Genomic DNA, 112075 nt, shown 5'->3' on the forward strand with positions numbered 1-112075 from the left:
GGCCGCAGGCGCGGCACACAGCGGACGGCCGATGCCGATCAGGTCCGCCGCGCCCGTCTCCAGCGCATGCTGCATCGCGGCCCGGCTGCGGAAGCCGCCCGTGACCATCAACGGCATCCTGGTCAGGCTCGCCTTCATTGCCTTGGCAAAGTCGACGAAATAGGCCTCGCGTGCCGCAGTCGACGCTGGGACGTCTGGCCGTTCCACGGCCTCAAGCCCCTCCATGTCCATCATAGCGGGCTGTTCATAGGACCCGCCCGAAACCTCAAGAAGGTCCACCCCCGCCGTTTCCAGCCAGCGCGCCACTTCCAGGCTTTCCTCGAACGCGAACCCGCCGCGCTGGAAGTCCGCCGAATTGAGCTTCACCGAAATGCCGAAGGCCGGACCCACCGCGTCACGCACCGCGCGCACCGTCTCCATCAGGAATCGCGCCCGGTTCTCCAGCGAACCGCCCCACCGGTCGCTGCGCTGGTTGCTGCGCGGGCTGAGGAACTGCGAAAGCAAGTAGCCGTGCGCAGCATGGATCTGCACCCCGCCAAAGCCCGCCTCCTGTGCGGCCCTGGCGCAAGTGGCACAGCGCCCGATCAGGTCGAGGATCTCCGCCTCCTCCAGCGGCACCGGCTCACCGAACTGCCCGCCCGGCAGCCCGAGCTTGACCGCCGAAGGGGCCTTCGGGTGCGGATTTACGGTGCTCTGCGTCTGCCGCCCGGCGTGGCTGATCTGCATCCACAGCTGGTTGCCCGCGCGCGTCCCCGCCTCGGCCCACCGCGCCAGCGCCGCTTTCATCGCCTCATCGGGCGCGCGGTCGATGATCACGTTGCCGGGCCGCTCAAGATGGTCGCCGTCGATCTGCACGTTGCCGGTGATCAGCAACCCCGCGCCGCCATCGGCCCAGACGCCGTAGAGCCGGTCAAGCTCCGCCGTCGGTCGGCCCGAGGGATCGGCAAGCCCCTCGGTCATCGCGCCCTTGGCAAGGCGGTTCGGAATTACGGTGCCACATGGCAGCGCCAGTGGTGTGTTGATCAGCATGGCAATCTCCCCCGCGCCCAGTCTGCCAGACCGGCGGCGAAGAGCAATTGCCCATTCGTGACAGTTTACCGGCGTGAAAGGTTACCCCTTGAAACCGATCTTCCCCGCCATGATCACCGCCTGCGTGCGCGAAAACACGTTCATCTTCTGCAGGATCGCCGATACGTGCGCCTTCACCGTCGTCATCGAGACGTCGAGTTCATAGGCGATCTGCTTGTTCAGCCGCCCGGCGACGAGATGCCCCAGCACCACGCGCTGCTGCGGGGTCAGGCTGTCGATCCGGCTGCGGATCAGGTCTTCCTCGGCAGCCGCGCTGTCATCGCCTTCCAGTTCGGGCATGTAGATTTCGCCCGACAGCACCTGGTGCAGCGCATCGAGGATCGCCGCGCGCTTGAGGCTCTTGGGCACAAAGCCTGCCGCACCCGCCGCCAGCGCATCGCGCACCACCTTGCGGTCGGTCACGCCCGAGACCATCACCACCGGCGTCGCCGGAAAGCGGTCACGCAGCGCCTCAAGTCCGGAAAGATGCGAAACGTCGGGAATGTTGAGGTCAAGCAGGACGAGATCGACATCACCCTCTGCCGCCAGCGTGTTCAAGGCCGCTTCCAGGCTGTCCGCCTCGAGGATCGCACAGTTCGGAAAGGCATCGTCGAAGATCGAACGCAAGCCATCGCGCACCAGCGAATGGTCATCAACGATCAGCACGCGTTCCGGAGATCCGACTTCTGCCACGGCAGCGCTCCCCCTATCGTCTGCGAATGCGGTTAGTGCGGCGGTATTGATCATTGTCATCTACCCGGGGAGGGGGTGGAGCGCCAGACCTGCGGTATGGCCCGGCGCTCCGGGGAGAGTTACTTCGGCAGCTTGAACACCCAGAGCGAACCGCCCTGGCTGATTTCCTTGAAGGTCTTGGCAACCTCGCCGCCCCACAGCGGCACCGCGCCGCCCCAGCCTGACATCACGGCGACATACTGCTCGCCGTCCTGCTCCCAGGTGATCGGCGATCCGACCACGCCCGACCCGGTCTGGAACTTCCACAGCTCCGCACCCGTCTTGGCGTCGAACGCCTTGAGGTAGCCCTCGGGCGTACCAGTGAACACCAGATTGCCGCGCGTGGCCAGAACGCCGCCCCACAGCGGAGCCTTGTTCTTGTATTCCCACACGATCTTGCCGGTCACCGGGTCCATCGCGCGCAGGGCACCGATGTGGTCCTCGGCGATCGGCTTGATGGTGAAGCCCGCACCCAGATAGGCCGCACCCTTCTTGTAGGCGATGGGTTCGTTCCAGATGTCCATGCCCCAGTCGTTCGAGGGCACGTAGAACAGGCCGGTATCCTTGGAATAGGCCATCGGCATCCAGTTCTTGCCGCCAAGGAACGACGGGCTGGCAAACACGGTCGTGCCCTTTTCCGCACCGTTAGGCGCACCCGGACGGTTGGCGGGGATGAAGTTGGGGCGGCCGGTCTTCAGGTTGATGCCGTCGGCCCACGTGGTCTGCATCACGAACTTGCTCGCGCCGACCAGTTTGCCGTTGGTGCGGTCGAGTACATAGAAATAGCCGTTGCGGTCAGCCTTGGCGCCGAGCTTCATCGGTACCTGCTTGCCCTTGACCGTCATCGTCGCATCGAACGGAATGAACTCGTTCACCCCGTCGAAGTCCCAGCCGTCATGCGGCGTGGTCTGGTAGTGCCACTTGATCTCGCCGGTATCGGGATCGATCGCCAGCGTCGATGCGGTGTAAAGGTTGTCGCCGGGGCGCAGGTTGCTGTTCCACGGGCCGGGGTTGCCGGTGCCGAAGTAGAGCAGATTGGTTTCCGGGTCGTAGGTTCCGCCAAGCCAGGTCGCTCCGCCGCCGGTCTTCCACAGATCGCCGGTCCACGAAGCATTGAGCTTGCCGGTCATGGTGCTCGGCTTGCCAGCCAGCGTGCCCATGTGGCCCTCGATGGTCGGGCGCGTCCAGATCAGCTCGCCGGTATCGACATTGCGCGCCGATACTTCGCCGATGATGCCGAATTCACCGCCCGAGTTGCCGGTGATGACCATGTCCTTGACGATCAGCGGCGCAGCCGTGGCCGAATAGCCCGCCTGATAGTCGGCCAGCTTCTTGTTCCAGATGACCTTGCCGGTGTGGCGGTCGAGCGCAATCAAGTGAGCGTCGAGCGTGGCGAAGATCACCTTGTCGCCATGGATGGCGGCACCACGGTTGACCACGTCACAGCAAGGCATGATGCCGTCGGGCAGGCGGGCGTTGTATTCCCACTTCTTCTCGCCAGTGCGCGCATCGAACGCAAACAGGCGCGAGTACGAGCCGGTCACGTAGATCGTGCCGTCATAGACCAGCGGCTGCGATTCCTGGCCGCGCTGCTTCTCGCCTCCAAGCGATGCCGCGAACACCGGCACGAGGCCCTTCACGTTGCCGGTGTTGATCTTGTCGAGCGAGCTGAACCGCTGCTGCTGCGGACCCATGCCATAGCTGATCACGTCACCGGGCGTGGCCGCATCGTTGACGATGTCCGCGCTGGTCGGTCCACCGGCAAGTGCCGGTGCTGCCGTAAGGCTGGTTGCGGCCGCAAGGCCTGCCAACACGATTGAAAAACGCCGCTTCATCCTGTCCCTCCTGTTATGGGGTCTTGTTTTGCGATGGAGTGCGGTCATGCGGGAATCCCCCCGGTTCGCCACTGATCCCCTATCGTCGAAGTGAGCCTATCGGTTGCAGCATGCCACACAATTGAACCTTGGGATAAGGAGTTGTGCCTCAGGCCCACCCCCGACACCTTCCGCCTGCGGCACGGGGAAACAGGCGCAGTTCTATCACCTCCCCTCCCGCAGGCGAGAGGGGCTGGGGGTGGGCATTCCCCCGCGAAAAATGTTGCGCAAAACAAGTGCAGCAAAAACGGTTCGGGGAACACCGGTCGCAGTCGGTGTTCCCGTCCCCCCCGTTTGCCTGCCCTTGCGGTTCAGGCCCGAAGCAAATCTTCAGGATTGCGCGGAAAGCGCTGGTTTCCAGGTCACGCCGTGGGCCTTGAAGATCGCAGCCATCCGCCCGTCGGCGACCATCTGCTCAAGGATCTCCTCAAGCCGGAAGCCGAGATTGCGCGAGTTCTCCTTGACCGCGATGCCGATGTCCCAGCCCGGAGACATCATCATTGGCAGCGGGCCTTTGCGCACCTTGATCCCGGCGTCGGCATGATCGGCAACTGCCGCCTCGATCTGTGCGGTCGTCGCCACGGTGAATTCCGCGCTGCCATCGGCGAGCGCCGCTGCGGCATCGTAGCCCGTGGGCACGTGAACCAGATCCTTCGCCAGCACCCCGCCTGCATGGCCGAGCAAATAAAAGTCGGGGATGGAGGCCAGCTCCACCGTGATCGGCCGCCCCTTGAAAGCGGCCGGAACCGCCTCGCAATTGCCGCCATCACGCGAACAGGCCGCGCCGAACGTCTCGCGGTAATAGGGCGCGAGGAACACCACGTTGTCCTCGGCCTGCATCAGCTGTCGCTCGAACGGCACGTGCAGCATCACGTCGCAGGGCTGGAAGCCGAGCAGCCCGCCGCGCCAGACCACGTTGCGCAAGTCGTCGGATATGTCCTCGCCCGCGAAGAACAGCTGGACATCGGCGCGCACGCCCAGCGCTTCAGCCAGGGCGCGTGCGATGTCGGCGTCGATGCCCGCCACCTTGCCACCCTGATCCCACGACCATGGCCGGTTGTCCGCATAGAGTCCGACCCGAAGGACTCCGAGGTCTTTGACCTTCTCAAGCGGCGCGGCAAAGGCGCTGGACGACGCGGCCAGCGCGCTAAGGGCGAGGCCTTGCAGGAATGAACGCCGGTTCACTCGTCGGTGTGCTTTGATTCGATCCAGGTCCGGATCGCCCAACCGGCCTTCTGGCCCAGCACTTCGCCCATCGGCGGCATATAGACCTTGCCGTCGCGCGCCGAGCCATGCTGGAAGCGCTGGATGAACCATTCGTCCCCGCTGTCGCCGGTCTCCAGATAGCGCAGGTCAGGCGCGATGCCGCCCGAGATCGCATCGAGACCGTGGCACCGCGCGCAGTTCTGGCCATAGGCCGACTGCCCGATTTCCAGCGCCTTCTCGTTGCCGCGATAGGGATTGACCGTCACCCACGTGTCGTTGCCACCGGCAAGGTCGGGCAGGGCGGAGGTATCGACCGCCTGCGGCGTCACGTTGCCATGGGCGGAAAGGCTTGATGCGATGGCGCCGGTGGCGAGCGCAGCCGCTGCCAGCAGGGCGGCTCGGCCCTTGGATATCTTGATCATCAGTCATCCTCTGCGACACGGGTGCGGACGATCGTCCGCCCCGATGATGTGCCCTGCTTATCGCGCTGCGGGTCGATCGCAAATTGAACCATGGTACAAGACCAAGGTGCCATATGAGAAATCCCTAACCCGCAATATTGTGCGCAGCATGGAGAGAAAACTGAAAGCCATTGCTGCAGCCTTGCTGTTCGGCACCGCGCTCGCACCCGCTGCTCACGCGAGCCGCGCCTATGTCAGCAACGAACGGTCCTCCACCGTCACGGTGATCGATCTCGACAAGGGCACAGTCGAAGCCGAATGGCCCGTCGGCAAGCGCCCGCGCGGCATCGCCATGACGCGCGATGGCAAGGCCCTGCTCGTCGCCGCCAGTGCCGACAACGCGGTCGAAATGCGCGATCCCGCCACCGGCGCGCTGATCGCCACGCTGCCATCGGGCGCTGATCCCGAACAGTTCTTCCCCGCCTATGCCGGAGACCTGCTCTTCGCCGCCAACGAGGACAACGGCGCGGTCACCGCCATCGATCTTGCGGGGCGCAAGGTCGCCTGGCAGGTCGCCACCGGCAACGAGCCCGAGGGCGTCGCGCAGAGCCCTGACGGCAAATGGCTGCTCGTCACCAGCGAGGAGGACAACACCGTCGCCTGGATCGACCTTGCCACCCGCACCCTGGACGAGGAGATGGAAACCAACGCAAGGCCCCGCCACATCGAGTTCGAGGCCAGCGGCGCGAAAGTATGGATCGCCGCCGAAATGGCCGGTACCGTCCAGATTGCCGACGTCGCCACCAAGACCATCGAGCAGACTCTGACCTTCGCCCCACCGGGCGTGCCCGCCTACAAGGTCATGCCCTGCGGCATCCGCTTCACCCCCGACGGCAAGACCGCGATAGTGGCCCTCGGCCGCGCGGACAGCATCGCCGTTGTCGACGTGCCCTCCCGCAAGGTTCGTGGCTACGTCAAGGTCGGCGACCGCCCCTGGCACCTCGCCATTACCCCCGACGGCACCCGCGCCATCGTTGCCAACGGGGCCAGCGATACGGTCTCCTTCGTCGACATCGCCGCGATGCAGGTCACCGCCACGATTCCGGCAGGCGGCGGCCCCTGGGGCGTCGCGCTGGGGCGCTGACTGTCCTTCGTCATTATCCCAAAGTCCAACGCCCAAAGTCCAATATCGCGGTTTGTTTCCGCGCAGCATTGTCCCCGCTCAGTCGCAGATAATCGACACGACCTTTCAAGGAGGGGATGGAAATGAACATGAAGAAGGCGCTTTGCGCCTCGGTCGCGCTCGCCACGATGGCGCTCGCCACCACGCCCGCCTACGCCGGCACCGCCGAACTTCTGAAGCGCCTGCACGAGAAGGGCATCCTCTCCGACGAGGAATATGCCGAGCTGCTCGCCGAGGAAAACAAGCCCGCTCCTGCCGCCGCTGCCCCCGCAGGCGATACCATGACCCGCGCCACTGAATCCGTCGATTCCAGCCGCATGGTCCGCATGGCCCCCAGCGGCATCGGCCTCGAAGTCGGTCCCGCCACGATCACCTTCGCAGGCTCGGTCAACGGCTTCTACGTCCATGACAACCCCGCCACCCCCACCGCGAACACCGCCGTGACCGGCGGCATCGCCAGCGTCGGTGCCAACAATTCGAGCGCGATCCGCAACGGCCTGCTCCCCGGCTTCCTCAAGGTTTCGGTCGCGGCCAAGCAGTCTGGCTGGGATGTCGGCGCGACCTTCGGCATGTACCCCGGCATCAACTCCACCGCCTGGGGAGCGCTTGGCGCCAACAACGGCGGCCAGCCCACCGCGCTCGCAACCGCCGGCATCGATTTCCGTCAGACCTTCATGACCTTCGGCAAGCCCAACGTCGGCACCTTCAAGATCGGCCGCGACATCGGCCTGTTCGCGTCCGAAGCCATCCTCAACGACATCACGCTGCTGTCTTCGGGCACGCCCGGAAACAACGTCGCGCCGGGCAACACCACGCTGGGCCGCATCGGCGTCGGGTACATCTACACCGACTTCCAGCCGCAGATCACCTACACCTCGCCCAACTTCAAGGGCCTGCAGGCCTCGGTCGGCGTGTTCCAGCCGCTGTCTTCGCTTACCGGCCCGGCCGAGAGCAACTCGGCCCCCGGCTTCCAGGGCAAGGTCACCTATGACGGCAAGTTCGGTGACGTCGCCGCGCGTCTGTGGGTTTCGGGCATCACGCAGAAGCACGACATCGTCGGCGGCGGCAGTTACACCGGCAGCGGCGTGGACTTCGGCGGCAAGGTGACGGTTGGCCCGGTCACCGCGACCGGTTACTACTACACCGCCAGCGGCCTCGGCACGACCGTGCTCGGCCTGTTCGACACCGGCGCTCCACAGACTGGCCCCGGCATCGCCAAGCGCGATTCCAGCGGCTTCTACGCCCAGGCCCTCGCCACCTTCGGCAAGGTTTCGGTCGGCGGAAGCTATGGCGAAAGCCACCTCGACTACGCCAGCAACACCGACCGCGTCGCCAACCCCAACCTGCTCGACGTCAACTCGAGCTACGTCGGACAGGTCCGCTACGGCCTGACCTCATGGGTCACGCTGATCGGCGAATACGTCCATTCGAAGGCCGTCGCCCACTCGGGCAACAAGGCTCAGAGCGATGCCGTAGCGGTTGGCGGAATCCTCTTCTTCTGAGCCGGATTTCAAAAACTTAACACTCGATACTTAAGTCCACCCTTGTCGGCGGCGCATAATGCTCCCAAAGCGCCGCCGACAGACCTGTCTTCAAATCGTCATCCGGAAAGTCGCAGCAGATGGACGACACCAGATTCTCGCGTGCCTGCAGCCTCCTGGCCGCAGCCGCTCTCTCATCGACCGCGCTCCCCGCTTTCGCGGATGAGGGGCCCGATGGCGAAATCGTCGTATCCGGCAAGGGCCTTGAAAAGACCCCCGGAACGCCTGCCTATTCCACCGTCGAAATCGGCCGCGATGCCATCACGACCTCGGCTTCGGGCCGCATCGAGGACGTGCTGACCTCGGTCGCCGGCTTCCAGCAGTTCCGCCGGTCTGACAGTCGTTCGTCCAACCCCTCGGCCCAAGGCGTCACCCTGCGTGCATTGGGCGGCAACGCCACCAGCCGCGCGCTCGTGCTGCTCGATGGCGTGCCGATGGCCGATCCGTTCTTCGGCTATGTCCCGCTCCCCGCGATCACGCCTGATACGCTGGGTTCGATCCGCGTGACGCGCGGCGGCGGCTCCGGCCCGTTCGGCGCAGGCGCGCTGTCGGGCACGATCGAACTCGAGAGCGCAGGCCCAGATCAGCTTGGCCTCGTAAATGGCCAGCTCCTCGCCAGCCAGCGCGGTGAGACCGAGGCGTCCTTGAGCGTCGCCCCGCGCCTCGGCTCGGGCTTCGCGGTCGTCTCGGGCCGCTGGGATCGCGGCAAGGGCTTCTTCACCACGCCTGAGGCCCAGCGCGTCCCGGCCACGGTCCGCGCCCGCTACGAATCGTGGTCCACGCAGATCCGCGCCGTCGCCCCGCTCACCGACACGGTCGAACTGCAAGCCCGCGCGCTGGTGTATCGCGATGAACGCCTGCTGCGCTTCAAGGGCGCCACCACCTCCAGCGAAGGGCAGGACGCCAGCCTGCGCCTCGTCGGTCGCGGCGATTGGCAGTTCGATGCGCTGGCCTATGTCCAGGTCCGCAACTTCGACAACATCGTCGTCTCCGCCACCAGCTTCAAACCCACGCTCGACCAGTACGACACCCCCGCCCAAGGCCTCGGCGGCAAGTTCGAGCTGCGTCCGCCGATGGGCGGGAAAGACGTCCTGCGCCTCGGCGTGGACTGGCGCCGCGCCTCGGGCACGATGAAGGAAAACGCGATCAGCGCCGCCACCGGCGCAATCACCGCCCGCCGCCGGGCAGGGGGCGTCAACACCGACCTCGGTTTCTACGCGGAGAACGACCTGACCCTCGGAGCGCTCGTGCTCACCGGCGGCCTGCGTGCCGACCGGACCGTGATCGCCGACGGCTACTTCGAAGTTCGCAACAACGCCGGCACCGTCACCAGTCGCAACGATTACGCCACGCAGAGCGACTGGACCGTCACCTGGCGCGGCGGCGCGGTCTTCCGCGCCAATGACATGATCGCCCTGCGCGCCGCTGCCTACACGGGCCTGCGCCAGCCGACCTTGAACGAACTCTACCGCCCGTTCACCGTCTTCCCGGTCACCACGCAGGCCAACGCCGCCCTGCGCAACGAAAAGCAGAAGGGTTTCGAGGCCGGGATCGACCTCACCCCCGCCAAGGGCCTGCGCCTCTCCGTCACCGGCTTCGACAACCGCATCGAGGATGCCGTCGCCAACGTCACCATCGGCACCAACCTGCGTCAGCGCCAGAACGTCGACCAGATCCGCGCGCGGGGCATCGAGGCATCGGCCCACGCCGAACTCGGCATCGTCCGCTTCGATGGCTCGCTGGCATGGACCGACGCCGAAGTGCGAAACGGTGCCGCCTCCAACCTCACCGGCAAGCGCCCCGCCCAGACCCCGCGCCTCGCCGCCTCGGCCACGCTCGGCCTCGCGCCTGCATCGGGTTGGGACATCGCCGCCACGCTGCGCCACGTCGGCCAGCAGTACGAGGACGACCTGCAGGTCGACAGCCTCAAGGCCGCAACCACGCTCGATCTCTTCGCGCAAGTGCCGCTGCCCAGGGGCGTCAGCCTGATCCTGCGCGCGGAAAACGTGTTCGATACCGATATCGTCACGCGCAACGCCGGCGGGTCTATGGACCTCGGCAACCCGCGCACGGTATGGGCAGGCCTTCGCGTGAAGATCTGATCCTATGCGCCGTACGATTGCTGTCCTCCTCGCCGCCGCCCCGCTTCCGGCGCTTGCTGATGAAGCGCCCGAGATCGTCGTGACCGCTCCGGGCGGCACAATCGATCTCGACGAGGCACGTGCGCTGAATCTTGCCGCCATCGACGCCTCGGGCCGCCCAGATCTCGGCCGCGCGCTCGAACGCGCCATTCCGGGCCTGACGCTGGGCGAAGCGGCGGGCAATCCGTGGCAGGCAACGCTCAACTGGCGCGGCTTTTCCGCAGGCGCGCTGCAGGGCATGGAGCAGGGCCTTGCCGTCTATCTCGATGGCGTGCGCTTCAACCAGCCGTTCGGCGATGTCGTCCTGCTCGATCTCATGCCCGATACCGTGCTTGTCAGCGCGCAAGTCAACGACGCCAACCCGGTGCTTGGCCGCAATGCCCTTGCCGGATCGCTGCTCGTCCAGACCGGTGACGGGATGAGCCTTGGCGGCCTCAAGGCGCAGAGCGACGTTGACAGCGAAGGCATGGTCGGCGGTGCGGTCAGCTACGGCACCGGCACCTCGCAGGACAATCTGCTCGTATCGTTCGAGGCGCGGCGCGACAAAGGCTGGCGCGTCGCCAGCCCCTCGAAGCTCTATCGCGGCTTTGCCAAGGGCATCCATCAGGGCAATGGCTGGGGCGTGGAACTCTCCGCACTCGGCGCATCGACCGACCTCACCGGCAACGGCGTCGCCCCCGTCGAACTGCTTGATGCGCAGTACAACGCCGTGTTCACCCGGCCGGACACCACCCGCACCCGCTTTGCCCGTGTGGTCGCAGCGCCATGGCTGGCTACAGGCGATACCGGCCGCATCGAACTGCGTGCCCACTGGCAATACCTCGACCGCCGCAATGCCAATGGCGATCTTGCCGATTTCGGTCCATGCGATGCCAGCCCGGCGCGGCTCTGCGTCGAGGATGACGACGACGGCTTCTCCGATCCCCTGTTCTCGAACGGCGTCCCCATCGCTGTCGATGCGGCAGACGATGAGCCCGCCGTGTTCAATCGCGGGCAGGAGCGCACCCGTGCCTGGGGCGCAACCCTGCAATGGCTCGACGTGCGCGAAACTGCCATCGGCACCCGCCGCATCGCGCTTGGCGGCACATGGGAACGCGCCCGCACCCGCTTCGGCGCGCAGACCGACCTTGGCGAGCTGGAGGAAGACCGCTCGGTCGAAGACCTTGGCTTCCCGCTGGTCTCGGCAGAAGGCGCGATCCTGCCGGTCGATCTTGTCACGCGGCTGGATGACCTGGCCCTGTTCGCCAGCGCCCAGATCCCCCTGACGAAAGCTCTGTCGGTAGAGGCCGGGGCACGCTATTCGCACAACCGTGTGGCGATGGATGACCGGCTCGGCACCGCGCTCGATGGCAACCACACCTTCGACCGCTTCAATCCCTCGGTCGAATTCGACTATGCGCTGGCCGACGGCATACACGCCACCGCAGGCTTCGCGCTGACCAGCCGCAATCCGACCCCTGCCGAACTCAGCTGCGCCGATCCGGAAGCGCCCTGCACGCTGGCCAACTTCTTCATCGCCGATCCGCCCTTGAAGCAGGTTACGGCAACCAACTGGCACGGCGGGATCAATGCCACCGGCAAGGTCCTCGCGTGGCGCATCAATGCTTGGCGGTCGCAGACCAGCAACGACATCCGCATGATCGCCTCCACCGTGCGCGGCCGCGCCTATTTCGCCAACCTCGGCCACACCCGCAGGCAGGGCGTCGAAGCCTCTGCCGAATGGCGACGCAATGGCTGGCATATGTCGGCCAATTACGCCTTCACCGACGCGCGCTTCCGCGATGCCTTCACCATGTCGAGTCCGTCCAACCCCGCGGCTGACGACGAAGGCACGATCATGGTCGAGCGAGGAAACCAGCTCCCCGCTGTCCCGCGCCATGCGATGAACCTGCGCCTCGCCCGTGAAGCGCGTGACTGGTCGGCAGGCCTCACCCTGCGCGCCCGCTCGGGCCAGTACCTCGCCGGAGACGAAGGCAACGACAACGCCCGCACCCCGGCCTATGCGGTTCTCGATCTCGACGGCGCTGTAAAGCTCGCCCCGGGCATCCGCCTCGTCGCCCAGCTGCGCAACGTCCTGAACAAGCGCTACGCCACCTTCGGCACTTTTTCGGAAGTCGACGAGATCGACCTTGCCGAAGCTCCCGGCGCCGAAAACCCCCGCGCCTACGCCCCTGGCGCCCCGCGCAGGTTGACGGTCTCGCTCCGCGCGGAGTTCTAGAGCTTCGGCAACAACTCCGCCTCAAGCGCCGGATAGAAGTGCGAGACGCTGCGCTGCAATTCATAGCGCGCGGCCTTGAGCGCTGAGAAACGCGGCGCAATCGGCAATTCGCCCGCCTCGCTCATGTCGAGCCCCCCGGCCACCGCATCGCGCAGCGTGGCCTCGACCCAGCCGAGCCAATCCCGCGTCTGCGCAATCGCGCTGCCGTCGCGGTCAATCGGGCCGTGGCCCGGCACCAGCAGCTTGTGGGGCAGGGCGGCGAGGACATCGAGTGACTTGCGCCAGTCGGTCAGGCTGGCGTGCGGCGTGGACGGCGCGCGGTCGTGGAACACGAGATCACCCGCCAGCAGCACACCCGTCGCCTCGTCGAGCAGCGCCAGATCGCCGCCCGAATGGCCTTTGAGCGCGAGCAGGCGGAACTTGCGCCCGCCAAATTCTGCCGCACCTTCAGTTACATCGCCCTGCGGCAGGACCACTGCGGTGCCTTTCATCCAGTCGGCCAGCAGGCGGTACATCGCGTCCGAAAAGCCCTCGCCATCGCGCTCCAGCTCGGCGCGGGTCGCGGGCAGGGCGTGGACAATCGCGGGATCGAATGCTGCCGCGCCCATCGCGTGGTCGGGGTGCAGGTGGCTGACATAGACCCGGCCCACCGCCTTGCCCGTCACCCGCTGCGCCAATGCGCCCAGCGCCAGCCCATGCTCGCGCGAAACGCCCGGATCGAACAGCACCGCGCCTGCCTCTGCGGCGATGATTGCGCTGTTGGCAATCGCCCCGCCATTGGCAAAGCCGATCGCCTCGTCCGCCCCGCGCACCATCCACAGGCCATCGCCGACGGCTTGCGCCAAGGGATTGTATTTGCCTGCAAACTGCTCTGCGAACGCGGCGGCGGGAGCCAGCAGTCCCGCCAGCACTACAGCCCGCCGGTCAAGCCTCATGCGCCGACCTTGCCGGGGAAGCGCAGGCCCGCACTGTCGCGCGCCTCGAAGCTGATCGCACCGCGCGCCTTGACCACCACTGTGAAGGCCGGGTCCTCGGCCACCGAGCCGAAAATTTGCATTTCGCCCAAAGACTTGCCGCCCGCATCGTGGATTGTCAGGTGCTCTATGTTGTAGGCCGGGATGTTCTCGACCAGCCCTGTATCCATCGGGTGGCGGAAGGTCATGCGCAGCCGTGTTTCACCCGCCTTTTCAGGCCATTGTGCGCCGCGCACTTCGCCCAGATGGTCCGCCCAGTCGCCCTTCACGCGGCTCACCGGCGGGGCAGAGCAGCCACCGCCTGCCGCATCGATCCACGATCCGCCCACGTGCCACGTCCCGTCCGCCGTCAGCACCGCCGCCCGCACCGGCGTGCGCTGATCGAGCTTGATCCGCGTGGCGATGAAGGGCTCGGCCTCGGCAGGGCGATAATCCAGCGCGACCGGGATCGGGTTGAGATCGGCGAAGAGCACGATGCGCTGCACGTCGGGCAGGGTGCGGGCGTCCACGGTCACCGGAAATACACGCTGATTTTCAGCGATTTCAGGGATGCGCACGACCACGCGCGGGTCGAACACGACCTTGTCGGCGCCGAACAGCCGCGCGGCGTGATGCTCCCACATCGGCGATTTCAACGGGTCCGCTGGCGCTGCCTGCGCGTTGGCGGCAACGACAAATGACAGGACGGCAATCGTCAGCCTTGGCATTTCACGCATTCTCCCAAAGTCCACTATGACCGCTTCGGGCGCGCGGCCATATTGGACCTTGGAATAAGAGGGGAAGGGCACATGGCAGGCACGATCAGGACCCTCGCGCTGGCGCTTGTTGGCATTCTCCAACTCCCCGGCAACTCTGCGGGGCAAACGGGTAACTCCCCCCCAACTCTCGCCGAAGTCTTCGACGCCAACGGCTACCGCACGGCACGCTATCGCGCACCGGTAGATCGACTACCTACACCCGCCACCCCCATCACCCTTCAAGACGCTCTCAAACTCAAACCGGGGGTCGATGCCCTGTTCATCGATGTCCTCCCCGCCGAAGGGGGCGTGCGCGATTCCGTGACGGGAAGCTGGACTCTGGCGACTGCCCACGAGACCATCCCCGGTGCCCTCTGGCATCCCGAGACCGGACGCGGCCAGCCCGATGTCGCGCTGTGGCTCGGGCTGCACGATGCGGTGGCCGCCGCGCGCGAAAGATCGCCGGGTATGCCGGTCGTGCTGTTCTGCCGGACCGATTGCTGGATGGGCTGGAACGCCGCCCGCCGCCTCGCCCGCGATGGCTTCGGCAATGTCCACTGGCTGGCCGAGGGGATCGAGGGCTGGCACGGCGCAGGCCGGGCGCTGGTGGTGGCAAGCCCGGTGACCATTTCACCAAAGTGATCCTCCCCGTTTTTGCGAAGCACAAACGGGGAGGGGGACCGCCCGCGCAGCGGGTGGTGGAGGGGCCGGATTCTTACCCCTCCGTCAGTCCTTCGGACTGCCACCTCCCCTTTTGCACTTCGTGAAAAAGGGGAGGATTTTCCGAAGTTACTTCAGCGTCTTGAGATACGCGATCAGTTCGGCGCGCTTGGCCGGGTCCTTGATGCCGGGGAAGCTCATGCGGTTGCCGGGGATGAGTTTCGCCGGGTTTTCCAGCCATTTGTCGAGCGTTGCATCGTCAAGCTTGAGGCCCGACTTCTTCACCGCGTCAGAGAACTTGTAAGTGCCCTTGACGCCCATTTTGTGGCCATAGACGCCGAAGAGGTTGGGGCCGATCTTGTCGGGCGCGCCCTTGGCGTTGCTGTGGCACACCGCGCAGCGCGCCCAAGTGGATGGCGGATTTGCGGGCGGACCCGCATGAGCCGCGGTCGCGGTCAACAGGGCGCCAGCGATGAGCGCAAGGCGGAGGTTGGTCATGTCGTCTCTCCCGGATTCGCGTGTCCGGAAGGGTGTGACACGACCCCCTTCACGCCAAAATTGGACTTAGGATCAAGCTTTCGCCGGACGATCCTTCAGCCAGCCGATGCCGCGGCGCAGCAACTCGTAGAACACCGGCAGGTCCCAGGCGCAGCGGTCGACCGTGGGCCACCAGTCGAGCATCGGCTGGAGGTCATAGTGCCCGCGGCAATGGCCCAGCGTGTTGTAGAGCACGCCACCTTTTCCGTGGTCCTTCAGGTACATGACCGCATGCTTGCCAATGGCATCCGCCGCCTCGACAAAGCCGGTGCCTTCCACGGTGCAGTCGGTTTCGAGCAGCACGTGCAGGTCCCCGTGGTACTCCATGTGGTAGAGCTCGTCCGTGGTTTCGAACGGCTCCACCCCTTGCACCAGCGGGTGATCGGGATCGGCCACGGTCACCGTATAGGGCGCGATCGGCGGGTGGCTGATGAACTGGCTGCCGAGCAAGTCCATCATCAGCGGCGCCCAGCGCGGCGCGTCCCACAGGTTCTTGTGCTCGCCCGAAGTGAGGAAGCGCAGGACCGAGTTGGTGCCGTGCAGCGCATACCAGCGCCCGCCTGCCTGCAGCCAGTCGCGCAGCGCTTCTTGCGCCTTGAGCGAGGGCGTGACGTCGCAGGTGTAGGTGATCAGGATATCAGCCGCCTTGATCGCCTCGATGTTCTCGTAATCCTCGAACACGCGGGTGCGGATCGCCGGGTCCTCGGCCAGCAGCTTGAGTATTTCGAGCCGCGCGAAGTCCATGTCATGCCACACCCCGCCGCAGACAAACACGCAATCGATGCGCGGGGGGCGAATCTCGCTGTTGTCTTCACTCACTTGGCATCATCTCCCAAACTCGCAGCGATATGGTTCTGCCGCCTATGTCTTTTGCACACGCTGCCCTCGAATGCCCACCCCCAACCCCTCCCGCCTGCGGGAGGGGAGCGAGACTTATCGAGCCGAAGGCGAGATTAGTCGCAGCGGGGTGGGCTGTCTGCGCTATGCGTTCAGATATTTGTCGAGCGTCTGGTGGAACTGGCGGATGCGGATTTCCTGATAGTCGCCGAGGTTTACCTCGCCGGTCTTCGACGCATGGAGACCGTCCTGCACATAGGGCAGGTTGTCCATGTCCTGTTCGAAGACGTGGCCGAGCACGCCGAGTTCGGGCGCATCGGTCCACTTCTGCTCAGGGGTGAGCAGCTTCATCGGCACGCCATGCGGCATGGGATCGCCCTTCCTGACGCGGGCGAGGATGCGCACTTCCATCAGGCAGGTGTCGGGCGTCTTTCCGGGGCGCCAGCGATAGACGATGTTCGGCATGAACCCGCCCCACGGCGCGAAGTTGGGGAAGACGTTATAGACGAGACCGTCGAGCAGTTCGGCGTCGGTGGCGTGGTCGTGGTCATAGCCGGTCTGCGCGGTATAGCCTGCGCGCATGGCCGCGCCGAGGGCAGCGCGTGCGGTCATGCCTTCGGGCACGCTGACCGCGAAGGGATCGCCCGATGCATCGTAGTTGTCCGCCGAGCGACCGTTGTACTTGCAGAACTCGTCGACGATCCACTGCTGGGTCTTGCCCTCGGGATCGACGTGCGGGGACATGATGCCGAAGGGCACGTGGTTGACGTTCACATTGTCGCCATAAGTCCAGTAGGCGGCGTTGGCATCGCCGGTGAACGGCAGCAGCTGCGGGTGGGTGACGACGGTGTGCCAGGCTTCCATGAAGGCCTCGGCAGTGACCTTCCAGTTCGCCGGGACTTCCTTGGCCACCCAGATCACCGTGGTGCATTCCTCATGCCGCCAGCGCTTGAAGAATTCGGGGATCGGGGCGAGGTATTCCTCGAGGGTGGGGCCGCCCGGTTCCTCACGCAGGAAGATATAGCCGCCCCAGCGGCCGACTTCGGCCTCGGGCAGGGCCATCTTTTCTGCCTGCAGATGCTTGAAATCCCACGAGCAGGGCATGCCGGCAAAGCTGCCGTCCTTGTTCCAGGCAAAGCCGTGGAACGGGCAGGTGAAGGTATCTGCCGTGCCGTCCTCGGTACGCAGCTTGCGGCCGCGATGGAGGCAGACGTTGTGCATCGCCTTGACGCTGCCGTCTTCCTGACGGGAGATCAGCCACGAGCGGCCCGCGTTCTCGAACACGGTGTAATCGCCCGCCTCGGGAATGTCCTCCTCGCGCGCGGCAAACTGCCAGACGTGGGGCCACATCTTCTCGCGCTCGAGCCTGGCGAACTCTTCCGAAGTGTAGCGCTCGGCGGCAATCGGTTCCGAGCCGCGATACTGGTAGCTCTCTTCGGTGAGCATCGCCGGAGCGGGGCGCGAGTCCTGTGCCAGCAGTTCCTGCCAGCTGATTGCTTCGCACCTTGCCTTGCCGCCGCCCATATTGGGATCGCTGTCAGCCATTTTCTCGATTCCTCACCCAGGATTCAGTCATTGCTGCCGGTTTTGCCGGTCCCCCGCGCGCGCGTCACCTTGCTGAAAGCATAGGTTGCACGGACTGCGCGTGCGCGTAACCACTGACGCCATAAATTCACGCAGATTCTGTGCGGGAGAGAGCAATTGTCAAAGAGGCTTGAAGGGAAGGTCGCCCTGATCACCGGGGGCACCACCGGCATCGGCGCGGCCACTGTCGCGCGGCTGACGCAAGAAGGTGCCAAGGTGTGGTTCACCGGATCGAAGGAAGAGGCCGCCGCCGCGCTCTGTGCGGAAACCGGTTCCGTGTTCCGCAAGCTGCGCGTGCAGGACGCTGCGGGCTGGCCGGGCCTGATTGACGAGATCATTGCGACCGAAGGCCGGCTCGACATCGTCTTCGCCAATGCCGGCACCGAGAGCGGCGATGCCAGCATTGAGGACGTGTCGATCGAGGGCTGGGACAACGTCGTCGCCGTCAACCAGACCGGCGTGATGCTGACCGTGCAGAACGCGATAAAGGGCATGAAGCGCAATCCCGAAGGTCCGCGCGGCTCCATCATCATCAACTCGTCGATGAACGCCACGCGCCCCTTGGGCAATTACGTGACCTATTCGGTGACCAAGGCAGCGGTCTGCGCGCTGGCCAAGTCCGCTGCGGTCCACTGCGGGCAGCAGGGCTATGCCATCCGCGTCAACGCGATCCTGCCGGGCGTGGTGGAAACGCCGCTGATTCAGCAGATCATGAACAGCCAGCCCGATCCCGCCGCCGCGCGCGCGATGTACGAAGGCATGGCGCCGATGAAGCGCATGGCGCAGCTCAATGAAGTGGCGGGCCTTGTCGCCTACCTTTCGAGCGACGAGGCCGGGTTCATCTCCGGCGCGGAATACGCGATCGACGGCGCGACGACCGCCGGCATGATGGGGGTCTGAGTACCATGGAACTTTCCGCACAGCGCCTGAAGGGGCGTGTTGCCTTCATCTCGGGCGGCCTGCGCGGCATCGGCCTGGCCTGCGCGACCCGCTTTCTTGCCGAGGGTGCCGAAGTGGTGCTGTCCGACCTCGATGCCGAGGACAGCGACACCGCGCGCGAAGTGATGGGCAAGCTAGGGCAGGCCGCCAGTTACATCAGCGCCAACGTGGCCAGGGAAGAGGACTGGGAGCGGGCGGTTGCCCTGGTCAAGGAGCGTCATGGCAAGTGCCACGTGCTCGTCAACAACGCCGGGATCGACCTGACCGGACCGGTCGAGACGCTCTCCATGGAAGGCTGGCGGCGGATCATGTCGATCAACGTCGATGGCGTGTTCCTCGGCACCAAGCATTTCGTGCCGCTGATGGCAGAGAGCGGCAAGGACTTCCGCGGCGGCTCCTCGATCATCAACGTCAGCTCGATCATGGGGCTGGTCGGCATGAACGAGGTTTCGGCTTACAATGCGTCCAAGGGCGCCGTGCGGCTGTTCACCAAGGGCATCGCCATCGAGTTCTGCCAGAAGAAGACCCCGATCCGCGCCAATTCGCTGCATCCGGGCTTTGTCGAGACGCCGCTGCTCAAGGCCGGGTTCCAGCGCTGGGTCGATCAGGGCTTTGCCGAAAAGCCCGACGATCTGGTCGCAGGCGTGGTCGGCGCAACGCCGATCGGGCGTCTGGCACAGCCCGAAGAACTGGCCTCGGCCGCGTTCTTCCTCGCCAGCGAGGATTCAAGCTACATGACCGGCGCGGAGCTGGTGATTGACGGGGGATGGACGGCACAATGACGATTGCTCTGGATAACGTAGTCGCCGTCGTCACCGGCGCAGCAGGTGGCATTGGCCGCGAGCTGGTCAAGGCGATGAAGGCGGCCAATGCCATCGTCATCGCCACCGACCTTGCCGCAGACGCGCAGATCGAAGGCGCGGACCGTTACCTCAAGCACGACGTGACGAGCGAGGCCGACTGGCGCACCGTAGCGGCGCTGGTGCAGGAGAAGTACGGCAGGCTCGATGCGCTGGTGAACAACGCGGGCTATTCCATTGTCACCAAGTTCGAGGAAACGCCGCTCTCCGATTTCCACCGTGTCAACGCGATCAACGTGGATTCGATCATCATCGGCACGCAGGTCCTGCTGCCGCTGCTGAAGGAGGGCGGCAAGGCGCGCAAGAGTGGCGCTTCGGTGGTCAACTTCTCCAGCGTGGGCGGCCTGCGCGGTGCGGCCTTCAACGCGGCCTATTGCACCAGCAAGGCGGCGGTGAAGATGCTGAGCAAGTGCCTTGGCGCAGAGTTTGCCGCGCTCGGCCACAACATCCGCGTCAACTCGGTGCATCCCGGCGGGATCGACACGCCGATGCTGGCCTCGATCATGGACAAGTACGTCGAACTGGGTGCCGTGCCCTCGCGCGAGGTGGCAATGCAGGGCATCGTCGCCAACCACCCGATCGGACGCATGGGGCGGCCGGAGGAAATGGGCGGCGGCGTGGTCTATCTTTGCTCGGACGCGGCAAGCTTCGTCACCTGCGCCGAGTTCGTGATGGACGGCGGCTTCAGTCAGGTTTGATAACGTAATGTTTCCCAATAGTACGCAAGTATTGCTTTGCGGGAAACATTGTGTTCTGTCTGCACCACTTCACCTGTAATAGTATTTCTGGAATGTAACCGCACTTCGGGGCAATTGACCCCGATGGGCGGCTTTGCAGATTGCCCCCAACCCGCGCCGGGCATGGCGCGGAAAACGGGGACTGATCATGAAAACCAGAACATCCATTCGCGTCGCAGCGCTGGTCACTGCGAGCGCTCTTTCCATTACTGCCATTCCCGCCTTCGCGCAGGACGCTGCCGCTCCGGCACCGGCGATCGACAGCCCGGCCGAGGCCGAAAGCGCCGACGGCACCATCGTCGTCACCGGCAGCCGCCTGCAGCGCAGCGCCAATGAAACCGCGCCGCTGCCGATCAACACGATCACGTCCGAAGCGCTGCGCAACGCCGGCAACACCGACGCCACGGCGACGCTGCGCCAGATCCCGGCGCTGATTTCCTCGGGCACGGTCGCAGACTCGATCGAGCGCGGCGGTGGCGGCATCGGCCAGGCCACGCTCAACCTGCGCCAGCTCGGCTCGAACCGCACGCTGGTGGTGGTCGATGGCTATCGTCATGTCTCGGGCGTGGCCGGAACGCAGACCGTAGACGTCGCCACGATCCCCAACGCGCTGATCGAGCGTGTCGAAGTGCTGACCGGCGGCGCATCGGCAGTCTACGGCGCCGACGCGGTGACCGGCGTGGTCAACTACGTGCTCAAGCGGGACTTCGAGGGCCTGACGCTGAATGCCCAGGCCAACGTGCCCACCGCCGGATCGGGATCGGGCTATCGCATCGAAGGCACCTAGGGCAAGAACTTCGCCGACGGGCGCGGCAACATCACGCTCTCGGCCGGTTACACCAAGGACGACGAGGTCCTGTTCGGCCAGCGCGACTTCACCCGCGACAATGGCCGCGCCAACAACAGCACGACCTATCCGCACGTCAACCGCCGCTTCCAGCGCGGTGACATTTCGGCGAGCGCCACGCCCAACTTCTTCTCGCGCTATTCGACCGACAACGGCCGCTTCCCCATCGGCTTTTCGATCCCGACGGCGGCGCAGTTTGCCACCTTCTTCCCCGGTCGCACCCCGACCGCTGCCGAGCAGGCGCTGATCGACCGCGCGGCCAATTCGCCGCTGTTCCAGATCGGCGGCGACCCGCGCTTTGCGATCAGCTCGGGCGCAGGCCTCGTGTTCCGCCGCGACTTCGGCTTCTTCAATGCCGACATCAACAGCAACGGCGTCAATGACTGCGAGGAAAGCTTTGTCGGCCTGACCGGCTTTGGCGGCGGCGGCTGCTACATCACCACGCCGGGCGGCGGGGTGAAGATCTTCGAGGACGGGCTGATCTCCAACGGCACCAACCAGTTCGGCGGCGATGGCGCGGTAGAGCGCACCAACCAGTCCTCGCTGGTCCCCTCGAGCGAGCGCATCTACACCGAACTGCGCGCGAGCTACGAGTTCTCGCCTGCGGCCGAGCTGTTCGTCGATGCCAAGTATGCGCGCAACACCTCGCTTTCGCGCAACAACTACAACACCTTCTACGACAGTCTGCTGATCTTCGCCGACAACCCGTTCATCCCGGCTGTGCTCCAGGCCGATGCCAACGAGGCGCGCGGCCTGCGCATCAGCCGCGACTTCCTCGATCTCGGGCCGAACACCTCGACGGCAAAGCGCGAGACCTACCGCATCGTCGGTGGCCTGCGCGGCGAGATCTCGTCCTCGCTGAACTATGAACTGGTCGGCAACTATGGCCGCACCGACAACGCGGTGACCCAGTCCAACGCGGTGCGCTATGACCGTCTGTTCGCCGCGATCGACGTGGTGCGCGGGCCGAACGGCAATCCGATCTGCCGATCCGACATCAGCAACACGCCGCACCCGGGCAGCCAGTTCTTCCCGGTGATCGCGCGCGGCTTCTTCACTTTCCGTCCGGGCGACGGGCAGTGCCGCCCGGCCAACCTGTTTGGCGGCACCAACTCGCTCTCGCAGGAAGCGGTGGACTTCATCACTACCCCGGTGACCAACCGCTCGCGGCTGGAACAGTTCGTGGTGACCGGGCTCGTCAAGGGCGATACCGGCTCGTTCCTCAACCTGCCCGGCGGCCCGGTGCAGTTCGTCGTCGGTGGCGAGTATCGCAAGGAAAAGTCGCGCACCCGGTTCAACGATCTGCTGCTCGGCCTCCTGCCCGAAGGTTCGCCCGCAGGCCCTGCCGGCACCTACATCGGCGACATCTCGCCCAACAAGTCGCTCCTGTTCGACGCCCAGACCCAGACCTTCAACACCGGCGGCGAGTTCGACGTGAAGGAAGTGTTCGGCGAAATCTCGCTGCCCGTGCTGCGCGACAAGCCGTTCTTCCATGAACTGTCGTTCGGCGCGGCAGGCCGTTATGCCGATTACTCGACCATCGGCGGCGCGTTCACCTGGAACGTCAACGGCATCTGGGCACCGGTGCAGGACATCCGCTTCCGTGGCACCTACTCCAAGGCGATCCGCGCACCGAACATCGCCGAACTGTTCGATCCGCAGCAGGGCGCGACCTTCCGTCCGGCCGACCCTTGCGACACGATCAACCAGAACGCGACCCCCAACCGCAAGGCCAACTGCATCGCGGCGGCGACCGCGCTGGGCATTCCCAATGCCGCGCAGTTCATCGCCAACTACTCCGACCCGCTGACCGCCCGCTTCTCGGGCACCAGCGGCGGCAACCCGAACCTGTCGGAGGAAACCGCGACGACCTGGACGGTGGGCACGGTGATCCAGCCGCGCTTCATCCGGGGCCTGACGCTCTCGGTCGATTACTACTCGATCCGCATCGAGGACGCGATCGCCGCCGTTTCGGCGCAGGACATCGTCAACACCTGCTATGACAACGATACCTTCCCGAACCAGTTCTGCGCGCTGTTTTCACGCAACGGGCCGAACTCGGGGCCGACCACCTTCGGCTTCAACTTCCTGCGCCAGACGCAGATCAACTTCGGCCGGATCGAGACGTCGGGTGTCGACGCCACGATCGACTACCGCTTCAGCCTTGGCGCGAACAACTTCGGCATCAATGTGGTCGCCAACTGGACCGAGAAGCTGAACCGCTTCTTCGATCCGGTGAACCGCAGCCTCGTCAATCCGGGCCTGAAGGAAACCGGTGCGCCGGAATGGTCGGGCGTGGGGTCGTTCACGTGGAACCGTGGGGCCTTCACCCTGAACTATTCGCTGCAGTACATCGGCCGCCAGGCCGTTGCCTCGGCGATCCAGATCGAGCGCATTGCCACCGAGTTCGGCCCGGCGGGCATGGCGCCCGAATACTGGGTCCACAACCTGGCGGCGACGTTCGACGTGCAGAAGAACTTCTCGATCACGGCGGGCGTCAACAACCTGACCGACAAGGAACCGTTCATCGCCAGCTCGGCCTACCCGGTCAGCGGCATTGGCCGGACCGTGTTCGTGGGCGTGCGCGCCAACTTCTGACCCTGAAGGGCGGGGCGCAGTGGCGCTCCGCCCGCCTTCTCAGGCTGTGGCTTCCACCGCCAGCACTTCAATCGCCTCGGCCTTGCCGCCGAAATCCACCAGTTCCCCCTCTTCCGCCCCCATCATTGCGCGGGCGAGCGGGGCCGACCAGGCGATCAGGCCGCTTGCCGGATCGGCTTCGTCGTCACCGACGATGGAGATGGTGCGCTCCTTGCCGCCCAGCGCGAAGCGCACGGTGCAGCCGAAGCCGACCGTGCCGTCGGCCGGTGGCGCGGTCACTTCGGCGGTAGCTTGCCGGGTGCTCCAGTAGCGAAGGGTGCGGCGCAGCTTCTTGATCTCGGCCTCGTCCGCCACGCCGTCTTGAGCGGCATTGGCAAGCGCCGCTTCGGCTTCGGCCAGCTTCTGCGCGATCTGCGTCGCGCCGCGTGGCGTCACGAGGTTCGGCCCCGGCGGGATCGGGATCTCGAACGCGGGCTCGAGATGCTCGTCATCGCTCTCGCGCCGGAAGGCGACACTCATGCTCTTTCTCCACTGGCGCGCATCTGCCCGCTCTGCAACAAGCCGACCCCTATGGCACAGGTCACGCGCGCAACGAAGGCTCTGGAGCAGGCGGGCATCGCCTTTGAACTGCGCACATACGATTATGATCCCGCCGCAACGAGCATTGGCCGCGCTGCCGCCGAGGCCTTGGGGGTGGACCCGGCGCAAGTGTTCAAGACGTTGATGGTGCTGGCCGACGGCAAACCCGCCTGCGCCATCGCGCCCAGCGACGGCGAAGTTTCATTGAAGCGTGTTGCGGCGGCCTTGGGCGCGAAGTCTGCCGCGATGATGCGCGGGGCCGATGCCGAGCGGCTGACCGGCTACAAGATCGGCGGCATCAGCCCCTTCGGCCAGATGCGCCCGGTGCCGGTGGTGATCGACGAGACCGCGCTGCTGTGGGACGCGGTGTTCCTCAACGGCGGGCAGCGGGGGCTTCAGGTCATGCTCTCGGGCGAGGACGCGGTGCGCGTGCTGGGCGCGGTGGTGGCGGAGATCGGGGCAGCATAGATCCTCCCCGTTTTTGCGAAGCACAAACGGGGAGGGGGACCGCCAGCGAAGCTGGTGGTGGAGGGGTGGGAAGCCCCTCCGTCATTCGCTGCCGCGAATGCCACCTCCCCATTTGTCCTTCGGAAAAACAGGGAGGATCGACGGCAGGCTACCGCGTCAGATACCCACCCTCAACCGCAAGGCTGTGCCCGGTCACGTAGCTCGATGCATCCGAGCAGAGCCACGCGCTTGCCTCGGCCACTTCCTCGGGCTTGCCGAAGCGGCCGAAGAGGCTGAGTGCGGGGGCGAAGTCTTCCTCGGTGAAGCCGGTGGTTTCCAGCGCGCCGCGCAGCATCGGGGTGTCGATTGCGCCGGGCAGCACCGCGTTCACGCGGATGTTGCGCCCTGCGTATTCGAGGCTGCCGGTCTTGGTCAGGCCAATCACGCCGTGCTTGGCCGCGACATAGGCCGCATTGTTGGGCTGCGGGCGGACCGAGCTGACCGAGCCGATGTTGACGATGGAGCCGCCCGAGCCCTGTGCGAGCAACTGGCGGATCTCGTACTTCATGCACAGCATCACGCCGCGCAGGTCGACGTTCAGCACCTTGTCGAACACCGCCATGTCGGCCTCGTGGATCGGCAGCACATCCGGGGTGATCGCGGCGTTGTTCACCGCGCAGTCGAAGCGGCCGAAAGTGGCAACGGTCTCGGCGACGAGCGCCTCGACCTGGGCTTCATCGGCAACGTCGGTGCGAACGGCGTGGGCGGTGCCGCCCGCCTCGCGGATCGCGGCGACGGTGGCGGCGGCGGTGTCGGGGTTGATGTCCGAGACCACGACCTTCGCCCCGCGCGCGGCGAGCAGGCGCGCGGTGGCCGCGCCCATGCCGACGCCTGCGCCGGTGACGATGGCGACCTTGCCGTCAAGGCTTACGAGATTGGGATTCACGATTTTGCTCCTTGCGCGATCCATGCGCGGATTTTGGCGACGTCGCCTGCATCGAGCGGGAATCCGCCGAACGGCATCATGGCCCCGGACCCGCCATGGTCGAGATGGGTGCCTTCGATCTTCATCACCAGATAGGACTTGTCCGGCGCGCCGGGCTCGACGCGCATGACGGCGGGCGCTTCCTGCGAGGGCTTGCCGACAAGGAAGCCGATAGCGGAATCGCCGACCAGCGACATGCCCCCCGCTTCCTCGCCCGTCAGGTGGCAGGTGGCACAGTTCTGTTCGAGGATCGGCACGATGTCCTTTTCATAGGACACAGGTACCGCCGGTTCCTCGGCCCGCGCGGAGATGGCAAGTGCCAGCAACCCCGTGCCAAGCGCCAGCCACTTCATGCCGACACCGCGTGGCGACCGGCGATGTAACCGAAGGTCACGGCTGGTCCGATCGTGCCGCCTGCGCCGAGATAGGCCTGCCCCGTAGGTGCCGCGATGCAATTGCCTGCTGCGTAAAGGCCCGGGATCGGTTGTCCATTCGCCGCGAGAACCTGCGAGTTGGCATTGATCTGCGGCCCGCCGGCCGTATCGAGCGTGCCCGGCCCGAGCACCAGCGCATAGAACGGTCCCTTCGTCGCAAACGGGTGCATCGTGTTGTTCGGCCAGGGATTTTCCGGCTGCGTCGTGCCCGCGCGGCGGGCCGAGAACAGCAGGTGCCATTCGCGGTCATAGAGATACTTGCCGCGCCCGAATTCGGGATCGACGCCCTTCTTCGCATAGGCGCTGAAATTGCTGATCGACTGCTTGGCGTTGGCGGCGAACTCCGGCGCAAGGCGCACGCCGCCGGTGCGATCCTGCCACCCGGCAAGCTGCGCATCGACCTTGGCGAAGACCTCGTCCCAGGTCTGCCCTTCGACAAGGTGCGGCTGTTCGGCCTTGTTGACGGGGAAGGGGAAGGCCCCGCCGAAGGCATCGATGCTGCGCTGGTCGAACAGCATGAACATCAGGTGGTTGGGGTATTCCTCATGCGCCGGATCGTACCAGAAGTGCGCCTGCGTGCGGTCGTTGTAATCGCGTTTCTCGTTGACCACGCGCTTGCCGTACTTGTTGACGAGGATCATCGAATCCCCCGGCAGCACGAAAGCGCCAAGGCCGATGCCACGCGTCTTGAGCGCCTCGCCCAGCACGACCTGCGAACGCCAGCCGAGCCCCATGTTGCCCATCATCGCGCCCGCTTCCTGCGCGATCGGGATGAAATCGCCGGTCGATCCCGGCAGCGCGCAAGTGCCATAGACGGAAGGCTGGTGGACGTCGCAGAGCTGCGCATTGTGGCTGTAGCCGCCCGTGCCAAAGACCACGCCCTTGGCGGCGCGGATGCGGATCACCCTGTCGCCCTGCTTCGCCTCGGCACCGATCACCCGGCCCGAAGTATCCTTGACCAGCTTCGTCACCCGCGTGCGCGTCAGGATCGGCACGCCCTTGGCCTTGAGGTAGGCATGCATCTGCGAGGCGAGACTGCCGCCGCCCTGCGTCGATCCGGAACCTACAGCGGGTTCCAGCGCGCGGCCGGTCGGCACCTTGTTCTCAGGCAGGTGGTCGGCATAGTCAGGCGCGGGCTTGTCCACCTGGAACAGGCGGAACTGCTTGAACTGCACCGCGCCCAGATCGCGCAAGTGATCGACCGCTGCCGAGCCGTAGTCATAGAACGCCTCGACCACCTTGAAGCGGTTCTCATCGAGGCCGAGCGTCGGGCTATTGGGGTTGTACTGGCGCGGATAGCCATAGCGCACGACATAGCGCAGCGCGTCGGCCTTGGGGTCCTCGATGCCCTGTTCGCGGAAGATGAAGTGGTTGAATATCCACGTGACGCCGCCCGACTTGGCGGTGGTGCCGCCAAGGATCGGCATCTTCTCGACCATCATCACCTTCGCGCCTGCTGCCATCGCGGTGATGGCGGCAGTCCCCGCCGCCGCGCCACTGCCGACGCACAGGACGTCGCATTCATGGTCCCAGCCTGCTGCGGGTGCTTCCTGCGCCTGCGCGGCACTGGCAATGCCGCCGGTTGCCGCCACTGCGGCGGTGATGCCTGCGCCTGCCAGCATCTGGCGGCGATGGATACCCTTGGTGGGCTGGGTCATTGGTTGTTCTCCCGTCTGTTCTGTTCATGGGTGAGCGCTGGATGCCCACCCCGTCCGACTAAGGGCCTGCTGCGCAGACCCAAGTCTCCCGGCCCTCCCGCCTGCGGGAGGGCGCATTCGTTACTTTCTACTCCCCTCCCGCAGGCGGGAGGGGCTGGGGGTGGGCATTCACAGCGCCGAGTTCACCGCCGCCCAGCGATGTAATCGTTGATCACCTCATGGAACCGCCGCACCCGGTTTTCCTGCCGGGCGAGGTAAGCGTCGTCGTGGCCGAGCGAGTGCAGACCCTGCTGCTGCGTCACCGCAACATCGAGGTCCTGGATCAGGAAGTCTCCCTGCGGAATCTCGGCGCTGTAGGCGGTAAAATCGCCGGTCTGGTGCTCGGCTTCCTTCCACGGGCGCAGCCCATAGAGCGTTGGCACATCGGCCCCGCCTGCCACTTCGGGCGCGAGATACCAGTAGTCGAAGGTCGACCAGTTGGGGTCTTCCATGTCGGGTTCGGTGCGGAACACGTGGAGCCCCTCGGGGGTGCCGGTAAGCGTCAGGTTGGGGAAGCAGGTGTGGTGGAACTGGTCGGTCAACTCGTCATCGGCGAGCTTTTCGAAGTGTTTGTAGCCGCGCTCCGGCCCGAGCTTGCGCCGCGCCTGCTGCAGGGCAAGGCGGCCCTCCTGCGCGCGGCCTTCGAACTGCGCAGGGTCGAGGTCCCATTCCTTCAGCACCTGCGCCCACAGCGGCTTCATCTGCTGCGCGTCCGGGTAGCGGCTCGAGGGCTGCAGCTTCTCGATCATGCGGTTGTGGCCGGTCGGATACATCTCGAACACGGTGGTCGAGTAGTGATCGTCGATCATGCCCTCGAACTGCGGATGCACCGCCGGGATGTGGTAGGCCTCGTTGAAGTTGTCGGAGGCGAACTTCCAGTTGGTGTTGACGCGCAGCGTGCGCCAAACCACGCGCTTCCAGCTGGCGAGATCGCGATTGCCAAGCAGCGTCGGGATGGGATCGAGGTATTCCATCAGCGGCACGGCGTTGGGGTCGAAGCTGTAGAACACGAAGCCGCCCCAGGTCTCGCAGGGCACTTCCTTCATGCGCAGCGTGGCGCAGGGGGAGCCTTGGGGGAAATCCTCCTCGTCCTGCACATGGTCGAGCGCGCCGTTTATGTTCCACTTCCAGCCGTGGTAGGGGCAGGTGAAGTGCTCGCCTACGCCGCCTTCTTCCACAGTGACGAGGCGGTTGCCGCGGTGGCGGCAGACATTGTGGAAGGCGCGGATGCCGCCGTCCTTCTGGCGGACCATGACCACCGACTGGCGCATGAAGTTGTGGGTGATGAAATCGCCCGCCTCCTCAAGCTGCGCCGTGCGCCCGCCAACGTGCCACACGCGCTTCCACATGTGCTCCCATTCGAGCGCGGCGAAGTCCTTTGACCAGTAGCGGTCACCGGTGATGGCATCGCCGCGCGGTTCGGGAAACTGCGCGCTTTCGTGCGTGGGGTAGGGGGCATCGGCTTCGGGGACCTGGATATAGGTGGCCATGATCAAGCACTCCTGTAACCGGCGTTCTCCCCGAGCGCCGGATGGGGTTGGGTGGTTTTGTTTTCTTCTGGGCGTTGCGCGAGTGCCCACCCCCTACCCCTCCCGCCTGCGGGAGGGGAGATTAAGGACCTGCCCTCCCGCAGGCGGGAGGGCCGGGAGACTTGGTTCTGCGTAGCAGGACCTAGTCGGACGGGGTGGGCACCCCGCACAAGCTTACTTCGCGTTCTCGAGCGTGCCCGAAAGCGGCATCAGGAAGTCCATGGTGTAGCGCGTGGCCTTCCAGCCCTTTTCTGTACGGCGGACCTCGAAGTAGTAGCGGCCGTTGACCGTCACCGCCCGGCCGTCCTTGCCCACGCCCATGCCGATCACATAGGCGCGCATCGAGGCGGTATCGCCTGTGTAGCCGGTGACCGCGAAGTTGGTCAGGTAATGGGCGTGGTGCGCCATGTTGGCGAAGACGTTGGTGAAGAATGCGCGGATGCCATCGTGGCCATGCTGCGGTTCAAGGCCGATGCCCGAGAGATCGAATACGGCATCCTCGGTGAAGACATCGAGGATTCCGTCGATGTTGCCGATGGTGTCGACGGCATGCGCATAAGCGATCATCAGGTCCTGAATGGCAAGGCGGTCTTCAATCGGACACTGCATTATCGTTTCCTCTCAGATACTTATAATCTTGTTGGAATGTTTAGCTTCGCTGAACTACGCTTCGCTCCGTTTCCCCGGGGAAACACGCAAAACGCCAAATGGAACAAATAAGGAACATATCAGCCGAACAGCGGCCGGATCGGGTCGGTCACGCCGTCCCAGCCAGCCGCGCCCTCCGCGATCTTCGTGAAGGCCGAGGTCTGGTTCTCGTCCTCCTCGACGATCTCGATCATGCAGCCCAGCGCCGCCGAGGTATCGACGTAGCAGAAGCGCATCACGCCGAACTTGCCGTCGATGGCCACGGCAAAGCCCTGGTCGACATAGCGCTGGCGGCAGGCGTCGTAGTCGCCGGTGTAGATGCAGAAGTGGTGGAAGCCGGTCTGGCCCTTGGCGATGGTATCACGATAGGCGCTGGGGCGGTCGCAGTGCTGCTGGATCAGCTCGATCTGAATGCCGCCGGACTGCGCGAGCGCGACCGAGAAGTCGATGCCTTCGGACGGTGCCCCGCGATAGGTCGCCTCGGCCAGCTCGATGTGCGGGACCATGAAGAACGGGCCGATGCCGGTGGTGGCGATCCACGCCCTGGCGGCAGCTTCCACGTCCTCGACGATGAAGGCGGCCTGCATGACGTGGGGGCCGGGAGTCCCAGGAACTATTGGGCCGGGAGTTATGGTGGTGCTGCTCATTCCTTGTCCCTCTCCTTGGGCAAGGCACAGGCCCACCCCGTCCGACTAAGCCTTGCTGCGCAAGGCCAAGTCTCCCGGCCCTCCCGCCTGCGGGAGGGCAAGTTGCGTCTGTTTTCTTCTTCTCCCCTCCCGCGAGCGGGAGGGGTTGGGGGTGGGCCTAGCGCCCTCTATTCCCGCGCCTTGGTCGGATGCCCCAGCACCATATCGTTCAGCTTCTCATGGAACCGCTGCACGCGCTTTTCCTGACCCGGCAGCAGGCAGCCCTTGAAGCCGCGCGAGTTGAGGCCCTGCTGCTGCGTGGTGCCGATCGACAGGTCCTGATCCGCCACATAGCCAACCGACACGCCATCGCCGTACGTCGAATGACGCGCGATGGCGTCGTGGCGCAGCGGGGCCATGCCGACAGGGGTCAGCACTTCGGCCATCTTCGCGTTCGGCGGATAGAGGCACCAGTGCTGGAATATGCACTTTTCGGGGTCGGTCGGGTGCGGTTCGGTGCGCAGGATCTGGCACTGTTCGGGCGACATCGTGATCGTCAGGTTGGGGAACAGCGTGCAGTGGAAATAGTCCACCAGCTGCTGGTCGGTCATCGACGAATAGTCATAGCCCGCATCGGCGCCGCGCTCGCGCTTGGCCTTGATCACGGCCTCGCGGATGTCGGCGGTGCGGCCGCGGTATTCCTTGGGATCGATGCCCCATGCCTCGGCGGCTTCATAGAGGCCCGGCGGCACGTCGCCGCTGACGTAGTCCTTGCGACTGGTGGCCTGGTGGCCGATCATCCACATCGCGTTGTGGCCGTTCTCGTACATCTCGAACACGGTGGTCGGCAGGCCATCGTTGATGAAAGTGGCGAGTTCGGGGTGGATCGTGGGGAGGTGGTAGCTCTCGTTGAAGTTGTCGCGGATGATCTTCCAGTTGAAGTCGCAATCGGCCGAGACGTTGAACACGCGCACCCAGTTGTCGAGCTTGTAGCCCGCCAGACGCTCGGTGTAGGGCCAGAGCCATTCGTGCAAGGGGGCGACGTCGTCGTCCATGCACCAGAACACGAACGGTCCCCAGGTATCGCAGCGCAGTTCCGAAAGCGTGACCTTGCCGCAGGGGTTGCCGCCGGCGAAATCGTCCGGGTCCTGCACGTGGACGAGCGTGCCATCGGGATCGAACTGCCAGCCGTGATAGCCGCAAGTCAGGCGCGGGGCGGAGCCGACATCGCCGAGGACGAGGCGGTTACCGCGATGGGGGCAGGTGTTGTAGAACGCCTTTACGCTGCCGTCGGCCTGGCGGACCATGACGACCGATTCCTTGCCGAAGTTGTGGCGGATGAAATCGCCCTCTTCCTCAAGGTCTGCGAGCACGCCGCCAAGGTGCCAGACCTTGGGCCAGAGGTGCTTGTTCTCCAGCTCCATCCACTCGCGCGTGATGTAGCGGTCGGCGGTGATCGTATCGCCGCGCACGGCAACGTCGAACTCCGGGGAGTAGCGGGAAATCTTGTCCTGAGCGGTCATCTTCGGCGTCCTCTGGTCTTGTCTCAGACTGGCCAGTCGCGGGTCTGGCTGAAGTCTGTTCCGCGCCTTCCCGGCCGGACCAGCGGGTTCCCTTCGAGGAATCCGTCGGCTGCCGGGTCGGTACGCGCCCAGTCCACTATTTCGCGGCGGCGGCTGATCCGCCACTCCCCATTCTTGCAGGTGTATTCGTCGACATAGCGCCCGGCGACGACGAGGTCCTTGGGCTCGCCATCCTCGCGGGTGCGGTGCCAGGCGTAGAAATAGACCTCGCCCGAGGCCTTGTCGCCATCGATGCTGATCTGCGCCTGACCGATGATGTGCTGGCTGCCGTCAAGGTCGGCGAGGAAACCTTGCGCGAAGGCGACGAATTCGTCCGCCGTGCCCTGCATAAGGCCGCAATCGACCCAGGCGTCATCGTGGAAGGCGCTGCGGTGGAGTTCGGGGTCCAGACGGTCCTGCCCGCGCATGTAGCGGCACAGGCAATCGTGAATGTCGCGGCGGGCGCAGAGGTCGCGGACTTCGGCTTCCATGTCGAAGGCCATCAGGCTTCTCCTGCCAGATACTTGTCGACGACCATCTGGAAGTGGCGGATGCGCGATTCCTGATAGTTGCCGAGGTTCTGGACGCCGACCGCACTGGCGCGGAAGCCCTGCTGCTGGGCTCGCAGGTTGTCGGTGTCCTGATCGTAGACGTGGCCCATGGCGGCATCGAAGCCGGGCGCGGTGGCGTAGCTCTGGTCCTCGGCGACGTGGAAGGGTTCGGCAGGTTCGGGCGCGGGGCCGTTTTCGGGATTGGGGCGCAGGAACAGGATTTCGAACAGGGTGCGGTTGGGGGCCAGCCCGATCGGGCGGAAGCGATAGACCATCGGCAGCGACAGGCCGGGAAACAGCACCATGTTGGGGAAGACGTGATATTCGATGGTGTCGATCATCTCGCTGTCCGAAACGGCGGACAGATCGCACTTGTAGGCCTCGCCCAGCACCTTGCGCAGGTGGCGGGCCATGACGGTGCGGGCGGTTTCGCCGGGGCCGACCGTGAGGCCCTGCCCGCGTGAATCGCTATCGCCGAGGATCATCGTGGCGAGCAGTTCCTCCTCGCTCAGCGGCTTGGCGAGGTGGGGTGAGTTGACGCCGCTGGCGGCATAGAACCGCGTGACCGTGTCCGAATGGCAATCATACTGCACGTTGGCATCGCCCACGCCCTTGAGCAGCTGGGGATGGGTTTCGAGGACGTGGTAGGATTCAAGGAAGGCTTCCTGCGCGGTCTTCCAGTTGCAGGGCAGCTCCTTGGCGACATGGACCGCGACGTAGCGGTTTGCGATGTCCCAGTCCTTGAAGTGCTCGGGCAGGGGGGCGAGGTATTCCTCGAGGCTGGGGCCTTCCGCGCTCGGGTTGATGAACACGAAGCCGCCCCAGTGGCCGACGCGGGCTTCTGGGAGGTTGGTCTTTGCCGGGTCGATGTGCTTGAAGTCCCATGCGCAGGGGACAGACGCCAGCGTGCCGTCGTTGTTCCAGGTCCAGCCGTGGTACGGACAGCGCAGATTGTCTCCCGAGCCGACGCCTTCGCCGCGCTTGAACTTGGTCGAGCGGTGGAGGCAGGAGTTGACGAAGGCGCGGACCGACATGTCGTCCTGCCGGACGACGACCCAGGACAGATGCGCGACTTCGTAGGTATAGTAGTCGCCGGGTTCGGGGATGTGGTCCTCGCGGCAGACCCACTGCCAGGTGCGCTTCCAGATCTTCTCGATCTCGGCTTCGAAAATGCCCTGATCGAAGTAGCGGTCCACCGAAACGGGCGCGCTGCCGAGGAACATCGGTTCTTCCATGGCCAGCACCGGCGGCGGGGGGAGCGCGTCGCCTGCGACGATCTGCTGCATGCTGGGCGCGCCGGGGCAGCGGATTGCGGCGAGGTCTTCCGCATTGGCGGGCTCGGGCAAACCGTGGGGGTTGATCGCATCAAGCATCGGACTCTCCGGGGCTGCCATGTTAAAACCGGCAGTTGTGCCTGTTTTATGGACGCTGGCGCGAGTCGGCTCAACCTAGCGGTTACGCTAGGTTTTGGAGAAACGGCGATTCAGCCGAGATCCCGCGCAATGTCACCAAATCGGCGACTGACGGGATCACGTCCGCAACGCTAATGCGCGGCCGTGTTTGACAAGGCCTTATTGACAGACGTTGCGCTCACCCTCGCCCCGGCGTTGTTCATTCTGCTGAACTTCGCGCTCGTGGACATGTTCTATGGCGACGAAGCGTTCGGGCTGCAGAGCTTTCTGGCCATCTTTTTCGCCGGGGTGACGTTGTTCGCGACGTTCCTCTTCGGCGGACTGACCGGTTACATCGTTGCTAAGATCGCGACGTTCGTGATCGTCGGGCGGTGCCTGCTTGCCACAAGGCGACGCTGATCGTCGGCCAAGCGCGTTTCAGGTCGGCCAGACCAGTTCCACCCGCCGCAGGGCGCCGACGATGCCGGGGACGGGCGAGAGGTCCGAGCCTTGGCCCAGCGCAAAGTCGGGGATGCGCTTCAACCACTCCTCCAGCGTGATCGCCACTTCCTTGCGGGCCAGTTCCTGGCCCGGGCACATGTGCGGGCCGGAGCCGAAGGTGGAGTGGCGGGCGCGCTTGCGGGCGGGGTCGATGCTAAGCGGATCGGGGTTCACGCGCGGGTCGAGGCCGTGGACTTGCGTGGGGATGGCGATCATGTCGCCCGCCTTGAGGGCGATGCCGTGGAAATCGGCGATGTCGTGGCGCACCTCGCGGGCGATGGAGACGAGACCGAAGCGGCGGAACAGTTCGTGGACGATGGGAGTGATGTCCGCGCCACGTTGTTTCAGGTCGGCGCGCAGGGCCGGGTTTTCGGCCAGTTCGCGCATGATGAAGCCGAGCACGTTGACCACGGTATCGAGCCCCGCGATCAGCACTTGGGTGACGATCGACAGCGCCTCGTCGCGGGTAAGCGTGCGGCCGCCACCCAGATCGGCGTTGATCATCGCGCTGATCATGTCCTCGCCGCTGCCACCGCGCCGCGCATCGACCAGCGGGCCGACGTAGTCGAAGAACACCGCCTTGGCTTCGTCGAAGGTCATCGGCATGCCGGGGCGGGTCATGCATTCGGCCCAGTGGCGGATCCGGGGCGCTTCGGAGGCGTCGATGCCGACCAGCGCCATGAACACGCGGATCGGGAACTGTTCGGCATACTGGGCGGTGAAGTTGCAGTGGCCGTTCGCGGCAAAGCTCTCGATCAGTTCGATAGCGGTGGCGCGGATCGATTCGGACGCGCCGCGGATGGCGGCGGGATTGAGGTGGGCGTTGAGCAGCTGGCGATAGGGGCGGTGCTCGGGCGGGTCGATGGTGGTGGGGATCAACCCATGCATCTCGCCCACCGATTTGGGCAGGACAATGATGCGCGAGGAGAACCGCTCGGGATCGGATTGCACATCCTGCAGCGCCTCGCCGCCCAGCGCGATCCAGTGGCCTTCGTTGCGCGGGGTCCAGACGACGGCGGGATTGTTTGCCGAAAGGTCGCTCCATGCCTTGTGAAAGCCGGCCGTTTCGAGGGCCGGGGGCATGTAGATGTCGATATCGACGATGCGGTCGGCAGGTACGTGCGCGGGCGCTTCCATGGGTGATCCTCTTCTGTCTGTTTTGCCGGGGATCATGCGACAGGTCCGGCGTCTTGGCGCTTGGCGATAAGGATAGGCGGGCAAGGGATTGGCGCAGGGAGGGTGGTTGACACTGCCGCGATAAGATTAGAATATAGATTCTCGTTAATAAGGAAGAGAGTATGGGAACCCGCCGGGATGCAATGAAGGCCGCCGTGGCAGGAGCGTTGGGGGCTCCGGCGCTGCTGCATGGCACGGACAGCAGGGCTGCGACTGCGGGCGCGTGCAAGACCGCTGGCAAGGCCCCGGCGTGGGGCCGCGGGATCGAGGGGCAGCGCAAGGCGGACCTTGGCAACGGCACGTTCCTCAACCCGATCATCTCGGGCGACTATCCCGATCCTTCGGTGCTGAAGGACGGCGACGATTACTACATGACGCATTCGTCGTTCGATGCAGCGCCGGGCATGCTGATCTGGCATTCGCGCGATCTGGTGAACTGGCGACCCATCGGCCCGTCGCTGAACAAGCCGCTCGGCACGGGCTTCGCGGTGGACATCGTCAAGCACGGCGGGCGCTACTTCATCTACATTCCGTTCATGAAGGCGCCGTGGTCCAAGGGGCTGAAGGACTTTGCCAATATCTTCGTGATCCATGCCGACAGCATGGCGGGGCCGTGGAGCGATCCGGTGGACCTTGGCATTGGCGGGCTGATCGACCCGGGCCACGTGGTGGGCGAGGACGGACACCGCTACCTGTTCTTCAACCAGGGCAAGCGGGTGCGGCTGACCGATGATGGCCTTGCCACGGCTGGGCCGATCGAGACGGTCTATGAAGGCTGGCGCTATCCGGACGACTGGGTGACCGAGAACTATGCGCTGGAAGGGCCAAAGCTGTTCCGGCGCGGGGGCTGGTTCTATCTGGTGAGCGCGGTGGGCGGCACCGGCGGGCCTGCGACCGGACACATGGTCGTCGCATCGCGCTCACGCTCGATCAACGGGCCGTGGGAGCATTGCCCGCACAATCCCATCCAGCGCACGAAAGACGTGTCGGAAAAGTGGTGGTCGCGCGGGCATGCGACTTGCGTCGAGGGGCCGGGCGGGCAGTGGTACATGATCTACCACGGCTACGAGAACGGCTACCGTACGCTGGGGCGGCAGACCTTGCTCGAACCGATCGAGTGGACGGCTGACGGCTGGTTCCGGGCCAGGGGTGGCGATCTTTCGCAGCCGTTGCCGATGCCCAAGGGCGCGGCAGTGCCGCACGGGTTTGCGCGCTCGGATGACTTCTCGGTCCCGAGCCTTGGCACGCGCTGGTCGCTCTATGCCAGCGCGCCCGAGGAGGCGGGGCGGGTGCGTTACGAGGCCGGGGCGCTGGTTCTGGCGGGCAAGGGATCGGGGCCGCAGGACTGTTCGCCCCTGACGCAGAACGTGGGCGACCTGTCCTATGAGTTCAGCGTCGAAGTGGAACTGGTGGGCGAGACGACGGCGGGGCTGCTGCTGTTCTTCAACGACCGCCTGTTCCTCGGCATGGGCATCGATGGCACGCGGATGACGAGCTATCGCGGCGGCAAGGCGAGCTACTGGCCCGAGCCCGCGCCGCCGGTGCGCCGGATGCACATGCGCATCGTCAACGAGGCGCAGATCGTTACGTTCTACTACAGCCTCGACGGTAAGGACTGGACCCGCCACGGCGTGCGCAGCGAGGTTTCGGGCTACAACGCCAATGTCGTGGATGACCTGCTGAGTTTGCGGCCGGCGCTGTTTGCGGCGGGCGGGGGCAGCGCGCGGTTCCGGAACTTCCGGTTTCGCGCGTTGGGGTGAGGCGTTTTGTGGGGCTTTGGGGTTGTGGGCCCCGGCCTGCGCCGGGGCGACGGTTTGCTTAAGGGGCCAAGTCCGTTATCCCAACCACTATTGTCATCCCGGCGAAGGCCGGGATCCATCACGCTGCGGCATCGCGCGACGGCAAGGTCATGGGCACCGGCCTGCGCCCGGCCGAAGCGGTTTGGGGGTAGGTTAGGGTCAGGCAGGTCCCGCTCCACGGCGCCCCTGTCCTATGACGCCGTCACCCCGGCGTAGACCGGGGTCCAAGGGCTGTCGTTCTTATCTGGTGGTCGTGACGCGTGCTGCTTGGGCGGTTTGCCTTTGCAGTGGTTGCGTTTTGGGGCGAGGTTTTAGGCCCCGGCCTTCGCCGGGGTGACGGGGATGGGTGTGAGTGCAAGCCTCAGCCCATCGTCTCGCCGTTATCGATGACGATGTTGGTGCCGGTGATGTGGCGGCCGTCTTCGCAGGCGAGGTAGAGGACCATGTTGGCGATGTCGCTGGGCTGGCCCATGCCGTGGTTGTTGGCCTGATCGAGTCCGGCGTGGTCGGTGGGCAGCTCGGCCAGGGCCTGTGCGGTCATCGGGGTGACGATGCCTCCGGGCGCGATGGAGTTGACGCGGATGCGGTAGCCCTGTTCGCGGCAGTGGACCGCGATCGAGCGGGTCATGCCGATGATCCCGGCCTTGGCAGCGGCATAGGCGGGGATCACGCTGATGCCCTTGATCCCGCCGACCGAGGCCATGTTGATGATCGAGCCCGAGCCATCGCGACTCATGTGCGGAAGCGCGGCCTTGCAGCCGAGGAAGGTGCCGCCCGCCATAACGTCGGTCTGGAGCTTGTAGTCCTCGTACGACAAATCCTCGACCGTGCCGAAGCGGACGAGTCCGGCGTTGTTGACCAGCGTATCGAGCCTGCCGAACAAACGCACCGTTTCGGCGACGATCTCGTTCCAGCGGGCCTCGTCGCGCACGTCGTGGTGCATGAACACGCAGTTGGGGATTTCGGAAGCGACCTTTGCCCCCAGATCCTCCTGCATGTCGGTGATGACCACGCGCGCGCTTTCGCGGGCGAGAACGCGGGCGTCTTCGGCACCAAGGCCCGACGCGCCGCCGGTGATCAGTGCGACTTTACCTTCCATTTTGCCCATGTCGAATATCCTCAAGCGGCCCAGTGGGCGTAGATCGGGTCTTCGCGACCGAAGCAGCCGCGGTTGGTCAGGGCCTCGTAGAAGCCGTCGGATTGCATCGTGGAGGGGTGCGAATGGCTCCAGTCGGCAACGAACGTGCGCGACTGGATCAGCCACTTGCCATCGCGCTTCACGTAGCGATCAATGTAGCGGCCGCCGGTGAGGACTTCGGTGCCCGCCTGGACCATCTGGGCCAGCGCGTAGTGCTCGCCCACGGCCTCGTTTCCGCGCACTTCAACCCATTCGTTTGCGACCGAGTGGAAGCACATTTCGAGATTGCTGCGGACGAAGGCGGTGATGTCGCGCGCGAAGTCCTTTCCCGAGCCGTTGACGACGCCCGAGATGACGGTGGAATCCTCGGAGAAGATCGAGGCGAGCAGGGCCTCGTCGGCGCGATCGACGCCGCGGGCATAGGCCATGCAGAGGTCGTGGATTTCGGCCTTGGCGAGGGCGGCTTCTAGGGCGATTTCGCTGCTGGACGATGCGGTCATGGTCGTTCCTCTGGCGGAGGCGGCGTGGAAGGCGAGGAAGGCGCGGCCCGGATCGGCGGCGCCTTTGGCTCCGGCGGGCACGTAATTGTCGAGGGCTACGGGCGGGTCGCTGCGCACGGCGTTGTTCGGACGGTTGCTGTTTCCGTCGAGCACGTAAGTGCGATGCGTCAGGCGCCACTCGCCGTTCCGCAGGGCGTGGGTGTCGAGATAGCGGCCGAACACGAGGCGCTGGAGATCGGCTTCCTCAACGTAGGCGATCACGTAGCTTTCGGAGGTGGCGGTACCGCCATCGACCCTGATCCACATGTTCGAGGTGCGGTGCAGAGTGGGTGGCGTGGTTTTCTGCGCGGTGGCGAGGATCTCTACCAGCGTGGCGGCGGGGCCTGCGAAGAAGCCGTAATCGACGGTGGCATCGGGGTGGTAGGCCGCGCCCAAAAGGTTGGCGTCGGCCCGGTCAACGCCCCGGCTGTGCAGTGACAGGGTCTGGGCGATGGCGCTGCGGGCGATGAATGCGTGCGTTGTGATCAAGGCGATATCCTCTGGAAAAAAGCGCCCCGGTTACCGTGAAGCAACCGGGGCCAGGGAGGATTTCGTCAGGTCAGAAGTTGTAGCCGACCGACACGCCGAACTGGCGCGGCGGGGCGTAGCCGACGAGGCCCATGTAGCCGGGGCTGTCGTAGACCGTGGAGATGTAGCGCTTGTCGAACAGGTTCTTGCCCCACAGGCCGATCGAGTAGCGCTTGTCCGGGCCGTAGTAGGTCAGCAGCGCGTCGACGTAGTAGGTCGGCTGCACGGAGGAACGCGGGGTGTTGACGACGGCGGTGTAGAACTTCTGGCCGGTGTACATCCAGCTCACGTCAGCCACGACGCTGCTGTCGTTCGCGAAGGTGTGGGTGAAGTTCGCGCCGAGGGTCGAGGCCCACTTCGGTGCGTTCTGGAGGGCATAGCCTTTCAGGTCGATGAAGGTGGCGGCCACCGGATCGAAGTAGAGGAAGTCCTTGTACTTCGTGTCGAGGTAGGCGAGCGAGCCGCGCAGGGTCAAACCGTCGACCGGCACGGCCTGGACTTCAAGCTCGAAGCCCTTGATCTCGGACTCGGCGGCGTTGAGGATGCGGTTGCCCTGCACGTTGGTGGCAGGATCGAAGTAGATCTGGGCAACCTGCATGTCGCGGTAGCTGGTGTAGAACGCCGCGAAGTTGGTGCGCAGGCGACGGTCGAGGAAGTCTGCCTTCAGGCCCACTTCGAAGGTGTCGACCTTCTCGGGGTTGTAGGGCGTGTCACCGTCTGCCGCAACGCCGATGCGGCCGGTGTAGCCGCCCGACTTGAAGCCGCGCGCCCAGTTCGCGTAGATAAGCTGGTTCTGGCCGACCTCGTAATCAAGGCCGATCTTCCAGCCGACGTTGCTCCAGCTCTTCTTGCCGCCGACATCGAGGCTGCCGGGGAACTTGACGTCGAACTTGTCCCAGTTGGGCGAGGTCAGCGCTTCGCTGCCGAAGCCGAGATCGAGCTGCGAGCGGGCGTCGATGCTGTCATGCGTGTAACGGATGCCGGCCGAGAACTTCAGCGCGTCGGTGATCTGGGTGTAGGTCTGCAGGAAGGCGGAGAAGGATTCCGTGCCCTGGTCCTGCTGGTTGTACTGGATCAGGCCGGGCAGGGCGAAGTCCAGGTGGTACATCTGGTAGTGGGTGTAGTTGGTCTTCATGTAGAAGAGCCCGGCCACCGCGTTGAAGCTGTCGCCCGCCGAGAAGGCGCTGCGCAGTTCCTGGCTGAACTGCCAGCCGCGGGTGCGGCGGCGGGTGGCGTTGTTGGTCTTCGCGGTGCCGTCCTGGTCGGTATATTCGAACAGGGTGAAGTGCTTGTAGCCGGTGATCGCGGTGATGTCGCCGATCGGGGTGTTGTCGTACTGGATCGTGCCGATGAAGAACTTGGTGGTCATGTCCGACTGGTCGGGCACTTCGTTGTTGCCCGAGAAGTACTTGTCCGGCGCCTTGCAGGGCTGGTTCGGCACGGCGCAGGGGCTGCGGTACATCGGCAGGACCGCGCCGTTCCAGAACGTGCCTTCGGGAACATAGTTGCCCTCGCCCGGAAGACCGCCGTTGACGACGACCGGCGCGCCATTGCGGGCTGCGACATATTCGCCCTGAAGCGTGATCTTGAGGTCCGGGTTGGGCGTGATGTAGAGCTGGCCGCGCACCGCATCGACGTTCTTGCGGCCCATGTCCTCGCCGTTCCACACGTTCGTCACCCAGCCATCGCGCTGGGTGTGGATGCCGGCAACCTTGACGCTGACCACATCCTTGACGAGCGGGGCCTCGATCGAGGCGTTGACGTCGAAGCGGTTCCAGTTGCCGTAAGTGCCGCGCACGTAGCCGCCGAACTCGCCGGTAGGCTGGTTGGTCACGACGTTGACGACGCCGCCGGTGGTGTTCGCGCCGAACAGGGTGCCCTGCGGTCCGCGCAGGATCTCGACGCGGCCGGTGTCATAGGTATCGAGCAGCGCACCCATCGAGAAGAACTGTGGCACGCCATCGACAACGATCGACACGGTGTTGCCGGCATAGGGATCGGGCTCGATCACGCCGATGCCGCGGATGGTGAAGACCGCGTTGTTGGGGGTGTTGGCGAAGTTGTCGATCTGGACGTTTGGCACCGCGCCCTGCAGCGCCTGAAGCGTGGTGACGTTCATCGCGGTGAGCTGTTCGCCGCCGACAGCGGCAATCGAGATCGGCACCGACTGGATGCTTTCGGCCTTCTTCTGCGCGGTGACGACGATTTCGGTGAGGCCGCCGGTCGAACCGGTGTCCTCGGCCTGGGCCTGCGGGCCTTGTGCGTCCTGCGCGAACGCTGCTGCAGGCAGCGCAGTGAGTGCGAGCGCCGAGAGGCTGCTCAGGAGATGTGACGTGGTATGCCTTTTCATGATCTCTTCCCCTCCCATAGTGCCGGTATCGGGTCCGGTCACCGTCTTCGAAAGCGCGATTCGGCAATAACCGGCGCGTCTGCCTGTTTTATGCTCTCGAGGTGGGGGAGAGGTGAACTGGCCGTTTTGTCAGGCGGTCTTGCGCGCCATTCGCAGGCATGACAGGACAATGACGATGGCCGGTTCCACGATGCAGAAGCGGATGCTTGCCGCAATGCGCCCCGCAAGCCTGGGCGAGGGCGAGCCCGTGCGCTGGCAGCAGCGCAAGTCAGCGCAGACGCGCCTCAAGATGCTCGAGGCGGCGGTCGACTGCCTTGTCGAGAGCGGGTATCAGGGGCTGACCACCGCGCAAGTGGCCGAGCGCGCGCAAGTTTCGCGCGGGGCGATGCACCACCATTTCGCCACGCGGATGGACTTGGTGGCGGCGGTGGTCGAGCACATCTTCTACCAGCGCATGCGCCTGTTTCTCGACGATTATCTCGCGGCCATGGCGCAGAGCAAAGGCGCGCTGCTGATCGACCTTGCAACCGATGCGCACTGGCGCAGCGTGCAGACGCGCGAGTATGCGGCCTATCTGGAACTGGCTGTGGCGGCGCGGACCGACCCGGAGCTGAACGCCGCGTTCGAGCCTGCGGCGCGCCGCTATGACGAGGTGTGGACCGCCGAGATGATCGAGTCCTTCCCGCAGTGGCAGGACCAGTGGCGGGCGATGAAGCTGGGCAGCGATTTCGCGATCGCGGTTCATTCCGGGCTGCTGATGCATCGTCCGGTGTTCGGGCCTGAGCGGATCGAGCAGGTGCTCAAGCTGACCATCGCCACCGTGCGCGGGCTCTACGATCCGCTGAGCTGATCCGACGTCTGCGGCGTTGTTGCCGTGAATGCACATAACGAATCCAGAGTCTTGGGAGACGACGATATGACCACCGTGGCAATCACCGGCGCAGGGCGCGGTATCGGACTGGAACTCGCACGCCAGCATGTCGAGGCGGGCGACCGCGTGATCGCGCTGGTGCGCAATCCGGAAGGTGCGGGCAAGCTGGCGGATCTCGCTGCCGCTTCGGGCGGAAAGCTGACCGTGCACCGGATGGACGTGGCCGATGATGCCTCGGTCAAGGCTGGCGCTGCCGAGACGGCGGGCGAGGCGATCGACGTGCTCTACAACGTGGCGGGGGTAAGCGGATCGGACCCGGCGGAACTCGAAAGCTCGGACTGGGCGGAATGGGACGAGGTGTTCCGCATCATGGTGCAGGGCCCGTTGCGCGTGCTGCAGGCATTCCTGCCGCGCCTCGGTGAAGGCTCCAAGGTCATCAACATCTCGAGCCAGCTGGCGGCATCGACCTGGCCCTATGGCGGCTACTATGCCTATGCCTCGGCCAAGGCGGCGCTCAACCGGCTGATGCGGTCTGTGGCGACCGATCTCAAGGAGCGCGGGATCGTCGTGGGCATCATGCATCCGGGCTGGGTGCAGACCGACATGGGCGGCGAGGCGGCGGACATCACGCCGACCGAAAGCGCCAAGGGCATCCGTGATGTCGCCGCGGCGTGGACGCTCGATCGTTCGGGCGACTTCCTCAAGTGGAACGGCGAAACCCACCCCTGGTAAGGAGCCAAGACGATGCCGTTTACCGGACCTGTCGAGGATCGCGTGGCGATCCGCGAACTGATGGACACGCACGCCCATGGCGTGATGACGCTCGACGCCGAGCTGTGGGGATCGATCTGGGCGGAGGATGCCTATTGGGAGCTGCCCGAGTATCCCGACCTTGGCGGCTTTTCCGGCAAGGCGGCAATCGTTGCCGGGTGGTCGGAATCGATGAAGCACTACGGGCTCGACAACTGCACCAAGCCGATGGTCTATTTCATGCAGCCCGGTTCCATCGAGGTCGATGGCGACGCGGCCAGGGCGATCGCCTATACCATCGAGATCTTCGACGATCCCGCCACGGGAAAGCGCATCCACGCCACCGGGCGGTATGACGATGAGCTGAAGCGGATCGACGGCGCGTGGAAGTTCACGCGCCGGTCCTATCGCACGGTGTTTGCGGATTGAGCTTTGCTTTGTGCTGATAGTGCTTCGACGGGCTCAGCATGAGCGAGGTTCGTCAGAATGAGCGGGAATCAAAGGGATTCCTGTCGCTCATCCTGAGCTTGTCGAAGGATGCTACGCCGTGCCCTGAGGCTTGCGCGCGAACCAGATGACGTGCTTGGCGCCGGTGCCGGTCGCGCATTCTTCGACCACTTCCTCGTCGACGTCGAAACCGGCATCGTGGAGGCGCAGGGCGAAACCGTCGTCGGGCCAGGCTGACCAGACGGCGAGGATGCCGCCGGGGCGAAGCGCGGCCAGAGCGGCGCGGATGCCCTTGGGGTGATAGAGCGCGTCGTTGTCGTCGCAGGTCAGGCCTTCGGGGCCGTTGTCCACGTCGAGCAGGATCGCGTCGTAGGCCTCGCGCGCCGAGCCGATCAGCATCGCCACGTCGTCATCCACCACGACCACGCGCGGGTCGTCGAGGCAACCGGCGGTGAGCGCGTGCATCGGTCCGCGCGCCCAGCGGATGATTTCGGGCACGATCTCGGCGACTGTGACCACGGCGTCCTTTGGCAGGCAGGCGAGTGCGGCGCGCAGGGTGAAGCCCATGCCGTAGCCGCCGATCAGCCATTCCGCACCGGGCCGCGCGCCGAGGCGTTCCTGCGCCATCGTGGCGAGCGACTGTTCGGAGGCGCTGACGCGCGTGCCCATGAGTTCGGCATCGGCCAGCAGGATGGTGAATTCATCACCGCGCTGCATCAGGCGCATCTCGCCTCCGCCCGGAACGAACGTGGTGTCGATCCAGTCGTGTCCGGCCCATGTGTCTGACGACGCCGGGGCGGACGTCTTTTCTGTGCTTGCGATGATCCGGACTACTTCTTGCGGGCCTTGCGCGCAGCATAGCGCGCGTCGCGGGCAGCCTTGCGTTCGGCTTCGGTCATTTCGGTCTGCGCGGCAAGCGCAGCCTCGGCGTCGATCTCTGCCTGGCGCTGGGCGGCTTCCTCGGCGGCTTTGGCTTCGGCCTTGGCCAAGGCAGCGGCGCGGCGGGCGGCCTGAGCGGCTTCGCGTTCAGCGGCCTTGGCTTCGGCCTTGGCGGCGGCGGCGGCAAGCGCTGCCGGATCGGGGGCGGGCTTGGCCTTCAACTTGGCGAGCGCCTTTTCACGCGCAGCTGCAGCTGCGGCGATGCGGTCGTTGAAACCGGGTTCCTTGTATCCTGCCATCTGTAATCGAAGACCTTGGGAATTGAAGTGACGTCAGGCGAGGCGGAGCGCTTCGCCGCTGATGCAAGGGCTTGGATCTATCGGCACAAGGCAGCCAAGTGCCTGAATTTGCGCCATCGGCAAGTTTGCAAGGGTGCCCCTAGCACGATGTGGCGGGCTTTGACTAGCGCCATGCAAGATGGCGAGGATGGAACCATAAGGGCGCGACCGGTTTGGGCGGGGATGGAACAGCCACTCGATTGCCTGATCATCGGCGCCGGACCTGCAGGCCTGACCGCAGCGATCTACCTTGCGCGCTTTCACTTGCGCATCGCGGTGATCGATGCCGGGCACAGCCGCGCCGCGATGATTCCGCGCACGCACAACCATGCCGGCCATCCGGGCGGGATCGCGGGGACAGAACTTCTGCGGCTCATGCGCGAGCAGGCGGCGGAGTTCGGGGTGGAAGTGCAGACGGCGAAAGTAGAGAGTCTGGTGCGTGAAGGGCTGGGGTTTCGCGCCTCGGCTGATGGCAACGCGTGGGCGGCGAGGAGCGTTCTGCTGGCCACGGGCGTGGTCAACAATCGGCCACCGATGGCCGACGAGGTTCACGACGAGGCGCTGGCGCGGGGATTGTTGCGCTATTGCCCGGTGTGCGATGGCTATGAGGCAAGCGACCAGCGCATCGGGGTGATCGGTACGGGCAGCCGGGGCCATGGGGAGGCGCTGTTCCTGCGCGGCTTTTCGCGGGACGTCACGCTTGTTTCGCCTGAAGGCGAGCATGAGCTGGATGCCGGGGAGCGGGCGGAACTTGAGCGGCTGGGCGTGACGCTTGTCGGCGGACCTTGCGCGCGTTTGCGGATCGAGTGTGAGGCTATCGTCGTGCCGTCGCCGTGTGAGGCGCTGGCGTTCGACACGGTCTATCCGGCGTTGGGTTCGGTGATCCGGTCGGAACTGGCGCTGGCGCTGGGGGCGAAGGCGAATTCGGAAGGCTGCATCGAGATCGACGCGCACCAGCGGACGAGCGTGAAGGGGCTCTATGCGGCGGGCGACGTGACGCGGGGGCTGGACCAGATCAGCCATGCGATGGGGCAGGCAGGCGTGGCCGCGACGGCGATCCGCAACGATTTGTGCGAGATTGCCCCCCTGCTGCGCTGATCAGAACTGCGAGGCGTGGGCCTCGACGCGGTAAGTGCGCATGCGGGTGCGGTCGAACAGGCGTTCCTCGTCCTCGACGATCTCGGCCATGATGGCGGGATCGGCCATGGCGGCAAAGCAGGCGTCGCAGGTTTGCTGGTCGGGGAAGTCGATCTCGAGCACGACATCGAAATCGTGGGGCTGGTCGGTGCCGTCCAGCGGGTGGAGGTGGTTGCGCTGGTAGCGGGTGGCCCAGCCTTTGAGCACCTTCTCCCCGATCAGGCGGTGGCGGCTTTCATAGTATGCGATGAAATCTGTCTTGCTCATGCCATCGCGGCGCTTGAGCAGGGTGAGGACGGTGATGGTCATGCGTGGGCGTCGAGCCAGCGGCGCGTGGCTTCGGCCACGGCGGCGGCGCGCAGGGCGGGGTGCGGGAAGGCATCGCGCAAGACTTCGGAACGCAGTTCTATGGCCAGCGGGATGCCGGGCGGCAGTGCGTGGTAGAGCGCTGCCAGCGGCAGGGCGCCTTCACCGCATTGTTCGCGCAAGTTGATCGCATCGTGGATCACCGCGTCGAAGTCTGCAGGATCGGGGCGCGCGGCGGGGGCATCGCAGAACTGGGCGTAGGGCAGGAGTGCGGGGTCGAGCTGGGCGATCTGCGCGATGGACGAGCCGGAGCGGTCGACGTGGATCGGGTCGATCAGCAGGGCTTTGAGCGGGTGGTCTATCCGGTCCAGAATGGCGAGCGCGGCGGTGAGGGTCTTCACTTCGGTGAAGATGCCGAATTCCAGCGCGACGCGGATGCCGCTGCCTTCGGCGTGGCGGCATAGGTCGAAAAGCTGGGCGGCGGTGCGGGCGTGGTCAGGGTCGGACGAAACGCACAGGACGTTGCGCGCGCCAAGTTCCGCGCCGACGTCGATGACCTTGCGGTGACCGTCGAGCGGGACGTCGGGTTTGAGCCAGATCACCTCGACATCGAGCAGCGGAAGTCCCGTGGCGGCAAGCGCGGTGCGGGCATCGCGGGTGTGGGCGGCGGTCCATTCCAGTGGATCGACCCAGAGGCCGACCATGTCGAAGCCGCCTGCGCGGGCGGCTTCGATGGTGTCGACAGGGCCGAATTCGGGGACGACGCCCGAGGCCAGACTGATCGGGTTCATTTGCCCGAGGTTCTCACATCTGGGGTTCGGGGAGGTCCGGATCGTCCTGCAGATACCAGTCCAGCCATTCGTGGAAGTACTGGTTGCCGCGTTCGTTGCGGCCGAAGACGAGATCGTCGTGCGCGCCGGTTTCGAGGCCCTTCTGGATTTCGAGGCCGATCAGGTAGTCTTCGGTATAGGTCACGTCGCGGAAGAAGTTCATCGCGGCTTCGACGTTGGCACGATCCTCCTCGTCGCGGATGGGTTCGCGGCGCAGGTAGTTCAGCACGGTGCGGTTTTCGCCCGGCGTCGGTCCGGGGAAGAGCTGGGCGACCTGGGTGATCTCGGGCGCGATGAAGGCCGATACGTTGGGGAACATGATGCGGACGAAATCGAAGCCGTTGTTCTCCTGCGTGCCCCACTCTTCGCGCGGCACATCCTTCAGGGCCTCGGCAATGCGGTGGTGCGGGAAGCCGATGCGCTGGTGCGGACCGAAGCCTTCGTAGTGCATGCAGTTGGACGGCGTGCGCGGGAAGATCGTTTCGGGGTGGAGCGAGGCGAAGTGGTAGCCTTCGAGATAGCCGTCGTAAGCGATCTTCCAGTTGGCGCCCTCGATCACGCGGCTGCCCATGTAGGTCCACTTGCCGAAATCGAGCGCTTCGAAATCGTCGAGGAAGCCGCGGAAATAGGCATCGACATCGATCGGGGCATTGGGCGTCAGGACGACGAAGATCATCCCGGCCTTCTCCTGACACGGCAGTTCGCGCAGGCCCATTTCGGACTTGTGGACTTCGCCGAACTTGCTGGCTTCGGAAATGCCGATCAGCTTGCCGTCCTGGCCGAAGGTCCAGCCGTGGTACTTGCAGGTGAAGCGCGGGCAATTGCCGTGGCCTTCACTGGCAACCGGCGCGCCGCGATGCGAGCAGACGTTGAGGAAGGCGCGGACCTTTCCGGTCTTGTCGCGGTTGATCAGCACCGGCATGCCGACGGCGTCCATCGCCTTGTAATCGCCTGGATTGGGCAGTTCGGCGGTGAAGGCGAGCATCAGCGGCACGCGCTTGAACACCAGCTCCATCTCGGCCTTCCACTGGTCCGGATCGGTATAGCTGCGGACGGGGACGCGCTTGGTCGTCGTGGTGAGGAAGGTCTGCTTGTTCTCGACATAGTCGCGCATGATTTCAGCGACTTGTCCGATACGCTCGATACGGTCCATGGGATCTGGTGCCTCTCCGTGGCCTTTTGGCCGAATGTTGCCAAGACCATGCCGTGGGCTGCGTCATGGGGGAAGCTGTGATTGGCGATAGGTTACTCGCCTTTTCGCCAATTGCTGAAGCAGCTTCGCGCTTGGAACAAGCCACGCCATGAACGAGAACAGTGAAAAGCCCTGGGACTGGCTGCCGATTCCCTCCCCGCATCAGCAGGCCTTTGCCGCGAGCGGAGCCTGGGCGGGCAGGACTCTGGCCGATCTGGCGCGCGAGCGGGCGGCGGCGACGCCTGATTTCGTCTGCTTCATCGATGGCGAGGGGCAGTACACTTTTGCGCAAGTGCTGGCCGAGGCGGAGGCGCTGTCCGCCTCGCTTCATGCGCGGGGGTTGCGCGCCGGCGATGTTATCGCGTTTCAGGTGCCCAACTGGCGCGAGGCGGCGGTGATCAATCTGGCGGCGGCGCTTTCGGGCTTTGTCGTCAATCCGATCGTGCCGATCTATCGCGATGCCGAAGTGACGATGATGCTGGGCGATTGCCGCGCGGCGGCGATCTTCGTGCCCGAGACTTTCCGCAAGGTCGATTATGCAGCGATGGCGCGCAGGTGCCAGCAGGCGCTGCCGGACCTGGCCCATGTGTTCACGGTGCGCGGGAGCGGGCCGGATGACTTTGGCGCGCTGGTCGAGGCCGGGCGGGGCATGTCGTTCGAGGCGCCGCAGGTCGATCCGATGGGCGTGAAGATGGTGCTCTATACGTCGGGCACGACCGGGCGGCCCAAGGGTGTGCTGCACAGCCATTGCACGCTGGCGCATATCGTCGCGGCAAGTGGGCAACACTGGGGGCTCGCCGAGGGCGAGGCGACGCTGATGCCTTCGCCAGTCACGCATGTTTCGGGCTATGCCAACGGGCTGGAAGCGCCGTTCATTTGCGGCATCCGTTCGGTGCTGATGGAGGCGTGGAACGCAGCCGATGCGCTGGCGCTGATCGAGCAGCATGCCTGCGTGGGGACGGTTGCGGCGACGCCGTTTCTGGTGGAACTGGCGGCGGCGGCACGGGCTGCGGGCACGGGTCTGCCGAGCTTCCGCTTCTTTGCCTGTGGCGGGGCGGCAGTTCCGGCGGACCTTATTCCGGCAGCCAATGCGGCCTTCGACAACGCCCGCGCCTTCCGCGTGTTCGGCGCCTCCGAAGTGCCGCTGGTGACGTTCGGCTGGCCGCATGACGAGCATCTGGCGGCGACGACCGATGGCGAAGTGGTCGATTACGAAGTGCGCATCGTCGACCACGAGGATAACGATCTGTCGCGCGGGGCCGAGGGCGAGATCCTTGCGCGCGGGCCGGGCATGATGATGGGCTATGCCGACGCCGCGCAGACCGCCGAGGCGATCACGCCCGACGGCTTCTTCCGCACTGGCGACCTTGGCGTGCTGGACGAGCGGGGCGCGGTGACGATCACCGGGCGCAAGAAGGACCTGATCATCCGGGGCGGCGAGAACATCTCGGCCAAGGAGATCGAGGACGTGCTCCACGGCCATCCGGCGGTGAAGGAAGCTGCCGTTGTCGCCATGCCGCATGAGCGGCTGGGCGAGGGCGTGTGTGCCTATGTGATCCTTGCAGGCGAGGCCGATGCGGCGACGCTGGTCGCGCATGTCGGCGCTTCGGGAATGGCGAAGCAGAAGATCCCCGAGCGCTTCGAGTTCGTAGAGGACTTTCCCCGCACGGCCAGCGGCAAGGTGCGCAAGGATCAGTTGCGGGCGGATATTGCCCGGAAAGTGCTCTAGGCCGCGTTCTCCTCGGCGCGAATCTGGCTTTCGAGGCGGTGGCGGACCTTGAGTGCGCCGGTATCGCAGCGAGCCGAGATTTCCCTTGGCGGGGTGTCCAGCCCCTGCAGGACCAGTTCGATCGCCTCGATCGCGGCCTTGTCCTGCGGCTGGATGCGCAGGCCCATGTCGACATGGATCTTGCCGAGCGCCGGGTTGTCGGTGGCGAAATCGCGCGAGGTGATCACGAAGTAATGCAGCGATCCCGGCGTTTCCGGCGTGATGACATGCAGGTAGTTCTGGGTGCCTAGCCGCTGGCCGCTGCTGCTGTCGAAGAGATCGCCGCCGGTGCGGATCAGGTGCGGGCCGAAGTATTCGGCGTCGAAGGACTGGTCGAGCGGGCCATCGTGCTCGGGAAACATCAGCTTGAAGAAGGGGTTCGACGGCAGCGCCTTGCCGATGCGGCGGACGTTGAGGCTTTGTGGCGTTTCGACAAGTTCCACCGGAAGGCTGGCGACCTTGTCTCCCGCCGGAATCGTGTCGGCATGGATGAAGCTGACGTGGCTGAGATCGAGCAGGTTGTCGATCAGCAAGGTGTAGCGGGCGGCGATTCTGGCGGGCATGTGCTGTTCGGTGGCCCATGCCGGATTGCCGGAGCCCATGGCTTCCATGTCAGGCAGGAGCGCCTCGTCTGCCAAATCTTGCGCGCCGGTCCAGACCCACACGAGGCCGCCGCGTTCGGCCACGGGATAACGGCGCAGGTCCGCGCCCGTTGGCAGCGCGGTTTGCGTCGGCACAGCTTCGAGCGCGCCGGACGCGGCGAAAGTGAACCCGTGGTAGCCACAGCGCACGCTGTCCCCCACGAGGCAGCTTTTCTCGAGCGGAAAGGCGCGGTGGGGGCACAGGCCCGACAGGACCACCGCATCGCCCTGTTCGGTGCGGTAGAGGATGACCCGTTCGCCAAGGATGGTCCGGCCCAGCAGTTCGCGCGTGACTTCAGAGGAATAGGCCGCAGCCCACCACTGGTTGCGGGGCCAGGGCTGGCGCGTCTTGAGAGGGTGCATAGGTCTTCTCCCGGAGTCTCGTTGCCGTATTGTTTGGCATTTGCCAAAGATGTTTGTCAATTGCCAAAGTCCGTGGCATCCCTCGATCATGACAGCCAGACCTGCCCGCTATGCCCCTGCCGCCAATCGCGAAGCCATTCTCGAGGCGGCGCTCGAGGTCTTTGCCGAGGAAGGCTATGAAGGCGCGAGCACGCGCAGGATTGCCGCGGCCGCCGGGATCGAGCCGGGGCATCTGGCCTACTACTTCCCGACGAAGCGCCTGTTGTGGCAGGCGGTGATCGAGGCGTTTGCGCGCGATGGTGAAGGCGTGCTGCGGGCTGCGCTGGAACAGCCTGGCGGGCGGCCGGCACGAGACGTCCTGCCCGCGATGCTGACGGCCTTGCTGCGCAGCTTTGCGGCAAACCCCCGGCTGACGCGTCTGATGCTGCAGGAGTTCTCGGTCTCGGGCGAGCGGCACGACTGGGTCGCGCAAAGCTTCGGCGTGCCGGTGTGGGAAATCCTGCGTCCGCTCTTTGCCGAACTGGAAGCTGAAGGTCTGCTCTCGGGCGCCAGCGCGGCGGCGGCTTACATGAGCCTGCTGGGCGGCGCGTTGCTGGCGTTCGGCACGCGCGACTATTTCGTCGGGCTCAGTGGCTGCGATCCCACCTGCGAGCCCGAACTGTCACGCTATATCGACCTGCTTCTGCGGCCCTTGCTGCAGAAGGGCTGATATCAGCCTTCTGCCATAGCCCCGGCCATTGTACTTGCTGTCGCTGCGTTGATTTCGTCGCGCTTGGGGTTGCGGCGCGGGGTCAGGCAGCGTTCACCTGCAGGTCCCGGTCATGAAGCATTCGTCCATGGCGAGGGCAGTGCAGTTTCGCGCAAGTGCTGGCCGAGGCCGAAAAGCTCTTTGCCGCCTTCACCAGTTGGCACCTGCCGCGTGGCGACCGGCGCGGCGACCGAAGTAGGACCCCGGCCCGAGGCTGAGGCCCGAAGCATAGGCCTTGCCGGTGCGCGGGATGTGCGCGGCGCTGGCGCCCACCACGTAGAGGCCGGGGATGGTGTTCGATTTCAGGTCGAGCGCCCGTCCGGTCGCGTCGGTCTTGATCCCGCCCAGCGTGATGAACAGGTAGTGCGACTTGTCGAAGCTGATGTCGAAGGCGGCATAGGGGCCGACATCGAGCGGCTTGAGCCAATCGGCATGCTTGTGGAAGCGCGAGTCCACGCCCCTGGCAGCATCGGCGTTGTAGGCGTGCATCGTCTCGACCAGCGAACCTTGGGGCAGGGCGAGGCCCGCTTCCATATCCTTTACCGTTTCCCAACCATCGACCAGCGAGTGCTTGGCCAGTGGATTTTCGGGGTAGGCGAAGACTTCGCTGTCGACGATCAGGTAGGCGGTCTGGCCCGGCTGCTCCATCACGAAGTTGCCGAGGCGGCCGTGGTAGACGTCTTCCGAAACAAAGCGCTCGCCGTTGCGGTTGACGACGATGCCCTTGATCAGCTGGCCGGGCGGATAGATCGACGCGGTGGGGATCACGCCGTCCATCGCCACGGCATGCGCGCCAGCGGAAAGGCCGAGGCGCACGCCCGCGCCATCGTTGCTGGGGATGCCGAGCGGTTCGCTCGTCTCGGTCAGCAGCGGCAGATGCTGCTTGATGAGCGGCTCGCACATGTTGTGGCTGCCGCAGGCAACGATCACGCCGCGCCGCGCGCGGACGAAGAACTCGCGGCCTGTCTGCCGCACCTTGACGCCGACGACGCGGCCATCGTCCTCGTCCTGCACCAGCGCGATCACTGCGCTGTCATAGATTGCGGCGATGCCCTCGGCCTCGCAGCGTTCGAGCAGGGGCTTCATGCCCGCCGAGCCTGCATTCTCGCCGACGCCCGCGACCTTGTGGCCGCGCGGGGCGGGGCGGGCAGCATCGCGATAGGGCCAGGCCTTCTCGTTGCCGGTCCACATCAGGCAGGTGGTGTCCTCCAGCCAAACCGCCTTGCCGGGGTAGTAGGTGCGCTCGAACGGCACGCCCTGGGCTTCGAGCCAGTCGAAGTGGTCCTTGCAGTCGTTGGCAAAGGCAATTGCCGCATTGGGATCGAGCGGATCGCAGCTGGCGAGCAGGAACGCGGCGAGCTGTTCGGCGTCGTCGTCATAGCCTGCGGCCTGCTGGACTGCCGTGCCGCCGCCGAGATACCAGATTCCCGAGGACAGCGCGCTGGCCCCGCCGCCGCCCGAGGCACGCTCGATGATCAGGACCTTCGCTCCGGCACGGTGCGCCTCGAGCGCGGCGCAAGTGCCCGCCGCGCCCTGTCCTGCGACGACGACGTCGACCTCCTGTTCCCACTCCGCCACGTCGACCGGACGGATCACTTCGGGAATTTCCACTGCCTGCGTCATTGGATCAAGCCTGTCCCATTGCCTTGGCGACCGAAGCGTTGATCTCGTCCCGGGTGGGGTTGCGGCGCAGGGTCAGGCCGCCGTTTACCTGCAGGTTCTCGCCGGTCATGAAGCATTCGTCGCTGGCGAGGAAGACCACGGCGGCGGCGACGTCTTCCGACGTGCCCCAGCGGCCGAGCGGGTAGGAATTGCGGAACGATTCGAACAGGCCGGGGACTTGGCTTGCATCGGCGTTCATCGGCGTGTCGGTAAGGCCGGGCGAGATCGAGTTGGCGCGGATGCCGTCGGCCCCGAATTCGTGGGCGATGCAGCGGATGATGTGGTCGGTGCCCGCCTTGGTGCCCATGTAGATCGCGTGATCGTTGAGCATGATCGTGGCGGTGGCCGAGCTGATCGTCATCAGCGAACCGCCGCGCCCGCCAAGCGACCTGGCCATCTTGCGGATCATCGCCTGGAAGAACTGGTGCGGGCCGACGAGTTGCAGCGCGCTCATCGCGTCAAGCTCTTCGCGGGTGACTTCGAGGAAGGGCTTGAGCAGGCCCCAGCCGGTGGCGTTGATCGCGATGTCGATGCCGCCGAGCTTTTCGGCTGCGGTATCGGCAAGGGCGTTGACGCTGGCTTCATCGGTGATGTCGCAGGCGGTCCATTCGCAGCCGGTGCGCGTCGCGAAGTCCTTGAGCACGGCTTCCTTGCGGCCTGCGACGAGCACATGCGCGCCTTCGTCCATCAGGCGCTGGGCGATGACCTGGCCCATGTTGCCTTCGCTGCTGGCGCCAAGCACCACGGCGGTCTTGCCTTCGAGACGCATATTCCTCGCTCCCAATCGCGTTTGGCTCTGGCTACCACCACAGGCCGTCGGACATTTCCTGTTCAAAAGGGGAGTGGCTTGGCATGGCTGCCCCCTTCAAGAACGCTGCAACGGAATCTGCACGGGATAGAGGAGCAACAAGATGGATCTCGGACTCAAGGGCAAGAAGGTCATCCTGACCGGCGGCAGCCGCGGCATCGGGCGGGCAACGGCGGAAATTCTTGCATCCGAAGGTGCGGACATCGCGTTCTGCTCGCGCAATGCCGAACAGGTCGCCGAAGCGGCGGCCAGCCTCGAGAAGCATGGCGGCAAGGTCTTCGGATCGGCCTTCGATATGGATCAGGGCCACGATGCCTATCGCGCATGGCTGACCGACGCGGCCGAGAAACTGGGCGGTTGCGACATCTTCATCCCGATGATCTCGACGTCAGGCTCGGGTCAGACGGGCGACTGGCAGAAGGGCCTCGACCACGACATCATGGGATCGGTGATCGGCGTGGAAGTGCTGGAGAAGTACCTCGAAAAGTCGGATGACGGTTCGATCGTGATCCTCTCCTCGACCGCAGGGCTTGAGACGTTCATCGTGCCGCAGGGCTACAATGCGCTGAAGGGTGCGCTGATCGTCTATGCCGGGCAGCTTTCGCAGGCGCTGGGGCCAAAGGGCATTCGCGTGAACGCGGTTTCGCCGGGCCCGATCAAGTTCTCGGGCGGAAGCTGGGACGTGATCGAGGGTGCTGCGCCCGAACTCTACAAGTCGGTCAAGAGCGGTTTTGCGCTCGGGCGCTTCGGGGCGCCGGATGATGTGGCCAAGGCCGTGGTGTTCCTTGCCAGCCCGGCTTCGTCCTACACCACCGGCACCAACCTCGTGATCGACGGCGGCTTTACCAAGCGCGTCCAGTTCTGACGGGCTGGCAGTTCTGAGGGCCAGACCATGAGCATCGGGGCCAAGGGGATCCAGCACATCGGGGTCTCGGTCCCCGATCTCGACAAGGCGCGGGCGTTCTACCTCGATCTGCTGGGTGCGATCGAGGTGGGGCCGCCGCTCGAATGGCGGGACAATCCGTTCATCGACGAGGTGATCGGGCTGAAAGGCAGCGCGGCGCGGCAGTTCATGTGCCGGCTGGGCAATGCGCATATCGAGGTGTTCGAGTATTCGGCACCCGAGCCGCAGAAGCAGGACCCCGATCGCGGGGTGAACCATCACGGCTACACCCATTTTGCGGTGCAGGTGGACGACGTTCAGGCTTGCTACGCGCGGCTGCTCGAAGCCGGGATCCGCGTCCATGCGCCGCCTTTGATGGAAGGCATCACGGTGGACGATGAGGGCCGCAAGCATGGCTATGCGGCGACCTATTGCCGGGACTTCTTCGGCAACGTGTTCGAGATCATGGAAATCTACGACGACCCGCAGATTCGCGCCGTGTGGCGCGAGGGCGAGGGCGTGATCGTACCGAACTGACTTTCGTTGTTGGAAAACAGACCAATCTGCCTGTTTCCCCGGGGAAACGCCCGAAACTAGCCAAAAGCGCAGGGGTCCGGGCGCCCTGTTCTTGACCTCGGTCAAACGATTCCCGGCCTTGGCATGACATCACTTTCTCACCCCAAGGATGAGAGAGGAAAGACATGGCAGACCGCGATCCCGGCGCGTTCGAACAGGCGCGATGCCCCGGCACCAGCTGGGAAGACATCCTTCGCGCAGATGACGTGGCTCCGCCCGCGTTCATGGCCGAGGATCGGTCGCAATATCTCGGCTCTGAACCCATCGATGCGGCGCGGTATTACAGCCACGAGTTCTTCAAGGCAGAATGCGAGAAGATGTGGCCCAACGTGTGGCAGTTCGCCGCGCGCGAGGAAGATCTGCCCGAGCCGGGCGACTATGTGACTTATGACAACGCGGGCCGCTCGTACCTGATTGTGCGGCAGGAGGATGGCAGCGTAAAGGCGTTCCACAACGTTTGCCTCCATCGCGGGCGCAAGCTCAAGACCGACAGCGGAAGTGCCGAGCAGTTCCTCTGCCCGTTCCATGGCTTTTCGTGGAATCCGGACGGGTCTCTGCGCAACATTCCTTGCCGCTGGGACTTCGCCCACCTGACCGACCAGAAGATGCAACTGCCCGAGGCAAGCCTTGCACAGTGGGGCGGCTACATCTTCGTGCGCGATAATGCGGAAGGGCCAACCATCGAGGAATACCTCGATCCGCTGCCAGAGTTCTTCAAGCGCTGGCGCCATGAGGAATGCGTGACGGTGGCGTGGGTGGCCAAGGTCATTCCTGCCAACTGGAAGATCGCGATGGAGGCTTTCATGGAAAGCTACCACGCCTATGTCACGCACCCGCAGCTGATGCCGTTCACCGGCGATGCCAATGCGGCCTACCACGTGCTGGGCCGACACGTGAACGTGAACTACACCCCGTTCGGCGTGATCAGCCCGCATATCGAGGCGCAGGCCGAGGCCGAGCACTGGCCGCAGCAGCGGATCATCGACGAGTTCCGCAAGTACAATGGCCGCAGCGCCGACAACTATGACGAGGACAAGGACAACTACGCGATTGCCGTGCCCGAGGGCCGAAGCGCCCGTGCCGCACTGGGCGAGAAGATGCGCGAGGTTTCGGAAAAGCAGTTCGGCGGGGACTATTCGGGCGTTTCGGAAAGCGAGCTGCTCGACGCGCTGGTCTACAACGTCTTCCCGAACTTTGCGCCTTGGGGCGGGTTCATGCCCAACATCGTCTATCGCTGGCGGCCCTGGCCCGATCAGGACAAGTGCCTGATGGAAGTGCGCGTGATTGCTCGCGTGCTGGAGGGTCAGGAGCGGCCCGCTGGGGTGCCGATGCACTTGCTGGGCGATGACCAGATCTGGGCCGATGCGCCCGAACTCGGCGTGCTGGGCGCGGTGCTTGATCAGGACAGCGAGAACATGGCGCTGTGCCACGAGGGGCTGAAGGTTTCCAAGAACCAGGCCGTCGAACTCGCCGATTATCAGGAAGTGCGCATCCGCCACATCCACCAGACGCTCGACTTCTATCTGAACAAGTGAGGCCAATCCGATGACCGAACTTTACGACAAATACGCCCGCGCTGCCGAGCGGATGCTCCATTTCGTCGAGACGCGCACGACCGATCAGGCCGCTGACGTGATGCGGGTGCCGGTGGCGGATTACCTCAGCGAGGAGCGCTTCGAGGCTGAGATCGCGAGAATCTTCAAGCGCCTGCCGCTGATGCTCGCGCTGACCATCGAACTGCCGGAGGTAAACGACTACAAGGCGATGGAGGTCATGGGCCTGCCGGTGCTGATCACGCGGGGGAAGGACGGCAAGGCGCGCGCGTTCCTCAACGTGTGCAAGCACCGCGCGATGCATCTGGCCAAGGAAGGCAAGGGCAATTGCAAGGCCTTTGCCTGCCAGTATCACGGCTGGACCTACTCGAACGAAGGCAAGCTGATGGGCATCGCCGAGGCGAGCACGTTTGGCGACGTGGATCGTTCGACGCTGAACATGACCGAGCTGCCTTGCGACGAGGCGGCGGGGCTGATCTTCGTGATCCTGACTCCCGGCCTGCCGATCGACGCCGTCGAGTGGATGGGCGGGATGTACGAGGACTTCGCCGCGCTCCGCCTCGAGACGTGGTACTTCCACAAGGCGCGCGCGATGAAGGGGGCGAACTGGAAGGTGGCCTATGACGGCTATCTCGAAGGCTACCACTTTCAGGCGGCGCACACCAATACGGTGGCGACGCGCAGCCCTTCGAACCGGGCGAACTACGAGGGCTTCGGCCCGCATATCCGGCTGGGCTTCCCGCAGAACGCGATCACCCGGCTCAAGGACCTGCCGCGCGAGGAATGGGGCAGGCAGGAGAACAATGGGTATGATTTCATCCGCATGCTCTTCCCCAACATGAGCTTCTTCCTCGCGCCCGAAATGGGCCAGTTGGCGCAGCTGTTCCCGGGGCCGAAGGCGAACCAGAACACCACGGTGATGAACTACATCTTCCCGGTGAAGCCCGCGACCGAGGAAGGCCTCGCCGCGCTCGATGCGATGTGCGATTTCTTCTTCGATGTGGTGGAGGAGGAAGACTACTTCCTCGGACTCAAGGTGCAGAACGGGCTGGAATCGGGCGCCATGACGCACCAGACCTTCGGGCGCAACGAGCCGGGCAACCAGTTCTTCCACAAGTGGGTGGCCTATTATCTCGACGAGAGCGGGCAGACGCCGAGGCCGGTGATGAAGGAATAGCGAAGCTGCTGATTTGACTGGACCTTCCGGTCCTTGCAGGTAACCGTTCGGCGCGGCCAGCCCGCCTGAGTCGTTTCTCCTGCAACCGGAAGGTCCCTGCATGACGCATCGTTTTCGCCCCGCCACAGCCCTGCTTCTTGCCGCATCGGCATTTGTCTTTGCAGGCCAAGGCGTTGCGGCGCAGGACAGCTTTCCGCCGAGCGACATTCCGGCCAAGTTCGCCCCGCCCGAGGACGCGCGCGACTATGTAAAGCGCGAAGTGATGATCCCGATGCGCGACGGGAAGAAGCTCTACACCGTGATCGTCTTTCCCAAGGGTACGACCAATGCGCCGATCGTGCTGACGCGCACGCCCTATGACGCAAAGTCGCGGGCCAACCGGATGGACAGCCCGCACATTCTCTCCACCCTGCCGCTGGCCGACGAGGCGTTCGTCAAGGCGGGCTACATCCGCGTCTATCAGGACATCCGGGGCAAGTATGGCTCCGAAGGCGATTACATCGTGACGCGGCCGGTGCGCGGCGAACTGAACAAGACCGAGACCGACCACGTCACCGATGCCTACGACACGATCGACTGGCTGGTGAACAAGGCCAACCTGCCCGAATCGAACGGCAAGGTCGGCATGATCGGATCGAGCTATGAAGGCTTCACCGTGGTCATGGCGCTGCTGAACCCGCACCCGGCGCTGAAGGTGGCCGCGCCCGAAAGCCCGATGATCGATGGGTGGATGGGCGACGACTGGTTCCACTATGGCGCGTTCCGCCTTGCCAACATCGGCTGGATCGGTTCGCAGACCGGCTACAAGGGCAAGGGCGAGGATCCCGCGACAGGGATCTACGACAACTATGAAGAATTCCGCCGCATGGGCGGGGCCAACGAGTGGGCGAAGAATTCGGGCTTCGACCAGCTTCCTGCATGGCAGAAGATGGTCAAGCATACGGCCTATGATGAATTCTGGCAGGGTCAGGCGCTCGACAAGCTGCTGGCGGCCAATCCTTCCAACGTGCCGACGATCTGGGAGCAGGGGCTGTGGGACCAGGAGGACATGTACGGCGCGATCACTGCTTGGGAAGCGCTGAAGGCCAAGGGGAAAACCGGCAACAATTTCCTCGTGATGGGGCCATGGCGCCACAGCCAGGTCAACCGCGAGGGGCGTGAACTCGGGCCGTTCAAGTGGAATGGCGACACGGCAGAGCAGTTCCGCGAGGACATGGTGCTGCCACTGTTCAACCAGTATCTGAAGGATGGCCCGGCGGCGAACCTGCCGCAGGCGGCGATCTACAACACTGGCGAAAACCACTGGGACAAGCTGACGCAGTGGCCGCTGTCCTGCGAGAAGGACTGCGCCGCGCCGCTGAAACCGATCTTTCTGCAGGCAGGCGGCGCGTTGGGCTTCGACAAGGGTGGGGTTGGAGAAGACAGCTATGTCTCCGAACCTGACAAGCCTGTGCCGCACCTGCCGCGCCCGGTTAACTTCAACGATGGGCGCTGGGGCGACTGGCTGGTGAGCGACCAGCGCCATGCTGATGGTCGGCCTGATGTGATGACCTACATGACGCCGGTCCTGACCAGCGCCGTGCGGGTATCGGGCGCGCCGACTGCCGATCTCTATGCCAAGACCACGGGCACCGATGGCGACTTCGTGGTCAAGGTGATCGACGTGTTCCCGGATGAGGTTGCGGGTTCGGACCCCAAGATGGGCGGGTATCAGTTGCCGATCAGCCTCGACATCTTCCGGGGTCGTTATCGCGACAGCTTTGCCAAGCCCACGGCGATTCCGGCGGGCAAGGTGCAGCGCTACAAATTCCGCCTGCCGACGGTGAACCACGTGTTCCAGCCCGGCCACCGGATCATGGTGCAGGTCCAGTCCTCGCTGTTCCCGCTCTACGATCGCAACCCGCAGAAGTTCGTGCCCAATATCTTCCTTGCGAAGAAGGATGACTACCAGAAGGCGACGATTACGCTTGAGCGCGGCGGGGCGAATGCGAGTGCTGTGTGGCTGCCGGTCGTGCCCGAGGGGACTGCGCTGCCCAAGGCGCCCTAAGCTTTTGCGCTGTCTGTCAGCGCCTGTGCCGGTGCGCCGAGCACGGCTTGGCGGAGCTGTAGCGAGCGGGTGAACATCGGTCCGCACTCTTCGAGGAACTGGGTGGGCTTCATGCCGAGAAACTCGTGGGCTTCGCGGATGAAGTGCGAATAGTCGGTGTAGCCTGCATCGATGGCCAGCGCGCGCCGTCCGGGCCCGCCCTTGATCAGCGCATGGAGCGAGCGCAGGAAGCGCGCGCGGCGCAGCAGGAGCTTGGGCGGAAAGCCGAAGGCCTTGAGGCTGAGCCGTTCGAGTGACCGTGGCGCAACTCCGGTGCTGGAAGAGAGCTGGGCTACGGTGCGCAGGCCGGGGTCGAGCAAGGCGGTGGCGAGGCGCACGATCGGCTCGTCGTCCTTCGGGGGGTAGACCATCCGTTCGAGGAACCACCGGTCAAGAGTGCGGGCAATGTCCTGCCCGCCGCTGCTCATGCGCAAATCGCGTGCAAGGCGTTCGACCTGCGGGCCGAAGACATCGCGGGCCGGAACGATGTGATCGGCAAGGTCTCTGGCCGGCACTCCGCTCAGCCGGACCCAGCCTCTGGGCGTGATCCCGGCGCCGATGACCGTGCCCGCCTCGCTTTCCGACCAGCAAGCCGCGCTCGATGGACCGAAGAGCGCTACATCCGGCACGCGAAGCGGTGCCGAGACGCCGCAGCGGACATGCCAGCGGGTCGCCGGGTCCAGCAGGATGCGCAAGTTGAACCAAGCCGGCTGGAACACGTCGCGGTGCACTTCGCCTTGCGGTGGAGTGACGGCATAGAGGTGATAGCCGCTGACGAGGCCATCAAGCTCAGCGCACGGCCGCCAATAGTCCATGCGGCCCGCTTGCGCGGTTGCGGACGGTGCCGAACCGCCAAGCGTGGGTGATTGTGCGACCTGCATGTTCCTGTTCTTGCACTGTTATCCATCTGGATCACTTGCGCAAAGGACAGAACGTTGCAGGCTGCGGTTTGTGCCGCAGGTCCCAGCCGCGACGCCCGGTGGGGTATGAAGGCGTCGCGGCGGGGTGGGGCGGCTCCAAGCGGGGCAGGCCCGGAGCCTAAAGGCGTCTCAGATGCGGATGCCGGACTTGCCCGGCGCAAGGATGCCGTTGGGATCGAGCGCGCGCTTCAGCGTCTGGTCGACCTTGCGCTTGACCGGGCCGAACAGGTCGGCCGCCTGATCCATGAAGGCAGTGTTGACGCGATAGACCGCATAGCCGCGCTTGCCGAACTCGCTGAGCAGCTTGGCGAAGCATTCGTGGGCGCGGGCCATCTCGTCCGGGTCCGAGCGGTCGTAGAGCACATCGATGATGTGGTGCATGTCGCGCATGCCGACGACGTATTCGGCGACGTAGTCCAGCCCGTATTGCCCGAGGATTTCCTTGGCGAGGCGGGTCTGTTCGACCGTTTCGCTGCCCTTGGCGGCGGTGACCGGGGCAAACCACATCGATCCGCCGCCACCGCGCCAGCGATAGAGGCCGAATTCCTGCAGCGTCATGTCGCCGCGCATCAGCTTGGCGCGGTAGTTGAAGGGCTGGGTGTCGCCGGCCTCTTCCTCGGTGATCAGCCTGCCCTTGCCGCTGGCCTTGATCGCACCGGCGATGATCTGCCAGTTGACCTCGACCTGCTCCTTGGTGCCATAGAGCGCGGCATAGACGTTCCAGGCGCCAAGGCCCTCCTTGGCCTTGATCTCCTCGAGCACGCTGTCGGGCGTGACGCCGGTGCCGTCGTAGTACTTGCTGCGCGGCATCAGGGCGGCCGCTTCCCACATCACGTTGGCAAAGACCATCGCGTTGGGGATGACGTTGGCGATGCGAAGCGGGCGCAGGGTTTCCACGATGTCGTGGATGTCCTCGTCATTGTCGTAGCGGATGCAGAACGGCTTGTAGACCGGGGGCTTGGGCATCAGCCACATGCCCATCTTGGTGACGATGCCGTAGTTGGACTGGGTGAAGATGCCGTCGAGCGAAGGCCCGTAGCCCCACTTGAACACCTGCCATGCGCTGGTGCCTTCGACCCCGCCCATGCCGGTGCGCAGCACTTCGCCGTTGGCGAGGACGACTTCCATCCCGCACTGCATCATGAAGTGCTCGCCATAAGGCGTGTAGCCGACGCCGCGATCCAGCGTGTTGCCGACAGGTCCGGCGATGGCGGAAGGGGCAGGGCAGGACAGCCACAGCGGTATGTCGTTCTCTTCAAGGTAGTCCTTGAGCTGCTGGTAGGTGACGCCCGGTTCGACCAGCGCTGTGCAAAGCACGGGATCGACCTCGAGGATGCGGTTCATGTGCTTGAGATCGAGCACGACCTGGCCCGGGCTTTGCGGCGCGGCCGAGCCATAACCGAAGTTGCGACCGGTCGAGATCGTCCAGACCGGCACCTTGTATTCGTTGCAGACCTTGAGGATCTGCTGGATCTCGCTCACTTCGCGGGCATAGAGCACGGCCGAGGGGCGGTGCAGGTCCTCGCTCTCGGCGATCATCACCTTGGTGTAGGGCGCGATGTGATCGGCGTCCGTGACCACGTTCTGGGGGCCGAGGATCGCGACGAACTTGGCGATCGCGGCATGCATGTCGGCAGCGCTGACGCCTGCGGGCAGGATGGTGGGATCTTCAGGCGCTGCGGGTGCGACTGGTGCGGCGGGCTTCTTGGCTGGCATTGTCTCTCTCCTTGCCGTTCAGCGCTTAGCCGCCGGCTTGGGCAACTTCGAGGTGGACACGAGGCGGGCGACGCCATCGAGCGAGGCATCGTCGATGGCCGAGTGCGGGAAGGCGGGCATGGCGAGCATGCCGTTTCGCACGACGCTGCGGATGTATTCGGGCGGGAGCGCGCGGCCTCGCAGTTCGGGGCCGACGCCGGTCAGGTGGCATTGCCCGCAGGTCTTGTCCCACAACACTTGAGGCGATGGCCACTGGCCCGAGGGCGTTGCGGCAGGGGCCGCCGGAGCAGCACCGGCGGGCAGGGCAAACGCTGCGAGGAGTGCCGCACCGGCGGCAAGGAGGGGCAGGTTGCGCGCGTTCATGCGGAGGCTCCCGAGGGACGGATGACCGGGCGCAGGGTGGCGCGGCGGTCGATGTTGGCGATGTCGAACAGGACGGCGTCGGCGCCATCAAGGAACAGCGCGACTTCGCGGCCGACGCTGATGGCGAGGGCTTCGCGCACTTGCGCAAGGCGCTGCGAATAGTCGCCTGACAGCACCACGGCGGCGCCCTGCCAGTCGGCCGGAACGCCCGTGCGGTGGGACGCGATGGCGAGCGGTCCGGACGGGGCGAGGACCGCTGCAGCGGCGGGCACGGCAGTTGCCACACCGGCGACGGTGCTGACGGACAGGAAAGTCCTGCGGCTGATCGCAGGCAAGGCAGGCATCATGCGCTATCTCCTCTTCGTGGCCGTGCCGGTCCGGCGGGCAACGGAAGGGAGCCAAGTGCGACAGGCCCTGCCCTGCGCTTTCGTGCATCTCTCCGGTCGCTCGCCGCTATCCACGGCTGTGGAGGCGTTTTAGCAATTGCCGTGCCAGTTGGGTCTGAGGAGCAGGCGAAGTTGGATTATCGTGTTGATATTGTTTTTGATTCTGCAGATTTTGGTGGTGGGGGTGCCCAATCTGGCCTGCCGGACCTGAATCAACGATTGTCTGATTTACGCCATTCCTTGAGGTGGAGTGTCTGAAATGATACAGACGCCTGATGTCTGCAGACTTGTTCAACCAGCTCCACTTCGATCACGCGCAGGGCCATATCTGGCTGGCCGGGCGGCGCATGATGATGATCCATGCGCGGGCCTTCAGCCTGCTGCGCCACGAAGTGATCGAGGCGGTGGGGCTTGAGAAGGCGCGCGGGCTGTTCACCCGGCAGGGCTACAACAGCGGGGCGATGGACGCCGAGATCGCCAGCAAGGTCCGGCCCGATGCAACGATCTACGAGATGTTCGCCGTGGGGCCGGGCCTGCACATGCTCGAAGGCATGGTCCGCACCGATCCGGTCAGCGTGAGCATGGATACGGCCACGGGGGCCTTTGCCGCCGAATACATCTGGCGCGGATCGACCGAATGCAATGCCCATCTCGAACTGTTCGGGCGTGGGCCGCTGCCCGCAGGCTGGTCACAGATCGGCTATGCCAGCGGCTATGCCAGCGTGTTCCTTGGCCGCCCGATCCTGTTCCGCGAGGTCGAATGCGTGGCGATGGGGCACGAACATTGCCGCGTCATCGGCCGTCCGGCGGAGGAATGGCAGAACTGGCAGGATGACTTGCGCTACATGCGCGGCGCGCAGCTGAACGAGATCACGCCTGCTGCAGGGGAAGCGGTCGTCGAAGCCGGTGGCCGAAGGATCGTGGGCGCTTCGGCAGGTTTCAACGTGGCGTTCGACATGCTGGGGCACGTGGCCGATACCGATGCCGTGGTGCTGTTCTCGGGAGAGAGCGGGGTGGGCAAGGAGATCTTCGCGCGCAATCTCCACGCCATGGGGCGGCGCGCGCAAGGGCCGTTCATCGGGGTGAACTGCGCGGCGATCCCCGAAAATCTGCTCGAAGCCGAGCTGTTCGGGGTGGAGAAAGGCGCGTTTACCGGGGCGAACGCGTCACGGCCGGGCCGCTTCGAGCGGGCGAAGGGTGGCACGCTGTTCCTCGACGAGATCGCGACCCTGTCACTTGCCGCGCAGGGCAAGCTGCTGCGTGCCATCCAGGAGAGCGAGTTCGAGCGGGTTGGCGGGACGAGGGTGTACAAGTCCGACGTGCGTCTTGTTGCGGCGACCAATGTCGATCTGCGCGCGGCGGTGGAGGCGGGGACATTCCGGGCCGACCTGTTCTATCGCCTGAACGTCTTTCCCATCCGCATTCCGCCCTTGCGCGAACGCCGTGCCGACCTGCCGCTGCTGATGGAGCATTTCCTCGGGCTCTACAGCAGCCGCTATGGCAAGCGTCTGACGGGCTTCGAGGAAAGCGCGGTGGCGGCGATGCTGGGCTACGAATGGCCGGGCAATATCCGCGAACTGGAGAACGTGATCGAGCGCGGCGTGATCATGGCCCGCGACGGGGAGCCGCTGCGGCTGCATCACCTGTTCTCGGGCGGGGAAGTGCTCGGGCCGCCTGCATTCCGGGTGGTGGATGGCGACGTGCGCGCCGGAGATGCGGCGGCGGAACTGGTCGATGCCGGGATGGATCTTGAGACCACAGAGCGGCGGATGATCGCGCGCGCGCTCGAAAAGGCGGGCGGCAACAAGACGCGCGCAGCCGCATTGCTCGGCATCAGCCGTGCGCAACTGCTCTATCGTTTGGGGCGGGACAAGGCGGGTTAGTGCCTGACCATCGCGCCGCCATCGACCCAGACGCCGTGGCCGGACATGAAGCGGGCATCGTCGCTGCACAGGAAGGCGATGACGTCGGCGATGTCCTCGGGCTGGCCGAGGCGGCGCAAGGGGGCCTTGTTTTCCCAGAAGGTGCGGAATTCGGGCATGTCGGTGAAGGCGGGCGCGGTCATCGGGGTGGCGATGGCGCCGGGCTGGACGCAGTTTACCGTGACGCCGAAGGGTCCGAGTTCGGCCGCGACCGACTTGGTGAAGCCTAGAACCGCATGCTTGGACGCGGAATAGGCGGCGAGGCCCTCGTCGCCGTGGCTTGAGGTGGTCGAGCCGATGGTGACGATGCGCCCGTTACCCGCGGCCTTGAGATGCGGGGTGGCATCGCGGACGAGGCGGAAGACCGCGATGAGGTTCACTTCCAGCACGCGCAGGAAATAGGCGTCGTCGTGGCCCTCGAGCGGGTGGAACGCGCTGATTCCGGCGCAGGGGACCAGCGTGTCGAGCCCGCCCATGGCGGCAATGGCCTGTTCGACAAGGCGGGCATTGGCATCGGGCTGGGTCAGGTCAGCGATGAAATCGACATCGCCCTGCACGTCTGCGGTAAAGACTTGTGCGCCATCTGCGCGCAGACGCGCGGCGGTGGCGGCCCCGATTCCCGAAGCCGCACCGGTCACGATGGCCGTGCGGCCCCTAAGGCGATCAGAGGCGCGGCGATCAGAGCCCATCGGCGATCTTCAGCACGAGCTTGCCGGTGTTGGCGCCGGTGAACAGCCGCATGAAGGCGTCATAGGCGTTCTCAAGCCCGGTCTGGATGTCCTCGTCAATGCGCAGGCGGCCTTGCGCCATCCATTCGGCCATGACCGCGCCGCCTTCGGCAAAGCGCGGGGCATAGTCCATTATCAGGTAGCCGTAGAGCGTGGCCTGCTGGGTAAGGATCGACCAGATGTTGCGCGCGCCGATCTTCTCGGGCGAATTGTATTCGCTGATCAGCCCGCACAACACGATGCGCGCGTGCTTGGCGAGGTTGAGCAGTTCGGCATCGAAGACGTCCCCGCCGACGTTCTCGAAGATCACGTCGGCGCCGCCGGGCGCGGCCTCGCGAATCTCCGCGGCAAGCTGGGCGACTGACTTGCCTTTGTAGTCAATGGCGACATCGAAGCCGTAGTCTTCGATCAGGCGGCGGCACTTGTCCGGGCCACCGGCAATGCCGATCACCCGGCAGCCGAGAATCTTGCCGATCTGGCCGACCGCCGAACCGACGGCCCCAGCAGCACCCGACACGAGCAGGGTTTCGCCCGGCTTTGGCTTGGCCACGTCGATCAGGCCGAAGTAAGCCGTAAGGCCGACCGCGCCCATCGCCGAGAGGAACCGCGATGGCGAATCCACAAGGCTTGTATCAACCTTCATGGTGAATCCGCCCGCGCCGTTCACCGAGTAGTCTTCAAGGCCATTCATGCCCAGGACCCAGTCGCCGACGGCAAATTCCGGGGTGTTCGAGGCGGCAACGACGCCGATGGTCGAGGCGCGCACCGGGTCTCCCAAAGGGATCGGCGGCAAGTAGCTGGGAGCATCGTCCATCCATCCGCGCTGGGCAGGATCGAGCGAAGCATAGCAATTGCGCACGACGAATCCGCCTTCCGGCGCTGCGGGAACTGCCTCTTCCACAAGGGAAAAATCTTCGGGCACCGGTGTCCCATGGGGGCGGCGCGCAAGCAGGAAGCGGCGATTGACGGTCATTGTGATCTCTCCCGGATTCTTGTCCGAACGTTACGGCAAGCATGGAACATGTACCGGCAGAGGCACCTGTAACAAGTCGCAGTTGGTTCCCGGACCGCAGCAGTGGATGAAAGAGGAGAACTATCGCCACTCAGCGGGCGAGGTTACCCTTGAGGGAGGATACTCATGAGACGCACTGCCGCACGGCGCCTGATCGCCGCTGCCCTGACCACCACTGCAATCGGTTTCTCGCTTCCGGCGTTCGCTGCCGACGAGCCGCAGGCCGCACAGGCCGACCAGTCTGCCGCCGACCAGTCTGCCGAAGCAACCGAGAACGGTGATACCGGTGCGATCATCGTGACCGCCCGTCGCCGTTCGGAAACGCTGCAGAGCACGCCTGTCGCCATCACCGCCGTGAACACCGCCATGCTCGAGAGCAAGGCTGCCGTGAACATCGGCGACCTGCAGGGCGCCGCTCCCGGCCTGCTGATCACGCAGCAGAACTCGGGCGCGCAGGCTGCCAACATCTCGATCCGCGGCCTGACCTACGCCGACATCGAAAAGTCGCAGACCCCGACCGTCGGCGTGCTTGTCGATGGCGTGATGATCGGCACCAACACCGGCCAGCTGCAGGATGCGTTCGACATCGCCCAGCTTGAAGTACTGCGCGGCCCGCAGGGCACGCTGTTCGGCGCCAACACCATCGGCGGCGTGATCAGCATCCAGCGTTCGAAGCCGACGATGAAGCCGGGCCTCAAGGCCGAAGTGACCTATGGCCGCTTTGCCACCTTCAACACCAAGATCATTGCGAACTACGGCAACGATGAAAGCTGGGGCGTCAAGGCGTGGTACTTCCACAACGAGACCGACGGCTTCTACAAGAACGTCGTGCGCAATGTCAGCGCTGGCTGGAGCAACGGTGAAAACTACGGTGCGAGCCTTCTGTTCAAGCCGACCGGTTCGGGCTTTGACGCCCAGCTGACCGTGGCGCAGGTCGAACAGGTCTTCGACCCGGTCGTCAGCAACATCACCAACAGCAGCGAAGTGTTCTGCGCGTTCATTCCCTCGCGCGAATGCAACCGCAACACCACGACCGATCTCTATACGACGTTCGGCGATGCAGCTTCGAGCAACTACAAGGCGCCCGAAGCCACGCTGGAAATGAACTACGATGCAGGCGGCGTGAAGCTGACCTCGATCACCGGCTGGCGCAAGAGCACCGAAGCCCAGACCCAGGACTTCGACGGCTCCTCGACCGACCTGTACTATGTCGACCGTCGCCAGCACTACGAACAGTGGAGCCAGGAACTGCGCGCCGCAGGCAACCTGTTCGATGGCTTCGACTACGTCGTCGGCGGCTTCTACTTCAAGTCCGATTACGACCTGACGCAGTGGTCGCGCGTGTTCGGCTTCAGCCCTGCCACGCCGCCGACGCTGTTTGACCGCAACGCCCAGCGCGTCGAAGGCAAGACCGAGAGCTATGCGGTGTTCGGCGACTTCAACTGGGCCTTTGCCGAGAACTTCCGCCTCTCGTTCGGCGGTCGTTACAGCCACGACAAGAAGGAGCTGAGCAACGGCTTTGCGGCCAACGTCCTGCTCGATCCCGACAACATCGACCTGACCAAGATCGCTCTGGTCGGCAAGGGCAAGGCGAGCTTCAACAAGTTCACCCCGAAGGTTGGCATCGACTGGCGTCCGAACCAGGACGTGATGGTCTATGCCTCGTGGTCGCGCGGCTATCGCTCGGGTGGCTTCAGCCCCCGCGCAGCAACCGCTGCCACTGCCAGCACGCCGTTCCAGCCTGAAACCGTCGATGCCTATGAAATCGGCGTCAAGCTGGCCGCGTTCGACCGCAAGCTGGAACTGAACGTTGCCGGCTTCGTGTCCGACTACAAGGACATGCAGCAGAACCTGACCGTTCCGGGCGGTCCGACCGGCAACCAGACGATCACCGGCAACGTTCCGGGCGGCGCGCTGATCAAGGGCATCGAAGCCGACGGCACTCTGCGCGTGACCGAGAACCTCAAGTTCAACGGTTCGATCGCGATCATGGACTCGCACTTCCGCAACTTCGTGACGTGCGGTGCCTATGCTGGCGGGCCGGTGGCAACCAATGCCTGCGGTGCAGGTCTGGTTCCGTTCAACTATTCGGCCAACCGCCTGATCTACGCGCCTGACTTCACCGCTTCGCTCAGCGCGGAATACACGCATCCGACCAGCTTCGGCGACATCTCAACGAACGTTGGCTGGCGTCATATCTCGCCGTACGACGAGCAGCTTTCGGCCCAGTCGCTGACGGTTGCGACGAATGGTGCGGGCGCTGCCACCGGGGTTACGGTCAACGGCAACGATGCCCGCGTGCGCACCACCACGCAGGACCTCGTCGATGCGTCGATGACCTTCAACTTCGACCTCAAGGGCACCAAGGCCTACCTGCGCGTCTTCGGTCGCAACCTGCTCAATGAGAAGACCACGACCCACGCGTTCACCGTGGCTGGTCTCTGGTCGTTCGGCATGGCGCTCGAACCGCGCACCTACGGCGTGACCGCAGGCTTCAAGTTCTGAAGCCAGCGCTGATAACCTGATCCACCTTGCCGGGGGGGCGGGGGAGGGTCGCTTAGGCGACGTTCCTTTCCGCCCCTCCGGTTTTTTATGGGAGAATGACAAGATGGGCCGTCTTTCCGGCAAGATCGCACTCGTGACCGGTGGCGCTTCGGTGCCGGGGCTTGGCAGTGCAACTGCGCAGCGTTTCGCCGAGGAAGGCGCCAAGGTCTGGCTTACGGACCGTGACCTTGCCGGAGCCGAGAAGGTGGCCGCGGGCATCCGCGCTGCTGGCGGTCAGGCCAAGGCCGTGCTGCATGACGTGACCGACGAGGCGCAGTGGGACGAGGTCTTTGCCGCGATCGAGGCCGAGGATGGCAAGCTTGACGTTTGCGTGAACAATGCGGGCATCGCGGTGCTGCGCCCGATCGAGGACATGACCACGGCCGACTGGAACCTGCAGAACTCGGTCAATCTCGACAGCGTGTTCCAGGGTACCAAGCGCGCGGTTGCGTTGATGCGCAAGGCCGGGATCAAGGGTTCGATCATCAACATTTCGTCGGTGGCAGGCCTGATCGGCGTGCCCGCTTGCGGGGCCTATGCGGCAGCCAAGGGCGGCGTGCGGCTGTTTTCGAAGACCATCGCGGTCGAGACGGCCAAGGACGGCATCCGTGTGAACTCGGTCCACCCCGGCATGATCCTGACCAACATCCAGGGCGTCGCGCAGGAAGACAACGCGGCGAATTATGATGCCACGCTGGCGCTGGTACCGATGGGCTATATGGGCGCGCCGCTCGATATCGCCAACATGAACCTGTTCCTGGCCTCAGACGAGAGCCGCTATGTTACGGGGACGGAACTTGTCGTCGATGGGGGGATGACGGCGCTTTGAGCGCTCGCCTGACTGTTGCGCCCTCGCGCCTGAAGAAATTCTGGGGGCGGGGGCCTCGGTGTTGTTACAGAACCCTTCAGTAAACCGGCTGAAGCCCCCGCCTGCGCGGGGGCGCGGCTTCAGGGCGCAGCCACCCACCGGATCGCGTTCTCTACCAGACGCCGATAGTGTGGACTGTCGTAAGCCGAGGGGCCATCGCCGGGCTGGAGATAGACAAGGCGGCTGTTCAGCGCCTGCTTCGTCCACCCTACCAGGTTCGATCCCGGGGGATGTTGCCAGCCTTCGCGGCTGTACATTTCACCTTTAACCGCAAGTTCGGCCGACCAGAAGTGATCGCGGTCGAAGCTTGCGGATGAGCGCAGCAGCGGGGTTGCACCCTCTTCGATCACTTGTCCGAGATAGATCTCGTCGGTCAGGGTAAAGCGTTCGGGCAGGCCTTGCGTCACCGGGTGATCGCCGCAGACTTCAATCTCGTGCGTCACGTCATGGCAATAGCCGCTGTCGGGCACCGACGCGCCTTGCCATTGGCCGGGGTGGTAGAAGAACTGCCCGCCCAGCCATTGATGATACTCGGTCCACGTCGGCCATCCGGCCAGCGCGTGGTGCAGGGCGACGATGCCCTTGCCCTCTTCGAGCAGCGCCCGGAAGCCTGCCTTCAACTCCGCATCGGGCTCGCGGTAGAGCGGGGCATTCTCGGGCGCTTCGAAATCGAGGCCGGGCATGTCGTAAAGCACCAGCGCATCGAAACCGCGCATGGCCTTGGGGTTCATAAGCAGGGCGGCGGCAGGCTGATCGACCATCGTGGCCGAGATGCCGTCCATGGCCTGAAACATTGCATCGAACGCGGTACGGTCAAACGGGTGTCCGCGCACGGCGACGAGGCACTGGAGCGGGGCGCGGTGGTTGATTATCGGCATCAGGCGACTTTCACGATGACTTTGCCGATGGCCTTGCCCGACAGCATCCGGTCATAGGCGACCAGCGTGTTCTCCAGCCCTTGCGTCTCGTCGAGGTTCACCGTCAGCGTTCCGGCATCGACCCACTGGCGCAAGGTCGGCAGGAATTCGGCGCCGCGATGGAGGAAGTCGGGGATGAAGAAGCCTTCGATCCGCAGCCGCCGCATCAGCACCTGATCGAAGCGCGCGGGGCCAGGAAGGGGCGCATCGTTGTCGTATGCCGCGACCATGCCGCAGACCGCGACGCGGCCATAGTGCGCCATGTTGGGCAGGACCGCATCGAGCAGCGGGCCGCCGACATTGTCGAAATAGGCGTGGACGCCGCTTTCGACAGCGGCGAGTCGGGCTGCGACGTCATCGTTCTTGTAGTCGATGGCGATATCTACCCCGAGTTGTTCGGTGAGGTAGCGGCACTTCTCCGGACCGCCCGCTATGCCGATGACTTTCGCGCCGAGGTTGCGGCCGACCTGACAGGCCATCGAGCCAGTTGCGCCCGCTGCGGCGGAGACGACCAGCCATTCGCCGGGCTTGATCGCGGCGACTTCCTTGACGCCGACATAGGCGGTCCAGGCGTTCATGCCCAGCGCCCCGAAGTGGTGGCGGATGTCGCCCAGCGTCTCGTCGACGATCTCGAGGCCGGAGAGTGACGGGAGGACGGTTGCGTAATCTGCCCACTGGCCGAAGCCGCGCACAAGCGAGCCGACCGGGAAGGCGGCATCGCGGCTCTCGCTGACATGGCCAAGCACAAGGCCTGCCATTTTGGAACCCAGCGGCAGCGGGGGCTGATAGCCATCGGTGCGCGGGCTCATCCACATGCGGGTGCCGGCGTCCATCGAGAGCCAGCCCACCTTGATGCGCACCTCGCCCTCGCCAAGGTCCCCGAGCGTCTCGGTCTGCAGGCTCAGCGCGCTGTCGAAATCGGAGCCTTCGGGGTGGCGGTCCAGTCGCCAGAAGCGGTTTTCAGTCACGGCATTTCCTCTCAGGCCAAGGACGTGCCGACGCTACGGCATCCGGGCACCTAGCCAAAGGATGAGGCTAACGCATTGGCGAGGCAGAGAACTGGCCAATCCGAGATTATACGCGCGACTTGGCATAATCAAAATGGGAGGATGTGGCATGCACACCTTTAAAAGAATTCTTCTGGCGACCTGCGCATTCGGCGCGGCCGTCCCGGCATTCGCGCAGGACGCAGCGCAGGCAGGCGCGCAGGACGCCGCCAGCTCCGGCGGCCTTGAGGAAATCATCGTCACTGCGCGCAAGCGCGAGGAATCGGTACAGACCGTACCGGTTGCCGTGACCGCGATTTCGGAAAAGACCATCCAGCAGCGCGACATCACCTCGATCGAGAAGATCGCCGCCGCCACGCCCAACCTCAGCGTCGGCCGTGCCTCGAACGGTTCGGGCGCGCAGCTGACCATGCGCGGCATCGGTTCGTCCTCGACCTCGATCGGCATCGAACAGTCGGTCGCCGTGGTCGTTGACGGTGCCTATTACGGGCAGGGCCGCATCATTCAGGAAGGCTTCTTCGATCTCAAGCGCGTGGAAGTGCTGAAGGGGCCGCAGGCGCTGTTCTTCGGCAAGAACGCCACTGCGGGCGTGATCAGCCTTGCCACCAACGATCCCGGCAACGACCGCGAATTCATCGCCCGCGCAGGCTATGAGTTCCGCTCGCGCCAGTATCAGGGCGAACTGATCGCCTCGATCCCACTGAGCGACACGCTTGGCGTGCGCTTTGCCGCGCGCGGTTCGATCATGGATGGCGGGTATTACCGCAACGTCTCGGTGGATCGGACCTACACCACGGTGGACATCCGCAACCTGCTCACCGGCGGTAGCGGCAACCCGCTCGTTTCGGTGGCCAAGCCCGCGGCATCGCGCGCACCCGGCGAGGACGAGTTCCTCGGCCGTGTCACGCTGAAGTACACGCCGACCGACCGTCTGACCATGACGCTCAAGGGTTCGTACAACTACAACCAGGTCAACAACTCCTCCTGGAACTACGTGGCCTACAACTGTGGCCTTGCCACCGGCGTCAGCCAGCTGACCGGCTATCGCTGCGGCACGGATTTCGTGACGCATCAGAACAACATGCCCGCCGACATCGCGGCGAACTTCCCCTTCGCCAAGGACAACGGCGAGTTGTACAATCGCTATCGCTCTTGGGCGATCAACGGCGCGGTCACCTATGACCTGGGTGACGTGACCATCAGCTCGGTCACCAACTACAACACCAACAACAACCGCTGGGCCTGCGCCTGCGACTTCCAGACGAGCAACACCGGCACCTGGGCGACCGAGAACAGCACGTGGAAGGCCTTCAGCCAGGAACTGCGCGCGCAGACCGCATTCGACGGTCCGATCAACCTGATGGTCGGCGGCCTTTACCAGAAGACCAAGCGCGACTTCGAACAGTACGTGATGTTCGCGGGGCTGCGTGACGATACTGCATCGGCCGCCAACCGCTTCGTCGCCTCGTCGAAGACCAGCTTCACTGATGGCGAGACCGCAGCCCTGTTCGGCCAGGTCACGTGGAAGTTGGTCGATACACTCGAACTGGCGGGCGGCGTGCGCTACACGCATGAAACCAAGGACAGCTTCTTTACCCAGCCCTACAACAACCTTGGCGTTCAGGGCATCTTCCGTGACCAGAACGATGCTGATGGCCTCGGCGTGGTCCGTGCCAACCAGGTGTTCGACGACTGGTCGCCGGAAGTGACGCTGACGTGGAAGCCGCAGCAGGGCATTCTTGTCTACGGCGCCTACAAGACGGCCTACAAGTCGGGCGGCTTCTCCAACGGCGGCATCAATTCCAAGTTCTCGTCCGATCCGCTGGCCGACCTGACCTTCAATCCCGAAAAGGCGCGTGGCTTCGAAGCCGGGATCAAGACGACGCTGGCCGACAACCAGCTGCGCCTGAACCTGACCGCGTTCACCTATGCCTACAACGATCTGCAGGTCGACTTCTTCAACTCGCCGATCTTCGCCTTCCAGACGCTGACGGCGGATGCGCGGACCAAGGGCGTCGAGCTCGAGTTTGAATATGCGCCGCGCAGCATCGAAGGTCTGAACCTCCACGGCTCGATCAACTACACGAAGGCGCGCTACACCGACTTCCCGTCGGCACCTTGCTATGCCGGCCAGACCCCGGCACAGGGCTGCACCCTCATCGGCGGCATCTCCGCGCGCCAGAACCTGAACGGGGCACCGCTTTCGGTTGCGCCGGAATGGACCGGTGCGTTCGGCGTCGGCTACGAGACGGCGGCGGGCGAAGGCCTGAAGCTCGGCTTCAACGTCGATACGCGCTACTCGTCGAGCTACCTCGCTTCGGGCTTCGGCAATCCGTTCTCGCGCCAGGGCAAGTACGCCACGCTCGATGCGGGCATCCGTTTCGGAGCCGAGGACGACAACTGGCAGATCGCGGTGATCGGCAAGAACCTGACCAACCGCTTCTTCGTGAGCGGCGTGGTCGACGGTCCGTCGACCGGCGGCGGCACCGGCACGGCCGCAGGCGTGCGCGCAGACCAGCTCGGCTTCGGCAACCTGCCGCGCACCGTGCAGGTTTCGGTGATCAAGCGCTTCTGATCACTTTGGATAATGGAAAGGGGCCTCGTCCGGATGCGGACGGGGCCCTCTTCTTTGGCGGCTATAGAAAAGGCGCGGAGAGCATTGCTCCCCGCGCCTTTGCCGTTGTTTCGATCGGCAGCTTTTCAGCAGCCCTTGGGCGCGTGCTGGCGGTGGATGTTGCGGAAGGAGCGGGTCTTGAACAGCCACTGGCCGTCGATCTTGACGCAGGTGTCCTCGTAGACGCCGCGGTCGCGCATCGTGGTGCCGTTCTGGTCATAGACCTCGCTGGTGTAGCTGCGCATCGTGGCGGTATCGCCGGTCACTTCGATCGAGCCGGGCCAGGCTTCGAACATGATGCCGGGGTAGTTCTTCATCGCCTCGATCCACATCGCCTTGATCGCCGCGCGGCCGCGGGTGGTGCCGAGTTCGGGATAGTCGGGCAGCGACCATTCGGCGTCCTCGGCCCAGGTCGCGGCCCAGTCGTCGGCATCGACGCGGGTGACGGCGTCGGCATAAGTCTCGAGTAGCTCGCGGATGGCGAGACGGTCTTCGGCGGGGCCGGTGAAGGGCATTGTCTTATCTCTCCCGATGGTACGTTGCGGGAGAGAGGCTAACGCAGCGCGGAGACGAGTGAACCTGCGCTTTGAGCGAGTTTGGCCGGCAAGTTTGGGCAGCGAGTTCAGAGGACGACCGGCGTCTCGTCCATGCCTGGTGCTTCGTCAGGAATGCACACTTCGATCTGGCCACCCTCGACACGCACCGGGAAAGTGCGCAGGTCCTTGTAGGCGCCGCCGATGCAGCGGCCCGAGTTCATCTCGAAACGCGCACCATGAAGCGGGCACATCACCGCGCCGCGCCGGATGCGGCCGGTGGAGATCAGCGCGGCCTGATGGGTGCAGCGGTCGTTGACGGCGAACAGGCCTTCGTCGGTCTTTGCCACCAGCACGTGCCAGCCGCCGATCTTCGTGGCGATCTTGCCTTCTGCGGGGAACTCGCTCTCGGAGATCAGGGTATGCCAGGAGTCGGTCAACGTTGGGTCCTCAAGTCATGCGGATGGTGTGGATCGGGTCAGATCCGAGATAATCCTTCGCCGCCTGCGCGACCATCGCATAGAAATCAACCAGCGTTTTTGTGGGGGCGTAGAGTTCGGTGAACAAGCCCATCGTGGCGGTGGTATCGGCAAAGGCGAAGACGAAGCCGTCGTTCATTTCGGCACGCAAGGCACAGGGCGCACCGCGTGCGGCAAACTTCGCGAGTTCGGCGTCCACGTCATCGACGAAGATCGCCACGTGGTGCATGCCCCAGCGGCCGGAGCCTTCAGGGTAAAGGTCGCGGAAGGGCGAGGGGCCGGGATTGTTCTGGGCGACGAACTCCACCATCACCTCGCCCCATTGGCCGTAGGCGGAAGTATGATCCAGTTCGCGCTCGACGCCGCGATGGACGGCGCGGGCGAGCGGGATGTTGTCTGCAACGAAGAACGGCCCCGATCCGAAGGCTTCATGGTGGGCGCGCGCAGCCGCGCGAACGTCCTCGACGAAGAAGGCGACCTGACGGATCGGCAGCCCGCCGGTCATATCGAAGCGCCGCCATCGACGCGGAATTCGGCACCGGTGGCAAAGGCGCTGGCATCGCTGGCAAGGAACACGGCCATGGCGGCGATTTCTTCGGGCTTGCCCAGGCGCTTGACCGGGTGGACGTCGACGAAGCTCTGATAGAGCGCTTCCGGGTTGTCGCTCTGCGCCAGAACCTTGTCGATGATCGGGGTGTGGATTGCGCCGGGGTGGATCGAGTTGCAGCGGATGCCATAGCCCTTTTCGGCAAAGTGCAGCGCGCAGGACTTGGTCATCAGCGTCACCGCCGCCTTGGCCGCGTTGTAGGCAACGAGGTTGGACGAGGCCTTCACGCCCGACAGCGAAGACATGTTGATGATCGAGCCACCGTGGGCCTTCATCTTCGGCAGCACTGCCTGCGTGCCCATGAACACGCCGAGCACGTCGATATCGAGTTCGTGGCGGAACTGGTCGAGGGTGATCTCCTCGATCGAGCCGAGCGTGGTGATGCCAGCATTGTTGACCAGCACGTCGATCCGCTCGAACGGCGCGACGGCTTGCGCCCACGATGCCTCCTGCGTGACGTCGAGAGCCACGAACCGCGCTCCGATCTCGGCGGCCAGTGCTTCACCGGCCGCCGCGTCGATGTCGGCGACGATGACTGCGGCGCCTTCGGCCACGTAGGCGCGCGCAATCGCTTCGCCCAGACCCGATGCGCCGCCGGTGACGAAAGCGGTCTTTCCTGCAAGTGCGCCCATCATATCAGCACCCCCATTAAATAAGAACCAGCGTCTTGCCGGTGGTCTTGCCGCTCATCAGGTCGATGAACGCCTCAGGCAGCTTTCCGAGTCCTTCGCGCACGTTTTCCAGCGGCTTCAGTTTACCCTCGGCGAAGAGGCGGTCGAGCATGGCCTGAGCTTCGCCGAGAACCTCGGGATGATCGTAGGTGATGAAGCCGCGCATGGTCAGGCGGTTGACGACCAGTTGCCACAGGTTGCGGTTGCCGTGGGGATTGTCGGCATCGTTGTACTGCGCGATCATGCCGCAGACCGCGACGCGGCCATGCAGGCGCATCAGCGGCAGGATGGCATCGAGCGTCTCGGCACCCACGTTGTCGAAATAGACGTCGACGCCATCGGGTGCAGCTTCATGGATCGCCGCTGCGAGATCCGGCACGGCGCGGTAGTCTATCGCTACGTCAGCGCCCAGATCGCGAACGATCTGGGCCTTGGCCGGCCCACCGGCAAGGCCGATCACGCGGCAGCACACAGCTTTTGCCAGCTGCACGACGGTGCTGCCGGTAGCGCCTGCCGCCGCGCTCACCACGACGGTCTCGCCTGCCTTGGCCTTGCCGATCTCGAACAGGCCAACCCAGGCGGTCAGGCCGACCGGGCCGAGCGCGCCCATGTAGTGCTGCAACGGCACGCCGGGTGCGGCTTCGACTTTCTCGATGCCCAGCGCATCGCCCTTGACCACATAGTACTCCGACCACACTGCAAAAGTGCGCAGCAGCGTGCCGACGGGGAAGGCGGGGTCGTTCGATTCGACGACTTCGCCAAGCGACATGCCGTTGATCGGCGCGCCGAGGGCTACCGGCGGGAGATAGCTCGGCCGGTCATCAAGGAAGCCCCGGATGGCCGGGTCGCACGAGCAGACCCGCATCTTCACGAGGATCTCGCCGGGCCCGGGGACAGGGCGCGGCGCCTCGATCAGGGCGAAGTCGTCGGGGACGGGGATGCCGACGGGGCGGCGGGCCAGTGTGATCTGGCGCGTGATCTGGTTATCTCTCTCCATGTACCATCCTTAGCGCGGGCAACCGCAAGGCATCGCTAGCCATATCGCTAGGTTTCGGCTTGTGCCTGTATGAACGATCCTTGGGCAAACGTGAGAGGACAAATCCAATGACCATGACTGCACAAGAGATGATCCAGTTTGTCGATGACCTCTACGAGGCAACCGGCACGGGCAACTGGGAAAAGGCCGCCTCGATGCTCACCGACGATTTCATCGTGAGCGAAGCGCCGGGCCTGCCGATGGAAGGCATCTATCGCGGGAAGAACGCGCTGCAGGAGCTGTACGTCAAGGTCATGGGTCTGGTCGACGTTGTCGGTCTGAACCGGGTCGAGACAACGGCAGGCAAGGATCATGCCGTCACGATCCTGTCGTTCCAGTTCGCCGATCCCTCGCTGCCGCCCGCCGAGCTGTGCGAGCTGTTCCGATTCCGCGATGGCAAGTGCTGCGAGATCAAGCCGTTCTACTTCGACCACGCCGTGTTCCGCGCGGCCGCCGAGGCCAAGGTTCGCGCTACCGCCTGACGTTGCAGGATCGGCTGGCCAGTGTGTCAGCCGATCCGCCGCAGCAATTCGTGCAGGGCTGCATAGCCTTCAGGCCCAATCTTGGCGGCAATCGCGTCTTCGCCGGCCTGTGATGCCGCGCGAAGCAGATCCATGGCTTCGATCCCTGCGGGCGAAAGGGATATGCCGATCATTTTCCCCTTGCCCTGCTCGCGCTCGATCCAGCCACGTTCGGTCAGGCGGCCGATGATCGGCACCATGTTCGACCGCTGGATCTTGAGCATTCGCCCGATCGAGCTTTGCGTGATCCCCGGATTGGCGTCGATCACCATCATCACTGCCGCGTCGGGATGGCGAACGCCAAGATCGCCGTAGGCTTCATTGACCACGCGCAAGCCCATGTTGGCGGTGCGCACGAGATGAAAGCCGACAAAGTCTTCAAGAGGGTTCCGCATCACGCCCTTCTAACAGCAGCGTTGCAAACATGCATCACTGCCCGGCTGAAGATATTCTACCAAATTATGCTATTGACCATAACACAAGGTGATGCATACACTCGCAACTGCAAGGGCCGCAATAGATGGCCGCTCTCCGCGAAGGCGGAGCGTGCCGTCAGGTGAAACAGGTTCAGCAGAGCTGGGCCCTGGCGTTGGGAGGACAGGATGATGAAACTGCTTACTGCGGGCGCAAGCCTGCTTGCCCTCACGATTTCCGGCACGGCGATGGCACAGGATGCCGCGCAGCCACAGACGCCGACGACAGACGAGATCGTCGTGACCGCGCAGTTCCGCGCGCAGAACCTTCAGGACACCCCGCTCGCCATCACCGCCGTCAGCGGCGAACTGCTGGCTTCGCGCGGCCAGACCAACGTCTCGGAAATCGCCGCACAGGCGCCGAACGTCACGCTCAAGCCGCAGGGCCAGGAACTTGGGCCAGGCATCATCGCGTTCATTCGCGGCGTGGGCCAGACCGACCCGAACTTCGCGCTGGAACCGGGCGTCGGCATGTACATCGACGACGTCTATCTGCCGACGCTGACCGGCTCGCTGCTCGACCTGACCGACCTCGATCGCGTCGAAGTTCTGCGTGGGCCCCAGGGCACCCTGGCCGGGCGCAACTCGCTGGGCGGCTCGATCAAGCTCTATTCCAAGAAGCCGACCGGATCGAACACCGGTTCGATCGAGGCGACCTATGGCCGCTACAACCGACTCGACCTTCGCGGCCTGTTCGATCTGAAGCTCTCGGACAACCTGTTCGTGCGCGTGGCCGGCGTCACAAAGAACATCGACGGTTACGTCAAGCGGCTGGACTACAACCTGACGCACCCCGGCACCAACGTGCCGACCTTTGCCAAGGGCGCGGACCCTGTGCTCGGCAAGCTTGGCGGCCAGTCCTATGCGGCAGGCAAGGTCTCGCTGCGCTGGCAGCCGACCGAGACGGTCGATATCAACCTGTCGGGCGACTATACGCGTGAGCGCAACGAGCCGGGTGCGAACGTCCTGCTCTATGCCAACACGTCGGCGGTCTTCGATGGCCCCAACGCCACGTTCACCGGCGGGCGTCCGTTCCTGCAGGGCACCAATGGCGCCGGCATTCCGCTGAACTGCGCCTTCGTGCCCAACGGCGTGAACAGCTGCGACACGATCTCAGGATATGATCGCCGCTACATCTCCTATGCCACTTATGCCGATCCGGCCCGGCCCGACAGCCAGATGCCGTACAAGCCGACGTTCACCGATCCGCATTCGGATCTCGACAACTACGGCGCCGCCCTGACCATCGACGTGGACGTGTCCGACCAGCTCAAGCTCAAGTCGATCACCTCGTGGCGCAAGTACACCGCCGACTGGTCGTATGACTCGGACGGCTCGCCGATTGCCAACAACAACCTCAACCAGACCCAGAAGAACCGCCAGTGGAGCCAGGAGCTGCGCCTGTCGGGCAAGGTGCTGGATGACAAGCTCGATTTCACCGTTGGCGGCTTCTACTTCGATACGCGCGGTACCTTCACCGGGCGCATCAACCTGAACTACGCTGGGATCGATTTCCGCCACGGTCCTGATCCGACGCCTGCGAAGAACAAGGCGCTCTTCGCCAACTTCACCTATGCGCTGACCGATGCGGCCAACATCACCGGCGGCATCCGCCAGTCGTGGGACGAGAAGGACTACGGCTACGTCCGCAAGAATCCGGATGGCACCAACATCCAGGGTCCGTGCAACTTCTTCCTCGGCGCACCGACCGCAGGTCCGACCGGTATCGGCAACCAGCCCAACTGCCTGCTCTTCGGGCTTGACGGGCTGACCGCGAAGTTCCGCGACAACCGGCTCGACTGGCGCGTGGCAGCGGACTACCGCTTCAGCCCTGACTTCATGGCCTATGCCCAGGTCTCGACCGGGTATCGTGCCGGTGGCGTCAACCCGCGTCCGTTCTTCCCGAGCCAGGCAACCGCCTTCCGGCCCGAGACGATCACCGCCTACGAAGTGGGCTTCAAGTCGGACCTGTTTGACCGCAAGCTGCGCGTCAACGTTTCGGCGTTCTTCAACGACTACAAGAATATCATCCTGTCGAGCGTCAACTGCCTCGATCTCGCCACGGCAGGTCCGGGCGGTTCGTCGCAGGCAACGCCTTGCCTGCGTCCGTCGAACGTCGGTTCGGCCCACGTGAAGGGCTTCGAAGTCGAAACGCTGATCCGCCCTGTCGAGAACTTCACCATCGATGGCTCGGTCAGCTATCTCGACTTCCAGTACCAGAATGTCGACTCGCTCTCGACCGGGGTGACGCTGAACGACGTGACGCCCTACACGCCTAAGTGGAAGGCCGCCGTGGGCGTGCAGTATGACATTCCCGATGTCCTGAAGGGCGTGGTCACGCTGCGGCTTGATGGTGCCTATCAGTCGGAAATCTTCACCGAAGCGGCCAACATCCGCAATCTGCCGGTCAGCAGCACGGTGGCGGCCAACAGCCCGGTCACGCCTTCGCCGTTCAGCAATGCCGGTGGCGGTGGTCCGATCTCGACCCTGCGCCTCACCAACCGCATCGACGGCTACTTCCTCGCCAATGCGCGGGTGGGCTGGCAGTCGGATGCGAAGGACTGGGGCGTGACGCTCGAAGTGCAGAACCTGACCAACAAGTACTACTTCCTCACCCTTCTGCAGGAAGCCTTCGGTGCTGGCACGGCTTCGGGTCAGCCCGGTCGTCCGCGCACCTGGTCGGTCTCGGTCCGCCGGACGTTCTAAGCGGGCAAACGGGCGAAGCGCACACACCCCTGAGTTTTGTCCATAACCGAACCGCCGTCTGCACCCCCGTGCAGGCGGCGGTTCTGCGTCAGTGGTCGAGTTCGATCTGCTTGATTGCGGTTCACCATGTAGCCGTCGATGGAACTGTAAACGAGGATCGGTTCCTCGTCGGCTGCGGCTCATATTTCGTCGATGAGGCAGAAGTGGCGGCAGGCGAAGGTGCATGCAGCGATCTTCGGGGATGGCCTGAACATGGGGACCGATCAGGCGTTCGGTTTTCAACTATGGCTTGCCTATGCGATCCGGAACTCCGATCAGGTCTGGCTCTATGAATTGGAGGGTATCCACCAGATGATGAGCCTTGGACTGCACTTGCGGATTATCTGGGCGCTGGAGGAGTTCTTCCGCCACATGCGCAAGCACGATGGCATGTGGGTGGCAGCGCGCCACCAGATCCCGCAAACGTTGGCGGCGGTGGATCCGGCATGACATTGCGGCTGGAAAATGACGGACAGGTCACGCGCCTGCTGATCGACCGTGCGGACAAGCGCAATGCCTTCACCATCGATATGTGGCGGCATCTGCCGGAACTGCTGGCGCAGGTTTCGGCAGATGCGGACTGCCGGGTGCTGGTTGTGAAATCGGCGCAGGGCGGGGCATTCTGTGCCGGTGCGGATATTGCCGAATTGCTGGCGAACAAGGACGATGCTGTCTGGCGGGCAGAGAACCAGAAGGCGATCAACCGCGCGCAATACGAACTCACCCGCTTCCGCCTGCCGACCGTGGCGATGATCGAAGGCGATTGCGTGGGCGGCGGCTGCGGCATTGCGCTCGCCTGCGATATGCGCGTCGCCGGGCCGAACGCGCGGCTGGGCATCACGCCTGCCAAGCTCGGCCTCGTCTATCCGCTGCATGACGTGAAGCTGCTGGTCGATCTGGTAGGGCCGGGGCAGGCGCGGCGGATGCTCTATACCGGCATGCTGCTGGGGGCCGAGGAAGCCAAGGCGGTTGGTCTCGTCGAGGAGCTGGCCGACAGCGAGGACGCGCTGGTGGCGCAATTGCTCGCCGCGTCGCCATCCTCGACGCATGCGATCAAGGGCTTCGTCCGCAACGTGCTCGACGGACAAGTGGCGGACGATGCCGAATCCTTGCGCATCTTCGCCTCGGCCTTCGAGGGGGCCGACTTCCGTGAAGGAACTACTGCCTTCGTCGAGAAACGAAAGCCGGTCTTCGGGCAATGATCGGGAAGGGCACGATTCTGGGCTGTACGAATGCCGTGCCGGTGCTGGCCCGCCCTTCGTCATGCATCTCCCGACAAGTAGCGCGGCGTAAGATTTGACCGTGCAGGACTTACTCGGCTGGCCCGAGCGGCTGGCGGGTTCAGCGTTCGAGATTACCTGACCGCCAAAGACCATCGCCAACATGGAACCGGCCTTTATTCCGATGCAGGTGTTCGGGCCGGACCTTGATGCCCGCATGGTGGATTGGATCACGCGCAGGACGCTGATCGCAGTGTCGTTGTCTGTCAGTGCGTGGGCGACGATGCGGGGCAGGCCACCGCGGACGGACTTCTCGCAGGTTCTGCTGATCCTGTCCGGACGTCCAGTGGAGAAGAGGGCCAGCGCATCGCCAATTTCGCGCAGGCGCAGCGCCACCTTGCCGGCCGCTGCGGGATCGCCCTTTGCGACTTAGACAAGTTCGGCTTCGAGGTCCGCAAGTGCGGCCTGCGACTACTGAACCCGACTCACACCACCAGCACGGTCGATCCTGTCGTCCGCCGCGCTTCCAGATCGCGGTGCGCCTGTGCTACGTCATCGAGCGCATAGGTCTGGCCGATGGTCACGTCGAGAGTGCCGTTGGCGATCAGCTCCCAAACCCGCGCGGCACCCGCAGCCCGCTCGGCCGAGTCTTCGTAGTAGTGATAGAGCATCGGCCGCGTGTTGAAGAGCGAGCCCTTCTGCGCGAGCAAGCCAAGGCTGATGCCGGTGACCGGGGCCGAGGCATTGCCATAGCTCACGATCAGCCCGCGCTTGCCGGTGGAATCAAGGCTGGCTTCCCAGGTATCCATGCCAACGCCATCGAAGGTGACGCGCACGCCCGCTCCAGCGGTCAACTCGCGCACGCGGTTCGCGACAGGATCGACGGCATAGTTGATGACATGGTCCGCCCCGGCAGCGAGCGCGGCGTCTGCCTTGGCTTCGGTCGAAACAGTGCCGATCACGGTGGCGCCCACATGCTTGAGCCACTGCACCAGCAACAGGCCCACGCCGCCTGCCGCCGCGTGCACGAGCACTGGTATCCCGGCCTGCACATGGGCGCAGCGCTCGACGAGGAATTCGACCGTGCAGGCCTTGAGAATGACGGCAGCGGCAATGTCATCGGAGATGGCGTCCGGTAGCGTGAACAGGCTGGCTGCCTTGTAGATGCGAGCCGTGGCATAGGCGCCAAGATCCGGGCCGAAACTGGCCACGCGATCGCCCACCGCAAGTTCGCTGACACCTTCGCCCACGGCCACGACACGGCCTGCCGCTTCGACGCCGAGCCCGCTGGGCAGCGCCATCGGATAGATCCCGCGGCGGTGGTAGGTGTCGATCATGTTGAGCCCGACCGCGGTGTGTTCGACCAGGACTTCACCGACAGCAGGGGCGGGAAGGTCGACCGTGGTCCATTCGATCACGTCCGGGCCTCCGGTGGCGTTGAGGCGTACGACCTTTGCTTGCATGGGATACTCCTGAAATCGCGCAATTCGCCATGACCCTAGCCGCCGCACCCCGCGCTCGCAAACCGGGCCGGTCGGGCATGAGCCGCCAGTCGCAAAGTTTGCCAAGCAGCCATGAAAGCACCTGCGCTGTCCGAACAATCTGCGTTCGAGCAGGAGGCCTTGATTAGCCGATCTGAGCGTGCCGCGCTTGGTGGAGGAAGGGGAACAGGCACCACTGAGGAAAGCGGGTCGGACCGGCGGCGGAGGGATCGCTCCACCACCCCCGGTCCGTCATTGGCATCAATCGTAGATCGGGCGCAGTTCGTTATCGAGGTAGTACCGGGTCATCGCCATCGAGGCGAGCAGGTCGGGAGAACCGTCGTACTCGATCGACATCCAGCCTTTGAATCCGTGCTCCTTGAGCGCGTGATAGAGGCCCTTGAGATCGAGCGTGCCCATGCCCGGCTCCCAGAACCAGCGCGTGCCGTCGTCGGTGATTTCCGGGTCCTGCGAATAGCGCAGGCTTTCGGGCTGCGCTGATGAAGCAGTGTCCTTGAGGTGGAACGTGCTGATCCGGTCGTGATAGTCGTTGTAGAAGGTCAGCAGGTCCTCGCCCATGATCGAGATCTGGGCGGTATCAATGCAGTAGTGGACTAGCGCAGGGTCCGTGGACTCGATCAGTTCGCGGTGGTTGGTCAGGTTGATCGCGCAGAAGAACTCGTTGTGCAGGCCGATCTTCACGCCCTTGTCGGTGGCATAGCGGCCGATCTCGTTCATCACATGCGCGCACTGTTGCACTTCTTCGCGGCTCAAGTGGCCGCAGCCGAAATAGTTCTGTGTAGGGCAGGTGTTCATGTAGGTGCCGCCGAAGCGGACGATGGTGTCGACCGCTTCGCGGCCTGACTTCACCGCTTCATCGAAATGGCTGACATCGTGCGAGGCGTGGGCACCGTGGAACATGCCGATCACTTCGACGCCGCGATCCTTGGCAAAGGCGGTGAAGTTTTCGGGCGAGCCGAACAGCGGCAGGATGTCGACCATGTCCCACGGCGCGATTTCGATGCCGTTGAAGCCCAGCGCCGACTGGTATTTGAGGATGTTGTCCCAATCGGAATAGTAGGCGCTGTTGGTCTTGTCCTCGTAGTAGAAGTCGCGGAAGTTATCGATCTGCTTGTAGGGGATCGACTTCCAGTGGCTCATGTTGGCATATTGGATGTTGGGCATCTCGGAGGTCTCCGGCCTTAATTCTGAAGCTGATTGAGCAAGGCGCGCGTGCGCAGCAGGGCGCGGAACGGGTCGCGCGTCTGGCGGGCGCTGCAGACCACGGGGCCGCAGTAGCCGAGCTTGTCCAGCAGGGCGGCAATGCCGGGCAAGTCCACCGATCCGGTGCCGGGATCTCGGAAGACCTGCGTAGCGTTGCCGTGCGGGTGTTCGGGGTTTGGCGTTTTCCAGACTTCGCCCGTGTCGACGAAGCTGGTGTCGGTCAGGTGGACGCAGCCGACGCGGGCGATGTTGCCAGCGATGAACTGTGCAGGGTCGATGCCCGCAACGATAAGGCTTGCGGTATCGATATCGAGGCCAACGCTTTCCGGCAGGCCGGCGAGCAGCGGCAGGATGCGTTCACCGCCGAACAGGCTCCAGTATTCGTTGCGCAGGACGAGCTTGACGCCCAGTTCCTCGGCCTTGGTGGCAAGGCCGGTCAGAAGCTCGAAGGCGCGATCGGTGAACATTGCGATCTGTGCGTCGATGTCCGGGTGGTACTGCTTGATCCGCCCGTAATAGGGCGAGGGGCTGATGGCGAAACAGTCCGCGCCAAGGTCGGCCGCGTGGGCAAGAGCCTCGCCCGCAAAGTGGCCCGAGGCGCCGAAGTAGAAGTGGATGTTGTCGTTGCGCATGAACAGGTTGGGATCGAACGTCACCGCGGTGACGCGCTTGATCCCGCTGGCGGCCAGGACTTCGCTGTACCGGGCGGCGCTGGTGTACTTGGTGTTAATGCAATAGCGGTTCATTGGCACGCCGCTGCGACCGCCGAACTGCCATACCGGCTCATAGGGGATCTCGATCGAAGAGAACCCGGCCGTGGCGATCAGCGGGTAGAGTTCTTCCCAGAAGTATTTGCTTTCGAACCGGTTTCTGTTCGGTTCCTGATAGTGGCGATTGATAAGATCGAGGCTTATCGCGATGTCCTGGACGTTCATGGTCAACCTTCTGGCGTTGCTGCGCCGGGGAACGGGCAGCGGCGTTCGTGCATGATCGGGAAAGGGGTGGGGCTGGTGCAGGCAAGATCATCCGCGCCAGCCGGTGGGCTGGCGACAGGGCCAATGGCAGATGATGACTTTGACGCCGCAGACACAGGATCCGTTTCCCATTCCACGGCCCCGACGCGCCCGCGCGCTCGTTTGCCTGGCGAAGTTCGTCTTCGCTACTTTATAGAATTGTCATTCGCATATTCGTGGGTGCAGATCAACCGGAGTGGGTGAGCTAGGCCGCCGCAAGGGCATGGAACAGGCTCGACATCAGGATGGTGACCATGGCGAAGGGCCAACCGACAATGGCCCGTTTCCATTGCCGACCCCCGCACCGGTGAAGACTGCAATGCGCCCTGCGAAGTGCATCAGGCGCTTAGCGTGCCGAAGAAGGCGACGGCCTCTCCCTCGCTGACGACGTCGGCGTATTTGGCATTCATGTCGAACAGGTTGGCTTCGTGCGGAGCCGCGTGGCGGTCGCCACAGGCCTCGGCGATCACGGCGGTGCGGAAGCCATGGCTCATCGCATCGACGCAGGAGGCACGCACGCAGCCCGAGGTGGTGAGGCCGGTGAGCAGGACTGAGTCAACGCCCATCGCCGTCAGCGTCGAGGCGAGCGAGGTGCCGAAAAAAGCGCTTGGGTATTGCTTGGAGACGACCAGTTCGTCCTCGAACGGTTCAAGACCCGGGGCCCAAGCGCCCATCGGGCTGCCCTTGAGGAAGTTCCTGAGCGGCGCGGCCTTTTCGAAGAATCGGCCGCCGTCTATGGCGCTGAGGTGATAGACGACATTGGTCAGGATCACCGGCACGCCAGCGGCCCGCGCCGCTTCGCGCACGCGCAACGCCGAGGCGAGAGCATCTTCGACGCCGGCGTAGAGTTCGCAAGCCTCGTCGAAATACCCCATGCAAAAGTCGATCAGGATCAGCGCAGGCCGAGTGCCGAAACCCACACGCCGGTTATAGGCCTTCTTGTAGTTGGTCAGCAGATCTTCCGTTTCGCTCATGCTTAAAGGTCCTCGGGGTAAAGCCAGGGCTCGATCTTGCGCTGTCCTGCCTCGAACGCGGCGATATTGCGTTCACAGCGGCCCAGCACGCGGTCGGTTTTGTCCGATCTGTTGAACAGGGCAAGCAGTCTTTCGGGCGCTATCTCGAACGGCACAGGGAAGGCATTGCCGAATATGATGACCGGCGCTACGGTATCGATGTTCTCTTTCGGCATCGCGGCGGCATGGCCGATCATGATGGTTGACGTGGTCAAGCCACGTACTTCCGCGCATCCCATCCGAGCAAGTCTCGATCAGCGGCCAAGGCGCGAAAGGGCCAGACTTTGCGTTCGGGGGCTACGGTTGGGCGGGCTGGGGCCGGAACTTCGAGCAGGAAGGGCTGGGTGCATGGTTCCAGACCAAGACCATAATCGCCTGTCTCTGATTGCGCATGGTCGTGGTTGCTGTAAGTCAACGGCATGGTCCGCAAGCATGCAAAGCACGGTCGCTACGACGACTTCGACACGCCGGATGGAGAGGAAGCATCGCCTCCCGTGCTTTGTTGGCTCTGCCGACGGCCGACTGGCAGCACGATCGTGTGGCATCATCCGATACCCAAGAGCCGGGGCGGGCGCGATACCGTGCCGATGCACAGCATCTGCCAGCAGACGCTGATCGTGAATTTCACCAATTCCGAACTTCAGCGCATCGGCATGGATGTCGAAAAGCTGCTTGCCGACCCTGCCGTACGCAAGTTTATCGACTGGGTTGCCAACAAGGGCCCCGACTTCACTGCGACGATTGCCAAGAAGCAGCGGTGAGCTTGTGCATGTGCACTAACTGCCCCATGTTTTGTGAATATCGATAGATCAAGGCGGTAATGCAGGTGCGAGTGAAGAAGTGGGACAACAGCGCTTCAGCCCACATTTCAGCCTCGGAGTTTGCTGTCGCTATGCATTAGATCGAGCAGGCGGTACCAGGTCGGGCATTGTGCGAAGAGGATCTGGTGGCGTTAGCGACCAGATCCTCTTCGCGATTTCGCCATCTGTGCCAGCGCCTATCTCGTCGCCCTGGCCGTGGTGCATCTCCTCACCCCCCGACTTGCTCCTGCAAATGTCAGCTGAATTGGCCGCACCATAAAGGGCAATGCGTGACACTTTACCCTCGGGCAAAGTGTCACAAGGGACAAATGTTGGATTTGACTGTCGATTTCGGCGGTCTGTGGTCTGTGAGGGATTCACAGGAATCACGTTATGTGCTTTCTTGAATCACCAAATGTTCCAGACTGTGATCCTACCTGGCCCGTCCTCTCCCGGCGCGATGTCTTCTCTCCTTGATTGCCTTGCGCAGGCGAGCTCGCGTCCGCGCTATGCCTTCATGGTGCTGAGCCTCATTGCCGAAGCGGCCGATGCAAGCGGAGAGGCAGGGCCTTTCGTACAGCGCGGACGCCAGCAGGTGACCTTGCGGGACTGGCTCTGTGACAGTCTGGCTCCGATGGGCGGGCGCGATCCCCGTCGCATCGCCCTTGCCGAAAGGGTCAAGTCCGACCTGATTCTTGAGGACCGCATGCCGACAGACCCGGCAAAAGCGGCTGCGCTCGTCGAGGACGAGGTGCGTCAGCGCGTCCGTGCTTCAGGCAAGACGAACCTAAGCAGGGCCGTATCCGAACTGGTCGGGGCGGGGCTGCTGCGCCGTTACTACAAGGGCTACGCGATCGACCACGAGAACCGTGGTGGTCAGCGTCATGCGGTTTATGTGCTGCAAGGCATGGCACGTTGCCTTCTGCCGCAGTCAAGACCGGTGCCTGCGGCGCGCCGCATCGCGCCAGTGCAGGGTGAGTTGCGCTTTACCTGACGGGAACCGCTACGCCGACTGAACATTGAAGGCTGCAATGACACAGCCCCAATGGCTTTCGCTGGCCACTCTCGGCGGAATGATGGCGCTGTTCCTGTGGGGGCGCTTCCGATACGACGTGACTGCAGTGATTGCACTGTTGTTCGCCGTAGCAATTGGTGTGGTCAGCCCAAAGGCTGCATTTGCCGGTTTTTCTGACGACATCGTCGTGATTGTTGGTTCCGCGCTGGTGCTCTCCGCTGCGGTCCAGCGCTCCGGCATGATCGAAAGCGTGCTGCAATCGCTTGCCCAGCGCATCCGCAGTCCGCAAGGGCAGATGCTCGCGTTGTCGACGGCGGTGGGCGTATCATCAGGCTTCATCAAGAATGTCGGCGCGCTGGCGATGCTGATGCCCGGCGCCGTGCAGATGGCGCGGCGCAACAAGGCCTCGCCTTCGCTATACCTCATGCCGATGGCCTTTGCCTCGCTGCTCGGCGGTCTCACCACGCTGATCGGCACATCGCCCAACATCATCGTCAGCCGCGTCCGCGAGGAGATGACCGGCGAGCCGTTCCGCATGTTCGATTACCTCCCTACCGGGCTTGCGCTTCTGGCTGCGGGGCTGATCTTCCTCTCGATTGGCTGGCGATTGCTGCCGACCGACAGGCAGGCCGCCCAGGGCATGTCCGAGGCGATAAACATCTCCGCCTACGTGATCGAGGCGACTGTCAGCGAAGGCTCGCCCGTTGCCGGACTTACCGTGGCCGACTTCGTTGCGCGACATGACGGCGAAATCGAGGTCGCCGGCCTCCTGCGGGGCGATATGCGCGGCGCGGTCGCCCCCGAAACGCATATCGGCGAAGGTGACGTGCTGATCCTTAGCGGAGAGCCCAACCGGCTTGAGCAGGTCGTTGGGGCGGACCGGCTCGTCCTTGCAGGCGGTTCGGGCGGGGGCGGTTCGGGACAGGATGACGGAATCGGCGTGATCGAAGCGGTTATCCATGCCGATTCCGCCCTGATCGGCCGGACCGCAGGACGCCTGCAGATGCGCGATCGGCTCGGCGTCAACCTGCTCGCCATCTCGCGCGGCGGGGAGACGATCACCAACAAGCCCGGCAACACCGTACTGCAGGCTGGCGACGTCATCGTTCTGCAGGGGCAGCTCAATGTCCTGCCTGCGCGGCTCGCGGAAATGGGCGCGCTTCCGCTTGCCGAACGCAAGATCGGCTTGGGTTCGACGCGAACGCGCTGGCTTCCGCTGATCATTCTGGCGGGTGCGATGATTGCCGCTGGCAGCGGTTACGTCCCGGCAGCGCTGGCCTTCTTCGCGGCGGCCGGGCTCACCGTGATCTCCGGTGCACTGCCTGCCGACGATGCGTACAAGGCAATCGAGTGGCCGATCCTGATCATGCTGGCGGCGCTGATCCCGGTGAGCGAATCGCTGCAGACGACGGGCGCATCCGACGTGATCGCAAAGATACTGGCCGATCTTGCCGTCACGCTTCCAGCGTGGGGCGCGGTCGCGCTAATCCTCGTTGCCGCGATGGCCGTTACGCCCTTCCTCAACAATGCCGCCACTGTGCTTGTCATGGCTCCGATCGCGGGTGTCTTCGCCGAGCAGTTGCACTATCGACCGGAGGCCTTCCTGATCGCCACGGCCATTGGCGCGGGCTGCGATTTTCTCACGCCCATCGGCCATCAGTGCAATACGCTGGTACTCGGTCCTGGAGGCTATCGCTTCGGTGATTACGCGCGGTTGGGCGCGCCGCTTTCCGTGCTGGTCGTGCTGATCGGGACGCCGTTGGTCCTGTGGTTCTGGCCGCTTTGAACGCGGCTCAAAGCAAGCCGTCTCGCCAGCGCGCCAGTCGCCCAATAGCATCCTCCAGCATCGGCGCAGGCTTGCAGTGGCAAAGCCGTGCTATGTGCGTGGGCATGTGATCACCCTCCCACAGCGCGGACAGAGGGATCGAGGCAACTCGCGCTTCCCGAACCGCGCGCTCGCTGAAAGTCCGGTCGTCGAGTGCGATGCCCGAAGTCGGAAGGTCGATGCAGGCAAACCATGTCGCAACCGAAGGCAGGGTGACAAAGCCCTCCCGTTCAAGACCTTGCAGCAGGACCGCCCGCGTCTGCTCCCAGCTTGCTGTGCAGGCCTTGACGATTATCGACTGATCGAGAGCTTCGGCCACGGCAAATTGCAGCATCGGCGGCGTGGTGAAGGTGAGGAACTGGTGCGCCCGTGCCACGACCGAAGCCACCTGCGGCGCAGCGACGATCCAGCCCACTTTCCAACCCGTCGCGCCAAAGATCTTGCCCGCAGATCCGATCTTGACCGCCCGCTCCGCCATTCCCGGCTGGGTCAGCAGCGAGGCATGGGCAAGGCCGTCGAAGCGGACATTCTCCCAGACCTCGTCGCAGATGGCGAAGAGGTCGTGCCTCCTGCACACATCTGCAAGCATCGCGAGATCATCAGGAGAGGCAACCGTGCCGGTCGGGTTCAGCGGATCATTCAAGACCAGCGCACGCGTGCGCGGTGTGATCGCAGCCTCGATCACAATCCGATCATAGCGCCATTCCGGGGCCTGCAGCGCCACGAATACCGGCACGCCACCTGCGCGCCGGACAAGCGGGGCATAGGCATCGTAGGCCGGCGCAAACAGTAGGACCTCGTCGCCGGGGGAGACGACCCCGAGGATTGCGGAGGCGACCGCTTCGGTCGCCCCGGATGTTACGACTACGCTCTCAGCCGACAGTTCAAGCTCTTGCGTCCGTCCGTAGAATTCGGCCACAGCTTTGCGAAGTTCAGGGACGCCTGCCATCGGCGGATACTGGTGTGACCGTTCCGCCGAAGCCTTCGCCAGCGCTTCGAGCAGGGGCTGTGGCGGTGCGCCGTCAGGAAACCCCTGCCCGAGGTTGATCGCACCAAGATCACGGGCGAGGCCGGACATGTACTCGAAGATCGTGACCGGCATGCGGGCATAGATCGGGTGGAGGCGCAAGTTTGCAGTTGTCATCAAAGTGACCCTAACCGGGCCACACCTCTACTTGCAATGGCAAGCGCTGCGGCTACGGTCGCGCCCGAAGCAGCAATGAGCGATATGATGAGCGAACCACTTGTTCTTCACGGCTATTGGCGATCCACTGCATCGTGGCGTGTCCGGATCGCGCTGGGGCTTAAGGGTCTCGCATGGGAGGGCAGGGCACATGATCTGCGCACTGGCGATCAACGCGCGAGCGACTATCTGGCCCTGAATCCTCAGGGCTTCGTCCCCGCACTCGAAGTTGATGGTGCCGTTCTCACGCAAAGCCTTGCAATTATTGAATATCTCGACGAAATCTATCCAGATCCTCCGTTTCTCCCGGCAGAGCCTGTGGAACGGGCAAAGGTCCGGGCACTGGCGCAAGTGATCGCCTGCGATACTCACCCGGTGCAGAACCTCAAGGTTCTGAAGATGTTGAAGAAACAGGGGTTGGATCAGGCGGCTGTAGATACCTGGGCAATCGAGATCATCGAGCAGGGTCTTGCGGCCTGTGCCGATCTCATCGCCAATCGATCAGGTCCTTACTGCTTTGGCGACACTGTCACGCTGGCCGATATACTTCTGGTGCCCCAACTCGGCAATGCCAGGCGGTTCGGCGCACGGTTCGATTTCGGGCGCATTCCGGATATCGAAGAGGCCTGTGCAAAGCTTCCAGCGTTCGTTGCGGCAAGACCGGAATGTCAGTTAGATGCCGATATCGCCTGATTGCGGGCGGGATATGTTGCGATGCCGTTGATGCTGGACGATGGCCAATCGGTCGAAACCGGCCCTTACACAAGTGCTGAACCCAATCCGACGCGAATATCTGCTCCAGACATCGCCTGCTATGATAATGGTTTCAGTCATTTTTTCGTTCCGGGCCATAAATGATACAACGACGTGCGTACCGAGCGCTTTGCAATGGTCACAAGGCAGAGGCTGAGCCTGGAGCGGGTCTTCCAAATGAGACCATCCATGACGGTTTCGCCCTGATCTGATCTGCATGAAATCAGGGGCAAGCGCTGCGGTTCGGCCTGAAGGGACCAGGTTCGCGCTGAAGGGGTGTGCAGTCGTCCGGCTTTGGTCGTTTGGCGCAGGAAGAATGTATGCCTGCTGAGCGTTGAGGATCCCAACACTTGCGATGCTGCTCCACGGTCACGCAAGTTGTGCCGATCGCAAGGTCATCGCCCCTTTTGTCACGCCGAGGGAGTGCGTGCCGCAAAAGACCCATGGGAATGCGCTCTCCGCCTCGCGGCTCTCAGTAGGTAAAACCCGCTCGTTCCCGACCAGCGAGTCCTTTGTGCGCCTGCTCGAGGTTGACGCAGGCATGGGTCCACAAGCATCGTGGGTCGGACATCATGTGAAGAAAGTTTGGTCGAGATGGCGCCTCGCGCGCGGTGCCTGGATGGCTGAAAAACAGAACCGACACAAAAGGTTGCACGGCACGAAGGCGCGGCGAACGGACGCTCGCATACGGCACAGGATTGCGATAACGCCAACCCTCCGTCGGCACTTTGCTTGCGTCAGAACTTTCCAGGGATTTGACCATGGATTTCCTTGACCAACTAACCCGGTTCCTGTTCCAGACCGGACTGCCGCCGCACGGCTTCTGCCTGCTCTGGGAACCCGGACTGGTCTGGACACACGTGGCCGCCGACGCCGTGATCGCGCTCGCCTACTACTCCATCCCTGTGGTCTTGTGGTTGTTTCTCAAGCGCCGTCCCGATCTTGAGTTCGGGTGGGTGCTGGTCTTGTTTGCGGTGTTCATTCTTGCCTGTGGTACGACGCATCTGATCAGCATTCTCGTGCTCTGGGTTCCCGCCTACGGCATCGAAGCATTCGTGAAGGCGATCACAGCTGGCGCGTCGATCGTGACGGCAATTGCCCTATGGCCGCTTTTGCCAAAGCTGGTCGCCGTGCCTTCTCCGGCCCAGTTGCAGGTTGCGCTCGATCGCCTGCACGCCGAAATGGCCGTGCGAGAGCGGGCCGAGGAAATGCTGCGTCAATCGCAGAAGCTTCAGGCCGTGGGGCAATTGACCGCGGGAATCGCCCATGACTTCAACAATCTGCTCACGGTGGTGACCGGCAACCTTGAGCGCCTGCAGCGCTACTCGGGCGATGAACAGCAGGCGGCGCGCAGCATCGACAACGCGCTTGTTGCAATCGAGCGCGCGGCGAAGCTGACAAGCCAGTTGCTGGCTTTTGCGAGGAAACAGCCCTTGTTGGTCGAGCCAGTGGACGTCAATCAGACCGTCCGTGAGCTTTGCCCCATGATCGAGCGGACGGCAGGTGGCAACGTCGTGGTTGACGCCAAGCTTTGGCCTGAAGATCTGGTGATCGAGATCGATCAGAACCAGCTTGAAAGCGCCTTGCTGAACCTTGCGCTCAATGCGCGTGATGCGATGCCGTCGGGCGGTTGCCTCGAGATCGTTACGGCACGCAAAGGTGATCAGGTGACGGTCACCGTTGGTGACACTGGTACTGGCATGGATAGCGACACCCTCACTCGCGCGACAGAGCCATTCTTTACGACGAAACCCGTGGGCGCAGGAACAGGTCTGGGATTGAGCCAGGTCTATGGTTTTGTCACACAAAGTGGTGGACAGGTCGAAATCCAGTCGAGCGTCGGAACCGGAACGAGCGTGACGCTTTCTTTTCCCCGAAGTAAGGGAGGGGCCGATGACTCGCATTCTGGCGGTTGATGACGAACCACTGTTGCTGGAACTTGTTGTCGACGAACTCGAGATGCATGGTTTCGTCGTCCAAGCTGCCGCTGACGGCGAGGCGGCAAAGGCGTTGCTAGCCTCAAATTCCGATTACGATGTGCTTGTGACCGATCTTCGGATGCCCGGCAAAGTCGACGGGCTGGCGCTTGCGCGATACTTCCTCGATCATAATGGAGTTGGTCGGGTAATCTACGTGACTGGCTTTGCCGAAATCCCGCAGACCTTTTCTGCCAGGGAGACGCTGCTGCGCAAACCGTTCCGGATGGGGCAGCTGGTCTCGCTCATTGAAGCGACCTTGTGATCAAAGCAGGCGGGCAAGGAAGCGAGCCTGCCGATCACTACAATGCCGGACTGATGTTCGAACCTTGCAAGACCCTGAGCACGCACTCGCCCTCAGGCCCGCAGACGCCAGCCGGTCTTGAAGATCCAGGCGATGACCGCGACGCACAGCACCATGAAGGCCACTATCATAAAGAGACTGAAACCGACACTGACGTCGGACTGGCCATAAAACGCCCAGCGAAACCCGTTCACCAGATAGACAATGGGATTGAACATGGTCACCGTCTGCCACGCCGGCGGGAGCATCTTGATGGAATAGAAGGTACCACCAAGAAATGTAAGTGGCGTGATGATCATGATCGGCACGACCTGAAGCTTCTCGAAACCGTCAGCCCATAGCCCAAGTATGAATCCAAACAGGCTGAAGCTGATTGAAATCAGGATCAGGAATGCAGCAGCCCAGAATGGGTGAACGATCACTATGGGCACAAACAACCGGGCTGTAGCCAGAATTATCAGGCCCAGAATAACCGATTTGGTCGCAGCAGCGCCGACGTAGCCCATCAGTGCTTCGAATGCCGAAACCGGCGCCGACAGAAGTTCATAGATCGTGCCCGTGAAGCGGGGCAGGTAGATACCGAAAGACGCGTTTGAGACGCTCTCGGTCAACAGCGCGAGCATGATCAGACCAGGGACGATGAAGGCTCCGTAGCTGACGTTGTCGATCATCTGTATCTGTGATCCAATCGCTGATCCGAACACGATGAAGTATAATGATGTCGATATGACCGGTGCTGCGAGGCTTTGGAACAATGTTCGAAGCGTACGACCCAGTTCGAATCTGTAGATGGCGCGCACCGCATGGACGTTCATGCCTGCTTCTCCACTAGGCCGACAAATATCTCTTCAAGCGATGACCGCGAAGTGTCGATAGACCGAAAATCAATGCCTGCGACGAAGAGATGCTTGATCAGGGCTGCCGCCCCGGTTGCGCCATCTCCCTTTCCGCTCAGCGTAAGCACTAACGATGCGCCATCTTCCGCCAGAGCCAGCCCTTCAAGCGCAAGTTCCCGAGGCAATGTGTTGAGTGGCTTGGCTAGGCCAATGGTCACTCGCGTCCGACCGAGTCTTTCCATCAGCGCGTGCTTCTCGTCGATCAGGATGATCTGGCCATCATCGATCACGCCGATGCGATCAGCCATTTCTTCGGCTTCTTCGATGTAGTGCGTCGTCAGGATAATCGTGACGCCCTTGTCGCGCAGGCGGCGCACCATGTCCCACATATCGCGACGTAGTTCGACATCGACGCCGGCTGTCGGTTCATCAAGGAACAGGATCGTCGGCTCATGCGACAGTGCCTTGGCAATCAGGACGCGGCGCTTCATGCCACCAGATAGTCCGGCAATCTTGGTATTCCGCTTGTCCCAAAGCGAAAGATCACGCAAGATTCCCTCGACCAGCGCAGGATTGCGCGGCTTGCCAAACAGGCCCCGGCTGAAATTGACTGTGTGCCACACGGTCTCGAACATGTCGGTTGCCAATTCCTGCGGAACCAGCCCGATCTTGGCCCGCGCCGCACGATAATCCCGCGCGATATCGTGGCCATCTGCGATCACCGATCCGACTGTTGCCTGGACGAGCCCGCAGACGATGCCGATCAGTGTCGTCTTGCCTGCGCCATTGGGGCCAAGCAGCGCAAAAATCTCACCGCGAAAAATCTCAAGATCGACCGATTTTAAAGCCTTGAAGCCCCCTTGGTAGGTTTTGCCGAGGCCTTTGATGGAGACGATCGGTTCCGGAGTCTGAGATGCCATTCGCGTTAATTGGCAACGATATCGCGATAACGCCAGCGTGAATGTCGGCTATCACATGGATTTGGTTGGAGATGGATGCAGGCGCCTCGTCAAGCGTAAGGCCAAGGCGACCAGCGAACAAGGCGCAACTATTGATCAGGTCTGCAGGGTCGCTTTTGTCCGCTCACAAAGCTGGCTTGCGAAGATTCATTATCGACCTGACTGCGACGTTCTGCAGCAAATGTGGACTCCCAGCCGTTGTACCACATGCGTGCATCATTGCGGGCCACCGAGAAACGAGTTGCAGAAAGCTGCTTTTCGAACCTCGAAGCCTAAGGTCGTTGGGGTATCTGCGGGCCGTGGCTTGTCATGGAAGACATGCTAGACATCGCTTCATGACATGCATCCACAAGCTTTCCGGTATCGTCGACGTCGGCGTGTTTAGATACGCGTGGGAGCTGCGGAGCGAGCCGCAGTGGAGCGAGACCGAAGGTTGGAAAGGTATGACGATCGCCTTGCAGCGCCAGCACACAAAGCGCGGAGCTTTGCTGGAATTCCCTCCGCCCAAGCGCTTGCTGAAAGGTATGCAACGTGGCCGCCTCCAGATTAGCGACGCGCTCGTAATCAGGGGCATTCAGGCAGCTTTGCACGCAGGCTGGGAGCCCGCGTCGAGGGGAAGGCCGATTGTTTTCGTGGTCGATGCTGAAGGCAACTAGCGACAGACGTCGGTGCTGCGGCAAAAATGCCTTATGCTCGTTTCGTCAAATGCGTGGAAAGCTGAGCAGGTCTGCATCGCGCTGGAATCTGTTTTGGCTGAGCAGCCCCTGGTTTTCCAGACGCCTTTCGCCTTCAAAATCTGCAGCCGTTCGGGTTCGACGGTTGACAGCACCCGTTCCTGACCAAGCTTGCGCACCGCGTAATAGGCCATCTCGACGTAGTCAAACACGTCCTGCCAGGGCTTCCTCGCGAGATTTATTGGTGCGGCAGCGGATGCACTCACGCTTGAGTGACGAGAAGAAGCACTCGGCAACCGCGCTGTCATGGCAATTGCTGCGTCGGCTCATCGAGTGCTCAAGATCGTGAAATGGATGAACGCAGCCCAGTCGACGCTGGTGAGCTGCGGGCCCTGGACCGAGTGGATGAGCACCTGGCGCTTCGGCTTGCACCGCCATACCGCCATGTGCAGCGCCTGCATCGACCAACCCATCGCGCGGTGTGATAGCAGATCAATCACAAAAGCGAGATAGGCAAAGCCATCCAGGGTGCGAATGTAGGGAATGTCTGTCACTCAGGCCGGGTCTTGCGAGGCAACATCGAAGTGGCGATCCAGCGTATTGTTGACCGCCATGGTGGACATGCTTGCGTAGCTGCCAGGTCGGCAAATGTAGCTGATCTGTGCTCTGATGCCTGCCAGCCTGGTCAACCGGGCAACGCAGTTTGGGCAGCAGGTCGCATCATGATTTAGAAGGACATCGCGGAGCTTGCGGAAGCCATAGACTTTGCCCGCTGGCTCTTCTGGCAGGCATGGAAACCACCGGGCTGGATGCGCAGGCCCCGACACATCGTTCGGACCCTGCACCGGTGACGATGCTCGGCAATGAACACGGATTTCACTTTCTATCGCTGGCGAGATACGCGCTTGCATTTCTAAGATGTCGGGCTCCTCGGTCACCCGGGCCCACTCGCGCTTCAGCTGACGGATCTCAGCATCCTTGCCGGTATCGCCGGATACAACATTCCCAAGCTGACGCTTCAAGGTATACAGCGCGTGCAGACTGACGCCGAGCCGAGACCTCCGTTACCGGATGGCCGCGCTCGGTGATCTGGGCCATCGCCTTACGCTTGAATTCATGGCTCAATTTGGCATCCCCCATCTTTGCCTCCTATCCTAAAATCAGGGCCGACGGCGTCCGGAAATCGAGGGGCTGATCAGTCATTCGTCATGACCCTGGGTCACAGGTGAGCTGCTGTGAATCCAGCTTTTGGGATTGGGTCTTCTCGACGTCTATTCTACCGATTGCTGTTCCAGCACCGAAAAATCCCCTTTGGGCGGTTGAACAAACTGATTGCAGATGCAATCACCCCCACCAAAGGAGACAGCGACAATGGCAGGCATGATACCGTTCGATTGGGAAGACGCGCTCGGGCTCGACAGCCTGCTGAGCGATGACGAACGGATGATCCGCGATGCCGCGCGCGCCTTTGCGCAGGACCGGCTTGCGCCGCGCGTGATCGATGCCTTTGCCAACGAACATACCGATCCTGCGATCTTCCGCGAAATGGGCGAGCAGGGCCTGCTCGGCGTGACGCTGCCCGAAGACTATGGCTGCGCGGGCGCGGGCTATGTGTCCTACGGCCTTGTCGCGCGCGAGGTCGAGCGTATCGATTCCGGCTACCGCTCGATGATGAGTGTGCAGTCGAGCCTCGTGATGTTTCCGATCTACGAATATGGATCGGAAGAGCAGCGCCGCAAGTATCTGCCCAAGCTTGCCACCGGAGAATGGATCGGCTGCTTTGGCCTGACCGAGCCCGATGCCGGGTCCGACCCCGGCGGGATGCGCACCAATGCGCGCAAGGTCGACGGCGGATACGTCATCAACGGCGCCAAGACGTGGATTTCCAACGCGCCGATTGCCGATGTCTTCGTCGTCTGGGCCAAGAGCGATGCGCACGATGGCAGCATTCGCGGCTTCGTGCTGGAAAAGGGCATGAAGGGCCTTTCAGCGCCCAAGATCGAGAACAAGGTCTCTTTGCGCGCCTCGATCACCGGAATGATCGTGATGGATGAGGTGTTCGTGCCCGACGATGCGCTGCTGCCCAACGTGCAGGGCCTCAAGGGACCGTTCGGCTGCCTCAATCGTGCGCGCTATGGCATCTCGTGGGGGGCGCTGGGTGCGGCGGAGTTCTGCTATTCCGCAGCGCGCCAGTATGGCCTTGATCGTCACCAGTTCGGCCGGCCGCTTGCCGCAACGCAGCTTTACCAGAAGAAGCTGGCCGACATGCTGACCGAGATCACGCTGGGCCTTCACGCCTCGCTGCAGGTCGGCCGGTTGATGGACGCAGGGCGTTTTGCGCCCGAGATGATTTCCATCGTCAAGCGCAACAATGTCGGCAAGGCGCTCGATATTGCGCGGATGGCGCGCGACATGCACGGCGGCAATGGCATTTCCGGCGAGTACCAGGTGATCCGTCACATGGTGAACCTCGAGACGGTCAACACCTACGAGGGCACGCATGACGTCCACGCGCTGATCCTCGGCCGCGCCATCACCGGGATCGCCGCTTTCTGACCTTATTACTCTGCACGGTAGCGATTCCAGCGCGTCTGGACTAAGGGCGCGCCATGGAATCGCCCGTCACCGTTGCCGCGCTCTACCGCTTCGCCCCGATAGCCGATTGCGCAGCCCTGCGCGATGCGCTGGAGACGGTGTGCAAGACGCAAGGCATCAAGGGCACGCTGCTGATCGCCCGCGAGGGGATCAACGGCACGATCGCGGGTAGCGCCGATGGCATCGCGCGGGTGGTGGACTTCATCCGGGCCCAACCAGATTGTGCCGAGACGGACGTGAAGTATTCCGGTGCGTCGGAAATGCCGTTCTATCGCATGAAAGTGCGGATCAAGCGCGAGATCGTGACGATGGGAGAGCCGGACGTCGATCCGCGCGCCAGCGTCGGCGCTTATGTCGCGCCGCAGGACTGGAACGCCCTGATTTCAGACCCCGATACGATCGTGATCGACACCCGCAACGACTACGAGGTCGCGGCGGGCACCTTCGAGCGGGCAATCGACCCGCAGACCGCGAGCTTCCGCGAGTTCCCCGAATGGTTCCGGCGCGAGCGCGAGCGTCTGCTGGGCGAGGGCAGGGCACCCAAGGTCGCCATGTTCTGCACTGGCGGCATCCGCTGTGAGAAGTCGACCGCGTTCCTCAAGGCCGAAGGCGTCGAGGAGGTCTATCACCTCAAGGGCGGCATCCTGAAGTATCTCGAGGAAGTGCCCGAGCAGGAAAGCCTGTGGCACGGCGAATGCTTCGTCTTCGACGAGCGCGTGACCGTAGGCCATGGCCTTGTGCAGGGGAGCCACGTGCTCTGCCGCGCCTGCCGCCGCCCGGTGAACATCGAGGGGCAGAGCCACCCGCTTTACGAGGAAGGGGTGTCCTGCGCCGCCTGTTACGATGAACGCACCGACGAACAGCGCGCCTCGGCGCGCGAGCGGGACCGGCAGGAGAAACTGGCCCGCGCGCGCGGGCGCAGTCACATTGGCGCAGTGCTCAGCACGAACTGACGAAGGCGACGATCTCGTCGGCGAGGCGGCGGTCGGACGTGCCGACGTGCATCGCCAACGAATAGTGGTTGTGGCCGGGGATGATCATGCCAGTGGGCATGGTGCCGTGCCGTTCAAGGCGCTCCTCCATCAATCCGAGAAATTCGGCCTGAAAGCGCGGTGGATCGTATTGCGCACTGGCAACGAACAGCGGGATCGTGGTCGATGCGACAGCCTCACGCGGCATCCGCTCAGGATATTCCGCATTCGGGCCGTAGTAGGGCTCGTCCCGCTCATCGAGCGGCGTGTAGCCATAGAGGCCTGACAGCAGCACGGCTCCCGCGACTGGCAGATCGGGCCGCAGCTTCAGCGCAGAAGCGATATGCACCGCACCTGCCGAAGTGCCGACGACCACGATCCGCGCCGGATCGCCGCCATGCGCGGCAGCATTGGCCCGCAGCCATTCGACCGCCAGCACCACGTCCTCGCCACCGTCGGGCCAGCGGGCTTCGGGCAGGAGGCGGTAGTTCATCGCCGCACCGAGGAATCCGGCCTCGGCCATGGTCCGGGCGAAGGCGGCGTTCTGCCACGACGCCCCCTCAGTCCCAGCTCCACCCTTGTCGCCGATACGAAAGCCGCCGCCGTGGACGAAGAGAACGACGGGAAGGCCCGCAGCCTTGCTCGTCCGATAGAGATCGAGCAGGTGCCGCTCATGCGGACCGTAAGCGCAATCGCCAGCCAGCACCGGCACCCGAGCGGCAAGCTCCTGCTGTCCGGCAGCAAGCAGCACACGGACCTGCTCAACCACTTGCGGGCTGAGCGTGGTGCCCATGGCAGCGATTGCGTCCCTGATCATTTCTCGTCGATCACCGGGTTGGTCAGAGTGCCTACCTTGCCGATGGAGACTTCGGCGACGTCACCGGCCTTCATGTAGAGCGGCGGATTGCGCTTGTCGCCGACGCCGCCCGGCGTGCCGGTGGCGATCACGTCACCCGGCTCCAGCGTGGTGAAGGTCGAGCAGTATTCGATGATGAAAGCGATATCCCAGATCATGTCCGACACGGGCTGGTCCTGCACAAGCTGGCCGTTGATGCGGGTCTGCACCCGCTGGCTGGCGATGTCGGGCAGTTCGTCCGGCGTGACCAGCGCAGGGCCGAAGCCACCGGTGCCGGGGAAGTTCTTGCCCGGGGTGAACTGGATGTTGTGACGCTGCCAATCGCGCACAGAACCGTCGTTGAACACCGAATAGCCCGCGACGTGCTCCATCGCCTTGGCGCGGGTGATGCGGCGGCCGCCCTTGCCGATGACGACGGCGAGTTCGCCCTCATAGTCGAAGCGGGTCGTCTCGGGCGGGCGCACCAGCGGCTCGCCATCGGCGATCAGGCTGTCGGCCCAGCGGGTGAAGATCGCAGGGAACTCCTTCTGGTCGCGCCCGGTCTCGGCGACGTGGGTCGCGTAGTTTAGGCCGACGCAAAGGATCTTTTCCGGATTCGGGATCAACGGCAGCAGGCGCACGTCGGCGCGGGCGTAGCTGGCCGTGGTCGCCAGCGCGGCAAGGTTCCCCGCCACGGCATCCTTGAGCCAGGCGGCAGTCCCTTGGCTCCCAAGGTCGTGCACGGTCTCACCATCGAGGCGGCCGAAGCTGGGCGTGCCGTCCGGACGGCGGAAGCTGATGTAACGGGCCATGGTCTTTTCTCCCCCTGAGCGGGCTTGTGCGCGAATGTGTCGTGCGTGGCCTTTCGAACCGGCCAGTGCAAGTGCGGCAGCGCCGCCGACAAATCCGCGCCGGTTGAGTTTCAAAGCGGTGCGGCTTCCCAATCGCGGCGGCAGCGGAAGCGCTCTTCCGCGACGCGAAGCCCGGCGAAATCCTTGTCCGATATGCCCCACTGGTCGATGCGATTCTCGGGCCAGGTCCACTCGTCCGGCTCGCCGGTGCGATAGTCCGCCGGAACCTTCTCGACGGCGGTGGAATACTCGATCACCGGGCCGAACGGCGCGATGTAATAGGCATAGACGTTGTCACCCGGTCCATGACGCCCGGGCCCCCACGCGGGCGCAAAGCCGTTGTCGCGCATCCAGCCGATGCCGCGCATCACCGCGTCGAGATCGTCCATCTCGAAGGCCACGTGGTTCAGGCTGGCAAAGCCTGCACGGGCAAAGGCCGTGGAATGGTGGCTGTCGTTGCAACGCACGAAGACCATGCCCTTAGTGCGGTCCGAGACGCGGAAGTCGAGTACGTCCTCGACCGCGTGGCCCAGCAGCTCGGCATCGGCCGAGTTGAACACCACGTGGGTGAGCTTGACCGGCGAAACGCGCTTGCTGGCCTTGGAGAAGCCTTCGATGGGAGCAACTTCGCCGGCGCCTGCAAGGAAGCGCAGGATCGTGCCTTCGGGCAGCTCAACGAGCAGCCCTGCGCCGTCGCCCGGATCGGCCGACGTCACTGGGCATGCGGCCCAGCCCTTTGCACTGACGCGGGCCTTGATGGCGGCCAGTTCCTCGTCGCTGCACACGAATGTGGTCGAGCGAACGAACTCGTCTTCCGACGGTTCGAAGGCGACAAGGTAGGGGAAGGTGCCGGTGCCGCGCAGGTAATGCGTGTCGCCTCGCACCTCGGCGGGCGAGAGGCCCCAGATGTCGACCATCCAGGCCGCCGCTCCTGCGGGATCGGGTAGGGCCAATTCGATGCTACGCAGCTTCACTTCTGTGTCTCCAGATTGAACCCGGCGGCATGGAGGCCTGCCAGCGCGCAGAGTTCGTCACAATCGCCGGTATCGCCGCTGATACCGACGGTGCCGATAACTTCATCCTGATGCCGGATCAGCACGCCGCCGGGCGAGAAAGCGATATTGCCGCCGACCGCCACGCTGACGCTCTGGAAGAACGCCGGGTTGCCCTTGGCGCGTTCGGCCAGCACGCGGGTATCATCCCCCATGCCGAGCGCGCCCATCGCCTTGGCGCGGGCGATGTCGTGGCGGAACAGGCTCGCGCCATCCTCACGGGCGAAGGCGACCGGGTGGCCGCCGGCATCAAGCACGATCACGGCGAGCGGCTTGGCATTGCGCGCGCGCGCTTCGGCCAGCGCAGTGGTGACGATGGTCTGGGCTGCAGCGAGTGTCAGGCTCATGCCTCGATCTCCTGCCTGAAGCCGAGCAGCGCATCGCACGCGGCCAGCAGGTCGGCGGCCTTGCCGGTGCCGAACACGCAGTGATCGGGGCGAACTAGCACGGCTTCCGCGCCCTTGGCATCGAGCCACGCCAGCACCGCGCCATTGTCGGGCAGGTCGGCGGCGGCAATCGCGCCCTCGTCGGCACCGCTATCCCGCACGAACAGCCGCCAGCCCTGACCGACCAGATCGTCGAGCTTGCGCCCGTCGGTCAGGATGGGCTGGATGAAGCGCTCGCCCGCAGCCGGTGTGCCCGCCGCGATGAAGCCGGTACTGATCGCCGGGATCAGATCCGCCGCAGTCTCGCCGGCTTTCTGCGCAGCCTGCGCGCGGATATTCGCATCACGCGCAGCGGCCTTGGCGGGATCGAGTTCGCAGATATAGCGGCCCGCAGCCACCGCTGCGCCGATCACGCCCCGCACGTGCGGGGCGCGCTCTGGCTGGTAGGTCGCAAGAATCGCCTCGTCCGCACCGTCATTGACGATGGCGGCCATCTTCCACGCAAGGTTGGCCACATCGCGCAGGCCGTGGCACATGCCCTGGCCGAAGAACGGCGGGGTCTGGTGCGCGGCATCGCCTGCGAGGAACACGCGGCCGACCTGCCAATGCTCGGCCACCAGTCCATGAAAGCGATAGGTCGCGGCGCGCACGATCTTGTGCGGCACTTGCCTCATCCATGCCCCGACGAGCGCGGCGACATTCTCCTCGCGCATCATCTCGGCATCGTCCTCGTGCGGCAGGAGCATGAACTCCCAGCGGCGATGGCTGCGACGTCCGGGCACGACTGTGGCCGGACGCGCCGGATCGCACATCATCACCGACAGGCGCTGCAGGTCCACGCCTTCGGGCACGCCGGTCAGCGGCGGGAAGGTCACCGGGCCTTCGACCTCGGCATCGACCACCAGCCACGGCTCCTCGAAATCGAGGTCGTCGAGTTTCACCCCCAGCGTCTTGCGCACCGGACTGCGCGAGCCATCGGCGGCGATCACCCAACGCGCGGTCAGGCTGCGCTGCACGCCATCCTGCGTGTAAGACACCGTCACGCCGTTATCATCCTGCGAAAGCGAAGTGAACTCCGCCCCCGTCAGAAGACCGATCCGGCCATTGTCGGCAAAGGCCGCGCGCAAGTGCGCCTCGAACTCGGGCTGGTAGAAAAAGTAGTCGTTCGACCACCCGAAGGGCTTGGGCTTGCCCACCGTGCCCATGTAGCGGATCACCCCATGGTCCGCACCCACGTGCAGATGCCCGTCCGTCGCCACCATGTCCGGAAGCACGCGGTCGATCACGCCCGCCGTCTGGAACAGGCGCATCATCTCATGATCCAGATGTACCGCGCGCGGCAAGGGATAGTGTTCGGTCTCCTTCTCGAGCACCACCACAGACAAACCTTGCCTTCCCAGAAGGTTGGCAGCCATAGCTCCGACAGGGCCGCAACCAATGATCGCAACGTCGAACATCGTTGTCATCACGCGGCAGCCCCTTCGGCCGCCTGGGGAGTCTTGTAGAGAGTACCGCCCTTCATGATCATCACGAGCTTGCTCTTGTCCTGAAGGACGCGCACGTCCTGCGTCGGGTCCCCGTCGACGAGAAGGAGGTCGGCGAGCCAGCCTTCCTTGATGCGTCCGACTTCAAACCCCATCAGTTCGCCACCTAGCGCAGTGGCGGCCTTGAGGGCTTCGGGGGGCGTATAGCCGAAGTGGTCGACGAAGATCTCGAGGTCGCGCACGTTACGGCCAATGGGATTGAACGGAAAACCATAGTCCCCGCCAATCAGGATGCGCATGCCGCGCGCCTTGAGCGCCGGGACTAGCTTCGATTCCAGCTCCATCCGCTCTGCCGCGCTCTTCTTCATGTGGCTCATGTCGATGTGTGGAGGCGGGGTGGCTTCCAGCGCGGCGATCGAAACGCCGGGTGAGGGGGCGTAGAACGTGGTGTCTTTGGCCGCGATCATGGCGTCGGCGGCGGCCTCGTCGGCATAGGAGGCGTGATAGATGATCCGCGCGCCTGCCTTGAGGGCAAGCTCGATGGCCTTGGGGTAGTATGCGTGCGTTGCGATCCAGAGCCCGGCCTCGCGCGCTGCCTCACCCGCTGCTTCCATTTCCTCGTCGGTATAGAGCACGTCCTGCGCTGAGCCCGGCTTCAGGGCATCCTCGCCCGAGACGACAAGCTTGAGCGACCCGATGCCCTGGTCCTTGCAGTAGGCCACGAACTTGCGGATGGCTTCGGGCCCGCGCCCGTTGAACACATCGCCGGTCTCCACGCCCTCGGCACCTTCCGGGCTGCGCTCGAGCGTCGAGGGGATCAGGCGGGGGCCGGGCGTTTCCCCGGCGTTGATCGCCCTTGCCAGTTCCACCTCGATGCCATCGCCCAGCGCGCCTGCCGAATAGGCGCTGGTAAAGCCATGATCGAGCAGCACGCGGGCATTGCGCCACGCGGCGATCTTCAATTCCTCGGGAGGGAGGATGAACTGGTGATAGATCTTCTCGACCGAGGAGCCCCAGGTGAGATGGGCATGGGCCTCGACCATACCGGGCATCAGCGTGCGCTCAGCCCCTTCGATGACCGTTGCGGCACCGGCGTCGTCCAGTCCGTCTGCCGATTCGGCGATGGCCTTGATCCGGCCATCCTCGACAAGAACTGAGCCAAGGCTCGCAAGACTCTGTTCGCCATCGAAAATCCGCACGTTGCGGATGAGCGTCGTCATCGGCAGTTCTCCCACTTTCCGTCAACCCGCGTAGCGGTCTCTATCTCTCACGAAAAGTATTGTTCTGCGATGATAGTATAGGACGACGCTATGGAACTTCGACTTTAGAACCGATAATATATCTTATGTAAAATATGTTCGCTACGAAGGCTTCCCCAAATGGCAGGTCTCGCCTGGACGATGCCGGGGCCATACCGCAACCATGCCAACTGCTTCTCCACCCGAACAGGTAACCGTCTGGTACGACGGCGCCTGTCCGCTCTGCTCGCGCGAGATCGCGATGATACAGCGGTTGGACCGTGAGGGTGCGATCGATTTTGTCGATATTGCCGACCCTTACGCGCCATGCCCGGTCGATCGAGAGCTGGCGCTTGCGCGCTTTCACGTGTCCGAAGGTGGCCGCGTTCATTCGGGCGCGGCGGCCTTTGCGGCGATGTGGCGGGCGGTTCCGACCTTGCGCTGGCTGGGCCTGTTGGCACGCTGGCGTCCGGTCGAGTTGGTGCTGGAAGGCGCCTATCGCGCGTTCCTGAAGATTCGCCCGGCATTGCAAAGGCTTATGAAATGAGCGGATCGCGTTATCGCAAGGTGCCGACGGCGCGGCTGTCGCGATTTGCTGCGTTTGGTCAGCTGGCGGGAGGCGTTGCCGCCAATATGCTGGGCGAAGGGGCGCGGCGACTGGCGCGGGGAGAAGCGCCAAAGCTGTCCGAGCTTCTGCTAACCCCTCGAAATGCCACGAGAGTTGCAGACCAGCTCTCGCGCCTGCGCGGCGCTGCGATGAAGCTTGGGCAGATGATTTCGCTCGACGCCGGAGACGTCCTGCCGCGCGAACTGACCGAGATTCTCGCGCGTTTGCGGGACTCTGCGCACTACATGCCGCCTACCCAGCTCGAGAAGGTGCTGAATGCGCAGTGGGGCGCGGGCTGGCGGACGAAGTTCCGCAGTTTCGGCGCGCAGCCCATCGCGGCCGCCTCGATCGGACAGGTCCACAAGGCCGTGCTGCCTGATGGCCAAGTGCTTGCAATCAAGGTGCAATATCCCGGAATCGCGGCCAGCATCGACGCTGATGTCGATAACGTGGCAACGCTCCTGCGGGTGTCCGGACTGCTGCCGCCCGGCCTTGATGTAAATCTCCTACTCTCCGAGGCAAAGCGGCAACTCCACGAGGAGTCCGACTATCTCCGCGAGGCAGAGATGATGCAAAGCTATGGCAGGATGCTGGCGGGCGAGGACGCCTTCCTGATCCCCCGCCCCTACGCGCCCCTCTGTGGCAAGAACGTCCTGGCGATGGATTTCATTGAGGCGCGTCCCATCGAATCCCTCCTCGCCGCCCCTCTCGAGGTGCGCAACAAGGCCATGGCGGCGCTGCTCGACCTGACCTTGCGCGAGCTTTTTTCATTCGGCTTCATGCAGACCGATCCAAACTTCGCCAATTTCCGGTGGCAGCCCGAGACCGGCAAGCTGGTGCTGCTAGACTTCGGTGCGGCGCGCGAGGTTCCGGCGGGGACGGCCAAGGCTTACCGGCGGATGTTGCGGGCGGGCCTGGCGGAGGATCGCGCGGCCTTGCGGTCAGCGCTGGTCAACGTGGGTTTCGTTTCGGACCAACAGGTTGCGCGCCATGGGGCGGCGTTCGACCGGATGCTTGACGTGCTGATTGGGCACCTGGGAAAGCCGGGCCTGTTCGACTTTTCCGACCGCTCGTTCGTCGAACGGGTACGCGCCGAGGCCGAAGCGGTGGCGGCCGACCGCGCCTCCTGGCACATTCCGCCGGTCGACACGCTGTTCGTGCAGCGCAAGGTCAGCGGCACCGCGCTGCTGGCGATCCGCATGAGAGCGCAGCTGCCATTGCGTGAAATGGTGGCGCAGGCCATCGGAGAGTCACTTTCCACGGGCGAAATGACATTATGATGTGATTTGGATTGACCTTTGCCACAGCGATGTGCGACATCGCGACTCATGGCACAGGACATTGTGGCGCGTGCGCGCAAGCTCATCGAGGATCGGGTCATTTCGCGGGCGGCGCTTGCCCGTGCGGCAGGTCTTCATCCCAACACCTTGCGCGATGCGCTCTCGCCGGACTGGAACCCGACCGCCGACACGCTGACCAAGCTCGAACGCGCGATGGACGATAGCGACGACGACGATTTCAGCCTCGCCACGGTCGAGGAAATCATCGCGGACGTGCGCAACGGGCGCATGGTCATCCTGGTGGACGACGAGGATCGCGAAAACGAGGGCGATCTGGTGATCCCCGCGCAGATGGCAACGCCGGAATCGATCAACTTCATGGCCACCCATGGCCGTGGCCTGATCTGCCTTTGCCTGACCAGCGAACGTGCCAACAAGCTCGGGCTCGAACTGATGAGCCGCAACAACGGCACGCGTCATGGTACGGCCTTCACTGTCTCGATCGAGGCGCGCGAGGGCGTGGATACCGGGATTTCGGCAGCAGACCGCGCCCGTACCGTTGCCGTGGCGGTGGATGCCAACAAGGGTCAGGACGATATCGTCACGCCCGGCCACGTCTTCCCGCTGATCGCGCGTGATGGCGGCGTGCTGGTGCGCGCGGGGCACACCGAGGCCGCTGTCGACCTGCCGCGTCTTGCCGGCCTCAATCCTTCGGGCGTGATCTGCGAGATCATGAACGACGACGGCACGATGGCGCGCATGGACGACCTGATTCCGTTCGCACGCAAGCATGGGTTGAAGATCGGCACGATCCGCGACCTGATCGCCTATCGCCGCAAGCATGACCACCTCGTCGAGTGCCTCGATCAGGCGCCGTTCCACACCGACTACGGCGGCGACTGGACGATCAAGACCTATCGCAACAAGGTCGACGGCTCGGTGCACCTGGTGCTGCAAAAGGGCCCGATCGTGGCAGGCAAGCCGACGCTGGTGCGCATGCACTCGATCTCGGTCCTGTCCGACGTGCTTGGCCAGCCCGGCCCGCGCAAACGCATCCTTCAGCGCGCGATGACGGAAATCGGCGAAGCCGGTTCGGGCGTGATCGTGCTGCTGATGCCGACCGATCCCGAGCAGCTGCAGCGCGAAGTGAGCGGCACCGCCGGCCACGACATGGAGCTGCGCAGCTATGGTATCGGTGCGCAGATCCTTGCCGACCTTGGCATTCACGACATGGTGCTGCTGACCAATTCGCACCACAACCTTGTGGCG

The 112075-nt window shown here is 64.1% G+C and carries 104 protein-coding genes and 1 pseudogene (2 of these 105 cut by a window edge); 44 read left to right on the forward strand and 61 right to left on the reverse strand.

All coding sequences use genetic code 11. The annotated features are described in order from the left end of the window. From ACZ1JW_RS18675 to pedF, 5 genes are all read right to left on the reverse strand, one after another. A protein-coding gene (locus ACZ1JW_RS18675; protein WP_465142852.1) for an NADH:flavin oxidoreductase/NADH oxidase family protein crosses the window boundary here: on the reverse strand, positions 1-1029 show its 5' portion. It extends 261 nt beyond the left edge of the window; only the first 1029 of its 1290 coding nucleotides appear in the window; the start codon lies at positions 1027-1029; the stop codon falls past the left edge of the window. Between the two features lie 81 nt (positions 1030-1110). Beyond that, positions 1111-1815, reverse strand: coding sequence for a response regulator (locus tag ACZ1JW_RS18680; RefSeq protein WP_465142853.1), 705 nt, complete (start codon positions 1813-1815; stop codon positions 1111-1113). 65 nt (positions 1816-1880) lie between these two features. Then, positions 1881-3635 (reverse strand): methanol/ethanol family PQQ-dependent dehydrogenase, encoded by a 1755-nt coding sequence (locus ACZ1JW_RS18685; protein ID WP_465142854.1) that lies wholly within the window; start codon positions 3633-3635, stop codon positions 1881-1883. A gap of 369 nt (positions 3636-4004) precedes the next feature. After that, positions 4005-4859 carry a substrate-binding periplasmic protein gene (locus ACZ1JW_RS18690; protein ID WP_465142855.1) on the reverse strand — a complete coding sequence of 285 codons (855 nt, stop codon included), beginning with the start codon at positions 4857-4859 and terminating at the stop codon, positions 4005-4007. After that, on the reverse strand, positions 4856-5302 hold the full coding sequence (gene pedF / locus ACZ1JW_RS18695; RefSeq protein ID WP_465126831.1) for a cytochrome c-550 PedF: 447 nt from the start codon (positions 5300-5302) through the stop codon (positions 4856-4858). The genes ACZ1JW_RS18690 and pedF overlap by 4 nt, the downstream gene beginning before the upstream one ends. Before the next feature lie 148 nt (positions 5303-5450). On the opposite strand from pedF, the gene ACZ1JW_RS18700 reads away from it, so the two are divergent. The 4 genes from ACZ1JW_RS18700 to ACZ1JW_RS18715 all read left to right on the forward strand — a co-directional run bounded on the left by ACZ1JW_RS18700 (position 5451) and on the right by ACZ1JW_RS18715 (position 12364). Beyond that, complete coding sequence (locus ACZ1JW_RS18700) at positions 5451-6425, forward strand: PQQ-dependent catabolism-associated beta-propeller protein (protein WP_465142856.1); 975 nt, start codon at positions 5451-5453, stop codon at positions 6423-6425. A 128-nt stretch (positions 6426-6553) separates the two neighbouring features. Then, positions 6554-7966 (forward strand): porin, encoded by a 1413-nt coding sequence (locus ACZ1JW_RS18705; RefSeq protein WP_465143115.1) that lies wholly within the window; start codon positions 6554-6556, stop codon positions 7964-7966. A 119-nt stretch (positions 7967-8085) separates the two neighbouring features. Further along, positions 8086-10107, forward strand: a complete 2022-nt coding sequence (locus tag ACZ1JW_RS18710; RefSeq protein ID WP_465142857.1) for a TonB-dependent receptor — start codon at positions 8086-8088, stop codon at positions 10105-10107. 4 nt (positions 10108-10111) lie between these two features. Continuing rightward, complete coding sequence (locus ACZ1JW_RS18715) at positions 10112-12364, forward strand: TonB-dependent receptor (protein WP_465142858.1); 2253 nt, start codon at positions 10112-10114, stop codon at positions 12362-12364. Here the strand turns inward: ACZ1JW_RS18715 and ACZ1JW_RS18720 are convergent. Then, complete coding sequence (locus tag ACZ1JW_RS18720) at positions 12361-13299, reverse strand: quinoprotein relay system zinc metallohydrolase 1 (protein ID WP_465142859.1); 939 nt, start codon at positions 13297-13299, stop codon at positions 12361-12363. The two genes, ACZ1JW_RS18715 and ACZ1JW_RS18720, sit on opposite strands and share 4 nt — an antisense overlap. Further along, a complete protein-coding gene (locus tag ACZ1JW_RS18725; protein ID WP_465126836.1) occupies positions 13296-14045 on the reverse strand; it encodes a quinoprotein dehydrogenase-associated SoxYZ-like carrier in 750 nt (249 codons plus the stop codon). Before ACZ1JW_RS18725 ends, ACZ1JW_RS18720 begins: the two co-directional genes overlap by 4 nt. 81 nt (positions 14046-14126) lie before the next feature. Here ACZ1JW_RS18725 and ACZ1JW_RS18730 point away from each other — a divergent pair, with 81 nt between their 5' ends. Then, positions 14127-14717 carry a rhodanese-like domain-containing protein gene (locus ACZ1JW_RS18730; RefSeq protein WP_465142860.1) on the forward strand — a complete coding sequence of 197 codons (591 nt, stop codon included), beginning with the start codon at positions 14127-14129 and terminating at the stop codon, positions 14715-14717. 147 nt (positions 14718-14864) lie between these two features. Here ACZ1JW_RS18730 and ACZ1JW_RS18735 read toward each other — a convergent pair whose 3' ends face one another. The 3 genes from ACZ1JW_RS18735 to ACZ1JW_RS18745 all read right to left on the reverse strand — a co-directional run bounded on the left by ACZ1JW_RS18735 (position 14865) and on the right by ACZ1JW_RS18745 (position 17654). Continuing rightward, positions 14865-15233, reverse strand: a complete 369-nt coding sequence (locus ACZ1JW_RS18735; protein ID WP_465142861.1) for a c-type cytochrome — start codon at positions 15231-15233, stop codon at positions 14865-14867. Between the two features lie 72 nt (positions 15234-15305). Then, the gene (locus ACZ1JW_RS18740) at positions 15306-16091 is read right to left on the reverse strand and encodes a ThuA domain-containing protein (RefSeq protein ID WP_465142862.1); all 786 of its coding nucleotides are present in this window, start codon (positions 16089-16091) and stop codon (positions 15306-15308) included. A gap of 162 nt (positions 16092-16253) precedes the next feature. Beyond that, on the reverse strand, positions 16254-17654 hold the full coding sequence (locus tag ACZ1JW_RS18745; protein WP_465126840.1) for an aromatic ring-hydroxylating oxygenase subunit alpha: 1401 nt from the start codon (positions 17652-17654) through the stop codon (positions 16254-16256). Positions 17655-17810: 156 nt separating this feature from the next. On the opposite strand from ACZ1JW_RS18745, the gene ACZ1JW_RS18750 reads away from it, so the two are divergent. From ACZ1JW_RS18750 to ACZ1JW_RS18770, 5 genes are all read left to right on the forward strand, one after another. Beyond that, complete coding sequence (locus ACZ1JW_RS18750; RefSeq protein WP_465142863.1) at positions 17811-18593, forward strand: SDR family NAD(P)-dependent oxidoreductase; 783 nt, start codon at positions 17811-17813, stop codon at positions 18591-18593. Positions 18594-18598: 5 nt separating this feature from the next. After that, positions 18599-19414, forward strand: coding sequence for an SDR family NAD(P)-dependent oxidoreductase (locus tag ACZ1JW_RS18755; RefSeq protein WP_465142864.1), 816 nt, complete (start codon positions 18599-18601; stop codon positions 19412-19414). Beyond that, positions 19411-20190: an SDR family NAD(P)-dependent oxidoreductase gene (locus ACZ1JW_RS18760; protein ID WP_465142865.1), complete on the forward strand. Its 780-nt coding sequence runs from the start codon at positions 19411-19413 to the stop codon at positions 20188-20190. Before ACZ1JW_RS18755 ends, ACZ1JW_RS18760 begins: the two co-directional genes overlap by 4 nt. Before the next feature lie 187 nt (positions 20191-20377). After that, positions 20378-21016 carry a TonB-dependent receptor plug domain-containing protein gene (locus ACZ1JW_RS18765; RefSeq protein ID WP_465142866.1) on the forward strand — a complete coding sequence of 213 codons (639 nt, stop codon included), beginning with the start codon at positions 20378-20380 and terminating at the stop codon, positions 21014-21016. A 384-nt stretch (positions 21017-21400) separates the two neighbouring features. Further along, positions 21401-23674: a TonB-dependent receptor domain-containing protein gene (locus ACZ1JW_RS18770; protein ID WP_465142867.1), complete on the forward strand. Its 2274-nt coding sequence runs from the start codon at positions 21401-21403 to the stop codon at positions 23672-23674. A gap of 39 nt (positions 23675-23713) precedes the next feature. Here the strand turns inward: ACZ1JW_RS18770 and ACZ1JW_RS18775 are convergent, their stop codons facing one another. Beyond that, the gene (locus ACZ1JW_RS18775) at positions 23714-24193 is read right to left on the reverse strand and encodes a GreA/GreB family elongation factor (RefSeq protein WP_465126846.1); all 480 of its coding nucleotides are present in this window, start codon (positions 24191-24193) and stop codon (positions 23714-23716) included. Positions 24194-24244: 51 nt separating this feature from the next. On the opposite strand from ACZ1JW_RS18775, the gene ybaK reads away from it, so the two are divergent. Then, a complete protein-coding gene (ybaK, locus tag ACZ1JW_RS18780; RefSeq protein ID WP_465126847.1) occupies positions 24245-24721 on the forward strand; it encodes a Cys-tRNA(Pro) deacylase in 477 nt (158 codons plus the stop codon). A 148-nt stretch (positions 24722-24869) separates the two neighbouring features. Here the strand turns inward: ybaK and ACZ1JW_RS18785 are convergent, their stop codons facing one another. The 9 genes from ACZ1JW_RS18785 to ACZ1JW_RS18825 form a co-directional block, all read right to left on the reverse strand. Then, the gene (locus tag ACZ1JW_RS18785) at positions 24870-25646 is read right to left on the reverse strand and encodes an SDR family NAD(P)-dependent oxidoreductase (protein WP_465126848.1); all 777 of its coding nucleotides are present in this window, start codon (positions 25644-25646) and stop codon (positions 24870-24872) included. After that, on the reverse strand, positions 25643-26038 hold the full coding sequence (locus ACZ1JW_RS18790) for a hypothetical protein (RefSeq protein WP_465126849.1): 396 nt from the start codon (positions 26036-26038) through the stop codon (positions 25643-25645). The genes ACZ1JW_RS18785 and ACZ1JW_RS18790 overlap by 4 nt, the downstream gene beginning before the upstream one ends. After that, positions 26035-27777 (reverse strand): FAD-binding protein, encoded by a 1743-nt coding sequence (locus tag ACZ1JW_RS18795; RefSeq protein ID WP_465142868.1) that lies wholly within the window; start codon positions 27775-27777, stop codon positions 26035-26037. The genes ACZ1JW_RS18790 and ACZ1JW_RS18795 overlap by 4 nt, the downstream gene beginning before the upstream one ends. A gap of 182 nt (positions 27778-27959) precedes the next feature. Further along, entirely contained in the window at positions 27960-29306 is a 1347-nt protein-coding gene (locus ACZ1JW_RS18800) for an aromatic ring-hydroxylating oxygenase subunit alpha (RefSeq protein ID WP_465126851.1), read from the reverse strand. A gap of 213 nt (positions 29307-29519) precedes the next feature. After that, positions 29520-29954: a nuclear transport factor 2 family protein gene (locus ACZ1JW_RS18805; RefSeq protein ID WP_465142869.1), complete on the reverse strand. Its 435-nt coding sequence runs from the start codon at positions 29952-29954 to the stop codon at positions 29520-29522. Between the two features lie 119 nt (positions 29955-30073). Beyond that, positions 30074-30640, reverse strand: a complete 567-nt coding sequence (locus ACZ1JW_RS18810; RefSeq protein WP_465142870.1) for a VOC family protein — start codon at positions 30638-30640, stop codon at positions 30074-30076. Between the two features lie 167 nt (positions 30641-30807). Further along, positions 30808-32142 (reverse strand): aromatic ring-hydroxylating oxygenase subunit alpha, encoded by a 1335-nt coding sequence (locus tag ACZ1JW_RS18815; protein ID WP_465142871.1) that lies wholly within the window; start codon positions 32140-32142, stop codon positions 30808-30810. Between the two features lie 23 nt (positions 32143-32165). Further along, entirely contained in the window at positions 32166-32684 is a 519-nt protein-coding gene (locus ACZ1JW_RS18820) for a nuclear transport factor 2 family protein (protein ID WP_465142872.1), read from the reverse strand. Next, positions 32684-34105 (reverse strand): aromatic ring-hydroxylating oxygenase subunit alpha, encoded by a 1422-nt coding sequence (locus ACZ1JW_RS18825; RefSeq protein ID WP_465142873.1) that lies wholly within the window; start codon positions 34103-34105, stop codon positions 32684-32686. The genes ACZ1JW_RS18820 and ACZ1JW_RS18825 overlap by 1 nt, the downstream gene beginning before the upstream one ends. 183 nt (positions 34106-34288) lie before the next feature. On the opposite strand from ACZ1JW_RS18825, the gene ACZ1JW_RS18830 reads away from it, so the two are divergent. Beyond that, complete coding sequence (locus tag ACZ1JW_RS18830; RefSeq protein ID WP_465142874.1) at positions 34289-34543, forward strand: hypothetical protein; 255 nt, start codon at positions 34289-34291, stop codon at positions 34541-34543. 18 nt (positions 34544-34561) lie between these two features. On the opposite strand, the gene ACZ1JW_RS18835 is transcribed toward ACZ1JW_RS18830, so the two are convergent. Then, a complete protein-coding gene (locus ACZ1JW_RS18835) occupies positions 34562-35761 on the reverse strand; it encodes a cytochrome P450 (protein WP_465142875.1) in 1200 nt (399 codons plus the stop codon). 161 nt (positions 35762-35922) lie between these two features. Between ACZ1JW_RS18835 and ACZ1JW_RS18840 the strand changes: the two genes are divergently transcribed. Then, entirely contained in the window at positions 35923-37560 is a 1638-nt protein-coding gene (locus tag ACZ1JW_RS18840; RefSeq protein ID WP_465142876.1) for a family 43 glycosylhydrolase, read from the forward strand. Between the two features lie 400 nt (positions 37561-37960). Here ACZ1JW_RS18840 and ACZ1JW_RS18845 read toward each other — a convergent pair whose 3' ends face one another. The 3 genes from ACZ1JW_RS18845 to ACZ1JW_RS18855 form a co-directional block, all read right to left on the reverse strand. Further along, the gene (locus tag ACZ1JW_RS18845; protein WP_465142877.1) at positions 37961-38707 is read right to left on the reverse strand and encodes an SDR family oxidoreductase; all 747 of its coding nucleotides are present in this window, start codon (positions 38705-38707) and stop codon (positions 37961-37963) included. Between the two features lie 11 nt (positions 38708-38718). Further along, positions 38719-39765: a nuclear transport factor 2 family protein gene (locus ACZ1JW_RS18850; RefSeq protein ID WP_465142878.1), complete on the reverse strand. Its 1047-nt coding sequence runs from the start codon at positions 39763-39765 to the stop codon at positions 38719-38721. A gap of 70 nt (positions 39766-39835) precedes the next feature. After that, positions 39836-42154 (reverse strand): TonB-dependent receptor, encoded by a 2319-nt coding sequence (locus tag ACZ1JW_RS18855; RefSeq protein ID WP_465142879.1) that lies wholly within the window; start codon positions 42152-42154, stop codon positions 39836-39838. Positions 42155-42329: 175 nt separating this feature from the next. On the opposite strand from ACZ1JW_RS18855, the gene ACZ1JW_RS18860 reads away from it, so the two are divergent. From ACZ1JW_RS18860 to ACZ1JW_RS18870, 3 genes are all read left to right on the forward strand, one after another. Further along, positions 42330-43004 (forward strand): TetR/AcrR family transcriptional regulator, encoded by a 675-nt coding sequence (locus tag ACZ1JW_RS18860; protein WP_465142880.1) that lies wholly within the window; start codon positions 42330-42332, stop codon positions 43002-43004. 66 nt (positions 43005-43070) lie between these two features. Then, positions 43071-43757 (forward strand): SDR family NAD(P)-dependent oxidoreductase, encoded by a 687-nt coding sequence (locus ACZ1JW_RS18865; protein ID WP_465142881.1) that lies wholly within the window; start codon positions 43071-43073, stop codon positions 43755-43757. A gap of 12 nt (positions 43758-43769) precedes the next feature. After that, positions 43770-44204, forward strand: a complete 435-nt coding sequence (locus ACZ1JW_RS18870) for a nuclear transport factor 2 family protein (RefSeq protein WP_465142882.1) — start codon at positions 43770-43772, stop codon at positions 44202-44204. Positions 44205-44315: 111 nt separating this feature from the next. Here ACZ1JW_RS18870 and ACZ1JW_RS18875 read toward each other — a convergent pair whose 3' ends face one another. Continuing rightward, positions 44316-44948 carry a spermidine synthase gene (locus tag ACZ1JW_RS18875; protein ID WP_465126468.1) on the reverse strand — a complete coding sequence of 211 codons (633 nt, stop codon included), beginning with the start codon at positions 44946-44948 and terminating at the stop codon, positions 44316-44318. A gap of 104 nt (positions 44949-45052) precedes the next feature. Beyond that, positions 45053-45400, reverse strand: coding sequence for a DUF6481 family protein (locus ACZ1JW_RS18880; protein ID WP_465126469.1), 348 nt, complete (start codon positions 45398-45400; stop codon positions 45053-45055). 222 nt (positions 45401-45622) lie between these two features. Here ACZ1JW_RS18880 and ACZ1JW_RS18885 point away from each other — a divergent pair, with 222 nt between their 5' ends. Beyond that, entirely contained in the window at positions 45623-46537 is a 915-nt protein-coding gene (locus tag ACZ1JW_RS18885; protein WP_465142883.1) for an NAD(P)/FAD-dependent oxidoreductase, read from the forward strand. Here the strand turns inward: ACZ1JW_RS18885 and ACZ1JW_RS18890 are convergent, their stop codons facing one another. Genes ACZ1JW_RS18890 through ACZ1JW_RS18900 form a run of 3 tightly spaced genes read right to left on the reverse strand, consistent with a single transcriptional unit; the run spans position 46538 to position 48865 of the window. Beyond that, on the reverse strand, positions 46538-46885 hold the full coding sequence (locus ACZ1JW_RS18890) for an EthD domain-containing protein (protein ID WP_465126471.1): 348 nt from the start codon (positions 46883-46885) through the stop codon (positions 46538-46540). After that, positions 46882-47673 carry a sugar phosphate isomerase/epimerase family protein gene (locus ACZ1JW_RS18895; RefSeq protein WP_465142884.1) on the reverse strand — a complete coding sequence of 264 codons (792 nt, stop codon included), beginning with the start codon at positions 47671-47673 and terminating at the stop codon, positions 46882-46884. The genes ACZ1JW_RS18890 and ACZ1JW_RS18895 overlap by 4 nt, the downstream gene beginning before the upstream one ends. Positions 47674-47686: 13 nt before the next feature. Further along, positions 47687-48865: an aromatic ring-hydroxylating oxygenase subunit alpha gene (locus ACZ1JW_RS18900; protein WP_465126473.1), complete on the reverse strand. Its 1179-nt coding sequence runs from the start codon at positions 48863-48865 to the stop codon at positions 47687-47689. Positions 48866-49013: 148 nt separating this feature from the next. Between ACZ1JW_RS18900 and ACZ1JW_RS18905 the strand changes: the two genes are divergently transcribed. Then, complete coding sequence (locus tag ACZ1JW_RS18905; protein ID WP_465142885.1) at positions 49014-50633, forward strand: AMP-binding protein; 1620 nt, start codon at positions 49014-49016, stop codon at positions 50631-50633. Here ACZ1JW_RS18905 and ACZ1JW_RS18910 read toward each other — a convergent pair. Then, on the reverse strand, positions 50630-51676 hold the full coding sequence (locus ACZ1JW_RS18910) for a Rieske 2Fe-2S domain-containing protein (RefSeq protein WP_465142886.1): 1047 nt from the start codon (positions 51674-51676) through the stop codon (positions 50630-50632). The genes ACZ1JW_RS18905 and ACZ1JW_RS18910 overlap by 4 nt on opposite strands. Before the next feature lie 88 nt (positions 51677-51764). Between ACZ1JW_RS18910 and ACZ1JW_RS18915 the strand changes: the two genes are divergently transcribed. After that, positions 51765-52385, forward strand: a complete 621-nt coding sequence (locus ACZ1JW_RS18915; protein ID WP_465142887.1) for a TetR/AcrR family transcriptional regulator — start codon at positions 51765-51767, stop codon at positions 52383-52385. Positions 52386-52574: 189 nt separating this feature from the next. Here ACZ1JW_RS18915 and ACZ1JW_RS18920 read toward each other — a convergent pair whose 3' ends face one another. After that, a complete protein-coding gene (locus ACZ1JW_RS18920) occupies positions 52575-54047 on the reverse strand; it encodes an FAD-dependent oxidoreductase (protein ID WP_465142888.1) in 1473 nt (490 codons plus the stop codon). A gap of 4 nt (positions 54048-54051) precedes the next feature. Further along, positions 54052-54855 carry an SDR family oxidoreductase gene (locus ACZ1JW_RS18925; protein WP_465142889.1) on the reverse strand — a complete coding sequence of 268 codons (804 nt, stop codon included), beginning with the start codon at positions 54853-54855 and terminating at the stop codon, positions 54052-54054. Between the two features lie 142 nt (positions 54856-54997). On the opposite strand from ACZ1JW_RS18925, the gene ACZ1JW_RS18930 reads away from it, so the two are divergent. From ACZ1JW_RS18930 to ACZ1JW_RS18950, 5 genes are all read left to right on the forward strand, one after another. Then, entirely contained in the window at positions 54998-55759 is a 762-nt protein-coding gene (locus tag ACZ1JW_RS18930) for an SDR family NAD(P)-dependent oxidoreductase (protein WP_465142890.1), read from the forward strand. A gap of 27 nt (positions 55760-55786) precedes the next feature. Continuing rightward, positions 55787-56314 (forward strand): VOC family protein, encoded by a 528-nt coding sequence (locus tag ACZ1JW_RS18935; RefSeq protein ID WP_465142891.1) that lies wholly within the window; start codon positions 55787-55789, stop codon positions 56312-56314. 164 nt (positions 56315-56478) lie between these two features. Next, positions 56479-57888, forward strand: a complete 1410-nt coding sequence (locus tag ACZ1JW_RS18940) for an aromatic ring-hydroxylating oxygenase subunit alpha (protein ID WP_465142892.1) — start codon at positions 56479-56481, stop codon at positions 57886-57888. 10 nt (positions 57889-57898) lie between these two features. Continuing rightward, a complete protein-coding gene (locus ACZ1JW_RS18945) occupies positions 57899-59083 on the forward strand; it encodes an aromatic ring-hydroxylating oxygenase subunit alpha (protein ID WP_465142893.1) in 1185 nt (394 codons plus the stop codon). Positions 59084-59183: 100 nt separating this feature from the next. Continuing rightward, a complete protein-coding gene (locus tag ACZ1JW_RS18950) occupies positions 59184-61130 on the forward strand; it encodes a CocE/NonD family hydrolase (RefSeq protein ID WP_465142894.1) in 1947 nt (648 codons plus the stop codon). Here ACZ1JW_RS18950 and ACZ1JW_RS18955 read toward each other — a convergent pair. The 4 genes from ACZ1JW_RS18955 to ACZ1JW_RS18970 all read right to left on the reverse strand — a co-directional run bounded on the left by ACZ1JW_RS18955 (position 61127) and on the right by ACZ1JW_RS18970 (position 64515). After that, positions 61127-62050 carry a helix-turn-helix domain-containing protein gene (locus ACZ1JW_RS18955; RefSeq protein WP_465142895.1) on the reverse strand — a complete coding sequence of 308 codons (924 nt, stop codon included), beginning with the start codon at positions 62048-62050 and terminating at the stop codon, positions 61127-61129. The two genes, ACZ1JW_RS18950 and ACZ1JW_RS18955, sit on opposite strands and share 4 nt — an antisense overlap. 168 nt (positions 62051-62218) lie before the next feature. After that, positions 62219-63805 carry an FAD-binding oxidoreductase gene (locus ACZ1JW_RS18960; protein WP_465142896.1) on the reverse strand — a complete coding sequence of 529 codons (1587 nt, stop codon included), beginning with the start codon at positions 63803-63805 and terminating at the stop codon, positions 62219-62221. 18 nt (positions 63806-63823) lie between these two features. Continuing rightward, positions 63824-64168, reverse strand: a complete 345-nt coding sequence (locus ACZ1JW_RS18965) for a c-type cytochrome (RefSeq protein ID WP_465142897.1) — start codon at positions 64166-64168, stop codon at positions 63824-63826. After that, positions 64165-64515, reverse strand: coding sequence for a hypothetical protein (locus tag ACZ1JW_RS18970; protein WP_465142898.1), 351 nt, complete (start codon positions 64513-64515; stop codon positions 64165-64167). Before ACZ1JW_RS18970 ends, ACZ1JW_RS18965 begins: the two co-directional genes overlap by 4 nt. Positions 64516-64829: 314 nt before the next feature. Between ACZ1JW_RS18970 and ACZ1JW_RS18975 the strand changes: the two genes are divergently transcribed. Then, positions 64830-66437 carry a sigma 54-interacting transcriptional regulator gene (locus ACZ1JW_RS18975; protein WP_465142899.1) on the forward strand — a complete coding sequence of 536 codons (1608 nt, stop codon included), beginning with the start codon at positions 64830-64832 and terminating at the stop codon, positions 66435-66437. Here ACZ1JW_RS18975 and ACZ1JW_RS18980 read toward each other — a convergent pair. Then, positions 66434-67165: an SDR family NAD(P)-dependent oxidoreductase gene (locus ACZ1JW_RS18980; RefSeq protein ID WP_465142900.1), complete on the reverse strand. Its 732-nt coding sequence runs from the start codon at positions 67163-67165 to the stop codon at positions 66434-66436. The two genes, ACZ1JW_RS18975 and ACZ1JW_RS18980, sit on opposite strands and share 4 nt — an antisense overlap. Next, positions 67155-68177, reverse strand: coding sequence for an NADP-dependent oxidoreductase (locus ACZ1JW_RS18985; protein ID WP_465142901.1), 1023 nt, complete (start codon positions 68175-68177; stop codon positions 67155-67157). The genes ACZ1JW_RS18980 and ACZ1JW_RS18985 overlap by 11 nt, the downstream gene beginning before the upstream one ends. 165 nt (positions 68178-68342) lie before the next feature. Between ACZ1JW_RS18985 and ACZ1JW_RS18990 the strand changes: the two genes are divergently transcribed. Both ACZ1JW_RS18990 and ACZ1JW_RS18995 read left to right on the forward strand, forming a co-directional pair. After that, on the forward strand, positions 68343-70721 hold the full coding sequence (locus ACZ1JW_RS18990; protein WP_465142902.1) for a TonB-dependent receptor: 2379 nt from the start codon (positions 68343-68345) through the stop codon (positions 70719-70721). 103 nt (positions 70722-70824) lie between these two features. Then, complete coding sequence (locus ACZ1JW_RS18995) at positions 70825-71589, forward strand: SDR family NAD(P)-dependent oxidoreductase (RefSeq protein WP_465142903.1); 765 nt, start codon at positions 70825-70827, stop codon at positions 71587-71589. A gap of 119 nt (positions 71590-71708) precedes the next feature. Here ACZ1JW_RS18995 and ACZ1JW_RS19000 read toward each other — a convergent pair whose 3' ends face one another. Together ACZ1JW_RS19000 and ACZ1JW_RS19005 are read right to left on the reverse strand one after the other, a co-directional pair. Next, positions 71709-72506: a ThuA domain-containing protein gene (locus tag ACZ1JW_RS19000; protein ID WP_465142904.1), complete on the reverse strand. Its 798-nt coding sequence runs from the start codon at positions 72504-72506 to the stop codon at positions 71709-71711. Continuing rightward, on the reverse strand, positions 72506-73513 hold the full coding sequence (locus ACZ1JW_RS19005; RefSeq protein WP_465142905.1) for an NADP-dependent oxidoreductase: 1008 nt from the start codon (positions 73511-73513) through the stop codon (positions 72506-72508). The genes ACZ1JW_RS19000 and ACZ1JW_RS19005 overlap by 1 nt, the downstream gene beginning before the upstream one ends. A gap of 148 nt (positions 73514-73661) precedes the next feature. Here ACZ1JW_RS19005 and ACZ1JW_RS19010 point away from each other — a divergent pair, with 148 nt between their 5' ends. Next, positions 73662-76127 carry a TonB-dependent receptor gene (locus ACZ1JW_RS19010; RefSeq protein ID WP_465142906.1) on the forward strand — a complete coding sequence of 822 codons (2466 nt, stop codon included), beginning with the start codon at positions 73662-73664 and terminating at the stop codon, positions 76125-76127. A 125-nt stretch (positions 76128-76252) separates the two neighbouring features. On the opposite strand, the gene ACZ1JW_RS19015 is transcribed toward ACZ1JW_RS19010, so the two are convergent. The 5 genes from ACZ1JW_RS19015 to ACZ1JW_RS19035 all read right to left on the reverse strand — a co-directional run bounded on the left by ACZ1JW_RS19015 (position 76253) and on the right by ACZ1JW_RS19035 (position 79453). Then, positions 76253-76681, reverse strand: coding sequence for a nuclear transport factor 2 family protein (locus ACZ1JW_RS19015; RefSeq protein ID WP_465142907.1), 429 nt, complete (start codon positions 76679-76681; stop codon positions 76253-76255). A gap of 107 nt (positions 76682-76788) precedes the next feature. Continuing rightward, positions 76789-77139 carry a Rieske (2Fe-2S) protein gene (locus tag ACZ1JW_RS19020; RefSeq protein WP_465126509.1) on the reverse strand — a complete coding sequence of 117 codons (351 nt, stop codon included), beginning with the start codon at positions 77137-77139 and terminating at the stop codon, positions 76789-76791. Between the two features lie 10 nt (positions 77140-77149). Next, entirely contained in the window at positions 77150-77683 is a 534-nt protein-coding gene (locus ACZ1JW_RS19025; protein ID WP_465142908.1) for a VOC family protein, read from the reverse strand. Beyond that, positions 77680-78417 (reverse strand): glucose 1-dehydrogenase, encoded by a 738-nt coding sequence (locus tag ACZ1JW_RS19030; protein ID WP_465126511.1) that lies wholly within the window; start codon positions 78415-78417, stop codon positions 77680-77682. The genes ACZ1JW_RS19025 and ACZ1JW_RS19030 overlap by 4 nt, the downstream gene beginning before the upstream one ends. Before the next feature lie 16 nt (positions 78418-78433). Beyond that, entirely contained in the window at positions 78434-79453 is a 1020-nt protein-coding gene (locus tag ACZ1JW_RS19035) for an NADP-dependent oxidoreductase (protein WP_465142909.1), read from the reverse strand. A gap of 107 nt (positions 79454-79560) precedes the next feature. On the opposite strand from ACZ1JW_RS19035, the gene ACZ1JW_RS19040 reads away from it, so the two are divergent. Then, on the forward strand, positions 79561-79974 hold the full coding sequence (locus ACZ1JW_RS19040; protein ID WP_465126513.1) for a nuclear transport factor 2 family protein: 414 nt from the start codon (positions 79561-79563) through the stop codon (positions 79972-79974). 26 nt (positions 79975-80000) lie between these two features. Here ACZ1JW_RS19040 and ACZ1JW_RS19045 read toward each other — a convergent pair whose 3' ends face one another. Beyond that, a complete protein-coding gene (locus ACZ1JW_RS19045) occupies positions 80001-80408 on the reverse strand; it encodes a MarR family winged helix-turn-helix transcriptional regulator (RefSeq protein ID WP_262503594.1) in 408 nt (135 codons plus the stop codon). 207 nt (positions 80409-80615) lie between these two features. Here ACZ1JW_RS19045 and ACZ1JW_RS19050 point away from each other — a divergent pair, with 207 nt between their 5' ends. The 3 genes from ACZ1JW_RS19050 (at position 80616) to ACZ1JW_RS19060 (ending at position 84433) form a co-directional block, all read left to right on the forward strand. Then, positions 80616-83192, forward strand: coding sequence for a TonB-dependent receptor (locus ACZ1JW_RS19050; protein WP_465142910.1), 2577 nt, complete (start codon positions 80616-80618; stop codon positions 83190-83192). A gap of 192 nt (positions 83193-83384) precedes the next feature. Then, positions 83385-83681, forward strand: a complete 297-nt coding sequence (locus ACZ1JW_RS19055; RefSeq protein WP_465142911.1) for a hypothetical protein — start codon at positions 83385-83387, stop codon at positions 83679-83681. Further along, a complete protein-coding gene (locus tag ACZ1JW_RS19060) occupies positions 83678-84433 on the forward strand; it encodes an enoyl-CoA hydratase/isomerase family protein (RefSeq protein ID WP_465126517.1) in 756 nt (251 codons plus the stop codon). The genes ACZ1JW_RS19055 and ACZ1JW_RS19060 overlap by 4 nt, the downstream gene beginning before the upstream one ends. A 503-nt stretch (positions 84434-84936) precedes the next feature. On the opposite strand, the gene ACZ1JW_RS19065 is transcribed toward ACZ1JW_RS19060, so the two are convergent. The 5 genes from ACZ1JW_RS19065 to ACZ1JW_RS19085 all read right to left on the reverse strand — a co-directional run bounded on the left by ACZ1JW_RS19065 (position 84937) and on the right by ACZ1JW_RS19085 (position 89397). After that, positions 84937-85914 (reverse strand): quinone oxidoreductase family protein, encoded by a 978-nt coding sequence (locus ACZ1JW_RS19065; RefSeq protein WP_465142912.1) that lies wholly within the window; start codon positions 85912-85914, stop codon positions 84937-84939. A 279-nt stretch (positions 85915-86193) separates the two neighbouring features. After that, complete coding sequence (locus ACZ1JW_RS19070) at positions 86194-87117, reverse strand: sugar phosphate isomerase/epimerase family protein (protein WP_465142913.1); 924 nt, start codon at positions 87115-87117, stop codon at positions 86194-86196. Between the two features lie 17 nt (positions 87118-87134). Next, positions 87135-88091, reverse strand: coding sequence for a sugar phosphate isomerase/epimerase family protein (locus ACZ1JW_RS19075; protein WP_465142914.1), 957 nt, complete (start codon positions 88089-88091; stop codon positions 87135-87137). Positions 88092-88507: 416 nt separating this feature from the next. Beyond that, complete coding sequence (locus ACZ1JW_RS19080) at positions 88508-89143, reverse strand: isochorismatase family protein (RefSeq protein ID WP_465142915.1); 636 nt, start codon at positions 89141-89143, stop codon at positions 88508-88510. Between the two features lie 2 nt (positions 89144-89145). Continuing rightward, entirely contained in the window at positions 89146-89397 is a 252-nt protein-coding gene (locus ACZ1JW_RS19085) for a hypothetical protein (RefSeq protein ID WP_465142916.1), read from the reverse strand. Positions 89398-89601: 204 nt separating this feature from the next. On the opposite strand from ACZ1JW_RS19085, the gene ACZ1JW_RS19090 reads away from it, so the two are divergent. The 3 genes from ACZ1JW_RS19090 to ACZ1JW_RS19100 all read left to right on the forward strand — a co-directional run bounded on the left by ACZ1JW_RS19090 (position 89602) and on the right by ACZ1JW_RS19100 (position 92783). Continuing rightward, positions 89602-89943 carry a hypothetical protein gene (locus ACZ1JW_RS19090; protein ID WP_465142917.1) on the forward strand — a complete coding sequence of 114 codons (342 nt, stop codon included), beginning with the start codon at positions 89602-89604 and terminating at the stop codon, positions 89941-89943. Positions 89944-90442: 499 nt separating this feature from the next. Then, positions 90443-90976, forward strand: coding sequence for a hypothetical protein (locus tag ACZ1JW_RS19095; protein WP_465142918.1), 534 nt, complete (start codon positions 90443-90445; stop codon positions 90974-90976). A 37-nt stretch (positions 90977-91013) separates the two neighbouring features. Further along, a complete protein-coding gene (locus ACZ1JW_RS19100; protein WP_465142919.1) occupies positions 91014-92783 on the forward strand; it encodes an SLC13 family permease in 1770 nt (589 codons plus the stop codon). Positions 92784-92790: 7 nt separating this feature from the next. Here ACZ1JW_RS19100 and ACZ1JW_RS19105 read toward each other — a convergent pair whose 3' ends face one another. Continuing rightward, complete coding sequence (locus ACZ1JW_RS19105) at positions 92791-93966, reverse strand: aminotransferase (RefSeq protein WP_465142920.1); 1176 nt, start codon at positions 93964-93966, stop codon at positions 92791-92793. 75 nt (positions 93967-94041) lie between these two features. Between ACZ1JW_RS19105 and maiA the strand changes: the two genes are divergently transcribed. The 3 genes from maiA to ACZ1JW_RS19120 all read left to right on the forward strand — a co-directional run bounded on the left by maiA (position 94042) and on the right by ACZ1JW_RS19120 (position 96999). Continuing rightward, positions 94042-94698 carry a maleylacetoacetate isomerase gene (gene maiA / locus ACZ1JW_RS19110; RefSeq protein ID WP_465142921.1) on the forward strand — a complete coding sequence of 219 codons (657 nt, stop codon included), beginning with the start codon at positions 94042-94044 and terminating at the stop codon, positions 94696-94698. An 821-nt stretch (positions 94699-95519) separates the two neighbouring features. Further along, on the forward strand, positions 95520-96674 hold the full coding sequence (locus tag ACZ1JW_RS19115; protein WP_465142922.1) for an ATP-binding protein: 1155 nt from the start codon (positions 95520-95522) through the stop codon (positions 96672-96674). After that, positions 96652-96999 (forward strand): response regulator, encoded by a 348-nt coding sequence (locus ACZ1JW_RS19120; RefSeq protein WP_465126525.1) that lies wholly within the window; start codon positions 96652-96654, stop codon positions 96997-96999. The genes ACZ1JW_RS19115 and ACZ1JW_RS19120 overlap by 23 nt, the downstream gene beginning before the upstream one ends. A gap of 92 nt (positions 97000-97091) precedes the next feature. Here the strand turns inward: ACZ1JW_RS19120 and ACZ1JW_RS19125 are convergent, their stop codons facing one another. Together ACZ1JW_RS19125 and ACZ1JW_RS19130 are read right to left on the reverse strand one after the other, a co-directional pair. After that, a complete protein-coding gene (locus tag ACZ1JW_RS19125; RefSeq protein WP_465142923.1) occupies positions 97092-97853 on the reverse strand; it encodes an ABC transporter permease in 762 nt (253 codons plus the stop codon). Then, a complete protein-coding gene (locus ACZ1JW_RS19130; protein WP_465126527.1) occupies positions 97850-98794 on the reverse strand; it encodes an ABC transporter ATP-binding protein in 945 nt (314 codons plus the stop codon). The genes ACZ1JW_RS19125 and ACZ1JW_RS19130 overlap by 4 nt, the downstream gene beginning before the upstream one ends. Positions 98795-99168: 374 nt before the next feature. On the opposite strand from ACZ1JW_RS19130, the gene ACZ1JW_RS19135 reads away from it, so the two are divergent. Then, a complete protein-coding gene (locus tag ACZ1JW_RS19135) occupies positions 99169-99489 on the forward strand; it encodes a hypothetical protein (protein ID WP_465126528.1) in 321 nt (106 codons plus the stop codon). 119 nt (positions 99490-99608) lie between these two features. Here the strand turns inward: ACZ1JW_RS19135 and ACZ1JW_RS19140 are convergent. After that, positions 99609-100647, reverse strand: a pseudogene (locus tag ACZ1JW_RS19140) (IS3 family transposase); the annotation flags it as partial. Between the two features lie 231 nt (positions 100648-100878). Here ACZ1JW_RS19140 and ACZ1JW_RS19145 point away from each other — a divergent pair. Together ACZ1JW_RS19145 and trhO are read left to right on the forward strand one after the other, a co-directional pair. Continuing rightward, the gene (locus ACZ1JW_RS19145; protein WP_465126529.1) at positions 100879-102063 is read left to right on the forward strand and encodes an acyl-CoA dehydrogenase; all 1185 of its coding nucleotides are present in this window, start codon (positions 100879-100881) and stop codon (positions 102061-102063) included. A gap of 53 nt (positions 102064-102116) precedes the next feature. Next, positions 102117-103055: an oxygen-dependent tRNA uridine(34) hydroxylase TrhO gene (gene trhO, locus ACZ1JW_RS19150; RefSeq protein WP_465142924.1), complete on the forward strand. Its 939-nt coding sequence runs from the start codon at positions 102117-102119 to the stop codon at positions 103053-103055. On the opposite strand, the gene ACZ1JW_RS19155 is transcribed toward trhO, so the two are convergent. The 6 genes from ACZ1JW_RS19155 to ACZ1JW_RS19180 all read right to left on the reverse strand — a co-directional run bounded on the left by ACZ1JW_RS19155 (position 103042) and on the right by ACZ1JW_RS19180 (position 108901). Continuing rightward, complete coding sequence (locus ACZ1JW_RS19155) at positions 103042-103890, reverse strand: alpha/beta hydrolase (protein WP_465142925.1); 849 nt, start codon at positions 103888-103890, stop codon at positions 103042-103044. The two genes, trhO and ACZ1JW_RS19155, sit on opposite strands and share 14 nt — an antisense overlap. After that, positions 103887-104720, reverse strand: a complete 834-nt coding sequence (locus tag ACZ1JW_RS19160) for a fumarylacetoacetate hydrolase family protein (RefSeq protein ID WP_465142926.1) — start codon at positions 104718-104720, stop codon at positions 103887-103889. The genes ACZ1JW_RS19155 and ACZ1JW_RS19160 overlap by 4 nt, the downstream gene beginning before the upstream one ends. 110 nt (positions 104721-104830) lie before the next feature. Beyond that, on the reverse strand, positions 104831-105733 hold the full coding sequence (locus tag ACZ1JW_RS19165) for a VOC family protein (RefSeq protein ID WP_465126533.1): 903 nt from the start codon (positions 105731-105733) through the stop codon (positions 104831-104833). Continuing rightward, positions 105730-106158 (reverse strand): GlcG/HbpS family heme-binding protein, encoded by a 429-nt coding sequence (locus ACZ1JW_RS19170; protein WP_465126534.1) that lies wholly within the window; start codon positions 106156-106158, stop codon positions 105730-105732. Before ACZ1JW_RS19170 ends, ACZ1JW_RS19165 begins: the two co-directional genes overlap by 4 nt. Continuing rightward, positions 106155-107654, reverse strand: coding sequence for a bifunctional 3-(3-hydroxy-phenyl)propionate/3-hydroxycinnamic acid hydroxylase (locus tag ACZ1JW_RS19175; RefSeq protein ID WP_465143116.1), 1500 nt, complete (start codon positions 107652-107654; stop codon positions 106155-106157). The genes ACZ1JW_RS19170 and ACZ1JW_RS19175 overlap by 4 nt, the downstream gene beginning before the upstream one ends. A gap of 8 nt (positions 107655-107662) precedes the next feature. Further along, a complete protein-coding gene (locus ACZ1JW_RS19180) occupies positions 107663-108901 on the reverse strand; it encodes an amidohydrolase family protein (RefSeq protein WP_465142927.1) in 1239 nt (412 codons plus the stop codon). Positions 108902-109103: 202 nt separating this feature from the next. Between ACZ1JW_RS19180 and ACZ1JW_RS19185 the strand changes: the two genes are divergently transcribed. The 3 genes in view from ACZ1JW_RS19185 to ribB are tightly spaced (at most 48 nt apart) and all read left to right on the forward strand, a layout consistent with a single transcriptional unit that may run on beyond the window. Next, positions 109104-109466, forward strand: coding sequence for a thiol-disulfide oxidoreductase DCC family protein (locus ACZ1JW_RS19185; protein ID WP_465142928.1), 363 nt, complete (start codon positions 109104-109106; stop codon positions 109464-109466). Beyond that, positions 109463-110806 carry an ABC1 kinase family protein gene (locus tag ACZ1JW_RS19190; RefSeq protein WP_465142929.1) on the forward strand — a complete coding sequence of 448 codons (1344 nt, stop codon included), beginning with the start codon at positions 109463-109465 and terminating at the stop codon, positions 110804-110806. The genes ACZ1JW_RS19185 and ACZ1JW_RS19190 overlap by 4 nt, the downstream gene beginning before the upstream one ends. Positions 110807-110854: 48 nt before the next feature. Next, a protein-coding gene (ribB, locus tag ACZ1JW_RS19195; RefSeq protein ID WP_465142930.1) for a 3,4-dihydroxy-2-butanone-4-phosphate synthase crosses the window boundary here: on the forward strand, positions 110855-112075 show its 5' portion. It continues 54 nt past the right edge of the window; 1221 of the gene's 1275 nt are visible here — the first part of the coding sequence; it begins with the start codon at positions 110855-110857; the stop codon falls past the right edge of the window.

This window comes from Novosphingobium sp. BL-A-28-Hi1-0D, assembly GCF_055521755.1.

Coding starts and splice junctions, on each gene's coding strand:
- ACZ1JW_RS18680 (WP_465142853.1), bottom strand. CDS start 1,815: ATGATCAATACCGCCGCACTAACCGCATTCGCAGACGATAGGGGGAGC.
- ACZ1JW_RS18685 (WP_465142854.1), bottom strand. CDS start 3,635: ATGAAGCGGCGTTTTTCAATCGTGTTGGCAGGCCTTGCGGCCGCAACC.
- pedF (WP_465126831.1), bottom strand. CDS start 5,302: ATGATCAAGATATCCAAGGGCCGAGCCGCCCTGCTGGCAGCGGCTGCG.
- ACZ1JW_RS18700 (WP_465142856.1), top strand. CDS start 5,451: ATGGAGAGAAAACTGAAAGCCATTGCTGCAGCCTTGCTGTTCGGCACC.
- ACZ1JW_RS18705 (WP_465143115.1), top strand. CDS start 6,554: ATGAAGAAGGCGCTTTGCGCCTCGGTCGCGCTCGCCACGATGGCGCTC.
- ACZ1JW_RS18710 (WP_465142857.1), top strand. CDS start 8,086: ATGGACGACACCAGATTCTCGCGTGCCTGCAGCCTCCTGGCCGCAGCC.
- ACZ1JW_RS18715 (WP_465142858.1), top strand. CDS start 10,112: ATGCGCCGTACGATTGCTGTCCTCCTCGCCGCCGCCCCGCTTCCGGCG.
- ACZ1JW_RS18720 (WP_465142859.1), bottom strand. CDS start 13,299: ATGAGGCTTGACCGGCGGGCTGTAGTGCTGGCGGGACTGCTGGCTCCC.
- ACZ1JW_RS18725 (WP_465126836.1), bottom strand. CDS start 14,045: ATGCCAAGGCTGACGATTGCCGTCCTGTCATTTGTCGTTGCCGCCAAC.
- ACZ1JW_RS18730 (WP_465142860.1), top strand. CDS start 14,127: ATGGCAGGCACGATCAGGACCCTCGCGCTGGCGCTTGTTGGCATTCTC.
- ACZ1JW_RS18735 (WP_465142861.1), bottom strand. CDS start 15,233: ATGACCAACCTCCGCCTTGCGCTCATCGCTGGCGCCCTGTTGACCGCG.
- ACZ1JW_RS18745 (WP_465126840.1), bottom strand. CDS start 17,654: ATGGCTGACAGCGATCCCAATATGGGCGGCGGCAAGGCAAGGTGCGAA.
- ACZ1JW_RS18755 (WP_465142864.1), top strand. CDS start 18,599: ATGGAACTTTCCGCACAGCGCCTGAAGGGGCGTGTTGCCTTCATCTCG.
- ACZ1JW_RS18760 (WP_465142865.1), top strand. CDS start 19,411: ATGACGATTGCTCTGGATAACGTAGTCGCCGTCGTCACCGGCGCAGCA.
- ACZ1JW_RS18765 (WP_465142866.1), top strand. CDS start 20,378: ATGAAAACCAGAACATCCATTCGCGTCGCAGCGCTGGTCACTGCGAGC.
- ACZ1JW_RS18775 (WP_465126846.1), bottom strand. CDS start 24,193: ATGAGTGTCGCCTTCCGGCGCGAGAGCGATGACGAGCATCTCGAGCCC.
- ybaK (WP_465126847.1), top strand. CDS start 24,245: ATGGCACAGGTCACGCGCGCAACGAAGGCTCTGGAGCAGGCGGGCATC.
- ACZ1JW_RS18790 (WP_465126849.1), bottom strand. CDS start 26,038: ATGAAGTGGCTGGCGCTTGGCACGGGGTTGCTGGCACTTGCCATCTCC.
- ACZ1JW_RS18795 (WP_465142868.1), bottom strand. CDS start 27,777: ATGACCCAGCCCACCAAGGGTATCCATCGCCGCCAGATGCTGGCAGGC.
- ACZ1JW_RS18800 (WP_465126851.1), bottom strand. CDS start 29,306: ATGGCCACCTATATCCAGGTCCCCGAAGCCGATGCCCCCTACCCCACG.
- ACZ1JW_RS18805 (WP_465142869.1), bottom strand. CDS start 29,954: ATGCAGTGTCCGATTGAAGACCGCCTTGCCATTCAGGACCTGATGATC.
- ACZ1JW_RS18810 (WP_465142870.1), bottom strand. CDS start 30,640: ATGAGCAGCACCACCATAACTCCCGGCCCAATAGTTCCTGGGACTCCC.
- ACZ1JW_RS18815 (WP_465142871.1), bottom strand. CDS start 32,142: ATGACCGCTCAGGACAAGATTTCCCGCTACTCCCCGGAGTTCGACGTT.
- ACZ1JW_RS18820 (WP_465142872.1), bottom strand. CDS start 32,684: ATGGCCTTCGACATGGAAGCCGAAGTCCGCGACCTCTGCGCCCGCCGC.
- ACZ1JW_RS18825 (WP_465142873.1), bottom strand. CDS start 34,105: ATGCTTGATGCGATCAACCCCCACGGTTTGCCCGAGCCCGCCAATGCG.
- ACZ1JW_RS18835 (WP_465142875.1), bottom strand. CDS start 35,761: ATGGAAGCGCCCGCGCACGTACCTGCCGACCGCATCGTCGATATCGAC.
- ACZ1JW_RS18840 (WP_465142876.1), top strand. CDS start 35,923: ATGGGAACCCGCCGGGATGCAATGAAGGCCGCCGTGGCAGGAGCGTTG.
- ACZ1JW_RS18845 (WP_465142877.1), bottom strand. CDS start 38,707: ATGGGCAAAATGGAAGGTAAAGTCGCACTGATCACCGGCGGCGCGTCG.
- ACZ1JW_RS18855 (WP_465142879.1), bottom strand. CDS start 42,154: ATGAAAAGGCATACCACGTCACATCTCCTGAGCAGCCTCTCGGCGCTC.
- ACZ1JW_RS18860 (WP_465142880.1), top strand. CDS start 42,330: ATGGCCGGTTCCACGATGCAGAAGCGGATGCTTGCCGCAATGCGCCCC.
- ACZ1JW_RS18865 (WP_465142881.1), top strand. CDS start 43,071: ATGACCACCGTGGCAATCACCGGCGCAGGGCGCGGTATCGGACTGGAA.
- ACZ1JW_RS18870 (WP_465142882.1), top strand. CDS start 43,770: ATGCCGTTTACCGGACCTGTCGAGGATCGCGTGGCGATCCGCGAACTG.
- ACZ1JW_RS18875 (WP_465126468.1), bottom strand. CDS start 44,948: ATGCGCCTGATGCAGCGCGGTGATGAATTCACCATCCTGCTGGCCGAT.
- ACZ1JW_RS18880 (WP_465126469.1), bottom strand. CDS start 45,400: ATGGCAGGATACAAGGAACCCGGTTTCAACGACCGCATCGCCGCAGCT.
- ACZ1JW_RS18885 (WP_465142883.1), top strand. CDS start 45,623: ATGGAACAGCCACTCGATTGCCTGATCATCGGCGCCGGACCTGCAGGC.
- ACZ1JW_RS18890 (WP_465126471.1), bottom strand. CDS start 46,885: ATGACCATCACCGTCCTCACCCTGCTCAAGCGCCGCGATGGCATGAGC.
- ACZ1JW_RS18895 (WP_465142884.1), bottom strand. CDS start 47,673: ATGAACCCGATCAGTCTGGCCTCGGGCGTCGTCCCCGAATTCGGCCCT.
- ACZ1JW_RS18900 (WP_465126473.1), bottom strand. CDS start 48,865: ATGGACCGTATCGAGCGTATCGGACAAGTCGCTGAAATCATGCGCGAC.
- ACZ1JW_RS18905 (WP_465142885.1), top strand. CDS start 49,014: ATGAACGAGAACAGTGAAAAGCCCTGGGACTGGCTGCCGATTCCCTCC.
- ACZ1JW_RS18910 (WP_465142886.1), bottom strand. CDS start 51,676: ATGCACCCTCTCAAGACGCGCCAGCCCTGGCCCCGCAACCAGTGGTGG.
- ACZ1JW_RS18915 (WP_465142887.1), top strand. CDS start 51,765: ATGACAGCCAGACCTGCCCGCTATGCCCCTGCCGCCAATCGCGAAGCC.
- ACZ1JW_RS18920 (WP_465142888.1), bottom strand. CDS start 54,047: ATGACGCAGGCAGTGGAAATTCCCGAAGTGATCCGTCCGGTCGACGTG.
- ACZ1JW_RS18925 (WP_465142889.1), bottom strand. CDS start 54,855: ATGCGTCTCGAAGGCAAGACCGCCGTGGTGCTTGGCGCCAGCAGCGAA.
- ACZ1JW_RS18930 (WP_465142890.1), top strand. CDS start 54,998: ATGGATCTCGGACTCAAGGGCAAGAAGGTCATCCTGACCGGCGGCAGC.
- ACZ1JW_RS18935 (WP_465142891.1), top strand. CDS start 55,787: ATGAGCATCGGGGCCAAGGGGATCCAGCACATCGGGGTCTCGGTCCCC.
- ACZ1JW_RS18940 (WP_465142892.1), top strand. CDS start 56,479: ATGGCAGACCGCGATCCCGGCGCGTTCGAACAGGCGCGATGCCCCGGC.
- ACZ1JW_RS18945 (WP_465142893.1), top strand. CDS start 57,899: ATGACCGAACTTTACGACAAATACGCCCGCGCTGCCGAGCGGATGCTC.
- ACZ1JW_RS18950 (WP_465142894.1), top strand. CDS start 59,184: ATGACGCATCGTTTTCGCCCCGCCACAGCCCTGCTTCTTGCCGCATCG.
- ACZ1JW_RS18955 (WP_465142895.1), bottom strand. CDS start 62,050: ATGCAGGTCGCACAATCACCCACGCTTGGCGGTTCGGCACCGTCCGCA.
- ACZ1JW_RS18960 (WP_465142896.1), bottom strand. CDS start 63,805: ATGCCAGCCAAGAAGCCCGCCGCACCAGTCGCACCCGCAGCGCCTGAA.
- ACZ1JW_RS18965 (WP_465142897.1), bottom strand. CDS start 64,168: ATGAACGCGCGCAACCTGCCCCTCCTTGCCGCCGGTGCGGCACTCCTC.
- ACZ1JW_RS18970 (WP_465142898.1), bottom strand. CDS start 64,515: ATGATGCCTGCCTTGCCTGCGATCAGCCGCAGGACTTTCCTGTCCGTC.
- ACZ1JW_RS18975 (WP_465142899.1), top strand. CDS start 64,830: ATGTCTGCAGACTTGTTCAACCAGCTCCACTTCGATCACGCGCAGGGC.
- ACZ1JW_RS18980 (WP_465142900.1), bottom strand. CDS start 67,165: ATGGGCTCTGATCGCCGCGCCTCTGATCGCCTTAGGGGCCGCACGGCC.
- ACZ1JW_RS18985 (WP_465142901.1), bottom strand. CDS start 68,177: ATGACCGTCAATCGCCGCTTCCTGCTTGCGCGCCGCCCCCATGGGACA.
- ACZ1JW_RS18990 (WP_465142902.1), top strand. CDS start 68,343: ATGAGACGCACTGCCGCACGGCGCCTGATCGCCGCTGCCCTGACCACC.
- ACZ1JW_RS18995 (WP_465142903.1), top strand. CDS start 70,825: ATGGGCCGTCTTTCCGGCAAGATCGCACTCGTGACCGGTGGCGCTTCG.
- ACZ1JW_RS19000 (WP_465142904.1), bottom strand. CDS start 72,506: ATGCCGATAATCAACCACCGCGCCCCGCTCCAGTGCCTCGTCGCCGTG.
- ACZ1JW_RS19010 (WP_465142906.1), top strand. CDS start 73,662: ATGCACACCTTTAAAAGAATTCTTCTGGCGACCTGCGCATTCGGCGCG.
- ACZ1JW_RS19015 (WP_465142907.1), bottom strand. CDS start 76,681: ATGCCCTTCACCGGCCCCGCCGAAGACCGTCTCGCCATCCGCGAGCTA.
- ACZ1JW_RS19025 (WP_465142908.1), bottom strand. CDS start 77,683: ATGACCGGCGGGCTGCCGATCCGTCAGGTCGCCTTCTTCGTCGAGGAC.
- ACZ1JW_RS19030 (WP_465126511.1), bottom strand. CDS start 78,417: ATGGGCGCACTTGCAGGAAAGACCGCTTTCGTCACCGGCGGCGCATCG.
- ACZ1JW_RS19035 (WP_465142909.1), bottom strand. CDS start 79,453: ATGGAGAGAGATAACCAGATCACGCGCCAGATCACACTGGCCCGCCGC.
- ACZ1JW_RS19040 (WP_465126513.1), top strand. CDS start 79,561: ATGACCATGACTGCACAAGAGATGATCCAGTTTGTCGATGACCTCTAC.
- ACZ1JW_RS19045 (WP_262503594.1), bottom strand. CDS start 80,408: ATGCGGAACCCTCTTGAAGACTTTGTCGGCTTTCATCTCGTGCGCACC.
- ACZ1JW_RS19050 (WP_465142910.1), top strand. CDS start 80,616: ATGATGAAACTGCTTACTGCGGGCGCAAGCCTGCTTGCCCTCACGATT.
- ACZ1JW_RS19055 (WP_465142911.1), top strand. CDS start 83,385: ATGAGGCAGAAGTGGCGGCAGGCGAAGGTGCATGCAGCGATCTTCGGG.
- ACZ1JW_RS19060 (WP_465126517.1), top strand. CDS start 83,678: ATGACATTGCGGCTGGAAAATGACGGACAGGTCACGCGCCTGCTGATC.
- ACZ1JW_RS19065 (WP_465142912.1), bottom strand. CDS start 85,914: ATGCAAGCAAAGGTCGTACGCCTCAACGCCACCGGAGGCCCGGACGTG.
- ACZ1JW_RS19070 (WP_465142913.1), bottom strand. CDS start 87,117: ATGCCCAACATCCAATATGCCAACATGAGCCACTGGAAGTCGATCCCC.
- ACZ1JW_RS19075 (WP_465142914.1), bottom strand. CDS start 88,091: ATGAACGTCCAGGACATCGCGATAAGCCTCGATCTTATCAATCGCCAC.
- ACZ1JW_RS19080 (WP_465142915.1), bottom strand. CDS start 89,143: ATGAGCGAAACGGAAGATCTGCTGACCAACTACAAGAAGGCCTATAAC.
- ACZ1JW_RS19090 (WP_465142917.1), top strand. CDS start 89,602: ATGGTCCGCAAGCATGCAAAGCACGGTCGCTACGACGACTTCGACACG.
- ACZ1JW_RS19095 (WP_465142918.1), top strand. CDS start 90,443: ATGTCTTCTCTCCTTGATTGCCTTGCGCAGGCGAGCTCGCGTCCGCGC.
- ACZ1JW_RS19100 (WP_465142919.1), top strand. CDS start 91,014: ATGACACAGCCCCAATGGCTTTCGCTGGCCACTCTCGGCGGAATGATG.
- ACZ1JW_RS19105 (WP_465142920.1), bottom strand. CDS start 93,966: ATGACAACTGCAAACTTGCGCCTCCACCCGATCTATGCCCGCATGCCG.
- maiA (WP_465142921.1), top strand. CDS start 94,042: ATGAGCGATATGATGAGCGAACCACTTGTTCTTCACGGCTATTGGCGA.
- ACZ1JW_RS19115 (WP_465142922.1), top strand. CDS start 95,520: ATGGATTTCCTTGACCAACTAACCCGGTTCCTGTTCCAGACCGGACTG.
- ACZ1JW_RS19120 (WP_465126525.1), top strand. CDS start 96,652: ATGACTCGCATTCTGGCGGTTGATGACGAACCACTGTTGCTGGAACTT.
- ACZ1JW_RS19125 (WP_465142923.1), bottom strand. CDS start 97,853: ATGAACGTCCATGCGGTGCGCGCCATCTACAGATTCGAACTGGGTCGT.
- ACZ1JW_RS19130 (WP_465126527.1), bottom strand. CDS start 98,794: ATGGCATCTCAGACTCCGGAACCGATCGTCTCCATCAAAGGCCTCGGC.
- ACZ1JW_RS19135 (WP_465126528.1), top strand. CDS start 99,169: ATGACATGCATCCACAAGCTTTCCGGTATCGTCGACGTCGGCGTGTTT.
- ACZ1JW_RS19145 (WP_465126529.1), top strand. CDS start 100,879: ATGGCAGGCATGATACCGTTCGATTGGGAAGACGCGCTCGGGCTCGAC.
- trhO (WP_465142924.1), top strand. CDS start 102,117: ATGGAATCGCCCGTCACCGTTGCCGCGCTCTACCGCTTCGCCCCGATA.
- ACZ1JW_RS19155 (WP_465142925.1), bottom strand. CDS start 103,890: ATGATCAGGGACGCAATCGCTGCCATGGGCACCACGCTCAGCCCGCAA.
- ACZ1JW_RS19160 (WP_465142926.1), bottom strand. CDS start 104,720: ATGGCCCGTTACATCAGCTTCCGCCGTCCGGACGGCACGCCCAGCTTC.
- ACZ1JW_RS19170 (WP_465126534.1), bottom strand. CDS start 106,158: ATGAGCCTGACACTCGCTGCAGCCCAGACCATCGTCACCACTGCGCTG.
- ACZ1JW_RS19175 (WP_465143116.1), bottom strand. CDS start 107,654: ATGTTCGACGTTGCGATCATTGGTTGCGGCCCTGTCGGAGCTATGGCT.
- ACZ1JW_RS19180 (WP_465142927.1), bottom strand. CDS start 108,901: ATGACGACGCTCATCCGCAACGTGCGGATTTTCGATGGCGAACAGAGT.
- ACZ1JW_RS19185 (WP_465142928.1), top strand. CDS start 109,104: ATGCCAACTGCTTCTCCACCCGAACAGGTAACCGTCTGGTACGACGGC.
- ACZ1JW_RS19190 (WP_465142929.1), top strand. CDS start 109,463: ATGAGCGGATCGCGTTATCGCAAGGTGCCGACGGCGCGGCTGTCGCGA.